Source organism: Celeribacter litoreus, assembly GCF_020165855.1.
Classification (GTDB): domain Bacteria; phylum Pseudomonadota; class Alphaproteobacteria; order Rhodobacterales; family Rhodobacteraceae; genus Celeribacter; species Celeribacter litoreus.
The window spans coordinates 1-80,787 of the sequence record NZ_JAIUFY010000012.1; the positions used below are offsets into that span (position 1 = coordinate 1).

Annotated in this window: 82 protein-coding genes, 2 tRNA genes and 1 riboswitch; of the genes, 45 read left to right on the forward strand and 39 right to left on the reverse strand. The window is 58.7% G+C overall.

Annotated features, from left to right (window positions below; genetic code table 11):
- Positions 1–620 precede the first annotated feature (620 nt).
- Together LA304_RS11640 and LA304_RS11645 are read right to left on the reverse strand one after the other, a co-directional pair.
- Positions 621–1,247 carry a DsbA family protein gene (locus LA304_RS11640; protein ID WP_224503329.1) on the reverse strand — a complete coding sequence of 209 codons (627 nt, stop codon included), beginning with the start codon at positions 1,245–1,247 and terminating at the stop codon, positions 621–623.
- Position 1,248: 1 nt separating this feature from the next.
- Positions 1,249–1,683 (reverse strand): tellurite resistance TerB family protein, encoded by a 435-nt coding sequence (locus tag LA304_RS11645; protein ID WP_224503330.1) that lies wholly within the window; start codon positions 1,681–1,683, stop codon positions 1,249–1,251.
- Positions 1,684–1,797: 114 nt separating this feature from the next.
- On the opposite strand from LA304_RS11645, the gene LA304_RS11650 reads away from it, so the two are divergent.
- The 3 genes from LA304_RS11650 (at position 1,798) to LA304_RS11660 (ending at position 6,402) form a co-directional block, all read left to right on the forward strand.
- Positions 1,798–3,441, forward strand: a complete 1,644-nt coding sequence (locus LA304_RS11650) for a lysine--tRNA ligase (RefSeq protein ID WP_224503331.1) — start codon at positions 1,798–1,800, stop codon at positions 3,439–3,441.
- A 117-nt stretch (positions 3,442–3,558) separates the two neighbouring features.
- Entirely contained in the window at positions 3,559–3,954 is a 396-nt protein-coding gene (locus LA304_RS11655; RefSeq protein WP_224503332.1) for a DUF4864 domain-containing protein, read from the forward strand.
- Between the two features lie 159 nt (positions 3,955–4,113).
- Positions 4,114–6,402, forward strand: a complete 2,289-nt coding sequence (locus LA304_RS11660; protein WP_224503333.1) for a glycosyl hydrolase family 28-related protein — start codon at positions 4,114–4,116, stop codon at positions 6,400–6,402.
- Positions 6,403–6,458: 56 nt separating this feature from the next.
- Here the strand turns inward: LA304_RS11660 and LA304_RS11665 are convergent, their stop codons facing one another.
- A complete protein-coding gene (locus LA304_RS11665; protein ID WP_224503334.1) occupies positions 6,459–6,953 on the reverse strand; it encodes a HugZ family pyridoxamine 5'-phosphate oxidase in 495 nt (164 codons plus the stop codon).
- A 135-nt stretch (positions 6,954–7,088) separates the two neighbouring features.
- Here LA304_RS11665 and LA304_RS11670 point away from each other — a divergent pair, with 135 nt between their 5' ends.
- From LA304_RS11670 to LA304_RS11685, 4 genes are all read left to right on the forward strand, one after another.
- Complete coding sequence (locus LA304_RS11670) at positions 7,089–7,403, forward strand: antibiotic biosynthesis monooxygenase family protein (protein WP_224503335.1); 315 nt, start codon at positions 7,089–7,091, stop codon at positions 7,401–7,403.
- 29 nt (positions 7,404–7,432) lie between these two features.
- Positions 7,433–7,999: a rhodanese-like domain-containing protein gene (locus tag LA304_RS11675; protein ID WP_224503408.1), complete on the forward strand. Its 567-nt coding sequence runs from the start codon at positions 7,433–7,435 to the stop codon at positions 7,997–7,999.
- 172 nt (positions 8,000–8,171) lie between these two features.
- Positions 8,172–8,471: a hypothetical protein gene (locus LA304_RS11680; RefSeq protein ID WP_224503336.1), complete on the forward strand. Its 300-nt coding sequence runs from the start codon at positions 8,172–8,174 to the stop codon at positions 8,469–8,471.
- Positions 8,472–8,535: 64 nt separating this feature from the next.
- The gene (locus tag LA304_RS11685; RefSeq protein WP_224503337.1) at positions 8,536–9,714 is read left to right on the forward strand and encodes a mechanosensitive ion channel family protein; all 1,179 of its coding nucleotides are present in this window, start codon (positions 8,536–8,538) and stop codon (positions 9,712–9,714) included.
- Positions 9,715–9,830: 116 nt separating this feature from the next.
- On the opposite strand, the gene LA304_RS11690 is transcribed toward LA304_RS11685, so the two are convergent.
- Positions 9,831–10,466 carry a hypothetical protein gene (locus LA304_RS11690; protein WP_224503338.1) on the reverse strand — a complete coding sequence of 212 codons (636 nt, stop codon included), beginning with the start codon at positions 10,464–10,466 and terminating at the stop codon, positions 9,831–9,833.
- Positions 10,463–12,643: an excinuclease ABC subunit UvrB gene (gene uvrB / locus LA304_RS11695; protein WP_318010694.1), complete on the reverse strand. Its 2,181-nt coding sequence runs from the start codon at positions 12,641–12,643 to the stop codon at positions 10,463–10,465. The genes LA304_RS11690 and uvrB overlap by 4 nt, the downstream gene beginning before the upstream one ends.
- Before the next feature lie 380 nt (positions 12,644–13,023).
- On the opposite strand from uvrB, the gene LA304_RS11700 reads away from it, so the two are divergent.
- From LA304_RS11700 to LA304_RS11710, 3 genes are all read left to right on the forward strand, one after another.
- Positions 13,024–13,335 (forward strand): ETC complex I subunit, encoded by a 312-nt coding sequence (locus LA304_RS11700; protein ID WP_224503339.1) that lies wholly within the window; start codon positions 13,024–13,026, stop codon positions 13,333–13,335.
- Between the two features lie 81 nt (positions 13,336–13,416).
- Positions 13,417–13,493 (forward strand) — tRNA-Arg (locus tag LA304_RS11705).
- Positions 13,494–13,603: 110 nt separating this feature from the next.
- Positions 13,604–14,233, forward strand: coding sequence for a nucleoside/nucleotide kinase family protein (locus LA304_RS11710; protein ID WP_224503340.1), 630 nt, complete (start codon positions 13,604–13,606; stop codon positions 14,231–14,233).
- Between the two features lie 4 nt (positions 14,234–14,237).
- On the opposite strand, the gene LA304_RS11715 is transcribed toward LA304_RS11710, so the two are convergent.
- From LA304_RS11715 to LA304_RS11745, 7 genes are all read right to left on the reverse strand, one after another.
- Entirely contained in the window at positions 14,238–15,755 is a 1,518-nt protein-coding gene (locus LA304_RS11715; RefSeq protein ID WP_318010695.1) for an acetyl-CoA hydrolase/transferase family protein, read from the reverse strand.
- Positions 15,756–16,019: 264 nt separating this feature from the next.
- Complete coding sequence (locus tag LA304_RS11720; protein WP_224503342.1) at positions 16,020–16,208, reverse strand: hypothetical protein; 189 nt, start codon at positions 16,206–16,208, stop codon at positions 16,020–16,022.
- A gap of 75 nt (positions 16,209–16,283) precedes the next feature.
- Positions 16,284–17,501, reverse strand: a complete 1,218-nt coding sequence (locus LA304_RS11725; protein WP_224503343.1) for a TCR/Tet family MFS transporter — start codon at positions 17,499–17,501, stop codon at positions 16,284–16,286.
- Positions 17,502–17,561: 60 nt separating this feature from the next.
- Complete coding sequence (locus LA304_RS11730; RefSeq protein WP_224503344.1) at positions 17,562–18,272, reverse strand: alpha/beta fold hydrolase; 711 nt, start codon at positions 18,270–18,272, stop codon at positions 17,562–17,564.
- Positions 18,265–19,050 carry a 3-oxoadipate enol-lactonase gene (pcaD, locus tag LA304_RS11735; protein ID WP_224503345.1) on the reverse strand — a complete coding sequence of 262 codons (786 nt, stop codon included), beginning with the start codon at positions 19,048–19,050 and terminating at the stop codon, positions 18,265–18,267. The genes LA304_RS11730 and pcaD overlap by 8 nt, the downstream gene beginning before the upstream one ends.
- On the reverse strand, positions 19,047–19,880 hold the full coding sequence (locus LA304_RS11740; RefSeq protein WP_224503346.1) for an alpha/beta fold hydrolase: 834 nt from the start codon (positions 19,878–19,880) through the stop codon (positions 19,047–19,049). The genes pcaD and LA304_RS11740 overlap by 4 nt, the downstream gene beginning before the upstream one ends.
- 52 nt (positions 19,881–19,932) lie before the next feature.
- On the reverse strand, positions 19,933–20,712 hold the full coding sequence (locus LA304_RS11745) for a hypothetical protein (RefSeq protein ID WP_224503347.1): 780 nt from the start codon (positions 20,710–20,712) through the stop codon (positions 19,933–19,935).
- A 239-nt stretch (positions 20,713–20,951) separates the two neighbouring features.
- Here LA304_RS11745 and LA304_RS11750 point away from each other — a divergent pair, with 239 nt between their 5' ends.
- Positions 20,952–21,572 carry a hypothetical protein gene (locus LA304_RS11750; RefSeq protein ID WP_224503348.1) on the forward strand — a complete coding sequence of 207 codons (621 nt, stop codon included), beginning with the start codon at positions 20,952–20,954 and terminating at the stop codon, positions 21,570–21,572.
- Positions 21,573–21,640: 68 nt separating this feature from the next.
- On the opposite strand, the gene LA304_RS11755 is transcribed toward LA304_RS11750, so the two are convergent.
- Genes LA304_RS11755 through fabA form a run of 3 tightly spaced genes read right to left on the reverse strand, consistent with a single transcriptional unit; the run spans position 21,641 to position 24,257 of the window.
- Positions 21,641–22,429, reverse strand: coding sequence for an enoyl-ACP reductase FabI (locus tag LA304_RS11755; protein ID WP_224503349.1), 789 nt, complete (start codon positions 22,427–22,429; stop codon positions 21,641–21,643).
- A 42-nt stretch (positions 22,430–22,471) separates the two neighbouring features.
- A complete protein-coding gene (gene fabB / locus LA304_RS11760; protein ID WP_224503350.1) occupies positions 22,472–23,701 on the reverse strand; it encodes a beta-ketoacyl-ACP synthase I in 1,230 nt (409 codons plus the stop codon).
- Positions 23,702–23,747: 46 nt separating this feature from the next.
- Positions 23,748–24,257, reverse strand: a complete 510-nt coding sequence (gene fabA / locus LA304_RS11765; protein ID WP_224503351.1) for a bifunctional 3-hydroxydecanoyl-ACP dehydratase/trans-2-decenoyl-ACP isomerase — start codon at positions 24,255–24,257, stop codon at positions 23,748–23,750.
- A gap of 220 nt (positions 24,258–24,477) precedes the next feature.
- On the opposite strand from fabA, the gene irrA reads away from it, so the two are divergent.
- The 3 genes from irrA to LA304_RS11780 all read left to right on the forward strand — a co-directional run bounded on the left by irrA (position 24,478) and on the right by LA304_RS11780 (position 26,335).
- On the forward strand, positions 24,478–24,912 hold the full coding sequence (gene irrA / locus LA304_RS11770; protein ID WP_224503352.1) for an iron response transcriptional regulator IrrA: 435 nt from the start codon (positions 24,478–24,480) through the stop codon (positions 24,910–24,912).
- A gap of 84 nt (positions 24,913–24,996) precedes the next feature.
- Positions 24,997–25,605 carry a DNA-3-methyladenine glycosylase I gene (locus LA304_RS11775; protein WP_224503353.1) on the forward strand — a complete coding sequence of 203 codons (609 nt, stop codon included), beginning with the start codon at positions 24,997–24,999 and terminating at the stop codon, positions 25,603–25,605.
- A 58-nt stretch (positions 25,606–25,663) separates the two neighbouring features.
- A complete protein-coding gene (locus LA304_RS11780) occupies positions 25,664–26,335 on the forward strand; it encodes an FAD-binding oxidoreductase (RefSeq protein ID WP_224503354.1) in 672 nt (223 codons plus the stop codon).
- 7 nt (positions 26,336–26,342) lie between these two features.
- Here LA304_RS11780 and LA304_RS11785 read toward each other — a convergent pair whose 3' ends face one another.
- From LA304_RS11785 to LA304_RS11795, 3 genes are all read right to left on the reverse strand, one after another.
- A complete protein-coding gene (locus LA304_RS11785; RefSeq protein WP_224503355.1) occupies positions 26,343–26,831 on the reverse strand; it encodes a hypothetical protein in 489 nt (162 codons plus the stop codon).
- Between the two features lie 97 nt (positions 26,832–26,928).
- On the reverse strand, positions 26,929–27,357 hold the full coding sequence (locus LA304_RS11790) for an FKBP-type peptidyl-prolyl cis-trans isomerase (protein ID WP_224503356.1): 429 nt from the start codon (positions 27,355–27,357) through the stop codon (positions 26,929–26,931).
- Between the two features lie 150 nt (positions 27,358–27,507).
- Entirely contained in the window at positions 27,508–28,374 is an 867-nt protein-coding gene (locus LA304_RS11795; protein ID WP_224503357.1) for a glycosyltransferase family 2 protein, read from the reverse strand.
- Positions 28,375–28,590: 216 nt separating this feature from the next.
- On the opposite strand from LA304_RS11795, the gene miaB reads away from it, so the two are divergent.
- The 20 genes from miaB (at position 28,591) to LA304_RS11895 (ending at position 47,085) form a co-directional block, all read left to right on the forward strand.
- Entirely contained in the window at positions 28,591–29,916 is a 1,326-nt protein-coding gene (gene miaB / locus LA304_RS11800; protein WP_224503358.1) for a tRNA (N6-isopentenyl adenosine(37)-C2)-methylthiotransferase MiaB, read from the forward strand.
- A gap of 223 nt (positions 29,917–30,139) precedes the next feature.
- Positions 30,140–31,153 (forward strand): PhoH family protein, encoded by a 1,014-nt coding sequence (locus tag LA304_RS11805; protein ID WP_224503359.1) that lies wholly within the window; start codon positions 30,140–30,142, stop codon positions 31,151–31,153.
- 20 nt (positions 31,154–31,173) lie between these two features.
- Positions 31,174–31,662: an rRNA maturation RNase YbeY gene (gene ybeY / locus LA304_RS11810; protein ID WP_224503360.1), complete on the forward strand. Its 489-nt coding sequence runs from the start codon at positions 31,174–31,176 to the stop codon at positions 31,660–31,662.
- 38 nt (positions 31,663–31,700) lie between these two features.
- Positions 31,701–32,636, forward strand: coding sequence for a transporter associated domain-containing protein (locus LA304_RS11815; RefSeq protein WP_224503361.1), 936 nt, complete (start codon positions 31,701–31,703; stop codon positions 32,634–32,636).
- Positions 32,637–32,638: 2 nt separating this feature from the next.
- Positions 32,639–34,144 carry an apolipoprotein N-acyltransferase gene (gene lnt, locus LA304_RS11820; RefSeq protein ID WP_224503362.1) on the forward strand — a complete coding sequence of 502 codons (1,506 nt, stop codon included), beginning with the start codon at positions 32,639–32,641 and terminating at the stop codon, positions 34,142–34,144.
- Positions 34,145–34,180: 36 nt separating this feature from the next.
- Positions 34,181–34,230: riboswitch (SAM-SAH riboswitch) on the forward strand.
- An 8-nt stretch (positions 34,231–34,238) separates the two neighbouring features.
- Positions 34,239–35,420, forward strand: coding sequence for a methionine adenosyltransferase (metK, locus tag LA304_RS11825; protein WP_224503363.1), 1,182 nt, complete (start codon positions 34,239–34,241; stop codon positions 35,418–35,420).
- Positions 35,421–35,486: 66 nt separating this feature from the next.
- Positions 35,487–35,951, forward strand: a complete 465-nt coding sequence (gene queF, locus LA304_RS11830) for a preQ(1) synthase (RefSeq protein WP_224503364.1) — start codon at positions 35,487–35,489, stop codon at positions 35,949–35,951.
- 60 nt (positions 35,952–36,011) lie between these two features.
- Entirely contained in the window at positions 36,012–36,731 is a 720-nt protein-coding gene (gene trmB, locus LA304_RS11835) for a tRNA (guanine(46)-N(7))-methyltransferase TrmB (protein WP_224503365.1), read from the forward strand.
- 130 nt (positions 36,732–36,861) lie between these two features.
- On the forward strand, positions 36,862–38,211 hold the full coding sequence (gene aroA, locus LA304_RS11840; RefSeq protein ID WP_224503366.1) for a 3-phosphoshikimate 1-carboxyvinyltransferase: 1,350 nt from the start codon (positions 36,862–36,864) through the stop codon (positions 38,209–38,211).
- 1 nt (position 38,212) lies between these two features.
- Entirely contained in the window at positions 38,213–38,737 is a 525-nt protein-coding gene (locus tag LA304_RS11845; protein WP_224503367.1) for a hypothetical protein, read from the forward strand.
- A 32-nt stretch (positions 38,738–38,769) separates the two neighbouring features.
- The gene (locus LA304_RS11850; protein WP_224503368.1) at positions 38,770–39,378 is read left to right on the forward strand and encodes a (d)CMP kinase; all 609 of its coding nucleotides are present in this window, start codon (positions 38,770–38,772) and stop codon (positions 39,376–39,378) included.
- Positions 39,379–39,570: 192 nt separating this feature from the next.
- Entirely contained in the window at positions 39,571–40,065 is a 495-nt protein-coding gene (locus tag LA304_RS11855; protein WP_224503369.1) for a BLUF domain-containing protein, read from the forward strand.
- Positions 40,066–40,294: 229 nt separating this feature from the next.
- Positions 40,295–41,971 carry a 30S ribosomal protein S1 gene (gene rpsA, locus LA304_RS11860; protein ID WP_224503370.1) on the forward strand — a complete coding sequence of 559 codons (1,677 nt, stop codon included), beginning with the start codon at positions 40,295–40,297 and terminating at the stop codon, positions 41,969–41,971.
- A 350-nt stretch (positions 41,972–42,321) separates the two neighbouring features.
- Positions 42,322–42,603 (forward strand): integration host factor subunit beta, encoded by a 282-nt coding sequence (gene ihfB / locus LA304_RS11865; protein WP_090061870.1) that lies wholly within the window; start codon positions 42,322–42,324, stop codon positions 42,601–42,603.
- Between the two features lie 17 nt (positions 42,604–42,620).
- A complete protein-coding gene (locus LA304_RS11870; protein WP_224503371.1) occupies positions 42,621–42,968 on the forward strand; it encodes a lipopolysaccharide assembly protein LapA domain-containing protein in 348 nt (115 codons plus the stop codon).
- A gap of 3 nt (positions 42,969–42,971) precedes the next feature.
- Complete coding sequence (locus LA304_RS11875; protein WP_224503372.1) at positions 42,972–43,613, forward strand: phosphoribosylanthranilate isomerase; 642 nt, start codon at positions 42,972–42,974, stop codon at positions 43,611–43,613.
- Between the two features lie 116 nt (positions 43,614–43,729).
- Complete coding sequence (gene trpB, locus LA304_RS11880; protein ID WP_224503373.1) at positions 43,730–44,980, forward strand: tryptophan synthase subunit beta; 1,251 nt, start codon at positions 43,730–43,732, stop codon at positions 44,978–44,980.
- A gap of 432 nt (positions 44,981–45,412) precedes the next feature.
- Positions 45,413–45,751 carry a hypothetical protein gene (locus LA304_RS11885; RefSeq protein ID WP_224503374.1) on the forward strand — a complete coding sequence of 113 codons (339 nt, stop codon included), beginning with the start codon at positions 45,413–45,415 and terminating at the stop codon, positions 45,749–45,751.
- Between the two features lie 254 nt (positions 45,752–46,005).
- Positions 46,006–46,518: a hypothetical protein gene (locus LA304_RS11890; protein WP_224503375.1), complete on the forward strand. Its 513-nt coding sequence runs from the start codon at positions 46,006–46,008 to the stop codon at positions 46,516–46,518.
- A 9-nt stretch (positions 46,519–46,527) separates the two neighbouring features.
- On the forward strand, positions 46,528–47,085 hold the full coding sequence (locus LA304_RS11895; RefSeq protein WP_224503376.1) for a helix-turn-helix transcriptional regulator: 558 nt from the start codon (positions 46,528–46,530) through the stop codon (positions 47,083–47,085).
- Here the strand turns inward: LA304_RS11895 and pth are convergent.
- The 4 genes from pth to LA304_RS11915 all read right to left on the reverse strand — a co-directional run bounded on the left by pth (position 47,082) and on the right by LA304_RS11915 (position 50,603).
- Entirely contained in the window at positions 47,082–47,777 is a 696-nt protein-coding gene (pth, locus tag LA304_RS11900; RefSeq protein ID WP_224503377.1) for an aminoacyl-tRNA hydrolase, read from the reverse strand. The genes LA304_RS11895 and pth overlap by 4 nt on opposite strands.
- A 32-nt stretch (positions 47,778–47,809) precedes the next feature.
- On the reverse strand, positions 47,810–48,547 hold the full coding sequence (locus tag LA304_RS11905; protein ID WP_224503378.1) for a glycerophosphodiester phosphodiesterase: 738 nt from the start codon (positions 48,545–48,547) through the stop codon (positions 47,810–47,812).
- Positions 48,548–48,690: 143 nt separating this feature from the next.
- Positions 48,691–49,314: a 50S ribosomal protein L25/general stress protein Ctc gene (locus LA304_RS11910; protein WP_224503379.1), complete on the reverse strand. Its 624-nt coding sequence runs from the start codon at positions 49,312–49,314 to the stop codon at positions 48,691–48,693.
- A gap of 125 nt (positions 49,315–49,439) precedes the next feature.
- The gene (locus tag LA304_RS11915; protein ID WP_224503380.1) at positions 49,440–50,603 is read right to left on the reverse strand and encodes an alpha-hydroxy acid oxidase; all 1,164 of its coding nucleotides are present in this window, start codon (positions 50,601–50,603) and stop codon (positions 49,440–49,442) included.
- 141 nt (positions 50,604–50,744) lie between these two features.
- Here LA304_RS11915 and LA304_RS11920 point away from each other — a divergent pair, with 141 nt between their 5' ends.
- A complete protein-coding gene (locus tag LA304_RS11920) occupies positions 50,745–51,518 on the forward strand; it encodes a ZIP family metal transporter (RefSeq protein ID WP_224503381.1) in 774 nt (257 codons plus the stop codon).
- Between the two features lie 24 nt (positions 51,519–51,542).
- Positions 51,543–51,863, forward strand: a complete 321-nt coding sequence (locus LA304_RS11925) for a DnaJ family domain-containing protein (protein WP_224503382.1) — start codon at positions 51,543–51,545, stop codon at positions 51,861–51,863.
- A 51-nt stretch (positions 51,864–51,914) separates the two neighbouring features.
- Here LA304_RS11925 and LA304_RS11930 read toward each other — a convergent pair whose 3' ends face one another.
- Positions 51,915–53,159 (reverse strand): saccharopine dehydrogenase family protein, encoded by a 1,245-nt coding sequence (locus LA304_RS11930; protein WP_224503383.1) that lies wholly within the window; start codon positions 53,157–53,159, stop codon positions 51,915–51,917.
- 50 nt (positions 53,160–53,209) lie between these two features.
- Positions 53,210–54,304, reverse strand: coding sequence for a carboxynorspermidine decarboxylase (gene nspC, locus LA304_RS11935; protein WP_224503384.1), 1,095 nt, complete (start codon positions 54,302–54,304; stop codon positions 53,210–53,212).
- Positions 54,305–54,504: 200 nt separating this feature from the next.
- On the opposite strand from nspC, the gene LA304_RS11940 reads away from it, so the two are divergent.
- The gene (locus LA304_RS11940; protein ID WP_263491404.1) at positions 54,505–54,972 is read left to right on the forward strand and encodes a GNAT family N-acetyltransferase; all 468 of its coding nucleotides are present in this window, start codon (positions 54,505–54,507) and stop codon (positions 54,970–54,972) included.
- Positions 54,973–55,338: 366 nt separating this feature from the next.
- Here LA304_RS11940 and LA304_RS11945 read toward each other — a convergent pair whose 3' ends face one another.
- The 3 genes from LA304_RS11945 to LA304_RS11955 form a co-directional block, all read right to left on the reverse strand.
- Positions 55,339–55,875, reverse strand: a complete 537-nt coding sequence (locus tag LA304_RS11945) for a hypothetical protein (RefSeq protein ID WP_224503385.1) — start codon at positions 55,873–55,875, stop codon at positions 55,339–55,341.
- 152 nt (positions 55,876–56,027) lie between these two features.
- Positions 56,028–56,819: a tryptophan synthase subunit alpha gene (trpA, locus tag LA304_RS11950; RefSeq protein ID WP_224503386.1), complete on the reverse strand. Its 792-nt coding sequence runs from the start codon at positions 56,817–56,819 to the stop codon at positions 56,028–56,030.
- Positions 56,820–56,889: 70 nt separating this feature from the next.
- Positions 56,890–57,300 carry a VOC family protein gene (locus tag LA304_RS11955; protein WP_224503387.1) on the reverse strand — a complete coding sequence of 137 codons (411 nt, stop codon included), beginning with the start codon at positions 57,298–57,300 and terminating at the stop codon, positions 56,890–56,892.
- A 127-nt stretch (positions 57,301–57,427) separates the two neighbouring features.
- Between LA304_RS11955 and ychF the strand changes: the two genes are divergently transcribed.
- Positions 57,428–58,525, forward strand: a complete 1,098-nt coding sequence (ychF, locus tag LA304_RS11960) for a redox-regulated ATPase YchF (RefSeq protein ID WP_224503388.1) — start codon at positions 57,428–57,430, stop codon at positions 58,523–58,525.
- Between the two features lie 51 nt (positions 58,526–58,576).
- Here ychF and LA304_RS11965 read toward each other — a convergent pair whose 3' ends face one another.
- From LA304_RS11965 to pxpB, 3 genes are all read right to left on the reverse strand, one after another.
- Positions 58,577–59,971: a coniferyl aldehyde dehydrogenase gene (locus LA304_RS11965; RefSeq protein ID WP_224503389.1), complete on the reverse strand. Its 1,395-nt coding sequence runs from the start codon at positions 59,969–59,971 to the stop codon at positions 58,577–58,579.
- A 285-nt stretch (positions 59,972–60,256) separates the two neighbouring features.
- On the reverse strand, positions 60,257–61,321 hold the full coding sequence (locus LA304_RS11970; protein WP_224503390.1) for a 5-oxoprolinase subunit C family protein: 1,065 nt from the start codon (positions 61,319–61,321) through the stop codon (positions 60,257–60,259).
- Positions 61,318–62,076 carry a 5-oxoprolinase subunit PxpB gene (gene pxpB / locus LA304_RS11975; RefSeq protein WP_224503391.1) on the reverse strand — a complete coding sequence of 253 codons (759 nt, stop codon included), beginning with the start codon at positions 62,074–62,076 and terminating at the stop codon, positions 61,318–61,320. Before pxpB ends, LA304_RS11970 begins: the two co-directional genes overlap by 4 nt.
- Before the next feature lie 115 nt (positions 62,077–62,191).
- Between pxpB and LA304_RS11980 the strand changes: the two genes are divergently transcribed.
- Positions 62,192–62,965, forward strand: coding sequence for a LamB/YcsF family protein (locus LA304_RS11980; protein WP_224503392.1), 774 nt, complete (start codon positions 62,192–62,194; stop codon positions 62,963–62,965).
- Between the two features lie 72 nt (positions 62,966–63,037).
- Here the strand turns inward: LA304_RS11980 and LA304_RS11985 are convergent, their stop codons facing one another.
- The 4 genes from LA304_RS11985 to LA304_RS12000 are packed head-to-tail and all read right to left on the reverse strand — an operon-like array spanning position 63,038 to position 67,242.
- Positions 63,038–64,042, reverse strand: coding sequence for a glycosyltransferase (locus tag LA304_RS11985; RefSeq protein WP_224503393.1), 1,005 nt, complete (start codon positions 64,040–64,042; stop codon positions 63,038–63,040).
- Positions 64,043–64,075: 33 nt separating this feature from the next.
- On the reverse strand, positions 64,076–65,062 hold the full coding sequence (locus LA304_RS11990; RefSeq protein WP_224503394.1) for a glycosyltransferase family 2 protein: 987 nt from the start codon (positions 65,060–65,062) through the stop codon (positions 64,076–64,078).
- A 12-nt stretch (positions 65,063–65,074) separates the two neighbouring features.
- Positions 65,075–65,998, reverse strand: a complete 924-nt coding sequence (locus LA304_RS11995; protein WP_224503395.1) for a glycosyltransferase family 2 protein — start codon at positions 65,996–65,998, stop codon at positions 65,075–65,077.
- Positions 65,989–67,242 carry an oligosaccharide flippase family protein gene (locus tag LA304_RS12000; protein ID WP_224503396.1) on the reverse strand — a complete coding sequence of 418 codons (1,254 nt, stop codon included), beginning with the start codon at positions 67,240–67,242 and terminating at the stop codon, positions 65,989–65,991. The genes LA304_RS11995 and LA304_RS12000 overlap by 10 nt, the downstream gene beginning before the upstream one ends.
- A 250-nt stretch (positions 67,243–67,492) precedes the next feature.
- On the opposite strand from LA304_RS12000, the gene LA304_RS12005 reads away from it, so the two are divergent.
- Entirely contained in the window at positions 67,493–68,656 is a 1,164-nt protein-coding gene (locus LA304_RS12005) for a polysaccharide biosynthesis/export family protein (RefSeq protein WP_224503397.1), read from the forward strand.
- A gap of 23 nt (positions 68,657–68,679) precedes the next feature.
- On the opposite strand, the gene LA304_RS12010 is transcribed toward LA304_RS12005, so the two are convergent.
- The 3 genes from LA304_RS12010 to LA304_RS12020 form a co-directional block, all read right to left on the reverse strand.
- Positions 68,680–71,148, reverse strand: a complete 2,469-nt coding sequence (locus tag LA304_RS12010; RefSeq protein WP_224503398.1) for a hybrid sensor histidine kinase/response regulator — start codon at positions 71,146–71,148, stop codon at positions 68,680–68,682.
- Entirely contained in the window at positions 71,145–71,666 is a 522-nt protein-coding gene (locus LA304_RS12015) for a molybdopterin-dependent oxidoreductase (RefSeq protein WP_224503399.1), read from the reverse strand. Before LA304_RS12015 ends, LA304_RS12010 begins: the two co-directional genes overlap by 4 nt.
- A 131-nt stretch (positions 71,667–71,797) precedes the next feature.
- Entirely contained in the window at positions 71,798–73,183 is a 1,386-nt protein-coding gene (locus LA304_RS12020) for an exopolysaccharide biosynthesis polyprenyl glycosylphosphotransferase (RefSeq protein ID WP_224503400.1), read from the reverse strand.
- Between the two features lie 282 nt (positions 73,184–73,465).
- Between LA304_RS12020 and LA304_RS12025 the strand changes: the two genes are divergently transcribed.
- The 3 genes from LA304_RS12025 to LA304_RS12035 all read left to right on the forward strand — a co-directional run bounded on the left by LA304_RS12025 (position 73,466) and on the right by LA304_RS12035 (position 76,910).
- Positions 73,466–74,080, forward strand: coding sequence for a response regulator transcription factor (locus LA304_RS12025; protein ID WP_224503401.1), 615 nt, complete (start codon positions 73,466–73,468; stop codon positions 74,078–74,080).
- 108 nt (positions 74,081–74,188) lie between these two features.
- On the forward strand, positions 74,189–75,673 hold the full coding sequence (locus LA304_RS12030) for a GumC family protein (RefSeq protein ID WP_224503402.1): 1,485 nt from the start codon (positions 74,189–74,191) through the stop codon (positions 75,671–75,673).
- Positions 75,651–76,910 (forward strand): O-antigen ligase domain-containing protein, encoded by a 1,260-nt coding sequence (locus tag LA304_RS12035; RefSeq protein ID WP_224503403.1) that lies wholly within the window; start codon positions 75,651–75,653, stop codon positions 76,908–76,910. The genes LA304_RS12030 and LA304_RS12035 overlap by 23 nt, the downstream gene beginning before the upstream one ends.
- A 112-nt stretch (positions 76,911–77,022) precedes the next feature.
- On the opposite strand, the gene LA304_RS12040 is transcribed toward LA304_RS12035, so the two are convergent.
- Both LA304_RS12040 and LA304_RS12045 read right to left on the reverse strand, forming a co-directional pair.
- A tRNA-Ser gene (locus LA304_RS12040) sits at positions 77,023–77,112 on the reverse strand.
- Between the two features lie 135 nt (positions 77,113–77,247).
- On the reverse strand, positions 77,248–78,264 hold the full coding sequence (locus tag LA304_RS12045; protein ID WP_224503404.1) for a hypothetical protein: 1,017 nt from the start codon (positions 78,262–78,264) through the stop codon (positions 77,248–77,250).
- A gap of 387 nt (positions 78,265–78,651) precedes the next feature.
- On the opposite strand from LA304_RS12045, the gene LA304_RS12050 reads away from it, so the two are divergent.
- Together LA304_RS12050 and LA304_RS12055 are read left to right on the forward strand one after the other, a co-directional pair.
- Positions 78,652–79,236, forward strand: a complete 585-nt coding sequence (locus LA304_RS12050) for a hypothetical protein (RefSeq protein WP_224503405.1) — start codon at positions 78,652–78,654, stop codon at positions 79,234–79,236.
- Complete coding sequence (locus LA304_RS12055; protein WP_224503406.1) at positions 79,139–80,530, forward strand: hypothetical protein; 1,392 nt, start codon at positions 79,139–79,141, stop codon at positions 80,528–80,530. Before LA304_RS12050 ends, LA304_RS12055 begins: the two co-directional genes overlap by 98 nt.
- Positions 80,531–80,787: the final 257 nt, after the last annotated feature.

Genomic DNA, 80,787 nt, shown 5'->3' on the forward strand with positions numbered 1-80,787 from the left:
AGTCCAGAACCTTCCCCTGCTCCGCCCAGAAACTCACCGGATCCTCAACAGAACGACGGTACATCTCGTCGTAGGTCTGCGCATTAATATGGGCCCGAGAGGCAAAGTCCTCTGATGGGGCGGTCATTTTGGTGCTGTCGTCTGACATTTCGCCTCCCAATAGTCGAAATTATGGACCCGTCGATCACAACAGGTCTCCTCCTCACAAAAATGTTTACACCCTTTGTTGTGAAAATTCTTGTAACTTGCTGCGCTCGCTCGGTTTATTTGTAAATACATTCACCGATTTTTCGGGATTTTTGTAAAATTATTTTACAGTTCCAGTAAATTCCAGCATTAACAGAGGGTTAGAAAATGCTGCAGTGCGAATATTTGATGCGTCAGTTCTGGTATTTGTGAAACTTTCTTTTTCAAAAGCATAAATTTGTCCATTTGGTTCAACAGGGTGCAGGTGCAGCACCTCAAAAAGCCGACTCAGGCAGTTTGGCTGACATAAATTTTCGGGCCAAATCTGCGCGGCATGCTGTTTGCGCAACCAGTTTCGGGGGCGACTGAGCGAAAAAATGCCGCCTCGAGAGGCGGCATCTTCGGATTTTGGGGAACTGCGGCGTTGGGAACGCTCACTCCAGAAGCGCGGCGATCCGTTCCGGTTGTTTATAGTAGTCGGACAGGGCAACGTTATAGAGCGTACCGTCTTTTTCCATGATGAGCACCGGCACACCGGACAGGCCGTATTGCCGCATCATTTGTTCAGTGGAACGGGCCATGTCGCGCGCGGGCTCCTCTGCCGTGGAGAGCGGTGCGTCGACGCCGAACTCTTCGCGCAGGATGGATTCCATATGAGCGGCATCTTGAGCGGACCGACCGTCTTCCCAGCGCGCTTTTTGCAAACGGCGCGCAAGGGCCATCTCGGATTTGGCGCCTTTCCCGTGTACGAGGGCTGCGGCCTGTGCCGTCAGGGTCGAGTCGAGTAACTCATCGGGCGCGCGCAGGACGTTCTCGCGGTAGGCGTCGGAAAACGGCTGGCCCGACAGAGCCTCGGCGCGGGCGTCATATTGTTCGATCATGCGGCCAAGCCCGTCGCCCATCCTCTGCGCTTGGTCCGCAGCAAACAGGAGGCGGTGGCGCATCTCGACTTCGCCACCTGCCTCGATGAGGGCGGTGATCACGGGCGCGCCCGCGTAGCACCAGCCGCAATAGGTGTCATAGAGATAGGTGAAGCGCGGAGCGTTGGTGGTCTCGGTCATATCAGGCGTCCAGATGAAGCGTCATGTAGCGTGCGCGCGCGCCGCGCTCGATGGCCGCCCCATGCAGGCGGTTGATGTTTAGTTCATACCGGATTTCTTCGAGCAGGCGCAGTTCGGCTTCGCCGGTGTGCCCGTCGGCCGCCGCCACGTCACAGGCCAATGCATAGGCCGTCTCATGCAGGTAATCCGGCAGGTTGTCACGGATCAGGCCAAACAGAGCGTCGAGGCCGTCCTCTTCCGCGAACAGGTCGAAAACGGTCGAGGACACGATTTTGATTCGGTCCGGATCGTAGTCCGCGAAGATGGGCAGATGGTTGACGATATTCTCGATGGTTACGAGTTCCGCAGTCCGGATGTTCTCATCGGACAGGGATTGCGCGATCATCACGGCAACAAGACAGTCCTGAGGGGTCAGGGAGTGGGGAATTCCGTTCATTTTATTGATTTCTCGTAGGGCAAGTTTCCTCAAACAATATTGACGTAAGTGGGTAGGAGCAATAGGAAGCGGGCTTTGCGGGATGGACCCGTGCGAGATAAGGATTGCTTGATCATGACTGACCTGCGTGACGCTGGTATGAGCTCTAAAGCCTGGCCTTTCGAAGAGGCTCGGAAGGTTCTCAAACGGTATGAGCAATCGAAGGACAAGAAGGGCTATGTGCTCTTTGAAACGGGTTACGGTCCGTCGGGTCTTCCGCACATCGGGACGTTTGGTGAAGTGCTCCGCACGACGATGATCCGTCGCGCGTTCGAGGTGATCTCCGACATCCCGACCCGCCTGATCTGTTTCTCTGACGACATGGACGGGATGCGCAAAATTCCGGGGAATGTGCCGAACCAAGAGCGTCTCGCCGAGGACATCCAGAAGCCGCTGACCTCGGTCTACGATCCGTTCGAAGAGTTCGAGAGCTTTGGCCACCACAACAACGCCATGCTCCGCCGCTTCCTCGACACCTTCGGGTTCGAGTATGAATTCTATTCGGCGACCGAGTTCTACAAGTCCGGTCAGTTCGACGAAGTGCTGAAGCGCGCGGTCGACAAATACGATGACGTGATGAAGGTCATGCTCAAAAGCTTGCGTGACGAGCGTGCGGCGACCTATTCCATCTTTCTCCCGATCCATCCGGAGACGGGCCGTGTGCTCTATGTCCCGATGAAGTCGGTGAACAAGGACGATTACACGATCACCTTTGACGACGAAGACGGCCGCGAATGGACCCTGCCTGTGACCGGCGGCAACGTGAAGCTACAGTGGAAGCCGGACTTTGGCGCCCGCTGGGCGGCGCTTGGCGTGGATTTCGAGATGTATGGCAAAGACCACTCGACCAACACGCCGATCTACGATCGCATCTGTGAAATCCTCGGCGGCAAGAAGCCGGAGCACTTCACCTACGAGCTGTTCCTCGACGACAAGGGCCAGAAAATCTCGAAATCCTCGGGCAATGGTCTGACGATCGACGAGTGGCTGACCTATGCCTCGACCGAGAGCCTCAGCTACTTCATGTATCAAAAGCCGAAGACTGCGAAGCGGATGTACTTCGACGTGATCCCGCGGGCGATGGACGAGTATCACCAACAGCTCCGCGCCTATCCGACGCAGGATGCGACGCAGCAGGCAAACAACCCTGTGTTCCACATCCACGGCGAAAATGTTCCGGCGTCCGATATGGTTGTGCCGTTCACGATGCTTCTGAACCTCGCCTCTGTGGCCGGTGCGGAAGAGAAGGAGCAGCTTTGGGGCTTTATCCAGCGTTACGCACCGGATGCGTCGCCGGAGCACAACCCGCAGCTCGACGCCGCTGCAGGATACGCCGTGCGCTACTACAACGACTTCGTGAAGCCGGAGAAAACCTTCCGCGCGCCGACCGATCAGGAACGCGCAGCGATGGAAGATCTCAAGGCCGCTTTCGGGTCTGCCGAGGTTGCGCTCGACCAGATCGCGAAAAAGAACGCGGCTATGGGCAACGACGAGGCGCTGCCGGAGGCCGATTTCGCAGATGGCGATTTCCTCCAGTCCATCGTGTTTGCGGTTGGTAAAAACCACGGGTTCGAAAACCTGCGCGAGTGGTTCAAGGCGCTCTACGAAGTGCTCCTCGGCCAATCCCAAGGTCCGCGTTTCGGGTCTTTCGCCGCGCTCTATGGTGTCGAAGAAACCATCGGCCTGCTGGACAAAGGGCTCAAGGGCGAACTGGCCTGAGCCAATGCTCTGACCCAAGAATGAGAGGCGGTCTTCGGGCCGCCTTTTTCTATGGGCGCGCTCAAAGTGATCCGAAACCACATGTTTTCGCGTATCCTCTCATACAGGAGGTGCGTCATGTCTGCTCTCAAGTCACTTATTTTCGTCACGGCTCTTTGGGCCGCGCCCTTGGCGGCGGACCCGTTGGAAGACGTGATTTCCGATCAACTGGCGGAGTTCCGAGAAGGCGATGTGCTCGGGGCGTGGAGTCATGCCAGCCCGAACATTCGGGAGTTCTTCGGCACCCCTGACACCTTCGCGCATGTGGTCGAAAATGGATATGAGACGATTTGGTCCAACACATCCGCGCGCTTCATGGGGCGTGAGGAGACGGGCGGCCGTGTGCAGCAGACTGTGGTTGTCGAAGGGCAAAGCGGCCGCATCGAGGCCTATGTGTATTACATGATCGAAACTGAAGACGGCTGGAAGATCGACGGGGTCGAACCAACCGCGCTCCCCGACATAGCCGTCTGATCAACACCCCGGGGCGTTGCGTCCGACCGTGCCTCTGCGCACGGTCACTTAAGCCCATCCTTATCCCCTCAAGATACACCCTCTCACATCTCGGGTCACGTGCAGGCTCTGCGTCGGGCAGGGCCGTGCACCGGTTTCATGGATGCGAAAGGGGTTCGGATGAACAAGGCAGTCACTGACGGGTTGGCGCTCATGCCGCCAGCGTTTGAATTTGGTCTGGACGTGTGGTCCAGCGAAGACGGAACATCCGGTTCCGCGACCTATGACGGGGCGGCGAACGCGGCACTCGTCTCGGCGGATGCCGATTTTGGTGGGTGCCTTGAGCTCGTTAAAAACGACACGGAAACGAAGCTCCGCTACATGGGCGAAACGCCTCTGCTTCCCGGGATGTATCTGCGCATCACGGCGCGGGTGAAGGCGATTTCCGGCAACTTGCCCTCCGTGCGGATTGCGGGCTGGGCGGGAAATGCGTCGAACGCGCATGTCTCCGGTCTCACGGAAATCGGGTCTGAGGTGGCGCTGTCCTCCTATGGCGAGGTGGTCGAAGTGTCCGCGATCGTCGGCTCCGGCACGCGCGGAGGTGTCGACATGCCGTGGGGCCTTACGCCGATCTACGGCCATTTCGGGATCGATCTCACGGGGTCCAATGGCGGCACGGTGCGGATTGATGACATCGTGATCGAGGATGTCTCGTCCTTCTTCTTGCGTGACAGCACGGGGATCATCGACGTTCGCGATTACGGTGCGATTGGCGATGGCGTGTCGGATGACGCCGCCGCGTTCGATGCGGCGAATGATGCCGCGAATGGCCGCACGGTTTTGGTTCCGGAGGGCACCTATTATCTCGGCAGCACCACGACCTTTAACACCGATGTGCGATTTGACGGGACGGTGACGATGCCATCCGGTGCGCGTTTGGTGCTGCGCAACAATTTCGAACTGAACAGCTACAAAGACGCGTTCGGCGACGAGGTCGAGGGCCTCAAACGCGGTATTCAGGCGCTGTTCAACTTTACGGACCACGAGAGCCTCGATCTCTGCGGGCGGCGCGTGGAACTCACTGAACCGCTCGATATCGCTGCGATCACGGGCAAGAGCACGCTCGAGGTGCGTCGTCTTCTGAAGAACGGCCAGCTCAACGCGGAATCGTCGAGCGCATGGGACACCGAGGAAGTCACCTCCACCGCGAGCTATTCCGCCAACAACCAACGTGAACTCACCAATGTTGCCAATATCGCCAACATTCAGGTCGGGAGTCTCGTGACCGGCAACGGAGTCGGGCGCGAGGTCTATGTGCGGGCCGTCGATGTCGCCACAGAGACGGTCACGCTCAACCAACCGCTCTATGGCGCGAATTCGACGCAGAGCTACACGTTCAAACGTTTCAAATACATTCTCGACTTCTCGGGCATGTCCAAGTGTTCCCAGTTCCAACTCTTCCAGTTGGAATTTCTCTGTGATGGCCATTGCTCCGCCGTGATGCTGCCGCCGTCGGGCAACAACTTCCGCATCGCGGATTGCGCGATCAAATCGCCGAAGGATCGTGGCGTGACGTCCATCGGGGGCGGGTGTCAGGACCTGCATATCGACCGGACGGCGTTTGTGTCGAACGAACAAAGCTGGCCCGTCGTCGATCGCACTTCGATTGCGTTCAACATCAACGCCAACGACGGCAAAATCCGCGACAACCGGTTCCAGCGCTTCGGCCACACGGGGATCATCTATGGCAACGGCCACCTGATCACCGGCAACCACTGGTTTCAGGGTGATAACGAAACGGCGAGCCCGCGCTCGGCGGGTTTGGTGTTCACCTACGCCAATGCGAAGTCGATCATCACCGGCAACTACATTGATAACGCCTTCATCGAGATGACGAACGAGCACGACGCGGAGCCTGACTTTGGGTCCGAGTATGCGTTTGGCGGGCTCACCATCACGGGCAATATCTTCACCGTCAACGACAGTACGACGGATTTCGCATTCATTGTGGTGACGCCCTATGGCACAGATCACTACATTCAGGGCCTCTCGGTTCAGAACAACGTGTTCAAATCGCTCAACGGCAAAATCGACCGCATCGAGAAGGTCGACACGACCTTCGCGGACCTCGACTACAGCCTGATGCGCAATGTCACCTTTGCCGGAAATACGTTCAACGGCATTGACCAGAACACGATTAACCCGTGTTCGCTCGAGTTCACGCAGGACACGGCTGCGACCAATTGGGTACTTGATCCGTCGGGCTATTTGCCGTTCGGAGGATGGGCGCGTGTGGTGGAGAGCCTCGTTGTCCGAAACGGCCTGACGAACGCCTACGGGAACGATGTTTTCGCGACGCCCTATGCGACGGTGAATTACGGCGCCGAGTCCAATCAGGTTCGACTGACCTTCCCCGAACCTGTCCAAGGTAAGATTCAGATGGTCGCGCGGGTCGATCGCCCGCTCTGACGTGATATGTTTGTAACGAGTGCAGCCGGGTGCGAAAGTGCCCGGCTTTTTTTCGTTCAGGGCCGGAGATCGTCGGCGGTGAGGTGATAGGCCTTCCCGAACCCGCCATTGAGATCGGCGCTCAGCGGTGTGAAGCGCACGAAGGTGAAATCCGCGAAATCCACATAAAGCTGCGCCTTCGGGTGATGTGTGAGCCACGCGTCGCGATAGGCGGTGTGGTCGTCAGACACTCGCTCGATGAAGGCGGCCTCGGCACTCACAGATAGGCGCGGAAAGGCCAGCGGGTCGCCCTTTTGCGGCGCTTCGCCGAGGAGGAGGCCGACACGCGCGTCTTCTTTCAATGCGCGGGTATGGGCCGATAGAGAAGAGATGAGCGTCAGCCAGCTTCCATCATGACCGAGGCCGAAGGCAACCCGCGTCACAGTCGGCATGCCTGTGTCCGGCGCAATGAACGCGAGGGATGCAATCCGTGCGTCACGGACGAGCGCCCCTGCGAGGGCGCGCGCGTCGTCGTCTGTGGGGCGGATAGGCGAGGTTGGTTTCTCTGTCATGGGGCGAGATTAGCGTCGCGGTCGCGGCATGCAAGAACTGCGGCGTTGCGACGCTCATTGAATTCCGTGCTGGCTATGACGCTAACATTTCGTGTTATGATTGGGTTAGCGGATCTGTCTAGGGAGGAGACAAAGATGCAAGTCACCAAAAATTCCGGCCACCAAACCGTCATCACCACGTTCGAGACCACACCTGGTATGGCGCATGATCTCATGGACGCGTTGCAGGCAGCCTATGCTGAAGTGGTCTCTACGTTTCCGGGCTTTATCTCGGCCGCGCTGCATATCAATGACGCGCAGACGCGGATCGCGAACTATTCCCAATGGGAAAAGCGTGAAGATTACCAAGCCATGTTGCGCTCTGACGAGATGCGGCGCCGGAACAGAGAAATCAACGGGATGTGCAAGAATTTCGAACCCGTGATGTATGAAGTGGAGGGGATTTATTGAAACGAAAAGCTATTACGGCGGCCGCGATCATGTGTGCGGCCGCATCCGGGGCGGCGTTTGCCGATCCCGTCGGAATTACACCGAACATGATGGCGGCGACGATTGAGACGCCATCCGGACCGATTGAAATCTCGCGCATTCAGGACAACGCCAACACCCTGAGCGGCGACTGGGCGCTCACTTCGCGGCCCTGCCCGAATTTCTGCATTCAGCCGATGACACCGGCGGAGGGCGTGACCACCATTGGAGAGCTTGAACTCATCGCGATGTTGCAGGACCCGAACGCGATGGTGCTCGACAGCCGCGTGAAACCGGACTTTGACGGGGGAGCCATCCCGGGGGCGATCCACATGCCCTACACGGAGGCTGCCGACCGTCTCGGAGAGCTTGGGTGTGAGCCGGATTTCGAGGGCTTCATCTGCGAGGGGGACGACATCAAAACCGTCGCGCTCTATTGCAACGGGCCGTGGTGCGGGCAATCCCCGACCGCCGCGCGCCGGATGATCGAGGCGGGATTTCCGGCCGAGAAAATCCACTATTACCGTGGCGGGATGCAGGTCTGGCGGATGCTGGGTTTGAGCGTTACGGGGGAGTAAATCGCGCGAAACGACGTATCGGCAGTAGCTTGCCTGATCGCCTCACATTGCTGCGCCGCGTCGGGACTCTCGGCGCGGTTTCGCTATGCTAAGGGCTTCGGTGCGCGTGAGGCACAAAGACTGCCAAGAAATGCCAAAGCGCGCCCGCCACAGGTTTTGGGGAGGAAAACCAATGGGAAAAGCCAGCTTTGCACGCGTGACCCCGTATCAGTTGAAACCAGGCATGCGCGACGTCGCCACGAAAAAGATCAATGGCATGAAGGGCCAGATCATGGCGCTTCATGGGATGCAAAGGTTTCTGAACGTCGTGAATTCGGACAACAGCGGCTATATCGTCGCGGTTCTCGACAGCGAAGAAGCCTCGAATAGGAACATGGCGAAGGTTCGTGAAATCTGGGGGTCCATGGCAGATTGCCTGCAAGAAATGCCGACCCCCATGGGTTATGACGTCGTGCTAGAATGGGAAAACTGATCGGCGATCCGAACGGCATCTGAACTTTTCTTGGGAACCCGAGCGCATCTCGCTGCGTTTGGTCATGAGTGCTGCATGTGCAAACAATGACCGGATCGCGAGGCCAGCCCAAGTTTTGACCTTTCAGGAGTTCTTATCCCAAGCCGAAGCCTTCGTCAGAAGGCTCGACTACTTCTTCGTGGATGTGGCGGTCGTTGTTGCGGCCGTCCTCGTCGGGTTGGCTGTCAATTGGGGTCTTCGCGCCATCATCAGGCGCGCCTTTTCCGACCGCTCTCACGTCGCGCGGGTCACGATGCGCCAGGCGCTTGTGCCGATGCGGCTCATGGCGGTGTTTCTGTCGCTGATGATCGTGCTGCCGCTCGTGTCGTTGCCCTCTGCGTGGCTCGCCAATATCCGGCACGGGATGGGGATCATTTTCATCCTCACGCTCGGCTGGGCGACCTATATCGTCGCGAACCATTTCACCTCCCGAGCGATGAGCCGCTATGCGACCGACGACGAGGAAAACCTGACCGCGCGCAAGACGCTCACCCAATTGCGGGTGCTGCGGCAGGTGTTGTTCTTCACGATCTTCCTGTTCACGGCGGGCGGCATTCTCCTCACCTTCCCCGGCGTGCGGGAGATCGGAACGGGTCTCTTTGCCTCCGCCGGTGTCGCCGGTCTCGTGATCGGTATCGCGGCGCGGCCCGTGCTCTCGAACGTCTTCGCCGGCATCCAGATCGCGCTCACCCAGCCCATCCGCATCAACGATGTGGTGATTGTCGAGGGCGAATGGGGTTGGATCGAAGAGATCACGGCCACCTATGTTGTCATCCGCATCTGGGACTGGCGCAGGCTCGTGGTGCCGCTCACCTACTTCATTGAAAACCCGTTCGAGAACTGGACCCGCGACAGCACCAACGTCATCGGCGCGGTCATGTGGCGCGTGGACTACACCGCCCCGATTGATGCGATCCGCTCAAAAGTGAAAGAGTTCGTCGAGGAGAGCGACTATTGGGACGGGCAGGTGGTGAACCTGCAAGTCGTTGACAGCGCGTCGGACGTGGTCGAATTGCGGGGCCTGATGTCCGCGCGGACGTCGCCGAGGTTGTGGGAGTTGCGCTGCGAAGTGCGGGAGAAACTCCTGACGTGGCTCCAAGGCGCGCATCCGCACGCACTGCCACGGACACGGGCGAGCTTCGAGATCAAGGGCGAGACCCCGAGCGGGGGTGGCCCGTTCGGGAAGGGGCTAGCGGCGGAGTGAGATTGAGCGCAGCCCTATCCATCAAACCCCGCGCCTGACCCTAGGGGTGGGGGAGTGAAACGCGCCCTCCCCTGGGGGGAGGGTTAGGCGCATGCCCAAATCAGAGATTTGGGCAATTAAGATCGAGGTGTGTACGGAAGTGAAGACAGTCTCTGTTCCATGTTGAGCTTCTGCTCACCTGCGCTGAATGGTGTGAGCAGATGTCTGAGCCAGCGAATACAATCCACTCGATGTCTTATGTCGATGAGGATTAGGCTGTGCATGGTCAATTCATCTGATCTTGCTAAAAAATCTTCTATTTTCTTTAGCTTTTCCATGTCGTCTGAATGGAAGAGGAGAGAGTAAAACGCTGTATCTAATAGTTCTTGAGCACTGAAGCCGCTCCATGTCACGACGCCGGGTGCTGTATTCCACGTCGCACGCAGTCTTCTTGTCAGATCAATTACATCAGGATAGGCAAAGTGTCGGTCAATTTTATTGGCTACACGCTTGAATTGTGTCTGGTCCGTTAATTCAAAAACTCGAAAATCTAAATAGAGCCCCTTAATTCTATGAATATTTGGTTCTAGCCCCTCAGCATGAAGCGAGGCACCATTCTGATGAATGACTAATTTGCTTAGATCATACTGTCGCTCCAAATCATCCCAGTTTTCCTCAAAACGGCAGGCGCGTCTGTAAAAAATACTGAAAGTGTCGCTAGTGCTTTGTTCTAGTGGAAGACTAGGGTCACGGACGGATTGTTGTGATTTCACTTCTTCCGCCCCCGTCCAGCCTTACCACCCCGCATCCCCGGTCTCCCAGCCGTCGACCGTCCACTCTTCGCCTTTGCATCCGCCACCGCATCGTCCACCGCTGACTGACGCGCGAGCGGGTCGTCGTGGAGGACCAGATCGACGGTTTCGAGGCGTTTGATTTCGTCGCGGAGGCGGGCGGCTTCTTCGAATTCCAAATTCTCGGCGGCGACGCGCATGTCGGTTTTGAGGCCTTCCAAAACGGCCTGCAAATTCTGACCTGCCGCCGGTCGGTCGATGGTGGCGGTGACGCGGTTCATGTCGACGTCGCCTTGGTAGAGGCCGGCGAGGATGTCGTCGACGTTCTTTTTCACGGTCTGCGGCGTGATGCCGTGTTCTTCGTTGTAGGCCATCTGGCGGGCGCGGCGGCGGTCGGTTTCGTCCATGGCGCGTTGCATGGAGCCTGTGATCTTGTCGGCGTAGAGGATCACGCGGCCTTCGGCGTTCCGCGCGGCGCGGCCGATGGTCTGGATGAGAGAGGTTTCCGAGCGCAGGAAGCCCTCTTTGTCCGCGTCGAGAATGGCGACGAGGCCGCACTCGGGGATGTCGAGACCCTCGCGCAAGAGGTTGATCCCGATGAGCACGTCAAACGCGCCGAGGCGCAGGTCGCGCAGAATTTCGATGCGTTCGATGGTGTCAATGTCGGAGTGCATGTAGCGCACGCGGACGCCCTGTTCGTGGAGGTATTCGGTGAGGTCCTCGGCCATGCGCTTGGTCAGCGTGGTGACGAGGACACGGCGACCGATCTCTGCCATCTTCTTGGCTTCGTCCAGAAGGTCGTCGACCTGCGTGTCCACGGGGCGGATTTCCACGACGGGGTCGAGGAGGCCGGTGGGGCGGATGATCTGTTCGACAAAAACGCCGCCCGTCTGCTCCATCTCCCATTTCGCGGGGGTGGCGGAGACGAAGACGGATTGCGGGCGCATGGCGTCCCATTCCTCGAACTTGAGCGGGCGGTTGTCCATGCAGGACGGCAGGCGGAAGCCGTGCTCCGCCAGTGTCGATTTGCGCCGGAAGTCGCCCCGATACATCCCGCCGATCTGCGGCACAGAGACGTGGCTCTCGTCGGCGAATACGATTGCGTTGTCGGGGATGAATTCAAAGAGGGTGGGCGGCGGCTCGCCCGGGGCGCGGCCGGTGAGGTAGCGGGAATAGTTCTCGATCCCGTTGCAGAAGCCCGAGGCCTCCAGCATCTCAAGGTCGAAATTCGTGCGCTGCTCAAGGCGTTGCGCCTCTAGCAATTTGCCCTCATCGGTGAATTTGATGAGTTGTTGTTTCAGCTCCGCCTTGATCCCGTTGATCGCCTGTTTGATCGTCGGTTTCGGCGTCACATAGTGCGAATTCGCGTAGACGCGGACCTGTTCTAGCGTGTCGGTTTTTTTGCCCGTCAGCGGATCAAATTCGGTGATGCTCTCAAGCTCTTCGCCAAAGAACGACAGCTTCCACGCGCGGTCCTCCATGTGTGCGGGCCAAATCTCGAGACTGTCGCCCCGCACGCGGAAGGAGCCACGGTCAAATCCGGTGTCATTGCGGCGGTATTGGAGTTCGACCAGTTGGCCCATGAGTTCGCGCTGGTCGTAGTCCTGCCCCATCATCAGGTCGATGGTCATCGCCATGTAGAGCTCGGGCGAGCCGAGGCCGTAGATACAGGAGACGGAGGCCACGATGATCACGTCGTCGCGTTCGAGCAGAGAGCGCGTCGCGGCGTGGCGCATGCGGTCGATCTGTTCGTTAATCTGGCTTTCCTTCTCGATAAAGGTGTCCGAGCGCGGGACATAGGCCTCCGGCTGATAGTAGTCGTAATAGGAGACGAAATATTCGACGGCGTTCTCGGGGAAGAAGCCTTTGAACTCCCCGTAAAGCTGCGCGGCGAGCGTTTTGTTCGGGGCGAGGATAATCGCCGGACGCTGGGTCTGTTCGATCACCTTCGCCATGGTGAAGGTCTTGCCCGTGCCGGTCGCGCCGAGAAGGACCTGATCGGTTTCGCCTGCTTCAATCGCCTCCGACAATTCCTTGATCGCCGTCGGCTGGTCGCCCGACGGTTCAAACTCGCTATGCATGACAAACTTCTTGCCGCCCTCGAGCTTGGGGCGGTTCTTCAGATCTTTCGGGGGATCGGTCATCATCAGCGGGTCCATGGGAGCTCCTTGAGTCGCACCGCTCTTAAATTGTCCCTTTTTGTTCTCATATCAAGTTTTCGGGGAAGCCTGTGCGATGGTTAATGGGTGTTTACCACTAATGCGTGCGATTATGAGGTATATACAACTTTAGCGATAATACTTCTTGCCAGAACATTACCTTCGTGGCTAACTAAACGGGCAAGCAGCAATAACTGTCCGATAGCCAGTGCTCCCCCCCCCAATGACTCTAAGTCAGCACAGGCGGTCGGACAGTTTCGCTGTGCATTCCCTTAGCATCCTGCAGGAACTGACCTCGAACCAACCCGAGAGTGCCGCGAAACACTTGAAACCCTGCGCAGAAACGGGGATAACGCCTCAAGGCAAAAAGGAGTCACTCGATGCGCGCTCGTATCTACCAGCCCGCCCGCAACGCCATGCAGTCTGGCCAGGGCAAAACAAAGCATTGGCTTCTCGATTTCGCACCGGCCAAAAGCCGCGATATCGACCCGCTCATGGGCTGGACCTCGTCCAAGGACACCCAGACCCAGGTTCGTATGACCTTTGACAGCAAAGAGCAGGCGATTGCCTATGCTGAACAGAAGGGCCTCGACTACGTCGTGCAAGAACCGCACAACCGCCAGCACAACGTGCGCCCCGGTGGCTACGGCGAAAACTTTGCGACCAACAGACGCGCTCCCTGGACTCACTGAGCCGGATTGCTTTCTAAAGACTTCAAGCGCCGGTATGTTCCGGCGCTTTTTTGACCTCGGGCATCAATGCCTGATACGTGCGGTCCCTTAGCTCAACTGGATAGAGCAGCTGACTTCTAATCAGCAGGTTTGGGGTTCGAGTCCTCAAGGGATCGCCACTTTCTCTCTCAATGAAATCGTGCTTCGATGCTGCAAGCTGTTGTTTGCGGGCTGGCTCCGAGTTGGCGTATGCTGAAACGGCTGTGGTCTCGAGACGGGAGGAACAATCGTGACCGATATCGCATCTCAGGCGGATCAGATTTTCGAGCAGGTTCAGCAGGCTCCGAAAGGTGGCATACGTCGCTTGATTGCGCTCGTGGGGGCGCCGGCGTCTGGTAAATCCACCTTGGCGGAGGCGGTGGCGGAGCGTTTGACGGCGCAGGGTGATGAGGCCTGTGTGGTGCCGATGGACGGGTTTCACCTCGATGATCGTATTCTGACAGAGCGTGGTCTCTTGGCCCGCAAGGGCGCGGCTGAGACGTTCGACTCGAAGGGGTTTGTGCGACTGATCAAGGCGCTCGGCGAGGGTGGAGAAGTCATCTACCCGATCTTTGACCGCTCACGTGAGATCGCGATTGCGGGTGCGGGTGTGGTGCCGGAGAGCTGTCAGAGTGTCGTGGTGGAGGGAAACTACCTCCTTCTTGACGCGCCGGTGTGGCGAGACTTGGCGCAGCTTTGGGATTTCACGATTTTCCTCGACGTCCCGACGGAGACGCTTCGCGCGCGGTTGATGGAGCGCTGGCTTGGCCACGGCTACACAGTCGAAGAGGCAAAGAGGAAGGCCGAGGGGAACGATCTCCTCAATGCCGAGGTCGTCCTCAAGAACAGTCTGAAGGCGGACTTTTACGCCCGCCTCTAAGGTTTTAGAGCATAGAGCCCGTATCCACGAAGCGCTGGTGCCAGCTCAGTGCCTCGCGCAAATCATGCGGGGCATGGCCGCCGAAGGAGCTCTTCTTCGCGCGCTCAAAATAGTCGCGGAGTTGGTCGCGATAGGCCGGATGCGCGCAGTTGGCGATGATCTTTTCGGCCTTGTCCTTCGGGTCGAGGCCGCGCAGGTCGGCGAGGCCCTGTTCGGTGACGATCACCTGCACATCCTGATTGATATGGTCCACGTGGCTCGCCATCGGAACGATTGCGGAGATCGCGCCGCCTTTCGCCGTGGAGGGGGTCATAAAGATCGACAGGAACGCATTGCGGGCAAAGTCGCCGGAGCCACCGATCCCGTTCATGATGCGCGACCCCATGACGTGGGTGGAGTTCACATTGCCGTAGATGTCGGCTTCGATCAGGCCGTTCATGGCGACACAGCCGAGGCGGCGGACGAGTTCGGGGTGGTTGGAGATCTCCTGCGGGCGCAGGATCAGTTTGTCCCGATAGCGATGCGCCTCTGCGTTGAACCGCTCTGCAGCCTCGGGGGAGAGGGAGAATGCGGTGGCGGACGCCATGCGCAGTTTGCCCGCGTCGAGCATGTCGAGCATGCCGTCCTGGATCACTTCTGTGAAAGCGGTCATGTTCTCGAACGGGCTGTCGAGAAGACCTGCGAGCACGGCGTTCGTGACGTTGCCCACGCCGGATTGCAGCGGCAAGAGTTCCTTCGGCATGCGGCCCATCTTGAGTTCATGCGTCAGGAATTCGAGCAGGTGCCCCGCGATGTCGAGCGCGGTTTTGTCGGGCTTCGCGAAGGGCGCGTTCCGGTCCGGTGTGTCGGTCTCGACGATGGCAACGATTTTGGACGGGTCGACCTTGAAATGTGGCTGCCCGATGCGGTCGTCCGAATGCATGAGTGGGATCGGCACGCGCGCGGGGGGAAGTGCGGTGCCGTAGTAGATGTCATGCATCCCGTTGAGGTGCTCGCTCTGCCACGAATTGAGTTCGAGGATGATTTTGTCAGCGCACTCGAGCCATGTCTTGTTGTTGCCGATGGAGGACGACGGAATGAGGTCGCCTTCGGGCGTGATCCCCGAAATTTCGACAACGGCGGTGTCGAGTTTGCCGAGAAATCCCTGCCACGCCATCGGGGCGACTTGGGACAGGTGCATGTCGAAGTAGTTCATCTCGCCCTCGTTGATCTTCTCACGGGCGATCGGGTCGGAGTTGTAGGGCAGGCGGAAGTCGATGCCGTCCGCTTTTGCGAGAGCACCGTCCAGCTCCGGACCCGTGGAGGCGCCGGACCAGATCTTGATCCGGAAGGGATGGCCCGCCGCGTGTTCCTGCTCGATCCGCGCGGCGAGGGCGAGGGGCACCTCTTTGGGGTAGCCGGAGCCTGTGAAGCCGCTCATGCCGACGGTCGCGCCGTTGGTGACGAGCGCGGCGGCGTCCTGTGCGGACATGACTTTGGACTTTAGATGAGACGGAACTGGGCGATTGGACAAAAGAGACACTCCCGAAATGCGATGGCGGCGAACGGAGACTCAGGACGTAGCGCTCCCTTCGATGCGTTTCGGAATATGTATGTGCCCGCCAAGGGGGTGTTCTAGTCACAAGATCAGGAGGCAATCCCCTTGTGTGATTTTGCACAAAATTGGTGAATATAATTTGCAAAAATTATCACAATAAGAACCTTTGCAAAGGGCTTCGATGTCTATTTTGCAAAGAAAAACTGGCCCGCAGTGTTGCGGACCAGCGGTGTTCTAACGTTTGAGCTCTCAGGTCTCGATGCCACGCTCGACACGGAGGAATTGCTTCACGCGCGAGGTGTCATCGTGTTCCTTCGGAGCGCGCTCCACTTTGTCCCAAGTCGCAGAGCGTTTTTGGCTTTTCTCGACTTCGGTGTAGTGGGTCAGGCGCCCGTTGCCGGATGAGCTATGCGGTTTGTCTGTGATGTGGCGTGTCATGATTCCTCCTCCAATTGGATGATTAACATAACAGGTCTCGAAGATTTTGTCCGGGGGCCAGATCAAACCGGCGTCTTAGGGGCCCTGTGTTCCATGATTTCGATGCCATTGCCAGAGCACAACGCCCCCGATCAGCACAAAGCCGGTCGAGAGCAGGAATGGCGCCCCCGGCAGGAAAATCGGCGCGTCAGGAGCAGAGAAGTATGCAAAGGTTTTTGTCATCAGAAGCGGGCTCATGATTGTGGCGAGTGCGGCAATCGAGCTCGTGATCCCGTGCAATTCGCCCTGCTGATTGTCGGGTGTCGCGCGGCTCATCATCCCTTGTAGCGCAGGGGTCGAAATGGCCGAGAGACCGGACAAAACAGAGAGAATCCAGATCATTGCTACGGACTTTGTCAGTCCCAATCCGAGAAAGACTATAATATCGAGAGCGATGCCGCCCATGGCGACGAGATAGGGGCCAAAGCGTTTGACGACTGGCCCGACGAGAAGCGCCTGTGTGAGGGCCATCGTCGCGCCGAAGATGAAGAGGGTCAGGCCGATTGTTGCGGTGTCAAAGCCAAAGCGGGCCTCCGCATAAAAGGCCCACACCGCCGGATAGACGAAATAGGCCAGCTGATAGAGGCCAAAAACCGCCAGTAACCCCGCGAGGCCCTTAAGGCTTCCGATGGCTTTGAATGACGAAAACGGATTCGCGCGGCGGAGCGAGAAGGGACGCCGCTTTTCCACGCGGAGGCTTTCGGGCATGACGATCAGGCCGAACACCATGTTTAAGCCAGCGAAGGCGGCGGCGGCGTAAAACGGCGCGCGCGTATCAAACGTCGCGAGCAATCCGCCGATGACGGGGCCCATGGCGAAGCCAACGCCAAAAGCTGCGTGTAAGTATCCGAAATTGCGCTCTCGATCCTCTAGGTCGGAAATGTCCGCGATATAGGCTGCCGCGGTCGAGGGGGTCGCGGCGGTAAGGCCGGCAATCAAGCGCCCTGCGAGCAAGAGCCAGATTGTGTGAGCGACTGCCATGAACATGTAATCGATCATCATGAGAAATAGCGCGGAGAGCAGGATCGGCTTGCGTCCGTAGCGGTCCGACATATTTCCGACAATCGGTCCGAACAGGAACTGCATGGCCGCAAATCCTGTCGCGAGTACACCGCCCCAGATCGCTGCATCGGCGATCCCTTTTCCCGTTACCTCGCGGATCAGGGATGGCAGGACGGGAAAGATAAGACCAATTCCGATCGCGTCTATGAGAACGGTGGCAATAATGAAAAAGAGGGGCAGGTGGCGCGACATGAGAACCCTAAAGCAAAGCCTGTCCTTTGTGGCGCAGGGGGCGCCCTCCGTCCATCATTCTTATGCCAGTGCCGTGCTGATCATCGCGGCGACTGTTTCTGGCGCCGCGAAATAGGGCGCGTGCCCTGTCTCGAGGGCCATCACCTGCTCTTTGGAGAAGGATGCGGACATGCGCCTTTGTTCGGCAGGCGGGATCACGCGATCTTTGGTGCAGAGGATGTAATGGCGCAGGATGCGAAGGCTCGCGTCTGTGATGGTTAAAGGGGTTTCTTGTGGTGCGATGGGTTGCGGTCCGAGGTTGGCGCGCACGAACGCGGAAACCTCTTCCGGGCAATCGTGACACAGGGCTTCGACGCCTCTGTCGGATTTGAAACGGAAAGCGCTAGGCGTCTCTGCGCGTTCGATCAGTTCCAGAACCGGCTGCTCGGCGGCCGCGCGGCGCAGGTCCGCGAGGCTTTTTCCGTCTTCCGGCACATAGGCGCAGAGGTAAAACAGCGCGGCGACCTTTTCGGGGCTCCGCTCCGCGGCGGCGGTAATGGCGTAGCCACCTGCGGAATGCCCGAGCAGGACGACGGGGTGCCCGCCATGGTTCTCAATGTCCGTGAGGATCGAGTCTGCATAATCGTCGAGTGTGACCTCGGAACCGTCCTCCCCGGAGAGCGGCAGGTTGATAGCGCGTGCGATGTGTCCCTGTTCCGCAAGCGCAGGGATCAGGTCGCGCCAACACCATGCGCCGTGGCAGGAGCCGGGGACGAGCAAGATGTCAGGCATGGCCAATATCAGTGAGGAAGGTGCTGATCAGGGCGGCGTAGCCCACTGGATCATCCACGGGCGGCAGGTGCCCGGAGCGTCGCATCAGTTCAAACCGCGAACCGGGAATCACGTCGATGGTTTCGCGCACGAGATCGGGCGGTGTTGATCCATCGTAGCCCCCCGCGATCCCGAGGCAGGACAGGCGCAAACCGGAGCTTGGCGTGTAGAAATCGGTGCCTGCAATAGCGGCGGCACAGCCGAGATAGCCTTGGAGCGGCGTCGCCGCGACCCGCGCTCCCCAATGCTTTGCTGCGTCGGTTTTGCGAAACCTCGGCGCAAACCAACGTTCGAGAGTTGGGGCGACGATGGCAGGGAGACCGTTCGCCTCAATCTCTGCCATCCGCTTTTCCCAAACGCTCCGCGTGCCGATCTTGGCCGCCGTGTTCGAGAGCACGAGCGCGCGGACTTGATCGAGCCTTTTGACCGCGAGGCCCTGTGCAATCAGGCCCCCGAGGGAAATGCCGACAAACACCGCGTCTTTGGCGTCGAGCGCGTCGAGCAAGCGCTCCGCATCCCGCACCAGTGTGCCCATGGAATAGGGGCCATCCGGTGCGTCAGTTTCGCCATGTCCGCGAAGATCATAGCGGATCAGGCGCAGGTCTTCAGGCAGGTGGGGGAGGACGTCATCCCAAAGGTGAAGATCGGTGCCCAACGCATGAGCGAAGAGGACGGGGCGCCCCGTCTCCGGTCCACTCACTTCGACATTGAGCGCGATGTCCCCGAGGTCCAATTTCATTCCAGCGCCTCGATGAAGCGGGAAATCACATCTAGGCTCTCCGGCTCGTCCAAAAACGGAACATGCCCGCGATCTTTGACCTCGGCCGTGATCATGTCGGGACGACGGCGCTGCATTTCCTGCATGGTTTCACGGGTGAGAAGGTCCGAGTTCTCGCCACGAAGAAGCGCAAGCGGAAGGCCCTCCAAAGCATCGAAGAGGGGCCAGAGATCGGGCACTTCGCCCGTCACGCTCTGGGCTTCAATGGCATCGCGAAGTTTGGGGTCATAGCGCAATTCAAGCCGCGTCGGCCCTTCGTTCCAGATGCGTCGGGCGTAGGTGATCCATTCTTCACGAGAGAGGTTCGGGAACTGAGCTCCGAGCGCTCGGGGCAGCCGGTCCGCGGCGTCTGCAAAGCTCTTGAAGACCGAGGGGCGGCCCAGATAGTCCATGATATTTGACAGACCGGAGGCATCAATTTCGGGGCCGATGTCATTCAGGAGTGCCCCTGACAACCTGTCCTTCGCAAGTAGCGCCAAAGTCATCGCGATGAGACCGCCACGCGAGGTTCCGAGGATCGCGGCTTTCTCAAGCCCGAGATGGTCGAGAAGTTCGAGCGCGTCTGCTCCCTCCTGCGGAATGGTATAATTCAGGAAATTCGGGTCGTAATCCGACGCACCGCGTCCGCGCGTATCGAGCCGGATGACGCGCACGCGGTCGGCGAAATGTGTGACCACTGGCTCAAAATCATCCATGTTTCGGGTCAGACCGGCGAGGCACAGGACGGGCGTTCCCGTGCCCTGCGAGTCGTAGGCCAGTTTGAGCCCGTCTTTCGTCGTAAAATAATCCAAGAGCGATCCTCCTTTTGCGCAGAGTGTCACGGCGCAGAAGGAGAAGAAAGCCCTAGATCAGCCGCGTTAGGCACCAGAATCCCGCCATGAAATACACCGTTAGCGTAATCGCATAACAGGACATGACGATGAGGGTTTGATCCTGTGAGAGCGCCATCTGATTTTCGCGTTTGCTGTGGAACAAGCTTTGAAGCGCCGCCGCGGTGAGGATACTCATCGCGATCGACTGTTCGCGCAACGCGGCGGAGGCAAAAGCCGCGACCATAAAGAGCGTGATGAATACGGCAGATTGCGGGCCAAAGGCGTTTGAGACGGCCTGTGCAATGCGCCCTCCGCCGAGCGGGCGGAACGGCATCAGCATCAGAAAGTTAAACGCGGCCAGCGTGATTGCGAGCTTGCCGAGATGGTCCGAAAGCACGGGGGAAACCGGTGACAAAACGTGAAAGAGACCGAGTGCAAGAAGTGTTGGCACAACGGCCAGAACCGGCCCGTAAAGCGCAGCAAAGCAATCTTCGAGTGCATGGTCGAAGTCTTTTTGAGACTCCGGGCCTGACGTGTTGGAAATTGTAGAAATCCGCATTCGCGACAGGTCATGCCCAATGCTTCGGCACGCCAGCGCCAGTCCTGCTTCGTGAATCAGAACCGCGAGAATGAACCCGATGCCAAAAATCGGCGATGCGAGGCTCGATATCGCGATTGTCGCACACAAGGCGGTCAGGAAGCCGCTCCCAGTGAGGTCAACGCGTGTGACTTTCCCGCTGCGTGCAAGCGGTCCCATGACGAGGGGCAAAGCAAGAAGGCCGATCAAAATCGGCAGGAGGATAAAACTCATGGCACAACACACCAAAACTCGAAAAAACTGCAGACAGTTGGCGAGCCAAATGCGGCAGAAGTGTGAAAATCGCCGGAACAGTTCGCTCTGCGACGGTCTGTCTCAATAGTTTCATCCTTTATGCGAAAGAAAGCGTCATCCGATTGCCGCGACAGATTCTCGGCGATTTGGAATTAGGTGACAAAATCGAAACCACCTCTACCTTGGTGTCAGGTGCACAATGGTGTTTGGAGAGGCTCATGAATTCCACTGTTGAGAAGTTGCGCGAAAGCCTGCGGGAGTTGCAGGTCCAGCTTGAGAAAGATGCTCAGGCTGCGCGGGAGCGGTTCCAATATCGACTCACCAACGGGCGCGTTGTCTTTGAGGAAGAAGCACGCCGGAGGGGGCGGGAACTCAAGGTGCGCTGGTCCGTCTTTCTGCGCCGCGCACGCCCTTGGGAAATCGTGACGGCACCGGTGATCTATAGCCTGATTATCCCGTTTGCCCTGATGGACATCTTTGTCACGATCTACCAGGCGATCTGTTTTCCGGTCTACAAGCTGCCGAAGGTCCAACGCCGGAAATACATTGCCGTCGACCGGCACAAGCTCACCTATCTCAATTTTATGCAGAAGCTAAACTGCGTCTATTGCGGCTACTGCAATGGCGTCGTCGCCTATGTGCGCGAGGTCGCGGGGCGCACGGAATATTACTGGTGCCCGATCAAACACGCCCGAAATCTACCGGATCGGCATGAGCAGTATCAGAATTTTCTGGAGTTCGGGGATGGTGAAAGCTGGGATGAGAAGTTCATCGAGATGAAGGGCCGCGCTCGCGCCTGTGAAAGCTGTGAGAGTTGTGGGCCGGGCGGCTGTCACTGAGCGGTAGATGAAAATGCCATAGAAAAACCCCGCCGGAGCGGGGTTTTTACCGTTAATTTTCGGATGCCTCAGATATTCTCGATCCGGGGCATGCCCATGATGTGATAGCCACCATCGACGCGGATGATCTCACCTGTCGTGAAGGCGCCGCCATCGGATGCAAGGTAAACTGCCGTCGCGCCAACAGCTTCGAGCGTTGCGTTGGATTGCAGCGGGGCGTTGGTCTCGGCGTGTTTGTAGGTGCGACGTGCGCCGCCGATTGCGGAGCCTGCGAGGGTCTTCATCGGGCCGGGCGAGATCGCGTTCACGCGGATGCCCTCGGGACCGAGGTCGTTGGCGAGGTAGCGCACGGAGGATTCCAGAGCCGCCTTTGCCACGCCCATCACGTTGTAGTTCGGAACGACCTTGTTGGAGCCTTCGAACGTCAGCGTCATCAGGGTGCCGCCATCGGTCATCAGCTCCGACGCGCGTTTCGCGACGTCGATGAAGCTAAAGCAGGAGATGTGCAGCGAATTTTTGAAGTTCGCCTCTGTGGTATCACGGAAACGGCCGGTCAGTTCGGACTTGTCTGAGTAGGCAATGGCGTGGACGACGAAATCGAGCTTGCCCCATTTCTCTTTGAGCGCGCCAAAGGCCTCGTCCATCTGTTCCGGATTGGTCACATCGACATCGACCATCGTGTCAGAGCCAACAGACGCTGCGAGCGGCTCCAACCGTTTGCCAAACGCTTCGCCCTGATAGGTGAAGGCCAGCTCGGCACCCTCGTCTGCACAGGCTTTTGCAATGCCCCATGCGATGGATCGTTCATTGGCGACACCCATCACGAGCCCGCGTTTGCCTTTGAGAAGATCAGCCATTCCTTGGTTTCCGTATTCTAGAGACAGGACCCGTACCGCGACTTAGCCGCGGTACTTGGAGAGAAGCATAGACCCGTTTGTGCCGCCAAAGCCAAAGGAGTTGGTCATCACCGTGTCGAGGCCCGCGTTTTCCACGAGTTTCGTGGCGATTTCGGCCTCGTTGATCGCAGGGTCGAGGGTTTCGACGTTGATCGACGGGATGATGAAATCATGCTCGAGCGCGAGGAGGCAGTAGACGGCTTCTTGGGCGCCGGTGGCACCTTGGGAGTGGCCGGTCATGGATTTCGTGGAGGAAATCACCGGCGTGTTGCCTTCGCCGAAGACGCGGCGGACGGCTTCAACCTCGCCAACGTCACCAACCGGCGTCGAGGTGCCGTGTGCGTTGATGTAGTCAACCTTGCGGCCTTCGGGCAGGGTGGAGAGGGCGAGACGCATGGCGCGTTCGCCGCCTTCACCGGACGGGGCCACCATGTCTGCACCGTCAGAGGTCGCGGCAAAGCCGGTCACTTCGGCGTAGATTTTCGCACCACGTGCTTTCGCGTGTTCCAACTCTTCGAGCACGAGGATCGCGCCGCCGCCGGAGATCACGAAACCGTCGCGGTTCGCATCGAACGCACGGGAGGCTTTCTCCGGTGTGTCGTTATACTTGGAAGACATCGCGCCCATAGCGTCGAACAGGCAAGACAGGGTCCAGTCGAGTTCTTCGCCGCCACCTGCGAACATCACGTCCTGTTTGCCGAGCATGATTTGCTCTGCGGCAGAGCCGATGCAGTGCAGGGAGGTCGAGCAAGCCGAGGTGATGGAGTAGTTGATACCCTTGATCTGATAGGCCGTCGCGAGGTTCGCGGAGATCGTGGAGCCCATGCATTTCGGCACGGCGAACGGACCGACGCGTTTGGTGGACATGGTCTTGAGCACGGATTGGTGTGCCGTGAACATCGCGGAGGTGGACGGACCGCCGGAGCCAGCGATGAGACCGGTGCGCGGGTTGATCACGTCGCTCTCTTCGAGGCCAGAATCCGCAATCGCCTGGTTCATCGCGATATAGGCGTATGCTGCGCCCGGACCCATGAAGCGAAGGGCACGTTTGTCGACATGCTCTTTGATGTCGATATCCACGGCGCCCGCAATCTGGGAGCGGAACCCGTATTCCTTCATGTCTTCATTGGCGGTGATGCCGGACTTGCCGGATTTCAACGAAGCCAGAACTTCGTCCGCATTGGTGCCGATCGAGGAGACAACCCCAAGACCAGTGACGACGACGCGACGCATGGCGTGTTCCTTCCCTTTGGTGTTTCGATGTGGCGCAGGTCCGAGATCAGCTCTCGGACAGTGCGACTTTCATGTCTTTGACTTGGTAGATCACTTCACCGTCAGCTTCCACGATGCCGTCCGCAACACCCATGGTCAGGCGGCGAGTCTGTATCGCTTTGGTGAAGTCGATCTTGTAGGTCAGCATTTTGCGATCCGGGCGGACCATGCCGGTGAGTTTCACTTCGCCGACGCCAAGCGCATAGCCGCGCCCCTGCCAGCCGCGCCAGCCGAGGTTGAAACCGGTGAGCTGCCACAGGCCATCGAGGCCGAGGCAGCCGGGCATGATCGGGTTGCCCGGGAAGTGACATTCAAAGAACCACAGCTCGGGCGTGATGTCGAACTCGGCAATGATGTGACCTTTGCCGTGGGCGCCGCCATCTGCGGAGACCTCGGTGATGCGGTCCATCATGAGCATCGGCGGGGCCGGAAGCTGGGCGTTGCCCGGACCAAACAGCTCACCTGCCGCGCATTTGAGCAGGTCTTCCTTGGTGAAACTTGTCGGATAGTCGGCCATGGCTCCCAGTGCCTCCCTCAGTAATCTTTTGAAATTCGCACCCCCTCTATCACCCAGCCCCCCGCACACGCAAGGCGCAAGACAGTTGTGTGACACGGCGGTGTCAATCGCTCTTCAAGCCATCTTTAACCGCCCGCGGAGGCACGATTTGGCATTCCCGATTGAAATCGGGTGCGGTTTTTTTCTATATTCCTTCGGTAAACGTAGGAAATGGACTCCCATGACCCAATTCGCAGATATCGAAATCCGCCGCAGCGAAGCTTGGCTTGCGAAGGCAGGCGTGCGCCCGACGCGTCAGCGTCTTTGCTTGGCGACCCTTCTTGTCGGGGACGGCCTTGACCGTCATGTGACGGCGGAAAGCCTCTTTGAGGCCGCCCAAGGCGCGGGTGAAAAGGTATCTCTTGCAACCGTTTACAACACTTTGCGCGCTTTCTGTGAGGCTGGCCTCATTCAGGAAGTCACCGTTGATGGCTCGCGCAGCTACTTCGATACAAACATGGACGAGCACCCGCATTTCTTCTGGGAAAAGTCGGGTGAACTCACGGATGCGCCCTCCGAGCAGCTCAAGATCGAGCAACTTCCCGAGGCGCCCGAGGGTATGGAAATCGCATCCTTTGACGTCGTGATCCGGCTCCGCCCAAAAGCGAAGCACTAAGTCAGGTCGAAAGACGGGCGGCGGTTGCCGCCCTTTTTTGTGCGCCGCACTCACTAAATCCCCAGATCGATGGAGCGCGAGAGAATGGCCGATCTCTTTGAAAACGAAGACGGGATTCGCCGCTGTGCTTGGTGCGCGCGTGATCCGGAATACATCCGGTATCACGATGAGGAGTGGGGCTTTCCGGTCTCCGATGATCGACGCCTTTTCGAGAAAATCTCGCTCGAAGGTTTCCAGTCGGGCCTGTCGTGGTGGACCATCCTTCAAAAACGTCCTCGTTTCCGAGAGGTCTTCGCCCAGTTCGATTACCATCAGATTGCGGACTTCGGTGACGCCGATGTCGAGCGCCTTTTAGAAGACGCAGGCATTGTCCGGCATCGGGGCAAGATCGTGGCCGTGATCAACAACGCGGCTCGCGCAATCGAGATGGAGCAGGAGTTCGGATCCCTCGCGGCCTACTTCTGGTCTTATGAACCGCCGCGCGATCCGGACAGCGGACTCGATATCCCCACACAGACAGAAACCTCGAAACGCCTTTCGAAAGACCTCAAGAAACGCGGCTGGAAATTCGTCGGTCCGACGACGTGCTATGCATTCATGCAGGCGATGGGCCTCGTGAACGATCACCATCCTGACTGCGCCTCCAGAGAAGCCGTTGAAAATGCGCGAGTTGGGTTCGTGCCACCGCGCTGATCCGGAACAGATACCGGTGGCTCTGCGTTCTCTCCCCAAAAGGAAAGGAGAATCTGCCATGAGCATCCGGCTCACGCTTGAAAAGAATGACCCCGTTACCCACGACACCCACCATCTGGTCTTCACCCGTCCGGAGAGTTTCGAAATCACCCCCGGTCAGGCCGTTGACATGACCTTGTTGCGTGAGGGCTTACGCGACGAAGCACGACCGTTCACACCTGTGGCAATGACGGACGATACGCTGGAATTCGTGATCAAGAGCTACCCCGACCACGACGGCGTTACGAAAGAAATCCCGACCCTGCGCAAAGGCGAGATGGTCGAAATCTCCGAGCCATGGGGTGCGATCCACGATGAGGGTGCCGGTACGTTCATCGCGGGCGGCGCGGGCATCACGCCATTCCTCGCGATCCTGAATGCACGCTTGGAGCGCAAAGGTACGCTCGAGGGGTCCAAGCTCATCTTCTCGAACAAAACCGAGGAGGACATCATCTGCCGTGAGGAGCTCGAGGCAATGACAGGTCTTGAAACGGTTTTCACCGTGACTGATCAAGAAGACGCAGGCGTCGAAACCGATCTGATCGACCGCGCCTTCCTTGAGGAACACTGCGATCCAGCGGCTGGACCGGTGTATGTCTGCGGCCCTGATAAGATGATCGAAGACATCGTCGGCCACCTGAAAGACATGGGCGTGCCCGAGGACCAAATCATTATCGAGCAATTCGACTAAGGACTGCCTAGGGCGACGCGTATTGCGCGAGCCCCTTGATCCATTTTCGGATCGGCTCCGGCCTGAAGGCTTCTAACAAAGCTAGGTCGTCAACCGCGCCTGCAAGCCGCTCTGCCATCTCTCGCCGCTCCGCTTCAACCAGCGGCGGGAGGGGCAGAGTCACTGCGGCCTCAAGCATCTGACGTAACGACTGAACCGCCCGCATCTGGCGAAAGGCATCCATCATCTCGGTCAATGCCTCGGGTCGCTCGCGCCAGTTCTGAGAAAAAAGCGCAGTGACCCGCTGCCCCGCGCCGAGGCAGTCAAAGGCGATGCACCCGTGATACCCCTCACGGGCGAGGTCCGCATGAATCCGGCAACGAAAATCATCTGAGAGATTGTGACAGGGAAGGCCCGCAGGTTTGTCGTGGCCGAAGCTTTCCCCTTTGTCGAACGCCAGCGTCACGCAGCAAAGCGCGGCGCAATTCGAACAATCTGGCGCAAACTCATCAGGCATGGCGCCATTTGATCCCAATCTTCTGCCTGATCAACAAAAAAGGCGGCCCGCCTATCGCGCGCACCGCCCTGTCTTCTTCTTGGCCGAAATACTCGGATCAGACGATCTCAACCAGCTCGATAGCGAAGGTGAGGTCCTCACCGGCCAAACGGTGGTTGGCGTCGAGGGTGACTTCTTCTTCGGTGATCTCGACCACAGTCACAGGGATCACTTGGCCCTGCGGGGATTGCATCTGAAGCTGCAGACCAACTTCGAGCGGAATCTCGGCCGGAATCTGCGCACGCGGGACGGCCTGCTGGGCGTCGGGGTGACGCTGGCCATAGGCCTCGTCAGCAACGGCGACGATGGTTTTCTTTTCGCCCACGGTCATGCCTGGCAGGTGCTTGTCCATGCCCGGGATGATCTGGCCGGAGCCGACGGTGAATTCGAGCGGGTCACGGCCTTCGGAGCTGTCGAACACGGTGCCATCGGCCAGAGTGCCGGTGTAATGAATACGAACTTTGTCGCCCGATTTAACTTCGGTCATAAAACGTCCTAACTTTTCGGGGTGAATTTCGGGGCCGATATGAACGGGTGCCCAATGAAGATTGCGCGAGAGGATAGGGTCTGTGCCTCTGTTGTAAACCCCCATGCCGAATTCGTGGAGAAATTCGTCAGTCGAGGTGCTTTGCGCGACCTAAAACCACTGCCCAGGCTCCATCAGTCCGAGATCGAGCAACTGTTGGCTGTTCCAGTCAAAGCGTACGGAGTTGTGCCACATGAATGTGTCGATATCAAAGGTCGAGCCTGCGTTGGATTTGAGCGCCTTGGCGGTCCGGAAGGATACGATGGCGGCGGTCAGGTTGTGGTGCCACGGGCAGGCATAGGTGTTGTATTCCTCGTCGTTGAAGAGATGCTCTTCGGAAATTGCGAGCCCCTTCTTCGCCTTGAAGAGCGCGATCCGGTCAATGCGGCGGCGGGTGAAGGGGATGTGTTCTTCGAACCGCCAGCGCAAACCGCCGTGGAAATCGAGTTGGCGATCTTTGACTTGGCCTTCTGCCTCCGACCAACGGCCAAGCGCGTAATATCCGGAGCGGTCGAGGTGCGCGCAATCGGGGGAGACGGCATTCGGGTATTGGCCGAGATCGGATGCGTAGAGGTCGATCACATAGGTGAGCATCGCGTCGCGTCGCTCCTCCGTGTGGAAGGTGAGCATATCCGTGATCGTTCGCGTCTCGCAGAATGGAAAGAACAGATACTCGGCGTTGTAGCAGTAGTAGAACCAAACCTTCGGCGCGGCGGCAATCAGTTGATTGACTGCGCGGCTCATCATCCCGGCTTCGCGCGTCGCGTAACGGATGCGGTGGATGTCTTCTTCAAGCTCTTCGGGGAGCGTGACTTCATCCGGCGCGAAAAGAATGACCTGTTTGAAGCCAAGGGACAGGTGATGGCGGAGCGTCGACTCGACCTCGATCAGGTCTTCGGCAAAGATCAGCGCAATTGGCCCCTTTGCGAGAACCTGTCTGCCGTCGATGAGAAACGTGTCGATGCTGTCGTAACGCATGCGGGTCCCTTGTGAAGGCTGCTGACGCTAATCCGACCAAAAGGCCATGTCGCGATAATGATTGCAAGCAGTTGGCGTGGAAACTGGCAGGGTGTGGCTTCATAGGCAACATCGAACGTGATGCGTGGCAAGAGCGCGCTTGAAAAGCCGTTTGCCCTGTCCCGTCTGTTCCTGTAGGAAGCGCGGCAATTCCCCAACATATGTGGACCCGAGACCATGTCCGAGACCAAGAAGCTCTTTATCAAGACCTATGGCTGTCAGATGAACGTCTACGACAGTGAACGCATGGCCGAGGCGCTGGGCGGGTCTGGGTATTCCGAAGTGTCGTCGCCGGAAGAGGCGGACATGATCCTTCTGAACACCTGCCACATCCGGGAGAAGGCGGCGGAAAAGGTCTATTCGGAGCTCGGACGCTACAAGGATCTCAAGATCGCCAAACCTGATCTGAAAATCGGTGTGGCTGGCTGCGTTGCGCAGGCCGAGGGCGAAGAGATCATGAAGCGTCAGCCGCTCGTCGATCTCGTTGTGGGGCCGCAGTCTTACCACCGCTTGCCGGAGTTGGAGGCAAAGGCGGGGCATGGTGAAAAGGCGCTCGATACCGATTTCCCCGAAGAGGATAAATTCGAGAAACTGAAGTCTCGCCCGAAAGCCAAGCGCGCACCGTCTGCGTTCCTGACAGTTCAGGAAGGTTGTGACAAATTCTGCGCCTTCTGCGTTGTGCCCTATACCCGCGGTGCCGAAGTGTCGCGTCCGGTGGATCGTGTGCTGACAGAAGCCCGTGATCTGGTGGAGCGTGGCGTGCGCGAGATCACTTTGCTCGGTCAGAACGTGAACGCCTATCACGGCGCGGCAGATGGCGGCACTTGGGGGCTTGCGCAGCTCGTTCGCGAGTTGGCTAAAGTCGACGGGCTGGAGCGCATTCGTTTCACGACGAGCCATCCGAACGACATGGAAGACGATCTCATCGCCGCGCATGGCGATTGCGAAAAACTGATGCCGTATCTTCATTTGCCAGTTCAGTCGGGGTCCGACAAAATCCTGAAGGCGATGAACCGCAAGCACACCGCCGAAGAATACCTGCGCCTGATCGAACGTATTCGCGAAGCACGTCCTGACATTGCCATGTCGGGCGACTTTATCGTCGGCTTCCCCGGTGAGACGGATCAGGATTTCGAAGACACCATGAGCCTCGTGCGCGAAGTTGGTTATGGCTCCGCGTTCTCCTTCAAATACTCGCCGCGTCCGGGCACGCCGGCGGCGGAGAAGGATGACAAGATGGTCGATCCCGATGTCGCGTCCGAGCGGCTCTACCGTTTGCAGGAGCTGATCACCGAGCAGCAGCGCGCGTTCCAGGATTCGATGGTGGGTCGCGAAGTCTCCGTTCTCTTCGAGCGCAAAGGGCGTCTGCCGGGTCAGATGGTGGGCAAGTCGGAGTATCTCCATGCCGTTCACGTCACGGATGAGATCGCTGTTGGCGAGATTGCCCGCGTGAAGATCGTTGAAAGCGGCCCCAACTCGCTCGCGGGTGTGCGTCTCGGCTGATTTTTGAGGCCGGGTTGCGGGCTGATTCTAGGTCATCAGAGGGGCGAAGTCTGTTCGCATCTCTCGAGAGAGCATCATTTCGGCGCGCATTAATTGGGCGTCTCGCTATAAAAAAGAGCGGTTTATTGCGCGCTAAATGCGAAGATTTAGTGTCTGTGCTTGCCAGAACCGCAATCCCTTGGCACCATCAGACTACGGAGACATCCAGAGTCGGAGATATTTATTGGGCCTGAGCGCGTTGACCCCCCCGAAATCGAAGGACGCTGTCCACGAAACGCTTCTTGAATTCAATGACAACAGGCTGCTCATAGACCTGTGCGGAGAATTCGACCGAAACCTCGCTCAAATCGAACATAAATTGGAAGTCCAGATCGTCCGACGAGGCAACATGCTATCGGTGATGGGGACGGGGGAAAGCCGCGGCCGTGCTGCCGCCGTGCTACAGGAACTCTACGGAAAACTCGAAGCCGGTCGCGAGATCGAACCTGGCGATATCGACGGCGTGATCCGTATGGGCCATGTCCAGCAGGCCGAGCATGGCTTGCCCGGTGATCAGATGGAAATGTTCCGCGGCGGCGAGGTCGAAATCAAGACCCGCAAAAAGCTCGTGGAGCCGCGCACAGCCGCTCAGAAAGAATACGTCACCAACCTGTTCAAACATGAACTGGCCTTCGGCATCGGTCCGGCTGGTACGGGTAAAACCTACCTCGCGGTCGCTGTCGGTGTGAACATGCTGATCAACGGTCATGTGGACCGGATTATCCTCTCGCGCCCTGCCGTCGAAGCGGGCGAGCGTCTCGGCTTTTTGCCGGGCACACAGGACGAGAAAGTCGATCCCTATATGCAGCCGCTCTACGACGCGCTGAATGATTTCCTGCCTGCAAAGCAGGTGCAAAAGATGCGCGAAGAGAAAACGATCGAGATCGCGCCGCTGGCCTTTATGCGTGGCCGCACCCTGAGTCGTGCGTTTGTTGTCCTCGATGAGGCGCAGAACGCGACAACCATGCAGATGAAAATGTTCCTGACCCGTCTTGGTGAAGGCTCCCGCATGGTCATCACCGGGGACCGCTCTCAGGTCGACCTGCCGCGTGGTGTGCAATCCGGTCTGCGGGATGCAGAGCGCATTCTCGCAGGTTTGCCGAATATCTCGCTCAACTACTTCTCTTCGAAAGACGTCGTGCGCCACCCGCTTGTCGCCGCGATCATCGAAGCGTATGAGGCCGACGAAGCGCAATAAGCGCCGAAATCGGAGGGCGTATGTCCATTGAAGTTTTGATTGAGAATGCTCGCTGGGAAGAGGCGGGGCTAGAAGCCCTGTCTGATGCAGCGGTCTCTGCCACTTTGGCGCATCTCGGAATTGATCCCGAACTTTGTGAGGGATCGGTTCTCGCATGTGACGATGCGCGGATCAAAGTTCTCAACGCAGACTTTCGTGAGAAAGACTCTGCGACGAATGTCCTCTCATGGCCCGCAGACGAACGCGCGAACCCGGGCGCGCGACCCGAGGCGCCTGAGCCGGATTTCGACGGGACCATTGAGCTCGGTGATATCGCGATTGCCTATGAAACCTGCGCCCGCGAGGCCGAGGAGCAAGACAAGCCTTTTGCCGAGCATGTGACCCATCTGATGGTGCACGGGATTCTTCATCTGTTGGGGTATGACCACATTACAGATGCCGATGCGGAAATAATGGAGTCCACCGAGGTCGAAATACTTGCAACTATGGGTATCAAAGACCCATATTAGGCGAACGGCCGAGAGCCGGGTAATTTTGGAAAGGACGCATGGGCGATACCGAGCCTGGGTCTTCTACGGCAGCGCAGAGCGCGCCGTCTGACCCGACCAAGAGTGGAGAAAGTCACGAGAACCACAATGGAAGAAATTCCGGCGGATGGTTCTCCCGTTTGTTTTCGTCTTTCTCGAACACCCCCGAATCGTCGAATGAGCCCACAGGGCCTTCCGGACCAACGATTGTTGATCCTCCTGCACCGGTGCGTCCGGGTATGGTCAACCTGCGCCGGATGCGTGTCGAAGATGTCGCCATTCCGAAGGCAGAGATCGTCGCCGTTCCGACCGACATCAAGAAAGAGGACCTCGTTCAGGTATTCCGCGAAAGCGGCATGACCCGTCTCCCTGTTTACAAGGGCACGATGGATTCCCCTGTCGGATTGGTGCACCTCAAAGACTTTGCGCTGGAGCATGGCTTCAACGGCAAAGGCGAGCGGTTCAATCTCAAGAAAATGCTGCGCCCGCTGATCTACGCGCCGCCGTCGATGCCTATCGGTGTTCTGCTGCAAAAGATGCAGAGCGAACGGATGCATATGGCGCTGGTGATCGACGAATACGGCGGTGTCGACGGTCTCGTAACTCTCGAAGACTGTGTCGAGCAGGTGATTGGCGAGATTGAGGACGAACACGATATCGAAGAAGATCTGTTCTGGACCCAGACAGCACCCGGCATTCTGGTCGCTCAGGCGAAGGCCCCACTCGATGAATTCGAGACGGCCATCGGTATGCGACTTGCGGACGAAGAGGATGATGAGGAGATCGACACGCTCGGTGGTCTCGTCTTTCTCATGACCGGCCGCGTGCCGGCGCGTGGCGAAGTGATTGAGCACCCGTCGGGTGCGCAGTTCGAGATCGTCGACGCCGACCCGCGTCGGATCAAACGTATCCGTGTTCGTCTCCCGCACGCCGTCACCGCAAAGGCCGACGCGTAATCATGCGGTTGCCGCGCGTGCGTCTCGGGAGCGTCCTGACGCGCTCGAACCTGCTCGCGGCTATCGCCGGTATCGCGATTGCGCTCGGCCAAGCACCGTTTGGACTTTGGCCGGTCGCATTCGCGGGCCTTGTTGGTGCTGTGCTCCTATGGATCAACGCAGCGACGGCGCGCGGCGCGGCTTCCACAGGATGGCTGATCGGGACGGCGACGTTCCTCGTGTCGCTGAGCTGGATCGTGAATCCGTTCCTTGTGGACCCATGGAGGCATGCGTGGATGATCCCATTTGCGCTGTTCTTTATGGCGGGCGGTTTGGCACTTTTCTGGATGCTCGCGTTCTTCGTCGCGAAACGCTTGCGGATGGGCGTCGCGGGTCTCGCCGGATTGTGGGGCGCTGCCGAGCTTCTTCGCGGGCATGTGTTCACAGGTTTCCCGTGGGCGATGCCGGGTTACATCTGGATCGACACGCCGATTGCGCACGTTTCGGCCCTTATCGGCCCCTATGGATTGACCGCGCTCAGTTTCGCCGTGGCGGGACTTGTGGCGGCCGCGCTTTCCCAAAAGTCAGTCGTTCTCTCTGTGGCGAGTGCTGGTGCCGTTGTGCTGGCCGTCGGGGCAGGCCTCATGCAACAAGCGCAGCCGCTACCAGAGGATACGCCCAACCAAATTCGGGTCGTGCAGCCCAACGCGCCGCAGCATCAGAAATGGAATCCTGAGTATATTCCGGTGTTCTATGACCGAGCCTTGTCACTGACGCCGCCAGAGGGGGCTGATCTCGTGGTCTGGCCAGAAACCTCGGTCGCGGCGCTACTCTATGCCGCCGGTCCGATGCTGCGCGAGATGGCGGCTCAGGCGTCTCCAGCGCAGGTGATTGCGGGATTGAACCGGTTTGACGGGGTGCGTGGTTTCAATAGCGCAGTGGTTCTCGATCCCGACGGCGGCGTGACGCAAGTTTACGATAAACACCACCTCGTGCCCTTCGGGGAATACATGCCGATGCCCGGATTGCTCGATCGGCTCGGCCTTCGCGCGTTTACGGCGAAAGAGGGATATGGCTATTCCGCCGGTCCCGGACCAGTCCTCTTCGATCTTGGTGAATTGGGAAAGGCGCTTCCGCTCATTTGCTATGAGGCGATCTTTCCGCGCGATCTAAGGGTCGAAACGCGGCCCGACTGGCTCTTGCAAATGACGAATGATGCGTGGTTCGGAAATTTTTCCGGCCCGCAACAGTCGCTTGTCCAGTCTCGTTTCAGGAGCATCGAGACCGGTCTGCCAATGGTGCGTGCCGCCAACACGGGTATTTCGGCGGTGATCGATGCGCACGGAGAGGTGCGCGACGCGATCCCTCTCGGGCAGTCCGGCGCCTTCACGGCCGCGCTTCCCGGCAGTGGCAAAGTGACGCCCTATGTGCGATGGGGCGAATGGCCTGTTCTTCTTTTGTTAAGCGTTTTGACGATAAGTGGCCTGATACCCGCCCGACTTGCGCGCAAGGTGTCAAATAGCGATTGACCTCAAGGGGAGCGGGCTATATCGCAAATCGATCAACGGCCCGCACAACGGCTTCCTGGCGTGTGGGCGACATCATCAATGGAGCACGTCCCCTATGGCCCGTAAAGATTACGTTTTCACTTCGGAATCCGTTTCCGAAGGACACCCCGATAAAGTCTGCGACCGTATCTCTGATGCCGTCCTCGATGCTCTGATCGCCGAGGAACCCGAGGCGCGCGTCGCCTGTGAGACCTTCGCGACCACAGATCGTGTGGTCATCGGCGGTGAGATCGGCCTCTCTGATGAGAGCAAGCTGCAAGATTACATGGCGGGCGTCGATCAAATCGTGCGCGACTGTGTTCGGGACATCGGCTACGAGCAAGACAAATTCCACTGGAAGACGCTCGAGGTCCAAAACTACCTCCACGAGCAGTCCGCCCACATCGCGCAGGGCGTAGATGCGGCCGCGAACAAAGACGAAGGCGCTGGCGACCAAGGCATCATGTTCGGCTTTGCAACGAACGAAACCGACGCAATGATGCCGGCGCCGATTCAGTATTCCCACGCAATCCTGCGTCGTCTGGCGGAAGTGCGTAAAAACGGCACGGAGCCGACCCTCGGGCCGGATGCTAAGGCTCAGCTTTCCGTGCGCTATGCGGATGGCAAACCGGTTGAAGTGTCCTCCCTCGTTCTGTCGACCCAGCACCTTGATGAAAACATGACGTCCGATGATGTGCGTGCTGTTGTGGCACCGTACATCTCGGAAGTTCTGCCCGACGGCTGGCTCACCTCCAACACCATCTGGCACGTGAACCCGACCGGCAAGTTCGTGATCGGTGGTCCTGATGGCGACGCGGGTCTGACGGGCCGGAAGATCATTGTGGACACCTACGGTGGCGCAGCTCCGCATGGTGGCGGCGCGTTCTCCGGCAAGGATCCGACCAAGGTGGACCGGTCCGCTGCCTACGCTGCACGATATCTCGCGAAGAACGTCGTGGCTTCTGGCATGGCAGAAAAATGCACGATCCAGCTTTCTTACGCCATCGGTGTCGCCGCTCCGCTCTCCATCTATGCGGACTTCCACGGCACCGGCGAAGTCGACGAAGCGCTGATCGAGGCAGCCATCCCGCAGGTCATGGACCTGACCCCGCGCGGCATCCGCACGCACCTCGAACTGAACAAGCCGATCTACCAGCGCACCGCTGCCTACGGTCATTTCGGGCGCGCTCCTGAGGCCGACGGCGGCTTTAGCTGGGAGCGCACGGACCTCGTGGACGCTTTGAAAAAAGCGATCTGATACGTGATAGACTAACTGGAATCGGGGGCGGGTTTTCCCGCCCCTTTCTCTTTGAGGAACACAGCCATGGTGAAAACCGATACCTCCAGTCTGACCCAATTGGGCGGCGCGACCGAACTGCCTGCGTCTCCGGACGAAGCCATCCTCGAAAAGGTGCCTCATACGCATGAGGGAGAGCGCTACGTCGCTCGATTCACTGCGCCGGAATTCACATCGCTTTGCCCGATGACCGGCCAGCCTGATTTCGGCTATCTGATGATCGACTACATCCCGAAGAAATGGCTGGTCGAGAGCAAGTCCCTCAAACTCTTCCTCGGCTCCTTCCGCAATCACGGCGCATTTCACGAAGATTGTTCGGTCTATATTGGCAAACGTTTGGCCGAGCTTCTGGAGCCCGAATGGCTCCGCATCGGGGCCTATTGGTATCCGCGCGGGGGCATCCCGATCGACGTATTCTGGGCGACCGGACCGGAGCCAAAAGACCTCTGGATCCCTGAACAGGGCGTTCCACCCTATCGCGGACGCGGCTGAGCCTTGCTCTGATGGGAAAAACTTGGCACAAGCCCCGCCGATAGCAAGCGGGGCTTTTCCATGTCTGACGAGACCAAACACGAAACCGGTGCGCCTTGGCGCAACTTCTATGGGCGTATCCATGGCAAGACGCTCAATCAGGCGCAAAAAGAATATCTCGAAGAGGACCTGCCGCGTCTTTCTCCGGGGCCGGTGACATGGGAAGAGAATCCGGATCGCGTGAAGCTCGATCTGGTCGAACGCTTTGGCGGTAAACCTGTTTGGGTCGAAGTCGGCTTTGGCGCGGGTGAGCACCTGATCCACATGGCAAAGACCTATCCGGACGTCGCGATCATCGGGTGTGAGCCGTTTGTGAATGGTGTGGCGTCCTGCCTCGGGCATCTGCGTCGTTTGGGCGGGTTGGATAATGTTGCGATCCATGCGGGCGACGCGCGCGATTTGTTCGACGTGTTGCCGGATGCGAGCATTGAGAAAGCCTTCCTCAATTATCCCGATCCTTGGCCGAAAGCTCGCCACCACCGCCGCCGCTTTGTGACGCAGGAACATCTCGTACCACTCTACCGTGTGCTCAAGAACGGTGCGGAGTTCCGTGTCGCGACTGATATTCCGGACTACGTGCGTCAGACCATGGAAGAGGTGCCGCGCGCAGGGTTCGAATGGTTGGGTGAAAGTGCCGAAGATTGGCGCAAGCCTTGGGCGGACTGGTTCTCCACCCGCTACGAGAAAAAGGCGATCCGTGAGGGGCGCACCCCGCATTACATGACGTTTCGGAAGAACTGATTGTCCGGTTTCAACGGCGCGCGCGTTGAATTTGGGGCGCTAACGGTCCCGAACCTGCATTCCATGCGTAAAGCGGTGGACGAAACGGTCCGCCTCGGTTAATCGGCTATGGCAATTCGAGGAGGATGCCATGTCGAGCCAAGCTACCCCGATCCCGATGAGCGCGCGCAAATCCGGCCCGCTCAAAGGCACCGCTGCTGTTCCGGGGGATAAATCCATTTCCCACCGCGCCCTGATTTTCGGGGCCATGGCTGTTGGTGAGACGCGGATCAGTGGCTTGCTTGAAGGCGAGGACGTTCTTGACACCGCAAAGGCAATGCAGGCGCTTGGGGCCTCTGTCGTGCGGTCCGGCGCTGGTGAATGGGTCGTGAACGGCGTTGGTGTTGGCGGCTTCACCGAACCGGAGAACGTCATCGACTGCGGCAACTCCGGCACGGGCGTCCGTCTCATCATGGGCGCTGTCGCGACCTATGACTTTTGCACGACCTTCACGGGCGACGGCTCTCTCCGTAAACGCCCTATGGCGCGTGTGACGGATCCTCTCGCCCTGTTTGGCACGCGCTCTGTCGGTCGCTCCGGCGGACGTCTCCCGTTGACCCTCATTGGTGCCGCGGAACCTGTCCCTGTCGAATATGAAACGCCGGTGCCGTCTGCGCAGGTGAAGTCTGCTGTTTTGCTCGCGGGCCTGAACGCGCCCGGTCAGACCGTCGTCATCGAAAAAGAAATGACCCGCGACCATACGGAGCGGATGCTCAAGGGCTTCGGCGCCGAGATCACGACCGAAACGACGCCCGAAGGCTATCACAAGATCACGCTCACCGGTCGTCCGGAACTGACCCCGCAAGAGGTCGCCGTTCCGCGCGATCCGAGTTCTGCGGCCTTCCCTGTCTGTGCCGCTCTGATCATCGAAGGCTCCGACATCATCGTTCCTGGCGTGAGCCAGAACTCGACGCGTAACGGTCTCTATACGACGCTCGTCGAGATGGGTGCTCAGATCGAATTCCAGAACGAGCGCGAAGAGGGCGGCGAACCCGTTGCAGATCTCCGCGTGCGCGCCTCCAAGCTCAAAGGCATCGAAGTCCCGCCGGAGCGCGCGGCGTCGATGATTGACGAATACCCGATCCTCTCCGTGGTTGCGGCATATGCCGAAGGCACCACTGTGATGCGCGGTGTGAAAGAGCTTCGCGTTAAGGAATCGGATCGTATCGACGCGATGGCGCGCGGGCTGGAGGCCTGTGGCGTTCAGATCGAAGAAGATGAAGATACCCTGATCGTGCACGGCCTCGGCCCGAACGGCGTCAAAGGCGGCGCGACCTGTGTGACGCACCTCGATCACCGGATCGCCATGTCGTTCCTCATCCTTGGGATGGCCTCTCAGGAACCCGTTGCGGTGGATGACGGCGCGCCGATCGCGACCTCCTTCCCGATCTTCGAGAACCTGATGACGGGCCTCGGTGCCGACGTGACGCGGGACAACTGAGATGCGTATCGCGGCGTTTTGGGTGGTCTGTCTCCTGACGATCGCCCTCTATGCCGTTATGGTGCTCTGGACCCTATCCGCGATTGCTCACGACGCCGGTGCGCCCGCATTCGATATGCGCCCAAGTGGCTATTCCATCGCAGAAGCGCGCGCATTTCTCTCGACGCTCTCAGATGAGGGCCGAGCGCTCTATCAAGGTCCCCAGAGATGGATGGACGCGGTCTATCCCGCGCTGCTCGCCATAACCGCGATCTGGTCCTCTCGTTGGGCGGCTGACGGGCGTTGGAAATGGCTCTTCCGGAGTTTAGCCGTCTTTGCCTGCCTCAGCATGATCGGTGACTACGCGGAAAACATCTCTGTCGCGGTCCTGCTCGCCCAGCCGACCGATGCAGTCACCGATGCGGCAATTGAGCGGGCGGCGTTTTTCACGCGGTTCAAATCGCTCTTTGGCACATTCGCCATGACGCTCTGGCTCGTGCTGTTGGTGATGCGCGGGTGGCGGAAATTGACAGTGTCGCGACACTGAGTCAGAACTGATCTTCCGAATTGGAGGTTCAAATGAGTTTTTGTATTGCGATCGATGGTCCTGCCGCTGCCGGTAAAGGCACCATCTCCAAAGCCGTTGCGAAACATTACAATTTTGCGCACCTCGACACGGGGCTCTTGTATCGGGCGACGGGGGCTAAGACCTTTGAGGGTTTGACGCCGATTGATGCGGCAGAGGCACTGACGGCTGCCGATCTTGAGCGAGACGATCTTCGGACTGGTGATGCAGGGCAGGCGGCGAGTCGCGTTGCCGCGATTCCAGAGGTCCGTGCGGCGCTGGTCGATTTCCAACAGGCCTTTGCCCGCCGTGAGGGCGGTGCGGTTCTCGATGGGCGCGATATCGGGACGGTGATCTGTCCGGATGCCGAGGTGAAGCTCTATGTCACGGCCTCGGACGAAGTGCGCGCCTCGCGTCGGCATCAGGAACTCATTGGCAAAGGCGAAGACGTGACCTTTGAGCAAGTGCTCGAAGATCTGCGGGAACGCGACGAACGCGACGCCGCCCGTGCGACTGCGCCACTCAAGCCTGCGGACGACGCAACGGTGATTGATACCTCTGATATGACCATCGATGAGGCGGTTGCGCAGGTGCTTGCGCTCATTGATGCACGGCGGAAATAAGCAGCCTGTGCGATATCTCACGATGCGCGGAAATGTGCCGTAAAATCTGCGGATTTTTGCGCGTGCGTGACAATTTGCGACTTGCCAGAGTGCCCCCCGATGTGCAGCGTAACCGTCGGAAACTGCTCGGACTTTCTAGACTGATGAGCTGAGTTAGTTTCTGAGCTCTCGCAGACAAAGGAGGTGTCGCCGATGAAGTATCTGCATGTTTTGTATCGGTCGCGCCCCACGCATGGCGAGTTCGATGAAACCGACCTCGATATCCTCAAAAGCGCGCTTGCGTTCAATAGCGAGAACGGCATCACGGGGCTGCTCGTGCGGGTGGATGAGCAATTCTATCAGGCTCTGCATGGGCCGAAGGATGCCGTGAGCACGCTGTTGGCGAAAATCGAAAATGACCCGCGCCACACGAACATGGAAATCCTGTTGAGTGAGAGCGCCGCCGAGGTCTCGCCCTACGGCGAATGGGCCATGGCGTATGATAGCCTGATCGGCTTCGAAAATGATCTGGGCGCTGCTGCGGACGGCAATCTTCCAGAGATCACCGCAGAGAAAGCGCGTCACATCCTTGGACTGCTGGCTGATCTGGCCCGTGGCGTTGCCGAATTCGGATCTGCTTTCCCCTATTCCCGCCAGTTCGGTGAGACGGACGCGGCCTATATGGAACGGCTCGGCGGGCTCGCATAAGGGCGTTTTCCCTTGCTTTTATGGGGATTCGGGAGTATACGCGCGTCAGTCTATGAGGCCATCAGACGTCATCAAGACATTGCGGGCAGGGTCGGAGAGCAGCTTCGGCCCTGATTTGTGTTTTTCCTGCAAGGTCTTCTGAGCGTTGGGTCATAGGCAAAATGAAACCAAGACCGGCGGAGACAACCGCTTGGCCCGCATAAACGTATGAAAAGGAAATTGAGACCACATGGCTCAGAACGTATCTATGGAGGATTTCGAAGCCCTCCTGAACGAAAGCTTCGAAATTGACACCCCGGCTGAAGGTTCGGTTGTCAAAGGCAAGGTGATCGCTATTGAAGCTGGTCAGGCCATCATCGACGTAGGCTACAAAATGGAAGGCCGCGTTGATCTGAAAGAATTCTCCAACCCGGGCGAAGCACCTTCCGTTGCTGTTGGCGACGAAGTTGAAGTGTTCCTCGACCGCGTTGAAAACGCACGTGGCGAAGCCGTCATCTCCCGCGACAAAGCCCGTCGCGAAGAAGCATGGGATCGTCTCGAAAAAGCCTACGCTTCCGAAGAGCGCGTCGAAGGCGCCATCTTTGGTCGTGTTAAAGGCGGCTTCACTGTTGATCTCGGCGGCGCAGTTGCGTTCCTTCCGGGCTCCCAGGTTGACGTGCGTCCGGTACGTGACGCTGGCCCGCTCATGGGTCTCAAGCAGCCGTTCCAGATCCTCAAGATGGACCGTCGTCGTGGCAACATCGTTGTGTCCCGTCGCGCAATCCTCGAAGAGTCCCGCGCAGAACAGCGCGCAGAAGTCATCGGCAACCTGTCCGAAGGTCAGGCAGTTGACGGTGTTGTCAAGAACATCACCGAATACGGTGCATTCGTTGACCTCGGCGGTGTTGACGGTCTTTTGCACGTCACCGACATGGCATGGCGTCGCGTGAACCACCCGTCCGAGATCCTCTCCATCGGTGAGACGATCAAGGTTCAGGTGATCAAGATCAACAAAGAGACCCACCGTATCTCCCTCGGCATGAAACAGCTTCAGGCCGATCCGTGGGATGCAGTCGAGAACAAATACCCGCTCGAGTCTGTTCACACGGGCCGCGTCACCAACATCACCGACTACGGTGCATTTGTTGAGCTGGAACCGGGTGTTGAAGGCCTCGTGCACGTCTCCGAGATGTCCTGGACCAAGAAAAACGTCCACCCGGGCAAAATCGTCTCCACCTCCCAGGAAGTGGAAGTCATGGTTCTCGAGATCGACTCCGCGAAACGTCGTGTGTCCCTCGGCCTCAAGCAGACCATGCGCAACCCGTGGGAACTCTTTGCAGAGACCCATCCGGAAGGCACCGTTGTCGAAGGCGAAGTCAAGAACATCACCGAATTCGGTCTGTTCATCGGCCTGCCGGGCGAGATCGACGGCATGGTTCACCTCTCCGACCTGTCTTGGGAAGAGCGTGGCGAAGACGCCATCCAGAACTACCACAAGAACGACGTCGTCAAAGCCGTTGTCACCGAAGTGGACGTGGAAAAAGAGCGTATCTCTCTCTCCATCAAAGCTCTCGACGACAGCTTCTCCGGTGCAGTTGAGGGCGTGAAACGCGGCTCCATCATCACCGTGACCGTGACTGCGATCGAAGACGGTGGCATCGAAGTCGAGTATGAAGGCGCGAAATCCTTCATCCGTCGCTCCGACCTGTCCCGTGACCGTGCTGAGCAGCGTCCTGAGCGCTTCCAGATCGGTGATCACGTCGACGTACGCGTGACCAACGTGGATCAGAAAACCCGCCGTCTGGGTCTGTCCATCAAAGCACGTGAGATTGCAGAAGAGAAAGAAGCCGTCGAACAGTACGGTTCCTCCGACTCCGGCGCATCGCTCGGCGATATCCTCGGCGCAGCCCTCAAGGGCGACGAGTAATCGCATCTCGCGATCAGAATTATGGAGAAGGCCCTGCATTTGCGGGGCCTTTTTCGTTTGGGCCAGCCGTATGAAGGAGCATGCGAATCGCAGGGCAATTCTGCAATGCGGCATGCGCCTAATGCCTGCCTAACCCTACGATTGCCCGGCCAAAGGCAGGCGAAACCGGATTTTCGGGCCTAATCTCAGCACATTAAAGAGAAAAAAGCGCTCCGTATCGCGCGGCCCCTATTCCCCGCTCACGGAACCCACCCTATATTCGTTTCATAGGATGTGTCGCTGACAGACAGAAAAATGGCCCTGCAGCATCACATGTAACATGGACGACGTGCCAGCGAAGGGGAGGCTTCATGATCCGGTCCGAACTGATTCAGAAGATCGCAGACGAGAACCCACATCTCTACCAGCGGGACGTCGAACGGATCGTGAATACGATCTTTGAAGAAATTATCGAAGCGATGGCGCGCGGTGATCGGGTCGAGCTTCGCGGCTTCGGCGCGTTCTCCGTCAAAAAGCGTGATGCACGCATGGGGCGCAACCCGCGCACCGGCGAAGCAGTGCCTGTCGAGGAAAAGCATGTGCCGTTCTTCAAAACCGGCAAGCTTCTACGTGACCGCCTGAACGAAGAATAAATCTGGAAAGGGCGCCCATGCGCTATATCCGCTACGCGTTTCTCGCTGCTCTTGCCGTGGTTCTTGTGACCGTGGCGCTGGCGAACCGTGATCTCGTCACTCTCAACCTGCTTCCGGCTGAACTCGCGAACCTGACAGGTGTGTCCTTGGCGATTAGCCTGCCGATGTTCGTTGTGATTTTCGGGGCGATCATCGCCGGTCTTCTGATTGGCTTTGTCTGGGAGTGGATGCGGGAATACAAACACCGCTCTGCTGCCTCCATGCACAAACGCGAGAAGGAAAAGCTCGCGCGGGAAGTGGATAAGCTCAAGACCCAAAAGGCGAAGAACGAGGGCGACGAAGTCCTCGCACTGCTGGACAACTGATCCATGGACACACGTGTAAAGATTTGCGGGCTGAAAACGCCCGAGGCTCTCACCTGTGCGGTCGAGGCTGGCGCCCAATATCTCGGGTTCGTGTTCTTCCCGAAATCCCCACGCAATGTCGATGTTCCGACGGCACGTGAACTTGCGCTCGAGGTTCCTATCGGCGTGGCCAAAGTTGCGCTTGTGGTAGATGCCTCTGATGAGGAGCTAGATCGCATCACGGGCGAGGTTCCTCTCGATATGCTTCAACTGCACGGCAAGGAGACACCTGAGCGCGTCGCAGAAATTCGTGCGCGCTATGGTCTGCCTGTGATGAAGGCTGTCGGTGTCGCCGCGCCGGAGGATGTGCCGGCGCTGGACGCGTATGGGATGGTGGCCGACCAGATCCTCGTCGATGCAAAGGCACCGAAGGGTGCTGATTTGCCCGGCGGCAACGGTCTCTCCTTTGACTGGCGTCTGATCGCAAAGCGCGGCTGGAACCGGCCGTGGATGCTCGCCGGTGGGCTGACGCCGGAGAACGTCGTGACGGCGATTCAAATGACCGGCGCAAAGCAGGTCGATGTGTCTTCGGGCGTCGAAAGCGCGCCGGGAGAGAAAGACCCTGCGAAAATTCGCGCGTTTATCGAAGCGATCAGACAGGCCTGACGCCGATTGCCTGCATTTGCGGGCTCTTTTGCAGTGCGATGCTTTACGGTCCAGCGCGGCTAGGCTAAATCCATGGGAACTCCTCGACACATGAGGATCCGCAAGGGAGCGATCTAATGAACGATCTTTTCAACAGCTTTATGAATGGCCCTGACGAGAAGGGGCGCTTTGGTATCTATGGCGGTCGCTTCGTGTCCGAGACCTTGATGCCGCTGATCCTCTCGCTCGAGGAGGAATATGACAAAGCGAAGGACGATCCGACCTTCTGGGCCGAGATGGATGATCTCTGGAAGCACTACGTTGGTCGTCCGAGCCCGCTCTATTTTGCGGAGAAGATGACCGAAGAGTTGGGTGGCGCGAAGATCTATCTCAAGCGTGACGAGCTCAACCACACCGGCGCGCACAAGATCAATAACGTGCTTGGTCAGATCATTCTGGCCCGCCGTATGGGAAAAACGCGGATTATCGCGGAAACCGGCGCGGGTCAGCACGGTGTGGCGACTGCGACCGTCTGTGCGAAGTTCGGTCTGAAGTGTGTAGTCTACATGGGCGCGCATGACGTTGAGCGTCAGATGCCGAACGTGTTCCGGATGCAGCTTCTCGGTGCCGAAGTGGTGCCGGTGAAGTCCGGTCGCGGCACGCTCAAAGACGCCATGAACGACGCGCTGCGCGATTGGGTGACCAACGTGCGGGATACTTTCTACTGCATCGGCACAGTTGCGGGTCCGCACCCCTATCCGGCCATGGTCCGCGACTTCCAATCCATCATCGGGAAAGAAGTCCGTTGGCAGCTTCCGGAGCAAGAAGGCGAAGGCCGTCTGCCGGATACGGTCATTGCGGCAATCGGTGGTGGCTCCAACGCGATGGGTCTGTTCTATCCGTTCCTTGATGACGAGAGCGTCAACATCATCGGTGTCGAAGCTGGCGGCAAAGGCGTCGACGAGAAGATGGAGCACTGCGCCTCACTGACGGGCGGCCGCCCGGGCGTTCTGCACGGCAACCGCACCTATCTTCTTCAGGACGACGACGGTCAGATCCTCGAAGGGTTCTCGATTTCGGCCGGTCTGGACTATCCTGGCATCGGGCCTGAACACGCTTGGCTCAACGACATTGGCCGCGCGAAATACGTCTCGATTACGGATAAGGAAGCACTTGAAGCCTTCCAATTCTCGTGCCGCACCGAGGGCATTATTCCCGCGCTTGAGCCTTCTCACGCACTTGCACACGTGATGAAAATCGCTCCGACGTTGCCGAAAGACCATATCATCGTCATGAACATGTGTGGCCGTGGCGATAAGGACATCTTTACCGTTGCGCGTCACCTCGGCGTTGATATCGCAGGTTCCGAAGGTCGCGATAGCGAATAAATATAGCCTTTTCAGCGCCTTGCGCTGTGCGATGCGATGGGTTTATGCAGGGCGTCCGGTTCCTTGGACGCCCTTTTTATGTCATAAACCAAAGTTTATTCCCTGATTTTATTGGATTTTTATCCGTTCGTATCCTTTCGGTTTATTTTCTGAATCGACCCTTGGGCGCATGCTTTCCTCAATGACGCGCCCGTCAATTGTGATCCGCTAACATCTGGCTGGGTTACAAAATTGACCGGAGACGCGTCTCTAGAGAAGTCGAGCAGAAGGTTGGAACTGATGGGAAAAGGGCGTTTTCTCCTTATGACGTCGCTCTTTGCGCTTGGGGCTTTCCCCAGGGAAGGGCGAGCCTGTGTCGCATCGAAAGCGGTCGAGGCAGCTGAGGCAGTCGGGTGTCGAGTACTCTCGTGTCGGCTGACCGGAACACAGCTCATGGTACAGGTTCTTGAGAGCAACATCGTCAGCTCTCTTGTCTACGATCTGGAAACGGGTCGCTTCGAAGAAGTCACTATGGCGAACGCCCGACATCTTCCTGAATTTAGCTCCGATATCTCGCTCATCGACGCCATTCTGGCCGCTGAGGCGCACGGCTATGAAGTGCGATCAGCGACGCTGAGAGCCGGTGCGAAAAGCAACCTGATTGTCCGACGCTTCGGCACAGAGCACATCGAGCTCGAATACAATCACCTTCGACATGCCTTCATGGAGACGACACATCCGTTTGACGAGCCGATGCTTGCTTCGGCGTCGTGTGGTTTGCAGTCTCTCTAAGCGACGTCCTGGCCGCTCTCTCCTGATCCATTCCCCCCCTGGATCTTACGAGAGCGAAGTAGATGGACGTCGGCAGGGTCATGGCGTGAACACAGCGCCATGGCCCTCCCAAATTCAGGCGAGAGGTGGACAGCGCCTGCCTTGACCCGCTACAACTAAATCGTTGCCCGTCCGACCTCACCTTGCCGGATTGTGGCCCTCATCCGCAGGTTTCTCCCATGCTGAGATTGTTTCCCATCGCCCTTTGCCTAGTCATGAGCGCAGGTAGTGCGTCCGCCTCTGTGACAGATGACGTTGTGGCTTCCCTTGTGAATGACGGGTTCAAGCAGGTCACGATCAGGCGGACCTTGCTGGGCCGCGTGCATATCGTCGCGGTTTCCGAAGATGAAACGCGCGAAATCGTTCTCGACCCCCGCAACGGATCCATCCTGCGGGACTACTCCGAACCAAGCCTGCCGATAGTCCGATCCTCTGCAGAACCGAAACCGAGCGCCGTCTCTATCGACAACACACCGGAGGCTGCCGAGGATGGAGATGATGGTGGGTCGAAGGATGAAACAGAGCAATCGACGGCGGGAGCATCCGGATCGACGTCGAGCGGAGAGACGGGCACCTCCCCTGAGGCACCGGAAGACGATGGCGGCGCCAGCTCGGACCCGAACGCTTCTCAGTCGGACAAAGGGAAGAACTCTGAAAAGGGCAATAACGGGAATAATGGCAAAGGGCGCGGAAATTCTGATAAACGATCGGGTAAATCCGGTCGATAGGATGAGGTTATGCGCCGCATATCGCTTGCAATTCTTTTTCTCGTTCAGGCGGGCTCGGCGATTTTTTTCGTATCAGGGATCATTCTTTCCGTGCTTGGGGTCTATGTGCCGCCGATCAACTGGGAATTCCGTGAAATCATGGAGATCGCGGCTGCTTTCAGCCTCGTCTTGGGGATGATTTTCGGCGCTCAGGCGCTTTTGCAGGCACAGCGCGAAGCCGGAGATGCGCACGACCGTCTCAAGAGGATATCAAGCGAGTTCTCTGATCTTCTTGTTGAGCGTTTTGAGGCATGGGGGCTCACAGCCGCTGAGCGGGATGTGGCGATCCTGACGATCAAGGGGCTAAGCGTTGCCGAAATCGCTGCGGCGCGCGGTGTTTCGAGTGGTACGGTGAAGGCGCAGAGCAACGCGATTTATCGGAAGGCTTCGGTAAGCGGACGCGGCGGTTTGCTGAGCCTGTTTCTCGACGATCTTATGGATGAAGAGGTGATGCAGCGGCTCCGCAGTGCGGAAGGCACTATCATCGAGCCGCCAACTGAAGATGCTCCTCACCAGAGATCTGCCTAACTCTTGAATTTATCGCGGAGTTTCTCGAGCGGGCTTCGCGTGTCTTCCGCTTTGGCCGCAACAGTTTTCTGCTGATCTGCCGTGGATTGAGCCGCAGGCTTTTTGTTTCCCGTTGAACTGCGTGGCGGCGCCGTCCGAAGAGCAACCGCGTTCGAGAACTTCGCAGGCTCTCCGTCCGCCAAAGCCGGCGCACCGTCAGAGCATCCTCGGATCACATCGTCGAGCCAGTTCTCATCCGCTTTCGCAAAGTCGGACAGGACGTAACCCGCGACACGGTCCTTATGACCTGGGTGCCCGATTCCGAGGCGCACACGATCATAGTTCTGCCCGATGTGCTGATGGATGGACCGCAACCCGTTGTGCCCCGCATGACCGCCACCTGTCTTGGTCCGGACTTTCCCGGGCGCGAGGTCGAGTTCGTCGTGAAAGACGGTGATGTCTTCGGGCTCCAGTTTGAAAAAGCGCATGGCCTCACCAACCGACTGACCGGAGAGGTTCATGAAGGTCTCGGGCTTGAGCAGGATAACCTTCTCACGACCGAGGCGCCCCTCAGTCACCTGCGCCTGAAATTTCGAACGCCACGGGGCGAAACCGTGATCGGATGCGATCCGGTCCAGAACCATAAAGCCAATATTGTGGCGGTTTCCCGCATATTTAGACCCGGGGTTTCCGAGGCCGACGAACAAGCGCATGGACGGTCTCCTTTTGTGAGAGACCTAGCGCGTCACAACGCCATTTGCGAGTCCTGCGACATGCGGAATGAGTTGAAACTGGAAATGTGGTCGGTGTTGATGCAGTCGACGCCCCAATCGCGGACGCGGGCGAAGACGGTTGGGTCATTTCGCTCGGTGAAGACTTGGGTTTTTAGGCCCGCCGCCTGCGCCGCGCGGACGTTTTCGAGTGTGAAATCGTTCTTTGCGCCCTCACCATCAAAGAATTCGACGATGCTCGCCCCGAAGAGGTCAATCGCGGCCTTCGCGTTCGCGGTGCGACGCCAGTGTATCATTTGGCGCACTTCCGGTGCGTAACGGCGCATGTCGAGATGCATTTGTTCTGAGAAGGAGCAGGTGTAGCAGGCGCGCGCGACATCGAGGTCACGGACCATTTTGCCGACCGCCGCGCAATCCGCCCATTTGATCTCGACATAGAACTCGGCGCGGCCTTTGTAGCGTTGGAAAAAGCTGTCGAGGCGCGGAACGCGCAGACCCGCAAAACGCGGATCGAACCAGCCGCCCGCGTCGAGCGCGTCGATTTCTTTAGAGGTCATCTCTGCGATTGGGCCCGACCCGTTGGTCGTTCGATCGACGGTTTCGTCGTGCAGCACGTAAAGCACGCCGTCCAGCGATTGGCGGACGTCAAATTCAAGGATCTCTCCGCCCTGAACCAAAGCGGCGTCAAAGGCCGCAAATGTGTTTTCGGGAGCGGAAAAGCGGGCGCCGCGATGGCAGGAAATCTTTGTCATGCTGACAGCTTAACCGAGTGCTGTGACAGTAGAGTAACGGCCGATCCTTTCGCGCCGGCAATTGGCTCCGGCCCAAAGAAAAACGCGGGCCCCGAAGGACCCGCGTTTCAAATTTGTACGACAGCGCGATGCTGCGGCGAGGATTATTCCTCTGCTGCTGCTTCTTCTGCTTCGTCTTCGTCAGAACCGCCGCCGAGGCCAGCCGGAGCTGCGATGTTCGCGATCACGAAGTCACGCTCGATGACCGGCTTCACGCCGTTCGGCAGTTTCACGTCGGAGATGTGGTACACATCGCCGATTTTGCCGCCAGAGATGTCGAGGGTGATGTGGTCCGGAATGTCGGACGCGGTCACGATCAGCTCAACGTCGGAACGAACGTGGGTCACAACACCACCGCGCTTTACGCCCGGAGCAGCTTCTTCACCAACGATCTCAACAGGAATGAAGAGGTTGATGCGGGAGTTGCGGTGCAGACGCATGAAGTCGACGTGGGTCGGAAGGTCTTTTACAACGTCACGCTGAACGCCGCGGCAGATCACGCGGACGTCGTCCTGGCCTTCAACTTTGAGGTTGAAGAGCGTGGACAGGAAGCGGCCAGCTTTCAGCTGCTTCAGCAGTTCGTTGAATTTGATGTTGATCGGGAGCGGTTCTTTGTCATCACCGTACACGATCCCCGGAACGTAGCCCTCACGACGAGCTTTGCGAGCGGCGCCCTTGCCTGTCCCCGCGCGTTCCAAGGCAATAAGATCAGGAATCTCACCAGCCATTGTATATTCTCCAAGGTTAAGGCGGGACTCCTCCAAGGCTGTAGTCCCGCGTGAATTCCGCGCGTATAGGCGAGAATCCTTTAAAAGGGAAGCGATTTGTTCCCTTCAAAGTCCATGGGCGCGTATTACACCCAGCGCCCTTCGAAATCTTCAGGCACGAGCACGATGTCGCGGTCCACGTCTTCGATATTCTTACGACCGCACAGCGCCATCGAAACGTCGAGTTCCTTGTGGATCACTTCAAGCGCCTTTGTCACGCCTGCTTCGCCCATGGCGCCAAGGCCGTGGACGAACGCGCGGCCAATAAAGGTGCCGGTTGCGCCGAGGGCCTTCGCCTTGAGCACGTCCTGACCGCTGCGAATGCCGCTGTCGAGGTGGATTTCCACCTGATCGCCGACTGCGTCGACGATCTTCGGCAGCATCTTGATCGAGGAGAGCGCCCCGTCGAGTTGTCGCCCGCCGTGGTTCGAGACGACGATGGCGTCACAACCAACCTTCGCAGCCATGATCGCATCCTCGGGCTCCATAACGCCTTTGAGGATGAGCGGCCCGCCCCACATCTCTTTGATCGCTTCGATCTTGGCCCAGTCGAGGCGCGGGTCGAATTGCTGCGCGGTCCAGGTGAAGAGGCTCGACGGATCGTCCACGCCCTTCGCGTGCCCGATGATATTGCCGAACCCGCGACGCTTTGTTTGGAGCATCTCAAGGCCCCAGGTCCATTTCGTCGCGAGGTCCGCGATCACGGCGGGGGTGAGTTTCGGCGGCGCGGAGAGACCGTTTTTAAGGTCTTTGTGACGCTGGCCGAGAATTTGCAGGTCGAGCGTGAGCACGAGGGCGGAGCAACCGGCATCCTTCGCGCGCTGGATCACGTTCTTCAGGAACTCTTGGTCGCGCATGACGTAGAGCTGGAACCAGAACGGCTTGGATGTGTTTTCGGCTACATCCTCGATCGAGCAGATCGACATGGTCGAGAGTGTGAAGGGCACCCCAAATTTCTCTGCAGCTTTCGCCGCTTTGATCTCGCCATCGGCGCGTTGCATCCCCGTCAGGCCGACAGGGGCAAGAGCGACGGGCATGGCCACGTCCTGACCGATCATCTTCGTCGCGGTCGAGCGGCCTTCCATATCCACAGCAACACGTTGGCGTAGGCGGATTTTGTCGAAGTCGGTGGTGTTCTCGCGAAAGGTCTGCTCCGTCCACGATCCGCTCTCGCAGTAATCGTAGAACATCTTCGGGGTGCGTTTTTTGTGAAGCTTCTTGAGGTCGTCAATATTGGTGATGACAGGCATGTCGAGCACCTTTCGGTCAAATTGGTTCTATTCACATACCAATTCGCACATATTGCCCCAGAGACCAAGACCGAACTCGGTTTGCTATGGTGCAGCAATCCAAAAAGAGACAGTCTGCGCGCATATAGATTGAGGTTCGGCATGGATATTATCTGGATAGGCATTATGGCGTCGATGGGGGCCGGTTTGATGACCGGTGTCGGGGCGATTCCGGTCCTGTTCGGTAAGACCATGACGAAACGCACGAACGACATGCTCTTGGGGTTTGCCGCGGGCGTTATGATCTCCGCGTCTTACTTTTCGCTGATCTTGCCCGGCCTTGATGCCGCCGATGAGCTCTATGGGAAAGTTGTGATCTCCGCCGCAATTGCAGGGGCGGGGATTGCGCTCGGGGCAGGCATCGTCGCGCTCTTGAATAACACTTTGCCGCACGAGCACTTTATCACCGGCCCTGACGGGGCGGACCCAGGGGCGCTCGCCAAAATATGGCTCTTCATCATTGCAATCACGATCCACAACTTCCCCGAAGGGATGGCCGTCGGTATCGGTTTCGGCGGGGGCGATGTCACGAACGGCATGTCGCTCGCGACGGGGATCGGGCTTCAAAACGCGCCAGAGGGTCTCGCGGTCGCGGTGGCCTTGCGCGGGCAAGGCTATAATCGTTGGAAATCCTTCGGCCTCGCGCTCCTGACAGGGTTGGTGGAGCCGGTCGGTGGCGCGCTTGGCGTCGGGTTGATCCATGTTTCCGTGCATGTTCTGCCGTGGGGGCTGAGTTTTGCCGCGGGCGCGATGCTTTACATCATCAGCCATGAGATCATTCCGGAGACCCATCGCAATGGCTATCAGAATTACGCCACGACGGGGCTATTGGCTGGGTTGATCCTGATGATGTTCCTGGACGTGACGCTCGGCTAGACTGGCGTTGAAAGGCGGTGCGCCATGAGATTCGACAAACTCGCGGAACGGCAGATCCTCAAAGCACAGAGCGAGGGGCAACTCGACGATCTCAACGGGGCAGGCAAGCCCTTGAACGCGGAAGCGTCCTGCGATGCGGCTCAGAGTGCGGGTTTTCGGATCATGGCCGAGGCGGGCGTCTTGCCGCGCGAATTCGAACTCAAACGTGAAGCTGCAGACTTGAGGGCGAAACTAGCGGAGACCACCGACGAAGCGGTCCACAAGGCCTTTATGGCCAAACTCGCTGAGGTAGAAATGCGACGCGCGATTGAGGAGGAAGCGCGGCGGAAGTTCATGCGCCCCTAAAACGAAAAGGCCCGCTGCAAGAGCGGGCCTTCGTCATTCTTTGGTCTGGATTTACTCGTTCCAGGCTTTGTCTTCGCCGCCGAGACCGCCGATCTGCATACGGGTCGGCAGGCCGATCTGGTCGAGCAGGGTGAAGAACGGTTTCGGGTCGAGTTCCTCAACGTTTTTCATCGTCTTCGCATCCCACTCACCGGTCGCGACGAGCATGGCGGCGGCCACAGGCGGAACGCCGGCGGTGTAGGAAATGCCCTGTGAACCGACCTCGTTATAGGCGTCTTTGTGATCCGCCACGTTGTAGACGAAGACCTCGAAAGGCTCGCCATCTTTCGTGCCTTTCACAAGATCACCGATGCAGGTCTTGCCTGTGTAATCGGGGGCGAGGGAGGACGGATCGGGCAGCACAGCTTTCACGACTTTGAGCGGCACAACCTCTTGGCCCTCGGCGGTCATCACTGGTTGCTCGGACAGAAGGCCGAGGTTTTGCAGCACGGTGAAGACGTTGATGTAGTGATCGCCAAAGCCCATCCAGAACCGCACATCCGCCTGCGGATAGTTGGTCGCGAGGGAGTGAACCTCGTCATGGCCGGACTGGTAGGCGCGGCAGGTGCCGACGACGGGGAGATCCCAATCGTGGCCGGTCTCGAACATCTTCTTCTCTTTCCACTGGCCGTCTTCCCAATAGTAGACGACACCCGTGAATTCGCGGAAGTTAATCTCCGGATCGAAGTTCGTGGCAAAGTATTTGCCGTGGGAGCCCGCGTTGATGTCCACGATGTCGATGGATTTCACTTCGTCCATCATGTCGATGGCGAAACGGGCGAATGCGTTCACTACGCCCGGATCAAAGCCGGCACCGAGGATCGCGGTCACGCCCTTCTCCGCACAGAGATCGCGCTTTTTCCATTCGTAGTTGCCATACCACGGCGGGGTTTCGCAGATCTTGGTCGGGTCTTCGTGGATCGCGGTGTCGATATAGGCGGCGCCGGTTTCGATACAGCCGTCGAGGACGGTCATGTTCACAAAGGCGGAGCCGACGTTGATCACAATCTCTGCACCCGTCTTGCGGATGAGGTCGGCAACGGCCGCGCTGTCCATTGCGTCGACCTGATGGGCCTCAAGCACGCCCTCTTGTTTCATCGCGCCCTTTTCGCGGACCGACTCAAGGATCGCTTCGCATTTGGAGAGCGTCCGGCTCGCGATATGGATATCGCCGAGCACATCGTTGTTTTGAGCGCATTTGTGCGCCACGACCTGAGCGACGCCGCCAGCGCCAATGATGAGAACGTTCCGTTTCAACGGTAGAGACCCCCTGTCGTTGTTTGAAGGTAAAGTGTCGGGTGCGACGCTTAGCCGAGCGCCGCGGCAAAATCCTCGTAGCCGAAGTCACGGGCCACACGGACCGTGCCATCGAGTTCCCTGATTGCAATCGCGGGCATTTTCACCCCGTTGAACCAGTTCTTTTTGACCATCGTGTAGCCTGCGGCGTCGTCAATGGTCACACGGTCGCCGATTTCCAGCGGTTTGTCGAATCGCGCCTCGCCAAAGATATCGCCCGCGAGACAAGTTTTGCCCGCGATCTGATAGGCATGATCCCCGCTCTGCGGCAGTTTCGCCGTCTCGCGGTAGATCAACAGATCGAGCATGTGCGCCTCAATGGAGCTATCGACGATGGCGATTTTTTTTCCGTTGTCGATCACGTCGAGCACCGAAACCTCTAGCGTGGTCGAGCGCGTGATCGAGGCCTCGCCGGGTTCGAGATAGACCTGAACACCGAGGTTGTCGGAGAAAGACTTAAGCCGATCGGCGAGTTTGTCGAGCGGATAGCCGTCGCCCGTGAAATGGATGCCGCCGCCGAGGCTCACCCAATCGAGGCGTTTCAGGAAATCGCCGAAGTCACGCTCAATCCGGCTCAACTGTTCCGAGAACAGATCGAAATCGGAGTTCTCGCAGTTGTAGTGGATCATCACGCCGTTGATGCGGTTTTCGGCCTGCTCCAGACGCGCCATGTCCCATTCGCCGAGACGCGAAAACGGACGCGCCGGATCAGCGAGGTCAAAGCCCGAGGTCGAAAAGCGCGGGTTCAGGCGCAGGCCCGTTGCAATGCCAGCGGCCTTGTCGCCAAAGCGGTCGAGTTGGCCGAGCGAGTTGAAGATGATCTTGTCCGCATAGGACACAGCCTCGTCGATCTCGTTATCCGCCCAACCGACGGAATAGGCATGCGTTTCCTTGCCGAACTTCTCATAGCCGAGGCGAAGCTCGTAGAGCGACGAGGAGGTCGTGCCATCCATGTAATCGCGCATGAAATCGAACACGGGCCATGTCGAAAAGCACTTGAGTGCAAGCAATGCTTTTGCGCCGGAGGCTTCGCGAAGCCACGCGATTTTTTCCATGTTCGGAAGCAGGCGCGCCTTGTCGATCAGGTAGTAAGGCGTCTGGATCATCTCATTCCCCCTCAAGGTCAAAAGGAACGGCAAGTGGGCTGCACTTAGGGCGATTCAAACCATGGGGCAAGAAAAACATGCGCCTGTCAGAGAGGATTTCTGCGACGAAAACGTGATGGCGCGTAAGGGGTGCGCGGCTTGACTTCGTTCTGTGGTGCGTGCCCGATGCGCGCGGTTTTGTTGTGAGTTGGATAGCTGATTTGGAAATAGAATTCGTCCGTTTGACCGAGGTGCCTGCGGGAGACATCCTGAGCCACATGAGCGACCCGCGCGTGGCGGAGCACATGCCGCTTTTGACCGAAGCCTGGACCGAAGACACCGTTGCGGCGTTCGTTGCCGCGAAGGAAGCCTGCTGGGCGCGCGACGGGCTCGGACACTGGGCGTTTGTCGTGGATGGCGCCTATGTCGGCTGGGGCGGGTTTCAGAAGGAGGGCGAAGAGTGGGACTTCGGTCTGGTCCTGCGGCCGGACCGCTTCGGCCTCGGCCTCCGGATCGCGAAAAAGGCGCTCGCCTTCGCCCGCACAGACCCGCGCATCCCCTATGTCACCTTCCTCCTCCCCCCGTCCCGCCGCCACCTCGGCGCGCTACGCCGCATGGGGGCGGAGCAGGTGGGCGAGATGATGTATGAGGGCAATCGGTTTTTGAAGTTTCGGTTGGGGACGGAGTGAGGGGTGTTAGGCGAAGGCCTGTTTTGAGCCCACACCTGCTTTTGTCGAGTGCCCACCAATGATGCCAACACAGCCAGCATCAACAGAATTTCAAAGGATGATATAAATTGGCGGATACCTGATTGGAGTAGTGATTTTCACACTAATTTTCTCTTCTAGGATAAAAAAGAAAGAAGAAGATCAAGCCAATTTGTAATTTCATCGATCAAAAACTTGCTCCCGACCCTTTTCCCTAACTCTTTCAAATATTTGAGAGCGAGATTCGCCAAGTCGGCTAAGGCCATTTTGTCTGGCGCAGATTGTGTCAATATCGCATCGATTGCTCCGAGATAGCCACCAATGTCTCTCTTTTGCTCTGGGGTTAGCTCATTGTCTTGTTCGATCTTTGTCTTGTTCGATCTTTGCTCTAAGATGAGTGAGGTATGTCACATATGGTATCTGAAAGTCTGAAATCCCCAGCTTGTACTCAAATGATGGACCGCCCATAAAAACACTGGGAGGGCGCACAATTCCATCAATTGGGGCCTCTCCATTGCGGAGTGCTGCAAGCGGCTTACGCGTCCTGTAGGGCAGCCCCTCTCCATCGTAAGCGACTACATCAACTTGAAAATAATCATCTTTAAGACTGTAGGTCTGCCAAAGTTCTTCAAAAGAGCGAGCAAGAATTTTGAAGCCTGCCGTAGCGCATGTATCCTTGAAGAGTTCCTCTAGGTCTCCATCCTGTCCCGGAAACTTTCCAACACGTAAATATATTAAGTGGGAACCATTGCTTAGCTTGGTCTTCGGCGTATTCGAAATGTGCAAATTATAAGGAAACAATTCTGGATGTGTTTCCTTCAATTCATTCATATTACTGGTCTCAAAGTCGAGGGCAGTTTCAACAAAGTAGTCAATATAATCCATTTCAGCAGACCTTTCTCTAAACTGTGCCCACAGTCCGTATCGATACAGGAAAACTCGACGGTTTGGCCACGCTTCCATCGCGCGCACTTTTGCAGAGCGTTAGGAAATTAGTCGCATTGTGTCAAAGGCATAACTCTCTGACGTCCTCTCGCTCACGCCCGGTGCGCACCGTCCGCCAGAGATTTCACATAGGCGGCGATCTCTTCGACCGATTTGCCGTTGGCCACTTCATTGACGATGGCGGAGCCGACCACGGTGCCATCGGCGACGGCTGCGATCTCTTCGGCTTTCTCGGGGGTGCGGACGCCGAAGCCGACGATGACGGGTAGGTCGGTCTTGGCTTTGATCCGTGCCACTTCCGGGGCCACGTCCGCGCCGGAGGCGGCGGCTGCGCCGGTGATGCCGGTGATGGAGACATAGTAGACAAAGCCGGAGGTGTTTTCCAAAACCTTCGGCAGGCGTTTGTCATCGGTCGTGGGGGTCGCGAGGCGGATGAAGTTCAGGCCCGCTTTCTGCGCCGGAATGCAAAGCTCTTCGTCTTCTTCCGGCGGCAGGTCCACGATGATCAGGCCGTCGATGCCGGCCTCGACCGCATCCACGAGGAATTTGTCGACGCCGCGCGAATAGATCGGGTTGTAGTAGCCCATGAGCACAATCGGCGTGGTGTCGTCGGTCTCGCGGAAGGCTTTGGCGAGGTCGAGGGTCTTTTGCAGGGTCATCCCCTGATCGAGCGCTCGCTGGCCGGCGAGCTGGATCGTCGGGCCGTCCGCCATCGGATCGGTGAAGGGCAGGCCCAGTTCGATGATGTCCACACCGGCGGCGGGCATTGCCTTGACGATCTCCAGCGATTTCGCCTCATCCGGATCTCCGGCCATGACATAGGCGACGAAGGCCTTTTTGCCTGCGGCTTTCAATTCGGCGAATTTGGCGTCGATACGGGTCATCAGGTGCACTCCTCGGGAACTACCCTTTGGGAAGTGCCTTAAAACCCGCGCGTGTGCAAGTGCTCAGGCTCTATCCATGCTCTGCGGGCGCAACCATCACGATCCAACTCGTCCCATAGGTGTCGACGCACATCCCGAACCCGGGGGAAAAGAACGTCGCCCCGTATTCTTGCGTTGGGGTGCCGCCGTCCACCAGAGCGCCATAAATCCGGCGTCCGTCGGCGACATTTTTCGCTTCCAGACTCACAGACACGGACGCCTGCGGGCGGCTGTCCATATGGGGCGGATAGTCTGAGGCCATCAGATCGCCATAGGGGGACATGAGGGCGCTATGCATGATGGTTTTGGAGGCTTTGAACCCCTCCGGCGCGTCGGGCATGTCCTCGTAGCGCATGAGATCAAGCGTCCCGCCGAGAATGCTCTGGTAAAAGTGCATGGCCTCTTCGCAGTGGCCTTCGAAATGCAGGTAAGTGGTGATCATGGCAGCCTCCTCTCGCCGTTCACCCCTAAAAGGGTAGCCCAGAGCGCTGATTCCCACAAAGCGCGGGCTTGCGCGAGACCCCTTTGGGCCTTAGACAGCCTTGGAATTTCGGACAAAGGAGGCCGCTATGGGCTTCAAGATGGGTATCGTCGGTCTGCCGAACGTCGGCAAGTCGACGCTCTTTAACGCATTGACCAAAACGGCTGCTGCACAGGCGGCCAACTTTCCGTTCTGCACCATCGAGCCCAACGTGGGCGACGTGGCGGTTCCGGATCCGCGGCTTGATAAGCTCGCGGAGATTGCTGGCTCCAAACAGATCATCCCGACGCGTATGTCGTTCGTGGATATTGCAGGCCTCGTGAAAGGCGCGTCGAAAGGCGAAGGCCTCGGTAACCAGTTCCTTGCGAACATCCGCGAGTGTGACGCGATCGCCCACGTCGTGCGCTGTTTCGAAGACGGGGACGTGACCCACGTCGAGGGCCGCGTTGATCCGGTGGACGATGCGCAAGTGATTGAGATGGAGCTCATGCTCGCTGATCTCGAGTCGATCTCCAAGCGCCGCACCAACCTCGTCCGCAAGCTCAAGGGCAACGACAAGGAAGCGAAACTCCAAGACGATCTGCTTGCCCGTGCGCAAGCCGCTCTCGAAGCCGACAAGCCGGCCCGAACCGTTGAGGTGACGGAAGAAGAGCGCAAGCAGTGGAACATGCTCCAGCTTCTGACGCAGAAGCCGATCCTTTACGTTTGCAACGTCGAGGAAGAGAACGCTGCGACTGGCAACAGCTATTCTGACGCGGTTGCGAAGATGGCCGAAGAGCAGGGTGCTGGCACAGTGGTGATCTCCGCCAAGATCGAGGAAGAGATTTCCCAGCTCGATGGGGATGAGGCCGAGATGTTCCTTGAAGAACTCGGTCTGCATGAGGCCGGTCTCGACCGTCTGATCCGTGCGGGCTACGAATTGCTGCACCTCGAGACCTATTTCACCGTTGGCCCGAAAGAGGCCCGCGCCTGGACGATCCGCAAAGGCACTGCTGCACCGCAGGCCGCCGGTGTGATCCACGGTGATTTCGAGCGTGGCTTCATCCGCGCAGAAACCATCGCCTACGACGACTACATCGCCTGCAACGGCGAAGGCGGCGCGAAGGAAGCGGGCAAGATGCGCGCAGAGGGCAAAAGCTACATCGTGCAGGATGGCGATGTGATGCACTTCCTCTTCAACACCTGAGTTGAACAGAGCCAAGATTTTGAAAAGCCGCCCCAAAGAGGGCGGCTTTTTTCATAGGAATTTGCGCAGCGCCTTGAGAAGCCGGAGTTTCATCCCCTTGAACGGTGGCTCGATGAGCGCCGTTCCGGCCCATTTGGATTGGTAGATGATCGGTTCCAGATGCGAGAAGCGGTCAAACCCCGCTTTCCCGTGATAGGCCCCGATGCCGGAAGCGCCGACGCCTCCGAATGGCACGCTGTCGAGCCCGGCCTGTAGCAACGTATCATTGACGCAGATGCCGCCGGCGAGGCTTCCTTTCACCGCAGTTTCTATCTCGCCCTTGTCCTCCCCGAAAATATACATCGCCAAGGGGTGCTCTCCCATGGCGATGAACTCCAAGGCGCCTTCTAGGCTGTCATAGGGGATGACGGGAAGGGTCGGGCCGAAGATCTCTTCTTCCATGAGTTTCAGATCGGCAGGCGGGTCGAGGACCAGAGACGGAGCGACTTTGTGACCAACTTGCACGCTCTCCAAAGTGAAAGTCTTGCACCCGCGGGACTTTGCTTCCTCTAGCATCGCCATCTGGCGCGTTTTGTGCGCCGTAGAAATCATCGATGTGTAATCCGCGCTGGGCGCGCCTTCGGGATAGAGCTTCGCAAAGCCGCCCATCAAAGCATCGGACAGCATCTCCATTTTGCGCCGTTGCACCAACACGTAATCCGGCGCGACACAGGTTTGGCCCGCGTTCACGCTCTTTCCCCATGCGATCCGGCGTCCCGCGCGTTCGAGATCGGCGGACGGGAGGATCAGGGCAGGGGACTTGCCGCCGAGTTCGAGGGTGACGGGCGTCAGGTTCTTGGCTGCGGCTTCATAGACCTTTCGCCCGACCGACGTGGAGCCGGTAAAAAGCAAATGATCGAATGGCAGGCCGGAAAAGGCGGAGGCGATGTCGGGGCCGCCAGTAAAGACGCGCACTTCGTCCTCATCGAATGCGCCGTGTAGCATGTTTGCGAGCACGTCAGATACGCGGGGCGAGAGTTCTGAGGGTTTGATCATCGCGCGATTGCCCGCAGCAAGCGCACCAATCAAAGGCGAAAGCGCGAGGAGGATGGGATAGTTCCAAGGCGAGATGATCCCAACCACCCCAAGTGGTTTCGGACGCAGTTCCGCGCGCGCCGGGCGAACGGGAAGCGGTAGCGGTTGCCGACGCGTGGCCATCCAGCGTTTGAGATTACGCTGTGTGCTTTTGAGGTGGAAGAGGGTGACGTCAATCTCGACGAGGCGCGTCTCGATTGCGCTCCGATGCGAGAAGTCCTCATTGGCAGCTTTGGTGAGTGCGTCCTCATGCTCAAGAAGAGCAGCCTGCAATCGGCGGAGCCGATCAAGCCGTGTTTCGAGAGAAACGATCCGTTCCGCCCGATGCGCTGCCTTCATTGCCTCAAGACGGGCTTCCATGTTTTCGGGCATATTTGCCTCCATTTTTGCCTATTGAGGCAGAAAAGGAGACGCGGAGAAAGTCTCAGCGAACAAAAATCCGCATGAACGTGGCGCGAATACCGTTCTCGGATGGCTCGAACAAGCACCCGATCACAAAAGCCAAGGGCCGAATCTCTGTCATTGGTAGGTCCTCAATGCAGTCTCGATGACGCGGGTGTTCTAGAAACGAAACATCAAGGGCATGTGACAGTGCTGCGGCTTCTTGGTGACATGAAAGGCAGGGCGCCGCGCCGGGATGAGGATCCGGCAGGGCGATCATTTCCGCGATTTGCTGGGCGCTTCGTGATCTCTTCCCATGACGGCTTCCGGATGGGCGACATCACCCACGAGATTGCACGACAGTAGGAACTCGGATGTGAGCAACGCGCCAGTCGCAGGAACCAGCGCGTTCAGAATCTCTTCCTGGCGCTCTTTGTCTTTGATCTGAATGTTTTCTGCGTCGTCCCGCGAGATGATCTCGAAGTGGACCTCTGAACCGGTCGGAAATTGAGCGAGTCGGGGCAGGTCAGCCGTGATGACCGTCGCGATTTTCGGATAGCCGCCTGTGGTCTGTGCGTCCGCCATCAGGATCATCGGTTGGCCGGATGCAGCCACCTGAATTGCTCCCGGTACGATCCCGTCCGATACAATGTCATGTCCGCGCACCGCAGCGAGTGCTGGTCCATCTAGAACCGTCCCCATGCGATCCCGTTGAGAGGTGACGCGGAAGGGCGCGTTTTCGAGCAATGCGATCACGTCTGGCGCGAAGTAGTCATCCTGTGGACCGAGGACGAGACGGATCGGTCTATCAGCTGCGATTGGGGTGAGACGCGTGGCAGGTGTCCGTGGCCGGAGGCAAATGGGTTTTTCTTTCTCGGCCCCCAGCGGGAGCACATCCCCCGCGCGCAGTGCACGGCCTTCCAGCCCGCCCAAGCCAAAGCGAAGATGCGTGGCCCGTGATCCAAGCACCTCGGGAACCTCTATTCCGCCCGAAATTGCTATGTATCCCCAAATGGCGTTCCCGAGGGCTCCAATTTTGATGATCTCACCGGCCTCAACTTTGTGGCTCTGGCCCACGGGGACAACACGGTCATCAATGCGGATTTCGCAGTCTCCACCGGTCACAGCAAAGCACAAATCACGACCGGCGCGAAACTGTCCGCCAACAGCGGCGAACTCAAGCGCAGCCGCGGTTGGCGGATTGCTGCAAAGAGCGTTCGCAAGGTCCATCGAGGGGCGATCCATCGCGCCAGCTGCGGGCACGCCTAAATGTTTTAGGCCTCGCCTTCCGTGGTCTTGCACAGTGAGCACCGGGCCAGCACTTAGAATTTCCAAGGTCACTGCGCGCCCTCCGGCTGCGGTGATAATTCTCCTGCGCCGATCGCGGCGGCAATTTCATTTCCGCGCTCTGCGCTAACGGGCACAAACCGCAGGCGATCACCGGCAGCAAATAGCACTGGATTCGCACTCGCGGGATCAAAAGTCCGCCACGGCGTCCACCCGACATAGCGCCATCCGGATGGGCCCGCGACGGAATTGATGCTCCCTTGTTGCCCACCGATCCCCACGGCGCCCGCAGGGATCAGGTGTCTCGGTTTCGGAAGGCGCGGCGTGTGAAGCGCTTCGGGGAGGCCGCCGAGATAGGCAAATCCCGGTGCGAAGCCGATCATATAGACGCGGTATTCCGCGCTCGAATGCAACTCGACCAAAGCGTCCGGTGTCATCTCTTTTTCTGCTGCGAGCGCCTCAAGATCCATTCCTACTTTGCCGCCATAAACGACGGGCACACGCCAATGTCGTGAGACATCCTCCTGTGCGCCGAGTGTCGTGATACGCTCTGACAGCAGACCTTCGAGCAGAGCGCCGCGCACTTGCGTCGGATCGTACGTGACGAGCAGCGAGCGGTAGGTCGGCACAGTTTCGAGCACCCCGTCGATCGGGCGATCCAAAAGGTTTTGCGCCAATGCAATGACCCGACGGTTTGCAACAGGATCAATCATTTCACCGAACTGCACGCAGAGAGCAGAATCGCCCAAGGTCAGAAAGAGGGGGCTGCTCGCGGTTCCGTCAACGGTTGGCTGCTCGCAAGCATTCATTCAGAAACCTCATTGGCGTTGCGTGTCTTTTCTGTATACCCATGCAATCAAGCAATTAGCACAGCTAATTTGGCATCAAAGATCAACAATATGCCTGAATGCGGGGAGGGAGCCAATGACGATCACCTTGGATCTGAATTGTGACATGGGGGAGAGCTTCGGTGCCTACACGGTCGGCGATGATGCCGCGATGCTCGACTTGGTGACGTCTGCCAATGTGGCTTGCGGGTTTCATGCCGGTGATCCGGTGGTGATGCGTCGCACAATTCAACTCGCGAAGGAGGCGGGCGTCGCAATAGGTGCGCACCCGTCCTTCATGGATCTCTATGGTTTCGGGCGCAGACGTATTTCCGGAGAGCGCCCCGAGGATCTCGAAGCCCAGCTCATTTACCAGATTGCTGCGATCCAGGGTATGGCCGCTGTGGAAGGGCATCCGATCACGCATGTAAAAACTCACGGCGCGCTTGCGAACATGGCGGCCGCAGACGCTGACCTCGCGGTGGTATGTGCGCGTGCAGTTGCTGCGGTTGATCCATCGTTGATCTATGTCTCTTTGCCTTACTCAGAGTCTTACACCGCCGCCGAAAAACTCGGGCTGAAGGTCGCTTGTGAAATTTACGCCGATCGCAGCTATACAGATGCTGGCCAGCTCACGCCCCGCAATCAGCCGGGCGCAGTGATCCACGAGATCGCTCAAAGCACGGATCAAGTGCTCGAGATGGTCGTCAACAAGCGAATCCCGACGACGGGAGGGCAGTTTCTTCCCGTTGATCCTGCGACACTCTGTATTCATGGTGATACTATGGGTGCCCCGCAAATTGCGGCCTCTCTGCGGGATGCTCTGGAGCAGAATGGTGTCACCATTGCTCCATTTGCATCGCGGCCGTAATCCCGCATCGGTTTTGTATAAATCCTCATCGCGAGCGGAAGTCGCATTCGCACCGGCGCCCCACTGAATAGCTTAGGCCGCGCTTTGCTGAAGTCCAGGGCGGCCCTTGTCCAGCGTCAGTGACTGAAGCAGGGTGCTCCAATCCAGCCCGATATCTTGTTGTTTAGGGCTCGCGGGAACACACCGCGCCTTCCCGTAAATCTGGTTTTCCAGAGCGAGTGCCCAGACCTCCGGATCGTGGCCTTTCACAAATGCCGCCCCAGCTCCGCTTTCGTGCAAGCCGTCAACATCTGCATACAACAAGGGGCGCCGCGCCGCGCGTGCTTCAAGGGCCACGAGACCGAAGCTCTCCCACCGCGATGGCATCACCACGAGATCGACCGCGGCCATCGCTTCGACGGGATCACTGACGTAACCGAAAAACCTGATACGCGTGTCACCGTGCGCGAGAGCCTTGAGAGCGGTCTCTTCCGACCCGGAGCCATAGACGTGAAGACGCAGGTCAGGATCGGGCAGAGTTCGAAAGGCTTTGATCAGAACATCGAACCCTTTCTGCCGATCAAGTCGGCCGATGGCGCCGAGCACACGAACAGGCCCTTCAGGCGCAGGCAGATCGAAGAACGGATCAAGTGAAACGCGTGATCGGATCACTGTGAGCCTCGTGGATCGCACCAAACCCCGCCGGCGCAGCCAGTCCGCCTGAGCCGAGCTTACCGCGATCACGCGGTCGAATAGCGCATAGGCTGTGCGGAGGAGGGTGAAAAAGCGCGCTTTGAAGGGGACGTTGTGGGCCGTGAAGCCCTCAGTGTAGCTGTGTTCGACATGATAGAGTTGCACACCACTATGGCGGGCGCGAAATGCGATGAGACGCGGCAGGCTACGCCAGTTGATTGTGAGATGCGAGATCACCACATCGGCGTCGCACTGCGGCAGAGCTTCGCCGCGCCCGACGATACGGACCATCTGCTGCGCCATTTGTGTGAGCTCGGGAGAGTTGGTCATGAGATCAATGACGCGCATCAGCCCACCAGGGGTGGTGTCGTCGACAAGGTGAATAATTCGAAGCTTGGCAGTCATGGAATGCTCCTGTGATTAAAATGTTTTTAGGGATCAGCTGCCTGCGCGTGGACGCAGATAGGACAAGAGTTGCATCGGGTCGCGGCCCAGATGTTCGACGGTTACGGCCGCAGCCACCGTTGTCAGTGTCCGGAGGGGCTCCTCAAACAACGGTGTTTTCGACAGGCGAAGCGCGCGCCGCAGATAGTCCATCGCCGCCGCTCCATCGCCGCCCGTAACAGCCCGGCGTGCAAGGTAGCGAAGCTGATAGGCACGGGCGGCGTTTTCATGGCGCGCGAAAAAGTCTGGCGCAGTCGGACGGAGTTTGCTCACCATGCGCTCCCACGCCGCCAGTTGCGCATCCGTGCGCGCCGACAGGCCGCCAGCGCTCAGCCTGTATTCCGTCAAAAGGCCCGGCACGCCTTCGAGGCTCCAGTCGGTCGTGAGGCAAAGGCGCAACCAGCACTCGATGTCTTCGGATTGGCGAAAGGTTTCGTCGAACACCCAATCGCGTTCGGTTTCGCCGTGCGGACGATAAGCCAGCGCCTCAAGTGCGGCACGCCGGAAGACAGGCGCAGAGCCATTGCCAATCGGATTGCGTTTGAACACATGGCTTGCCGTGACCCCATAGAGTTTGGGACGCTGTGCGTGGCCGATGCGCTGACCGGCATAATTGATTAATGCAGACCCCGTGTAGCTCAAACCGACATGCGGCGCGACAGCGAGGTGCCCCACGTGCGCGGCGAGCTTTTCAGGCATCCAGAGATCGTCGGCATCGCACAGGCCGACAACCACACCAGACGCTGCAGCAATCCCAGAATTGCGCGCCCCAGCGAGCCCGCGATTTCCCTGTTCCACGAGACGAATGCGGTGATCCAGCTTCGCAGCCTCAGCCGCGACGCGTGCAGTATCATCCGTCGATCCGTCATTCACGACGATGATTTCAAAATCACGAAAGGTCTGGGACCGGAGAGATAGGAGTGTCTGAGGGAGCGTCTCAACCGAGTTGAACGCAGGCACAATGATTGAAGCATAAGGCATGATAACGCTCCTTTAACGAGAGAACAGAAAACGGCGCTGGCCGCAGGACAAAAACGGATAAATCAGGCTGCCCAAGGCAGTGGTGGCGCCTCGACGCAATGGCACGCAAAAGGCCGTTGCCTTCGTGCGCAGCCCCTCACGCACGAAGGCCTGCACGCGGCTCGGTTCCACACCAAGCCGCATGGCACGGCGCGTGAGATAGCGCAGATACTGCGCTTCCGCTGTTTCAGTCGTCTCCACGCCGTAACAGGCGGCGGCCTGAAGAACCTCGTTGCGGCTCTCGCGCATGGCATCCAGATCGGCCGAAAGACCCGAAGGGCTGAGACGATAGCGCACATGGTCGAGATCAAGCCCCCGCAGCACAGCGCGATTGCCAAGAAGCTGGACCAGAAATTCGAGATCCTCATTATGCTTCATATCCTCACGGAACCCGCCGAGACGGCAGAACAAACCGCGTTTCAGCGACAGATTTGATAGCGTACAAACGGGGTTCTCTCCCAAGAGCATCTGCAGAGAGATGTGCCCTTCGTCGACGGACGAGACGCTTGTCGGCCGCGAAGGATCAGTCGCAAAGAACCCGACGCGTCCGAAAATGGCATCGACAGACCCGACGTCGAGGGCTTCCGCGACATCCGCGAGCTTTCGCGGTGTCCAGAGATCGTCCGCATCACAGAAACTTACGATCTCCCCCCGAGCGAGGGTGAGCGCACCATGATTGCGCGCTGCACTCGGTCCTTTTCGCGGATTGCGGTGAACTCGCAGGCGAGGGTCTCGGGCGGCCAGGCTCTGCGCGATGTCGAAACTACCATCGGTCGAGCCGTCATCGACGAGGATGATTTCCCAATCGGTAAAGCTTTGTGCTTGGACCGAGCGAATGGTGTCGGTCAGGGTGTGAGCCGCGTTGAAAACAGGAATAACGACAGAGATCAGAGGCATTGTGCGGGCTCCGTTTTGAATGTTTGTGGAAAAGCGTGCTTCAGCGCCGGAGTGGAGAGCGCGAGCATGGTGAGCGTCGCCGTGGCGAGATATCCCCAAGCGAGGGCCGAGAGGCCGTATGGCGCGCAGATCAGCGTGCTGGCCAACAGTGCGAAGGTCACGACCAGCGTCCCACGCAATTCGCGCAGCGTGGCCTGTGTGGCGCGCATCCAACCGGCGGTCGCGGTCCAGAGCATGGAGGGGATGGCAACGAGGCAGAGGATGGCGACAGGTTCCGCGAGTGCATTATGCTGGGGACCAAGCAAAAGCGGAACATACCAAGGCGCCAACAGAGATTGCAGGATCACAACGGGCGTGATCAGCCCGAGCGAAAGTCGCATCCCCTGCCCCAAGGCCCCGCCACGATCCTCGCTCGCACAAAGGTGCGGGAACAGGACAGCCGCGAAAGCGGTCGAAAAAGAACTTGCGAGGCTCAGGCCCGCATTGAACGCCATGAAATAGGCCCCCAACAGCTCCGGTCCGAGCAAGGCGCCAACGAGAAGTTTGTCGGCATGAAGCCGCATTGTGCGGATCACTTCGGTGCCGAGAACCGGCCCGCCATAGCGCAGGAACGAGGCAATAGGTGCGCGCGCTGCTGCGGCACGGCGACGCCACGGCGCGAGGCGGCGCATCATCACGAGCCAGATCGGCGCGGTGAGCAGGCGCGGCAGGACGAGCGCGAGCGGCGTGGGCCAGAGGACCGCCAAAACCATCGACAGAACATTGGCAGAGACAGATTGCGTCCCCGCAATCGCGGCGGTCCGGCTGAGTTTCCCCTGACGAAGCGCGAGGCCGCACTGCACCAAGCCACCGGGCATAAAGAGATATTCGGCCCCGAGGATTAGGATCATCAGCGCCAGAAACGTCTTGCCGAACCCCAGCCAAAGTGCAGCTGCGAGCACGGCTTGGAGGGCGAAAAGCCCGCCGCACCAGAGCCAATTCAGTTGATGTGCCCGATGACAGACGGCATCAAGGTCATCGTCGGAAGCGACGACAATGCGTTGCGTCACACCGTTTTCGGTCAGGGATTTCAGCAGATCCCCCGTCGCAAGCGCCGCCGCCGCAATGCCCACCTCCGCGAGATCGAGGCTCCGCGCGACGACCACAACCACGCCGAGACGCGACAGTTTCGTCGCCGCCTCTGACGCGCCATAGGCCATGAGATGGCCAAACAGGCGGGTGGATGTGTTGTTGAGTTTCGACACCGGACACGGGCTCCCTTTGAAGTTCTCTCAAACTTAAAGGGCTGGCGGAGAGCTTGTCGCGGACGCGAAGGGAGGACGCTGACCCTCCTTTCCGCCGTCCCCTATCCGTCGGGATAGCGGGGCCATCCGGCTGCGGATGCGACAGGGATTTGGCCTCAATGATAGGGTAGATGCGTCCCTCTAATTACTCAGGTGGAACTGCCCCGTGTCCCGTTCTTTTGTTTATTCCGCTAGTATTTGCGCAGCCCTTTTGGCCGGATGCAGCCCCGCTCCGACCCCGAGCAACATTGCCCCCGTCGAGGTTGGTCGCGGCTATCAGGCGCAATATCGCGACCCGCCGCGTAGGAGCGGCGATAAGACCTATCTCGTGTCGCCACGGATGAATATGGAGCGCTGTGTTGACAGTTTCGCGGATCTCTCTGAGCAGGGCAAAGGCAGCGCGATCCTGCCGCTGAATTTGAGCGGAGAGCGACTGTCCCGCGACGACCTGCTGGATGTCCGCGTGAGCGACGACGAAACCTTTGGCGGCGATTATGTGATCTCTCGCGACGGGTTTCTGAAACTCCCCTATCTGCCCCCCGTGCAGGCGCAGGGGCGTCGCACCGAGGATATAGAAAGAGACCTCGTCGACCTCCTGCGCTCCGGTGGCTTTTACGACTCCGCCCCCCTCATTTCCGTCCGCCTGCGCGATATGGCGAGCGTCAATGTCGCCGTGTCCGGCGCGGTGTTCGAACCGCATGCCGTCGAAGTGGGCCGTCGCGGTGGTTCTGACCTAGATCCGGCGCGACAACGCGCGATGGGGGCCTCGACCGAGGCGCGTAACCTCTCCACAGCTTTGCGAGCGGCAGGTGGCGTGCGCCCCGACGCCGATCTGACGCGGATCGAACTCCACCGTGCAGGTATGCGGTATGTGCTCGATCTGAGCGGAGTATTCGAGGGGCGTCATGCCGTCGATATTGTCCTGCTCGCGGGTGACGAGATCATTGTGCCCTCGCGCCAGTGTTTTCAGGACGACCTGATGCGTCCGAGCCCGATCAGCCCGCCGGGCATCGCGCTCTTTTTGTCGAACCTGACCCAACCGGCGACGGGCAACGCGCCGTCCGCCATCGGGCGGGAGGTGCGCGAGGTGCCTTATGGCACGCGGTTCATGCAAGCGGTCGTCAATACGAACTGCGTCGGTGGCGCCCGCGCCAGCAGCGCCAATCGTTCTGCCGTATTGTTCACACGCGACCCCGTGACCGGTGTTTCCACCGTGATCGAGCGTCAGATTGAGGACCAACTCCGCCGCGCCGACCGCGACGATTACGACCCCTATCTTCTGCCCGGCGACTCCATTGCCTGTTACGACAGCGGCGTTACCAACATTGCCGAGATCGGGCGTGTGTTTGGTGCTGTAGTCGGGGTTGTTCCCTGATCTGAGAGAACGCCCGCCGCAGTTTACGACGCGGCGGGTCTGTCGTTCCAGAGGGCCTTCACTTCGTCCAGAGCGAGGTGACAGCCCTCTGCCTCCCCCTCATCGGCGGCAATCTCCACCGAGACGAGCGCAGCGCGCAGCTTTTTGTGACCAAAGGCGGCGGCACTTCCGGCGAGACGATGCGCGATCTCTGCGACTTGCGGCAGCGGCATAGTGTCGACGTCTGACAGAAACTCTTCGACCTCAGCGATATAACGTGTCTCAAGGTCGGACAGCCCTCTCGGCTCGGCCGCTGGAAGGGTATCAGCAGAGACTGCGCCACTCCCATGCGTCGCGATCAACCGCACGAGAGAGGCGCTGTCGAGCGGCTTGGGCAAAAAGCCCGACATGCCGGACGCAAGGAACCGCTCCCGCGCCTCGGGCAAGACATTCGCGGAAACGGCAATGATCGGTGTGGCACGGTTTGGACCGTCGCCTTGGCGAATGAGCTTTGTGGCCTGTAGACCATCCATCACAGGCATCCTGATATCCATGAGGATGATATCGAACGGGCCGCGCGCGGCTTCGGCCACGGCTTCGGCACCATTGCGGGCGGCGGTCACATGATGACCGAGGCTTTGGAGCATTTCCCGCGCGAGTTCGAAGTTGATGTCGTTGTCCTCCACGAGAAGGATGGTTTGCGGCGCGCTCGGCTCGGGCAAATCGCTTTGAGCCGCCGCATCCGGCGCGTCGGTCGGCTCGATCGGGATGCGTAGCCAGAAGGTGCTGCCTTCCCCTTGGACGCTCTCCAGCCCGATCTCGCCACCCAGCGCCTCGACAAACCGTCGCGCGATGCCGAGGCCGAGGCCGGTGCCACTGATGTCGGCGTCAGTGTCGTTGATTGTGTGGAAGTCTTCAAACACGAGGCTTTTCTGGTCTTCGGCGATCCCCATGCCGGTGTCGATGACGCGGACTTCCAGCAGGGTGTCCTCCGCTTCAGAAACCTCCGCCTCAATGAGTATCTGACCGTTGCGGGTGAACTTGATCGCATTGCCGACGAGGTTGAGTAGAACCTGCCGCACCCGCGCCCCGTCGAGACGCGCCCAACTCACCGACGGACCCGACCACTCCCACCGGATGCGATTGCCGCGCGCGGTGGCGGCGCTCGCCTGTGAGTCCACGATATCCTGTAGCAGTTGTCCGAGGTGGATCACCTCCTCCTGCGGCTGTATCCCTGTCGCCTCAAAGCGCGCCACATCGAGCACCGCATCGACATGGCGCATCAGAAGGTCGCCGGAAATCTCCATATTGCGCAGATAGTTCTGCTGTCGTGGGCCGAGATCGGTCTGCTTGATCAGGGACAGGTTGCCCAAAAGACCGTTCAGCGGCGTCCTGATTTCGTGGGTCATCATGGCGAGGAATTCGGCCTTCGCCTTTTCGCCTGCGAGTGCTTTGTCGCGGGCCTCGACGAGGGCGTTCTCGGAGGCCACCAGCCGCGAAATGTCGCGGAGGAACCCAACGATCACGTCACTACCTGCCACTTGACCTTTTTGCAGGGCAAGCTCGACGGGAAAGACCTCTCCATTCCGGCGCTTGGCCTCTAGGCGCACACGACCATGGCCCACGACCTTCATCTCGCCTCCGTCGCTAAAGCGCTTCATCCCCGCATTGTGGGCCTCACGGAAGTGGTCCGGAATGATGATGTCAGCGAGGTTCTCACCGATCACCGCGTCATGATCATATTGGAAGATACGTTCGGCCGCCTCGTTAAAAGTCAGAATGCGACCGGTCAGATCCGTTACGATCACTGCATCGAGCGAGGTTTCCAAAATGGTATTCAGCCGCGCATAGGCGTCGGCGAGCTGGCGACCCCTGTTTTCGGTCTGAAGGCTCGCGCGGTGCAGACGCCACATGGCCGCGATGAGGGCGAGAAACATCGCCACCGTCAACGCAGCGAGACGCAGGAGAGTATTGCCGACAGAAGTGCGGCTTGCTTCCGCCTGCTCTGCGAAATATTGCAGCCCTTCGGTGGCCGCGCGCCGGATCATCAGGCGCAGCCCGTCGCTGTCTTCGAGCAACGAGGGCAACGCGGCAGCGAGCTCAGTTCGCGGGCCGTCTATGATTGGGATGATCGTATCCAGATGCGCCTGAATTTCTGTGATCGGCTCCGAGAAGGTCGGCAGTTCACGCAACTCGGCAAAGAGCTTGCCATTCCCGAGTGTCCTCATGCGGCTATAGAACACGTCGAATTCAATCACGACACGGTTCAATTCGGCGGGGCCTGCGTCCGGTTGCATGGCGGCCACAATGGCCTCGCGATATTCGAGGAATTCGACCTCTGCCTGACTGAGCGTCCAATGTGTATTGTCGGAGTTCGCGGTGCGCAGCCATCGGAACTCCCGCACGACGTCGGAGACCAGCACCCCCAACAGCACAAGCGCCGCCAACGCCAAAACCGAGAGCGCAATGCGCCCCCGGTTCGATGTGCTACGGTTCGGAAAAAACGGGCTCATTCTACGACGGTCAACCGATCCAGCTGCCAAATGCTACGGGTGTAGATCAACTCTGTCTGATACTCCGGCCCGGAGGAATAGGGGTAGATGATCCAGAGCGGTCCTTTGTCCCGCCGCGACATCGGGGCTCCGTCCATGGAGTAGGCAATGATCGGCCCCTGCGGCGTCGCATCGCTGACGGGGATTTCAACCGTATAGTCATTGATCGCCTGCGCTTCGAGCATGCTGCCCTCAACCCCGATCTGATCGAGGAAGTCGCGCAAGGGAACGCCTGTGAAGACATGCGTGCTCGGGGTCCAGATGGTTTCCGTGGTGATTTCCATAGCGGGCATTGCCTGCAACATGGCGAGATCGAACTGGGCTGTATCCCCGATGTTGCTCGCCCCGATCTCACCCGACACTGTCAGGATGACCTCGCCTGTTGGTGCCTCCAACATATCGGCAGAGGCGGTGACAGGGCTCAGGGTGAGGGCGACGAGGGCGCAAACTGCGAGGCGGAAAATGCGAGGGGGGAACATGGTGTCTCTCCTGATGTACTCAAATTCTGTTGCCTGAGACGTTGGCACATATTCAGGCGGACCACCTACAGCGCATCGGGCTTTCGCACCTATCCTTTCGGATAGGATTAAAGCCACGGCAGGGAGGCGCGTCAATACGCGCCCCGCCCGCTGATCACCGCCCGCACAGTCATGGCGAGGATAAAGATATCAAGCACCACACTGCGCGAGCGCACATAGGCCACATCCATATCGACCATTTTGTCGAAACTGATGTCTGCGCGTCCGGACACCTGCCAAAGCCCAGTGATGCCGGGCCGAGCATTCAGGCGCTCCTTTGCTGCGGCGGGGTATTGTTCGACCTCGCGGGGGAGGGCAGGGCGCGGACCGACGAGCGACATATGCCCCAGCAAGACGTTGAAAATCTGCGGCAGTTCATCGAGAGACGTCCGGCGCAGGAAACGGCCCATCCGTGTTACGCGCGGATCCTGTCGGGCTTTGAAACAAATCCCCTCACGATCCGATTGCGCGCGGATCGCGGCAAGGCGGTCTTCGGCATCCTGATACATGCTGCGGAACTTGTAGATCGTGAAGTGTCGCCCGTTGCGCCCGACGCGCTCCTGTTTGAACAACGCAGGACCTTTGCTCTCGAACCGGATGAGTGCGGCAACGATCAACATGAAAGGGGCCAGCGTGGCGACGAGAATGCCGCTCAGCGCGAGGTCGAGAAGGCGTTTATGGAGCGCATCGGGGCGCACTTGCCGCATGGCGTGAAACCCAGCCCGCATGAGAAAGCTCGCATTTCCGATCAGATAGCGTTTTGCGAGACGGCGCGGCTCTTGCATCAGCCGCCATGCCCATTCGAGTTTTGCCTTCCGCACCGCCAGAGGCGCGCGGGCCACGTTCCCCGCCAGAAAGTCGAACAGAGCACCCACGCCCATCACCAGACGGGCATTGATCTCGGTGCGGTGGCGGTCGATCCAGAGCTCCTGCCTCGGCACCCCCATCGCGACGAGCAGGATATCGGCCTCGGACGCGTTGATATGGGCAATTGCGGCTTCCGGACATTGCGCACCCTCATATCCGTCCCGCGCGCCGACAATGCGCAGACCCGAAATATCCGCCTCAAGCTTCTGCGCCGCCCGCTCCGCCGTGCCGGGGCTTGCCCCGAACAGAAAAACTGACAAACCGCGTTCTGCAGCGATGCGTAGGAGCGCAGGGGTGAAATCGGTGCCGTTGAGGTTCTCCACGAAATGATCCCCCGTCATCCTCGCCGCGAGTTCCACGCCGATCCCGTCCGGCAGCACATAGCTGGATCGTGCCAGAGCACTCGCATAGCTGCGATCGCGTGCCTTAATGTTCGCGCAATGGGCGTTGAGGAAATTGACCGTTTGCGACGGCGCGTCGAGCAGATGCTCGATCACGTCTTCGCTGGTGCTGTTCACTAGAGGCAGGCCAAGAACGGACGTGGTGGGAAGAGAGGCGGCAATTCTGACGGGCTCATGCGGACCGTCGAAAAATGTGTGATGCTGTGTCATGAGTGTAAGACCTTGTAAGAGACGTTTTCTGTCTCTCAGGGTCCAAATCCCGCGACTAAATCGCAATTTCGCGAAGGGAGATGCACACAGCGCAGAGGATCGTGCTATGCTCCGAACAGGCGTGATGCCGGACGCAACCGGTCCTTTGACTCGTCCGGAGGGTCCTTTGCCTACCCGTTGGGATAGGACGGCTACACGCAATTGTTGGTGAGTTATTTTATCTACGTCCTTAAACTATCCTCTGGGGTGCATTGCGGCCTGTATGAGTAAAGGAATATTTTGATGCGCGTTTTGATTGCCGATGACCACGACCTGTTGCGCGATACGCTGATCGCCTTTCTGTCCGCCGAGGGCGGGATCGAGCTTGGCAGTGCCGCGAGCCTCGATGAGGCGATTGAACGGGTGACGCAGGATGCGCCCTATGATCTGGTGCTTCTCGATTACAAAATGCCGGGGATGCAGGGGCTCGAGGGTCTGAAACGCGCCATCGGATTGGGTGACGGGCAGCGGGTTGCGCTTATCTCCGGCGAAGCGACCAGAGAGATTGCGGAAGAGGCGCTTGCCCTCGGAGCCGCTGGATTCGTGCCGAAAACCCTGCCTGCAAAATCCCTCGCAAATGCCGTCCGCTTTATGGCGATGGGAGAGCAATATGCGCCCATCGACTTCATGACCGCAACGGACACGGCAGAGACGCACCCCTTGGAAGACATGCTCACGCCCCGCGAGATGCAGGTGCTCGAAGGTCTGTCTGCGGGCAAGTCGAACAAGGAAATCGCCCGCGATCTCGACCTCACAGAGCCGACGATCAAGCTGCATATGAAAACTCTGTTTCGCAAACTTGAGGTCAACAACCGCACGCAGGCAGCGATTGTCGCCCGCGACGCCGGTCTGTTCTAACCCTATCCGAAAGGAGAGGCGCGGAGGCAAAGGCGTCAGGTGATTGGCCTGACGCGCACGGGGCCGCGCGGCAATCCGTCGATACTATTAGGGCAAAGGAGATTTTCCGTGGCCCTAAATTTTGACATCCCATTTGAGCGCATCATTACGTCCCCCAAGAGGCACCGCGTTCGACGCCTGCAGATCCGCCTCGTGCGACATTGGCCCTCGTTCGGACGATTGCTGCGCGGCGGGTCTCTACAGGATCTCGGGCGACTGCCGCGGTATCTCTTGCTGTTCCTTGCAGGTCTTGCAGGTATCTGGGCCCCGATCCTGCTCTATCTGAGTTCGACCCCTCCGAGCTATACCAGCTATATGTCGCTGATCCTGCCGGGATCCGGCGCATCGTCTTCCGTCAATCTGGCCGACATTGGCCAAGCGTCTACCCACGCAAACTCGGCCTTCGCCAACAATTCGGTCAGCCCCACAGAAACCTACAAGCGCCTGCTCGCGGCTGATCGGATTGTGATGGAGGCGGCTCGGCATCTGGACCTCGACCGCCACGCTTTTGGCAGACCACAAGTGCAACTCGTCGACCAAACGGCCTTCATTCACGTCAATCTCTCTGGACCTAGCCCTGAGGCCGCGCGTGACCGCACCCGCGCGCTTTTGGCGGCGTTCATGGCCGAAATCGACCGGCTGCGTCTCGATGAACAGGACACCCGTCAAACGGGCGGATTAGATGCGATTCACGACTATCGCGCGTCTGTTTCCCGCACCCGCGAAGACATCGCGGCTCTGCGCGAAAGTTCGGGACTTCATTCTTCCGAGCAATATCAGAGGTATCTGAAAGAGGCGGAGGCGCTCGAAGCCCGAGTATCGACCTTGCGTGCCGATCATGCCCGCACCGAAAGCACAGTGCGTGAACTTGAAGGGCGTCTTGGCGTCGATTCCCGCACCGCCGCGCATATCCTCAAACTCAATAGCGATGAAATTTATGTCGCGTTGCTGCAGGCCACCGCAACGGCAACCTCCGATCTTGCCACGGCGCAAGCCAGCTACGGCCCGAGCCACCCGATCGTTCAAACCGCGAAATCCGCGCGCAGTCTTGCGGAGGAACGACTACAGGCGCGGGCTCAGGATCTCATCGGTGCAGACGTTCCCATGGAGCAATCCGTCGACGGCGGGCGCGGCGTGCTTTTGTCCGAGTTAGTGCGCAAGGAGACAGAGGAGAAAGGCCTCGCAACCGAATTGCGAGCACTTGAGGCGCAGCTGAGCACCGAGCGTGCGCGGCTGGCCAATCTCGCCCCGCATGCCGCGCGGCTCGAAGACCTCCAACGGGATTTCGACGTGGCCGAAGCCGTGTTTGCCTCAGCCATCGCACGTACCCAGTCACAACGCACAGATATTTACGCCTCCTACCCGCTCGTGCAGGTGCTCGAAGACCCGACCCTGCCCGATGCACCATCTTCTCCGAGCAAAAAGCTCTCTATCGCTGCTGGGATCGCGGGAAGTTTCCTGTTGATGGTGGCCCTCGTCATGGGCTGGGTTCGCAATGCCGTCATCACCATCCTGGTCCGAAGAGGCGACGATGACACCGCAAACGCTACCTGAACGGATCGTCTGGTCCACCCTCGTCTGGACATGGCCGCTCTATGCGGTTGGTGCCCTCTATGTGGTAGGGCCTGTGCTCGCATGGAGCCTCGCGGGGCTGGCATGCCTCTCGCTCTATCTCGGCCCCGCCATCCGCGAGGACCTGCGCGCGACGGGCGCGCCGCCGCCGGTCGTGATCGTCTGGGGCGTTGCCATGATTGTGATGCTCGTCGCGCTCTGGATGGGGCACCTCAATTGGCAGATGGGGCTGAAACAGACAATTAAATCGAGCATCGGTTGGGCGAAAGGTTGGGCTTTAATGGCGCTGTTTCCGCTCGCGGGGGCGGTGCTGCCCCTGCGGCGAGAGATACTCATTCGCGCGCAATGCAAGCTGGGCCTCTGGACCGTCTGCATCACGCCTGTGCTCCTTGTTGCGCCATATATCGGCTTGCCGGAACGTATTTGGACCTCTCCGCTCAAGGCCGTTGGCGGGCCGGGGCCGGAGTATTTCTCTGTTTATTTCTTCACATTCGACCCCGCCTCATGGACCCCGCGCTGGCAGTTCTTCGCCCCGTGGTCGCCGTTCGCCGCACTGCTCGGCGTCTGCACGGTTCTCTTCGCCTTGGAGGAGAAACACAGAGGGTGGCGCGCCGCGGGTTTTGCCGCAGGCGTGATCATGATCCTCGCGTCGAAATCGCGTATGGGGCTCGTTGGGCTTGTCGCGTGCACCATCGGTCCGCGCATGATGCCACTGGTCTTGCGGAGCTGGGCATGGGCGGGCTTGGCGGCGTTGGTCGCTTCACTCGCTGTGACAGGACAATGGCTCGCTCGCACCCTCGGGAACGGTGTAGCAGCGTTCAAGGGCGCCCGCGCCGACAGTACGCGGGTGCGCGCCACGCTCCAACGCATCGCCTATGAGAGATGGCAGGAAGAGGCCGTCTGGTTCGGACATGGCCGCGTGGCGCCGGGAGCGCATATCGTCGAATACATGCCCATCGGCTCTCACCACACTTGGTTCGGCTTGCTCTTCGTCAAAGGCCTCGTCGGCTTTTTTGCCTTTCTCGTGCCGCTCCTCTGGCAAATCGCCCTCGCTATGCAAGACGCCGCCCGCGGCCCACGTGGGCGTTTGCCGTTGGGGCTAAGCATGGTGATTGTGCTCCTGACTTTTGGTGAAAACATCGAGATCGAAGCCTATCTGCTCTGGCCGGCGCTTTTGATGCTCGGCATTCACGCCCGAGAGTTGAAAACCGCGCAGTAGGGAACCCAAAGGCGGATTTTACCAACACTTCCATGCGCCAGCAACAACAGAGCTGCGGCCCAATCGAGGACCGATGCGAATGGGATATTTCTATCAGAAAGAAAGGGGTGGGTGGCGGAGACGAAGGGATTCGAACCCTCGAGACAGTTTCCCGCCTACTCCCTTAGCAGGGGAGCGCCTTCGACCACTCGGCCACGTCTCCGTCGACCCGTGTAATGGCGGTGACGCGGGGAAACAAGGTGAAAATCCATTGCGCGATAAAAATTATCAACGAGGCGATCGGAATGGAAAAGCCGCCAAAACGAGTCGTTTTAAGAGAACGTCGCGGTTCTTTGGGTTATCCGGCGATCGTCATAAGGAGGCCCTGATTGGTCAAGATTGGATCGTGCATGAACCCCCACAGAAGGCAACTGATGAGCCATAGGGTTTTTTCTCGTCTGGAGATTGCGTGTGTCTCAGAGAGTTGCCCACGCACGCCGAGCCCAAGCAGGAGCGTAGCAGTGATTGTGACTTGCACTGCGAACCAGCGCCCCCAGTCGAGCCCGACGGGGTAAAGCAGCACGATTGGCGTCGCGGCGACCAACAGGAGCCAACCTGTCTTTCTACGGGCCGATGTCTGTGTTTGAAGGAGGCGTAAGATTGGAGCGATAGCGACGAGCCATGCGCCAGGCAACAGCCAAGCCGTCCAACTGCGCTCGAGCGCGGAGAGAACTGTCTCGGGCCCGTTTTCCGGGTTAGACAGCCATGCGATCGCACCGCTGCAAAGAGGGGTTCCGGAGAGACCTTTTTCCATGAGTGCGGCGCAAATCGGGCTCGCATCCGCGAGGCTCGAGTACTTGAGTGCGTAGACAGCTTCCGCGGCGCCTGCGACCAGCACCACGGCAATCATACTTTTCGCAACGGGATGGCTCAGGCTCGTTGGCTGGAAGAGCCAAAGAGCAATGATCCACGCTGGAATCATCAGGATGTTGATTTCTTGCGCGATCCCCCCAAGCAGCATGAGTGCGCCAGAGATTATGATGCGCTGAAGCGAGCCGCCGGGGAGGGCGAGCCAGATCAGGATCGCAAGACCGATCATTTCCTTTCTCAGGCTTGAGATCGGGTCGATGGACCAAAGGATTGCGAATATCCCAGGGGTGAAGATCACTAGGACAAGGGTGCTATCCCGTTGGAGATAGATGAGACGGGCGAAACCGCCGAAGATCGTCAAAAGGAGCACTGCCTGCAGCCCGATGACAAGAGAGAGGAGAGAGCGTGAATGTGTCCGCGAACCAAAGGAGGATTTCTCCGAACGCGCCTCGCCGGATCGGGCCAGCGGCGAGAGAGATGAGCCAATCTTCCTGTAGCCATTCATGCCCGCCGATTTGCCAAGATTCGATCAGGAAGCGAATTTGTTGGAGCGCCCCGGCGAACAATATCCCGAAGGCGCTCAGTTTCCAGACGTCGTAAGGCTTGGTTCCGGCTGCCATCGTATTTTCAAAACGGTGCGGGGTGAAAGAGCGAGTGCAGGGACCCTAGGATGAGGGGCTGGTGAAAACAACTCACATATATAGATGAAGCTTTTGAGAGGTGAGGCTTAAACGCCGCAGCAGCGTCGCAATCTCGCGTCTGTCTCGAACGCGAGGTTGCCTGCCTCTTTCTCTGGTCGGCAAGGTGGCGGCAAACGTCACTAAGCCCGTCGTTCGCTGAACCGAAGATGGTGACGTGCGTCAGAGAAGAAAGCAGTCAAAAATTGGATGCGATGTACAAAGACAGGCCGTTCCTGTTCGCCTTATTGGCGCTCCTCGTTTTCTGGTCGCTCCTCGCTATCCTCGCACCGTCCTCAGTCTATACCGTAGATGAGATGGTTCTTTATGCGGGATTTTCCGCTATGGATCAGGACGGTAGCCTCTTTATCGAGAACGGGTATAAAGAGTTCGGGAGTGAGGCGCTTCAAAACTGGTTTATGACCGGTGGCCCTTCTGGCCTCTCGCAGCAGTACCCGAGTGGTTACACGTATCTTGGCTATCCGTTTTGGGCGCTTGCGGGGATACGGGGGCTTTTCATCCTGAACGCCATTGCGGCCGTTGGGGTGGTTGCTCTGACATATGCACTCGCCTCTGTGTTTGCGGAGAGAGCCATTGCGCGATGGGCTGCTGGTCTGTTGGTCTTCGGAAGTTTCCTCACGGATTACGCTGGCGGCATCTGGCCACATAGCCTGGCCGTCTTTTTTACCATGGTCGCGATATATGCGGCCGTGCGTGCTGAAGGGGCAGGGCAGATCATTTGCGATTTGGGCGCTGGGCGGGGGGCTCGCCTTTGGTATCGCGTTAAACATCCGCGTTGATGTCATCTTCGTTCTGCCCGGCCTCGCGGTGTGGATCATCTGCTTTGCCAAGCGACCCTACCAGTTGATCGGACTCGCGCTCTTGGGAATGCTGCCGGGCGTTCTGCTGAGTTCTGGTTTGAACTGGTACAAGTTCGGTACAATGCTCCCCTTCAGCTACGGGCGCGAAGACACCGCAGGTCGCGGCGACTCGGCGAGTACCTATGTTATGCTTGTCCTCAACTTCCTTGTCCTCTTTGCAGTCCTGATCTTGATACGGCATTGGAAGTCTGCACGGCGACCTTTCGCAATCGGTGCCGCCGTGTGCGCTGTCGGGGCGGCTCTCTTCTATGAACCAATGACCCAGTTCGTTGGGCATGTTCTGCACGGCATCTATGTTTTGGGGTTCGATCTAAGAGCGCTTGATGGAATCGGAGAGGCCATCGGCACCATGGATCATGGTGGGGGAGTGGTCACTTATTACGGGGTGCACAAGAAGGCATTGGTGCAGAGCATGCCGTGGCTGTTTCTAATCCCGTTCGCTTTCGTCTATGGCCGGCGGGACTATAAAGGTGTCGCCTTGGTGACATCTATTTGTCTGATCTATGCGCTTCCCTTCGCAATGCAGGAGTGGCACGGCGGCAAATCGAACTCCTTGCGTTACTTCCTCGTACTCCTACCTTTCGTGTCTTTCCTTGCTGCATTCGGAGTCCGCACACTTATCGAGCGCGAGCGCGAGCGAGAGCAGATGACAGGATGGTTGGGAGCGGCTCTCGCGGCGTTCCTCGCCTTTTACATCGCCGATAGCTACGCCGCAGAACGAACTCGTTTCCTGCTACAGTACATCTGGCCGAACTGGCTCTTCGGTTTTGGACTGATATCGGCATTGCTGTTTCTGGCCTCGCGACATGAGACGCTTAAGAAGCTCACTCTGCTCTTTGTAACCTTCGCGGCAGCGCTGTCTGCATACTCGACCTTTCGGATCGACATGGCGCAGACGGCCGTGACACGACTTTGGTTTGAACAGCTCGCGGAACATTTCGACGGCTTACCAGCGAAGACCCTTCTGTACAGCGAGAACGCGACCGGTGGTTATGAACTGTTTCGACGCGCCGATGTTCTGGTTGCCCGCCCCGGTCGTGGGCAGGAGATCGACTGGGCTCTCATAGATGAGGCCCTCGCGGCGGGATATTGGCTCGCGACAGATTCCTGGGAAATCTTCAACTATGTCGCGAGCACCTATCCGAGCGCAGAGCGTCTTTCTCTCTTTGATGAGAAATCGGGACTCGGTGGTGTAGCGTTCCGACTCTCCTGAAGGAATCTAAAACACCCTGATTCAGGTCCGGACAAACGACTCCTGACGAATTCTTCGTGGATTCTCGCGGGATATAGGGCCGATTCACAGGCTTCCTGTTTCTGCGGAGCGGCGAAGGCAAGTTTTTCGATGTCGGCGCGATGATTTAAATCTAATATAATCAGCATGTTACGTGTTATTTTATTGATTTTTGTTATTTTCTTTTAAAAAGCGCTTGCGGGTCTTGGGCACTCGCCTTAGAACCCCCTTCACCGGCG

Bases quoted from the DNA above. Each gene is read 5' to 3' on its own strand.
- LA304_RS11640 (WP_224503329.1), bottom strand. From the start codon at position 1,247: ATGACCGAGACCACCAACGCTCCGCGCTTCACCTATCTCTATGACACC.
- LA304_RS11645 (WP_224503330.1), bottom strand. From the start codon at position 1,683: ATGAACGGAATTCCCCACTCCCTGACCCCTCAGGACTGTCTTGTTGCC.
- LA304_RS11650 (WP_224503331.1), top strand. From the start codon at position 1,798: ATGACTGACCTGCGTGACGCTGGTATGAGCTCTAAAGCCTGGCCTTTC.
- LA304_RS11655 (WP_224503332.1), top strand. From the start codon at position 3,559: ATGTCTGCTCTCAAGTCACTTATTTTCGTCACGGCTCTTTGGGCCGCG.
- LA304_RS11660 (WP_224503333.1), top strand. From the start codon at position 4,114: ATGAACAAGGCAGTCACTGACGGGTTGGCGCTCATGCCGCCAGCGTTT.
- LA304_RS11665 (WP_224503334.1), bottom strand. From the start codon at position 6,953: ATGACAGAGAAACCAACCTCGCCTATCCGCCCCACAGACGACGACGCG.
- LA304_RS11670 (WP_224503335.1), top strand. From the start codon at position 7,089: ATGCAAGTCACCAAAAATTCCGGCCACCAAACCGTCATCACCACGTTC.
- LA304_RS11675 (WP_224503408.1), top strand. From the start codon at position 7,433: ATGTGTGCGGCCGCATCCGGGGCGGCGTTTGCCGATCCCGTCGGAATT.
- LA304_RS11680 (WP_224503336.1), top strand. From the start codon at position 8,172: ATGGGAAAAGCCAGCTTTGCACGCGTGACCCCGTATCAGTTGAAACCA.
- LA304_RS11685 (WP_224503337.1), top strand. From the start codon at position 8,536: ATGAGTGCTGCATGTGCAAACAATGACCGGATCGCGAGGCCAGCCCAA.
- uvrB (WP_318010694.1), bottom strand. From the start codon at position 12,643: ATGGACCCGCTGATGATGACCGATCCCCCGAAAGATCTGAAGAACCGC.
- LA304_RS11700 (WP_224503339.1), top strand. From the start codon at position 13,024: ATGCGCGCTCGTATCTACCAGCCCGCCCGCAACGCCATGCAGTCTGGC.
- LA304_RS11720 (WP_224503342.1), bottom strand. From the start codon at position 16,208: ATGACACGCCACATCACAGACAAACCGCATAGCTCATCCGGCAACGGG.
- LA304_RS11725 (WP_224503343.1), bottom strand. From the start codon at position 17,501: ATGTCGCGCCACCTGCCCCTCTTTTTCATTATTGCCACCGTTCTCATA.
- LA304_RS11730 (WP_224503344.1), bottom strand. From the start codon at position 18,272: ATGCCTGACATCTTGCTCGTCCCCGGCTCCTGCCACGGCGCATGGTGT.
- pcaD (WP_224503345.1), bottom strand. From the start codon at position 19,050: ATGAAATTGGACCTCGGGGACATCGCGCTCAATGTCGAAGTGAGTGGA.
- LA304_RS11745 (WP_224503347.1), bottom strand. From the start codon at position 20,712: ATGAGTTTTATCCTCCTGCCGATTTTGATCGGCCTTCTTGCTTTGCCC.
- LA304_RS11750 (WP_224503348.1), top strand. From the start codon at position 20,952: ATGAATTCCACTGTTGAGAAGTTGCGCGAAAGCCTGCGGGAGTTGCAG.
- LA304_RS11755 (WP_224503349.1), bottom strand. From the start codon at position 22,429: ATGGCTGATCTTCTCAAAGGCAAACGCGGGCTCGTGATGGGTGTCGCC.
- fabB (WP_224503350.1), bottom strand. From the start codon at position 23,701: ATGCGTCGCGTCGTCGTCACTGGTCTTGGGGTTGTCTCCTCGATCGGC.
- fabA (WP_224503351.1), bottom strand. From the start codon at position 24,257: ATGGCCGACTATCCGACAAGTTTCACCAAGGAAGACCTGCTCAAATGC.
- irrA (WP_224503352.1), top strand. From the start codon at position 24,478: ATGACCCAATTCGCAGATATCGAAATCCGCCGCAGCGAAGCTTGGCTT.
- LA304_RS11775 (WP_224503353.1), top strand. From the start codon at position 24,997: ATGGCCGATCTCTTTGAAAACGAAGACGGGATTCGCCGCTGTGCTTGG.
- LA304_RS11780 (WP_224503354.1), top strand. From the start codon at position 25,664: ATGAGCATCCGGCTCACGCTTGAAAAGAATGACCCCGTTACCCACGAC.
- LA304_RS11785 (WP_224503355.1), bottom strand. From the start codon at position 26,831: ATGCCTGATGAGTTTGCGCCAGATTGTTCGAATTGCGCCGCGCTTTGC.
- LA304_RS11790 (WP_224503356.1), bottom strand. From the start codon at position 27,357: ATGACCGAAGTTAAATCGGGCGACAAAGTTCGTATTCATTACACCGGC.
- LA304_RS11795 (WP_224503357.1), bottom strand. From the start codon at position 28,374: ATGCGTTACGACAGCATCGACACGTTTCTCATCGACGGCAGACAGGTT.
- miaB (WP_224503358.1), top strand. From the start codon at position 28,591: ATGTCCGAGACCAAGAAGCTCTTTATCAAGACCTATGGCTGTCAGATG.
- ybeY (WP_224503360.1), top strand. From the start codon at position 31,174: ATGTCCATTGAAGTTTTGATTGAGAATGCTCGCTGGGAAGAGGCGGGG.
- LA304_RS11815 (WP_224503361.1), top strand. From the start codon at position 31,701: ATGGGCGATACCGAGCCTGGGTCTTCTACGGCAGCGCAGAGCGCGCCG.
- lnt (WP_224503362.1), top strand. From the start codon at position 32,639: ATGCGGTTGCCGCGCGTGCGTCTCGGGAGCGTCCTGACGCGCTCGAAC.
- metK (WP_224503363.1), top strand. From the start codon at position 34,239: ATGGCCCGTAAAGATTACGTTTTCACTTCGGAATCCGTTTCCGAAGGA.
- queF (WP_224503364.1), top strand. From the start codon at position 35,487: ATGGTGAAAACCGATACCTCCAGTCTGACCCAATTGGGCGGCGCGACC.
- trmB (WP_224503365.1), top strand. From the start codon at position 36,012: ATGTCTGACGAGACCAAACACGAAACCGGTGCGCCTTGGCGCAACTTC.
- aroA (WP_224503366.1), top strand. From the start codon at position 36,862: ATGTCGAGCCAAGCTACCCCGATCCCGATGAGCGCGCGCAAATCCGGC.
- LA304_RS11845 (WP_224503367.1), top strand. From the start codon at position 38,213: ATGCGTATCGCGGCGTTTTGGGTGGTCTGTCTCCTGACGATCGCCCTC.
- LA304_RS11850 (WP_224503368.1), top strand. From the start codon at position 38,770: ATGAGTTTTTGTATTGCGATCGATGGTCCTGCCGCTGCCGGTAAAGGC.
- LA304_RS11855 (WP_224503369.1), top strand. From the start codon at position 39,571: ATGAAGTATCTGCATGTTTTGTATCGGTCGCGCCCCACGCATGGCGAG.
- rpsA (WP_224503370.1), top strand. From the start codon at position 40,295: ATGGCTCAGAACGTATCTATGGAGGATTTCGAAGCCCTCCTGAACGAA.
- ihfB (WP_090061870.1), top strand. From the start codon at position 42,322: ATGATCCGGTCCGAACTGATTCAGAAGATCGCAGACGAGAACCCACAT.
- LA304_RS11870 (WP_224503371.1), top strand. From the start codon at position 42,621: ATGCGCTATATCCGCTACGCGTTTCTCGCTGCTCTTGCCGTGGTTCTT.
- LA304_RS11875 (WP_224503372.1), top strand. From the start codon at position 42,972: ATGGACACACGTGTAAAGATTTGCGGGCTGAAAACGCCCGAGGCTCTC.
- trpB (WP_224503373.1), top strand. From the start codon at position 43,730: ATGAACGATCTTTTCAACAGCTTTATGAATGGCCCTGACGAGAAGGGG.
- LA304_RS11885 (WP_224503374.1), top strand. From the start codon at position 45,413: ATGGTACAGGTTCTTGAGAGCAACATCGTCAGCTCTCTTGTCTACGAT.
- LA304_RS11890 (WP_224503375.1), top strand. From the start codon at position 46,006: ATGAGCGCAGGTAGTGCGTCCGCCTCTGTGACAGATGACGTTGTGGCT.
- LA304_RS11895 (WP_224503376.1), top strand. From the start codon at position 46,528: ATGCGCCGCATATCGCTTGCAATTCTTTTTCTCGTTCAGGCGGGCTCG.
- pth (WP_224503377.1), bottom strand. From the start codon at position 47,777: ATGCGCTTGTTCGTCGGCCTCGGAAACCCCGGGTCTAAATATGCGGGA.
- LA304_RS11905 (WP_224503378.1), bottom strand. From the start codon at position 48,547: ATGACAAAGATTTCCTGCCATCGCGGCGCCCGCTTTTCCGCTCCCGAA.
- LA304_RS11910 (WP_224503379.1), bottom strand. From the start codon at position 49,314: ATGGCTGGTGAGATTCCTGATCTTATTGCCTTGGAACGCGCGGGGACA.
- LA304_RS11915 (WP_224503380.1), bottom strand. From the start codon at position 50,603: ATGCCTGTCATCACCAATATTGACGACCTCAAGAAGCTTCACAAAAAA.
- LA304_RS11920 (WP_224503381.1), top strand. From the start codon at position 50,745: ATGGATATTATCTGGATAGGCATTATGGCGTCGATGGGGGCCGGTTTG.
- LA304_RS11925 (WP_224503382.1), top strand. From the start codon at position 51,543: ATGAGATTCGACAAACTCGCGGAACGGCAGATCCTCAAAGCACAGAGC.
- nspC (WP_224503384.1), bottom strand. From the start codon at position 54,304: ATGATCCAGACGCCTTACTACCTGATCGACAAGGCGCGCCTGCTTCCG.
- LA304_RS11945 (WP_224503385.1), bottom strand. From the start codon at position 55,875: ATGGATTATATTGACTACTTTGTTGAAACTGCCCTCGACTTTGAGACC.
- trpA (WP_224503386.1), bottom strand. From the start codon at position 56,819: ATGACCCGTATCGACGCCAAATTCGCCGAATTGAAAGCCGCAGGCAAA.
- LA304_RS11955 (WP_224503387.1), bottom strand. From the start codon at position 57,300: ATGATCACCACTTACCTGCATTTCGAAGGCCACTGCGAAGAGGCCATG.
- ychF (WP_224503388.1), top strand. From the start codon at position 57,428: ATGGGCTTCAAGATGGGTATCGTCGGTCTGCCGAACGTCGGCAAGTCG.
- LA304_RS11965 (WP_224503389.1), bottom strand. From the start codon at position 59,971: ATGCCCGAAAACATGGAAGCCCGTCTTGAGGCAATGAAGGCAGCGCAT.
- pxpB (WP_224503391.1), bottom strand. From the start codon at position 62,076: ATGAATGCTTGCGAGCAGCCAACCGTTGACGGAACCGCGAGCAGCCCC.
- LA304_RS11980 (WP_224503392.1), top strand. From the start codon at position 62,192: ATGACGATCACCTTGGATCTGAATTGTGACATGGGGGAGAGCTTCGGT.
- LA304_RS11985 (WP_224503393.1), bottom strand. From the start codon at position 64,042: ATGACTGCCAAGCTTCGAATTATTCACCTTGTCGACGACACCACCCCT.
- LA304_RS11990 (WP_224503394.1), bottom strand. From the start codon at position 65,062: ATGCCTTATGCTTCAATCATTGTGCCTGCGTTCAACTCGGTTGAGACG.
- LA304_RS11995 (WP_224503395.1), bottom strand. From the start codon at position 65,998: ATGCCTCTGATCTCTGTCGTTATTCCTGTTTTCAACGCGGCTCACACC.
- LA304_RS12010 (WP_224503398.1), bottom strand. From the start codon at position 71,148: ATGAGCCCGTTTTTTCCGAACCGTAGCACATCGAACCGGGGGCGCATT.
- LA304_RS12015 (WP_224503399.1), bottom strand. From the start codon at position 71,666: ATGTTCCCCCCTCGCATTTTCCGCCTCGCAGTTTGCGCCCTCGTCGCC.
- LA304_RS12020 (WP_224503400.1), bottom strand. From the start codon at position 73,183: ATGACACAGCATCACACATTTTTCGACGGTCCGCATGAGCCCGTCAGA.
- LA304_RS12025 (WP_224503401.1), top strand. From the start codon at position 73,466: ATGCGCGTTTTGATTGCCGATGACCACGACCTGTTGCGCGATACGCTG.
- LA304_RS12035 (WP_224503403.1), top strand. From the start codon at position 75,651: ATGACACCGCAAACGCTACCTGAACGGATCGTCTGGTCCACCCTCGTC.
- LA304_RS12045 (WP_224503404.1), bottom strand. From the start codon at position 78,264: ATGAATGGCTACAGGAAGATTGGCTCATCTCTCTCGCCGCTGGCCCGA.
- LA304_RS12050 (WP_224503405.1), top strand. From the start codon at position 78,652: ATGTACAAAGACAGGCCGTTCCTGTTCGCCTTATTGGCGCTCCTCGTT.
- LA304_RS12055 (WP_224503406.1), top strand. From the start codon at position 79,139: ATGCGGCCGTGCGTGCTGAAGGGGCAGGGCAGATCATTTGCGATTTGG.